Raw genomic sequence first — 115,343 nt, 5'->3', positions numbered from 1 at the left:
CAGGCAGCTTGTCGTAGAAATTGTCTTTGTTCACCTCCATTTGGCTGGAGTCCTCTGGGCAGAGCAGCACCTTCATATCGGTTTGTTTCACCACCTCAATGATGGCCTGACGCAGCGGCCCGAGGTCGTGCTCCTTCATTTCGTCATTCCGCTTTTGTTTGACGGGATCAAACTTCACGCCGGGCTTCATCTTCCAATATGGCGTGAAGCGCAGACGGCCGATGCAGCAGAGGAATTTGCCTTCTTCCAAGCCATGCTCCTTGAGGAAAGCGGTGGCTTTTTCATCATCACGCAGATCGGTAGCAAAGGCCCCATCGGGACCGAATTCCATGATTGGGCAAGTGCAGCCGAGCTTCTTCACCAACTCCATGGAAACGCTGTCGCGGAAGAAGACGAACTTGGATCCATTGAGAACGTTGATCGTCTTGGCGATCGCGCTCTCCGAAGAAGGCTTGGTGGAGGTGGAGCCTTGCGCGGCGACGGTGATGCCATAGACGCCGTAGGGTTTGCCGGTGGCTTCGTGCCACTTCACCACATCATTCTGGGCGACCAGGGAAGGGCCGGAGCCATGGAGAAGGAAATCGCATTCTTCGAAGGCTTGTTTCAGCTCTTCTCGCTTCAGGATGATGAGTTTGGGGAAACGCTTCATCAGCATCTCATCCACGCCGTTGTCCACTTTGCTCGGCCAGAGGCGCACTTCCACGTGGGGAAGATGCTTTTCTAACAACGCCAGCACACCGGGGGTGTGGGCGATGTCACCGATGTTCACGGTCTGCCACGAGGAACGCAGAATGATGCGCGGTGCGCGACCCGTTTGTGCGGCGATGGGCGAAAGAGCAGCCGCAAGAGCGGTGGTGAGAAAATGACGGCGATTCATAGGCTGGGGCTCAAGTCTCCCGCAGGGTCGGGAGGGGGACAAGGAGTTTTAAAAGCCTGGGCAGGACATAAAGACGCGGCTAAGCCGAGCTTGTTGCAATCCAAAATGAGGTTAGCGTATCAGTTATGCAGGAGACTTATCAGACCACCGCTCAGGTCAGTCCAGGCGGTGTGGTAAAACTCGATCATGTGCCATTCCCCGAAGGATGGATGGTGAATGTGAGCATAGTGCCGACGGAGCCCAAGCCACTGCGTGCGGCTTTTCCGTTTGGCTTGCATGCAGGCATGATCACCATGTCGGATGACTTTAACGAGCCTCTGCCAGATTCATTTTGGCTTGGGGAGGAAAATGATGAACCTGCTGCTTGATACGCAAATTTTTATCTGGGCTGACCAGGATAAGGGAAAACTGAGTGCTGCGGTGCAGTCGGCTATGGAAGATCGTTCCAATCTTCTTTTTATAAGCACTGCCAGCATTTGTGAAATGCAGATCAAGGTTCAACTCGGGAAGCTTAGCATTCGAAAACCACTAGCTGATTTGATCGAAGAATATGTGAGTCGAGATGTGTTGCGGGTCGTTCCTGTTTATCCTGAGCACACTTACGCTCTTCAGCAGCTTCCTCCTCTGCATCGGGATCCCTTTGACAGGCTCATTGTAGCCACGGCGCTTGTCGAGCACTCCACAATTTTATCAGTGGATGAGTTCGTGAAACAATACGCGGTGCCTGTCATTGGGTAACTTGGCGCAAAAAACATTAAGCCATCCCGGGCACCTTCTTCCCCGCCTTTTTTGCCGTGGTGATGAAGGCTTCCTGGAGATACATGGGCTCCAGAGGCGCGGCGGCGAGGGTTTCTACCTCGGGCTCAGGTAGAGCGGTCACGATGCGGGCGAGTTGAGCAGCATCGGGTTCGCAAAGAGTGATGCCGGGGAGATTCAGCGGCACTTTGGCATCGAAGGAAAACCAAGGCACGTTGGGTTGAGCTTCGACTCTCGATTGCGCTGTGGCCGCATCGATGATCTCAATCGGGCCTAACCGATGTTGCTGAACGTGAGTGACGTAATACATGCCGCGTCGGGCATCGCCAAGGATGGGGTAATCACTGTCGGGAGCGGTGGTGAGGCTGGACCAACCTAGAACCGGCCAACCACGGGAAAGGGCCACGCCTTGGGCCGCCGCGATGGCAATGCGCACGCCGGTGTAGGAGCCGGGACCGGTGCCGACAGCAATGAGCGCGGGACCGTTACCGACCGCCTCCAGCGCCTGACCGAGTGGGGCAAAGACCTGGGCATTGTGCGAGCGTTCGGCGGTGAATTGGGCCTCATACAGCAGGGCGTCGCCACGGAGCACGGCGATGACTCCACGCGGGGTGGAGAGATCAATGGCGAGGACGGTGCGGTGGGCGCTGGCGGAGAGATCGGTCATGCAGAGGCGGCGGGCTTTTCCATCACATGCCTTTCACCCGTGGGCAAGGACTCGAAGTGAAACCAGCGAGTGTGCTCGGGCAGGAGATCGGGAAAAAGATCCGCCCACTCGACGATGACGACACCGGGTTCATCCAGGAAATCATCCCAGCCGACGCTGAGTACCTGCTCGGGGGTGTCCATGCGATAAAAGTCGAAGTGGAAGATGGGCACCCGGCCATCCAGATACTCATGAACCAGCGTGAAGGTGGGGCTTGTGACGGCGGCGTTGGAACCCAATCCGGCGACGATGCCCTTGGTCGCCTGGGTTTTACCTGCGCCGAGATGACCGCAGAGCGCGATGACGCAGCCGGACTCCAAGTGAGCCGCCAGGGCGCGGCCCCAGTCGAAGGTGGCTTCAGGCGTGGGGAGGGTGGTCATGCAGAACGAAAATGCTGCCAGCCGCCGCTAGGCACAAGAGGAGCCTGGTCTTTTTCCACCAGTTTGCCGATGCGGGTCAGTTTCAGCTTCGGGAAGGCTTGCGCCCAGGCGGTGAGTTGTTTGGCCGTGGTCTTGGGGGAGAGCGCGATGAGGAGCTCATAGTCCTCGCCATCGCCCCAGGCCTGTTCTGGAGTGCAGCCGGGCGTGCGTGGTAGATCGGCGAGGTCCACCTGGAAACCGAGCCCGCTGGCCGATGCCAGACGTGGCAGGTCTTGGGCCAGCCCGTCGCTGATGTCCATCATGGCGCGTATGGGCAGATGTTCGGCCAGCCAATGAGCCTCGGCCATGCGCGGATGAAAGCGCAGATGCTTGCTTCGGATGGAGCCGCCCAGCTTGCCCGTGACATAGAGGTGATCGCCTGCCCGGGCTTGGCTGCGAGCGATCCACTTCGGACCCGTGACATGGCCACTCAGGCCGATGGTGAGGATGAGTTGCTGGCCCTTGGAGGTCTCACCGCCGACGATGCTGACGCCAAATTCGGTGGCCAGAGCTTGCAGCCCGGTATAGACATCGAGCACGCGTTTGACCGCAGTCTGCGGTGGAGCAATGAGCGTGACCAGGGCATGACGAGGAGTGGCGGCCATGGCGGCAAAGTCGCTGATGACGCGGGCCATGGCTTTCCTGCCCACAAGACGTCCTGGTGTCTCTGTGGTGAAGTGCACTCCCTCCACGACGGTGTCGGTTTTCAGGACCTGCGGGGTGCGTGCGCTGTGAACCACGGCGCAGTCATCGCCAGGGCCCGCCAGCACGCTTTCACCCTGCGGCAGTTTGCGGACGATCCGGCGGATCAATTCATCTTCACCGATGTCAGCCAGCGTCTGCATGGGCCATGTCTGGGAAAAGGATCATCAGTAAGATGCTGCCACCATTGAAGAGGCCATGCATCACCATGGACACCGCAAGGCTGCCAGTGAATTCATACGCGGCACAGAAAACCAGCGCCAGCACGGTGAGCGGCACCAGGCTACCGACGTGGAGATGCACGACGGCAAAGAGCAAAGCCGAGCAAAGCGCGGCAAACCAACTGTCCGTGAAGCGTTTGATCACGCCATAAATGAAACCCCGGAACATGGTTTCTTCGACAATGGGTGCCACGATGACGGCTGCGATCACCAGCATGCCTTTGGCCAGCGGGTCTTTGGAGTTACGAAATGCTTCCACGGAATCCTGGGAGCCCATGTTGGGCCAGAAGCCCTCCATCCACTGAGTGATGCCAGCGGAGGTGAGCATCACCAGAAGAAAGGTGGGAATCATGAAGATACCTGCACTGCTCACGATGCGTCGCAGGTTCAGCCGGTTCAGGCCGAAGAGTTCCAGCGGATTGAGATTCCTGACCGCACGCAGATAAAACAGCAACACCGCACAGATGAAGAGTTGGAAGAGAATGCTCAGGAACATGTTGGAGGCACTCAACTCGGCGGGAGTCGCAGAAGCATCCGGTGAGACAGGGGTGGCTTGTTGCAGCCCTCCCAACAGAAGGACGGAGATAGCCGCGACCACGAGGCCGTCGGTGATGATGAAGGGGTAGGCATCAACCTGCCCGCCGCTGTTCCAGCCCGCAGAGGGCCTTGTTTGGCGGATCCATTTGTAAGCCGCCACGCCGATCAGCAAGGCCAGCCAAACCAGGAGGGTAACATCACGCAGGATGCCGACAGTGGGAGCGTCCATGAGAGGGGGGAGAAAAGAGAAGGGGAAGATCAGTGCAGGTAAGCTCCCGGCAGATAATACATGAGGCCGGGTTGCAGCTTCGGCAGGGCACCACCGGTGATGTCGAGCTCGACCTTGGTTGGCGTCTGAGCTTTGCTTTGAGCCAAGCCGAGAGCGCGGAAGAAGCTGGGGTTGGACTGGTATTTCACCACCATGGCATCGGGGCAGGAACCCAATTCCTTAGCGGCAGCATACGCGTCTTCCAGATAACCGATCTGGTCCACCAGCTTGGCCTCCAGGGCCTGGCGTCCGGTCACCACGCGGCCATCGGCCACGGTGTTTCTCAGCACGTCTTTTGGCACTTTGCGGGCTTCAGAGACGATGCCGAGAAAGCGATCATACATCGTGTTCACCAGATTTTGCACATACACCTTTTCATCGTCACGCATGGGTCGTGCTCCGCTGAGGGTGTCCTTAAAGGCACCGCTGGTGAAGGTCTGTGACCCGAGGCCCACTTTGCCAAACAGTTCATGGTAGCTCATGGACTCCATGATGACGCCGATGCTGGCGGTGAGGGTGGTTTCGCTGGCGATCACTTTATTCGCTCCACAGGCCACATAGTAGCCGCCACTGGCGGCCACGGAGTCCATGTAAACGACCACGGGTTTTACCTCGGCGGCTTTTTTGACCGCGGCATAGATGATGTCGGAGGCAGTGACTTCACCCCCTGGGGAATTGATACGCAGGACGATGGCCTTGACGTTTTCATCGGCCACGGCTTGCTCCAGGCTGCGTTTCATCACTTCCACGCTGGGCAGCGCATTCTCCAGGAAACCTCCGACGCTCATGGAGGAGATCACGCCGTCCAGATCCAGGTGCACGATCTTGTCCATGACATCGGACTTGCCCTCGACCTCGATTTTCTCTGTGAGCTTTTCTTTAGGCAGGGGCATCCCTGCGATGTTCTCGCCAAACAGAGCGGCAAACTGAACGAGGTTCAGCCCGAGACTCAGACACAGGAACACGACCAGCGCGGCGATGAGACAACCAAAGACTGTTTTATTCATGGATCGAACCTAGGCGGCAGCCTGATCCGCGCAAGGAGCCGCTGTTTTTGTTTCAAAGCGACCTCAGGTGTGATGGAATGAAGACTGTATCGTGGGAAGTTACCGTAATCACGACTGCCGCAAAATCTGAAGAAGGGAATTCAAAGTCTGAATGAAGTTCTTTGCATCCTTACGTTGAATAGCCTCACAACCATGAACCGCCGTCGCTTTCTCCAATCCCTGGCCGCGCTGCCCACGGCTTCTGCCTGGGCCGCTGCCACCTCTTCACCTTGGAAGCTGAATTACATGCTGGCCTCCGCCATGTATGGCAATCTCTCGCTGACGGAAATTCTGCCTGAAGTGAAAAAGGGTGGTGCGACAGCCATCGAGCTGTGGCCGAAAAAGCACGGCACGCAGCGTGAGGAACTGGATGCCATCGGGCATGACAAGTTCGCCGAGATGCTGAAGGAACACGGAGTCGGTTTCGGTGGCACCACGCGTTACGATCTCGGGCCTTTTGGTCTGACGGAGGAGATTGCGGTGGTCAATAAACTGGGCGGCACCTTCATTGTCACGGGCGGCAGTGGGGACTACAAAGTCAGCCCTGAGCAGCTCAAGCTGAACGTGAAGGGGTTCGTGGAAAAGATGAAACCCCATGCCGCAGCCGCTGCGGAAAAAGGCGTGGAGATCGGCATCGAGAACCACATCAACAACCTCATCGATACGCCAGACTCCCTCTATTGGCTGGCCGATGAAATCCGCAACCTTCCTGGTATCGGCATCGCATTGGCTCCTTATCACCTGCCGCAGGATACCAAGCTGCTCTCGGATCTGATCCGCCACATCGATAAGAAGATGACGCTTTTTTATGCCTGGGAGCATGGCATGGGCTGCATGAAACCGATGCCCAAGGATGAAGAACTCCAGCAGATGCCCGGTCGTGGTAAGCTGGACTGGAAGCCGCTACTACAGGCGCTGAAGGACGTGAACTTCACCGGCCCTACGGAGGTCTTCATGCACCCTACACCACGCGGCATCCCCATCATGCCCACCCTAGCGGAAAGCACCGCCGAGATTGTGCGTGCCAAAGAGCACCTCGATAGCCTTATCTAGTCTCATTGAGGCAGGATTAACAAGATTTGAATCCTGTATTCCTGTCCCCAAAGCCTCCCTGTAAATTCTGAAAATCCTGCAATCCTGTCTAAAAATCTCCCCTTACTCCATATGCCAGAAGCCAAAGTCCTCGTCATTGTCGGTGATGCCACCGAAACCGTTGATACCCTCTATCCTTTCTTTCGTTTGATCGAAGGTGGTTACAAACCCGTCGTCGCAGCCCCTGAGAAGCGCAAATACCAGATGGTGCTGCACGAAATCAAACCCGGCTGGACCATCACCAAGGAGTGGGAAGGCTACAGCATCGATGCCGATATCGCCTTCAAGGACATCAATCCTGAGGAATACGTGGGCATCTTCTTCAGCGGCGGCCGCGCTCCTGAATACATCCGTGAGGATGAAGACCTGATCCGTATCACCAAGTGGTTCTGGGAAAACAAAAAGCCCTGCGCCAGCGTGTGCCACGGCGTGGAGATCCCCGCACGTGCGGACATCGTCAAAGGCCTGCGCATGGCCACCGTGGCCAAGTGCAAATTTGACCTCGAAATCTGCGGTGGCATTTACGTCAATGAACCGTGCGTCATTGATCAGCACATGTATTCCGGCCGCACCTACCACGACAGCGGTCACTTCATCGGTCCATGGATCAAGGCGCTGGACGCTGAGCGCGCGAAGATGGGGCTTTGATTGAAAGACCGCCGAGAAACGCAAGAGACGCAAACACCACCCATGAACCGTCTTCAGAAATTGCTTACCGTTTTTGCGCCTTTTGCGTTTTCTTGCGGCGAGTTGTCTGCCCATCCGCTCCAGGCGGAACCGATCAATCACGCTTACGTCTTCGGTTTTGATCAATACAATCTTCCCGAAGATCCCGATGAACATGTGGTCGAGGGTGGATACTTGTTGTTAGGTGAGCTTAACTGCACAGCCTGCCACACGCCACCCAAGGCTTGGCAAGAAAGGCTGGCCGCTAAGCCGGGACCGAATCTCGCTGGAGTCGGCTCACGCTTGGATGCGGACAGTCTGTGGCTGCTCATTCGCAGTCCGCAGCATCGGAAGAAGGGCACACAGATGCCCGGTCTCTTTGCCAATGAAGAAGGCGATGCCGAGAAGGTGGAAGCCCTGACGGAATATCTGAGCTCCCTCAAGCAGGACGTGAAAGCCATGCCTGCGGGGGACATTGAACGCGGTAAGGAACTCTATCACAAGGTGGGCTGCGTGGCCTGTCATGAACCCGCTACGGATTACCGTCCTGCGAAAGCGGCTGCGGATGTGGAGGTCGAGAAGCCCGGTCTTGCGTCGGTGCCGATTGCCTTGGCCGATGCCTATGATGTGAACGCTTTGGCGGAGTTTCTTTTCAATCCGCTCACCCATCGGCCCTCTGGTCGCATGCCAAACATGCGCTTGAGTGAGCAGGAAGCGGCTGACATCGCAGCTTACCTGCACATTGGCCGCACGCCGGAGAAAGCGACCGAACGTGCCGCTTTGAAAATCGCTTCTCAAGGCGTGGCCAAGGGCAAGGAAGTCTTTGCTCAGATGCGCTGCACCGCTTGCCATACCACCGAGCCCAAATCCGAGCCGCTGGCTACAGCTCCGGTTCAAGCCTTGGCTGAGTTGAAGATGCTCGATCATGGCTGTCTGGCGGACAAGCAGCCCTCCGGCACTCCGCGCTATGATCTGAATGAACTTCAGAAACGCGCTCTGCGTCTCGCCATCACCGCGATTCAGCAACCGACTGTGCCAGCCCTGACGACTAACCAGAAGGTGGATTGGCAAATGACCCGCTTGAATTGCTACGCCTGTCATGATCGCGATGGCAAAGGTGGGCCGGAAGATCCTCGTGCTCAATACTTCGGCTCCAACGACGGTAGTGCCGAGTCGCTCGGTGAGCTGGCGCATCTGCCGCCGAATCTGGATAACGTCGGGCGTAAGCTGACGGCGGAGTGGTTGAAAAAAGTGCTCTGGGGAGAAGGCGGTAGCGTGCGACCTTACATGGACACGCGCATGCCGAACTTTGGCGAAGCACAGACCGAGATGTTCGTGGGACTCTTGCCTGAAGCCGATAAGCGTGAGCAGTCTGTGGAGATCGATGTGAGCGGTTTGGCAAAGCATCACCGCGCGGAGACAGGACGGCAATTGATGGGTGCCACCGGTTTGGCTTGTGTGGCTTGTCATGGCTTAAAAGAGCGGAAATCTCTCGGCCCACCGGTGATCCGTCTCACCCATACCGTGGAGCGTTTGCAGCCGGAGTATTTTAAGGAGTTGCTGCTTAACCCGCAAGCCACCCAACCTGGCACCATGATGCCGCCGATGTTTATGGGCCGGAAGAAGGCAGACCAAGAAATCGAATCCATTTGGATCTATCTCAAAGAGTTGGAAGGGCAGCCTTTGCCGGAAGGTCTTCTTTCCACCGAGGACTTCGAATTGAAGCCCGAGAAAGAGGGCAAACCCATCGTGTTCCGCAGCTTCATCGAGGGGGCAGGGACTCATGCCATTGCAGTCGGTTTCCCCCAGGGACTCCATGCTACCTTCGATCCCGTGCAGGGACGTTTTACCCAGATTTGGCGCGGACGTTTTCTCGATGCCATGAGCAACTGGCAGACCCGCGAGATGCTGCCGATCAAACCGCTTGGCACCGATGTAAAGGCCTTGCCTGAAGTCAGTGGTGTGCGGGTGTTTGGAGGTTACAAGCTCGATGCCCAAGGCGTGCCGACCTTTCTCTACACCGTGGATGGTGAGCCTGTGGAAGAGACGTTGCGTCCTGCTGCTGATGGCAAGAGCTTCGAGCATGTGACTCAGATCAAAGGTAAGATTCAGAAGGAGGTTCTGTCATGGTAATGAAGTTGGTTAGTCGGGCGGTTTTGTTTTTCACCGCAGTTTCGAGTCTTGTGGCGGAACAAGAGACAAATCCTTATTACCGCGTTGTCACTTACGAGGTGCCGAAAGGTCTCAACCTGGAGGCCAGTGGTCTCGCCGTGCTGCCGGATGGTAAGCTGGCGATGTCCATTCGTCGTGGTGAGGTCTGGATCATCCAGAATCCACAGGCGGAACCTGCCACGGTGGAGAATCTCGGTTACAAGCTCTTTGCCTCCGGCATGCATGAGATCCTGGGCATGGATTGGCATGAGGGGGCGCTGTATGTGACTCAACGCTCCGAGGTGACCCGTCTGCGTGATACGGATAACGATGGCACCGCTGATGAATACATCACCGTTGGCCAAGGCTGGGGTGTCTCGGGGGCTTATCACGAGTATGCCTATGGCCCGGTGTTTGATCGCGAGGGAAACATGCACAACACCCTGAATTGCTCCATGGGCAAGAAATGGCCTGGGGCAGGGGAGGAAGCGACACACCCCCTGTGGCGTGGATGGTCGGTGATCACGCCGAAAGGCAGCACGAAGGCCACGGGTTTTAGCGCGGGTTTCCGCAGCCCCTGTGGCATCGGTTTGAATGCCGAAGGAGATGTCTTTGCCACGGATCAACAGGGTAACTGGATGCCCACCAATCCGCTCATGCACATCCGCAAAGGTGCTTACTTCAGCCATGCGGATTCCTTGGTGGATATGAAGCGTCCGGATTCACCGATCCAGGCTCCTGAAGGCAAACAGCCCGATGGCATCACCGTGGCCGAGGCCATGAGAGAACTGCCGCACTACACCCCACCAGCGGTGTGGTTTCCGTATGTGAAGTTTGGTCAAAGCCCGACCGGCTTGCGTTGTGATCTCACGGGTGGAAAGTTTGGTCCTTTTGAGAAACAACTTTTTGTTGGGGAGTTCGTGCTATCGGGGGTGAACCGCGTCTATTTGGAGAAAGTGGGCGGCGAATATCAGGGCGCTTGTTTTCCTTTTATGAATGGCCTGCAAAGCGCTGTGCTGACGCTGAATTTCCTCACCGACGGTTCCCTCGTGGTGGGGCAGTCCAATCGCGGATGGAACAGCTATGGCAATCGTCCTTTCGGCGTCCAGCGCATCGTTCCTACGGGTAAAGTTCCGCTGGAAGTGCAGAAGCTCGAGGCTTTAAAGGACGGCTTCCGTTTCACTTTCACTCGGCCCATCAAGCCCGCCAACTGGACTCAAATGAAGGCGCAGAGTTACACCTACCTGTTCACAGCTAAATACGGCAGTCCAGAAGAAGATGTCGCCGATCTCAAACTCAGTGATTTCAAACTCTCTGACGACGCTCTCTCACTGACCGTGAAATGCGCCAATCTGCGTCCAGGTTACGTGCATGAGTTTGAACTGCCCGAAGTCAATGCTAAGGACGGTTCACCGCTCTGGCATCGTCTGTCGGCCTATACCTTGAACAAGGTGCCGGAGAAGTGAATGCGGGGTGAAGCTCTCTCGTCCATTGCGATTAAGAGTCTGGATGGAGGGAGGGGAGGCTACGGCTTCCTTTTCGCGCTTGTCTCACGCTATCTGCCCATCCTCAATCGATTGATTCGCCGCCCCATTACCTTTAGCTGAGCAGGGTGACTTGGAGAATGAACCGACCGCTTCCTTTCTGGTGTCTATGAGGTCACCCGCGCTCAGACCATACCTCCTTGGATATTTTCACGGAAGAGACCTAAATATCATTGCATTCGGATAGCCTCTCGTGGTTGCTGAGCGTGATGGCTCTCGCTAGCGTGGGGAGATGCGCATTCTCATTGCCAGTGACAAATACAAAGGCTCTCTGACCGCCACCCAAGTGGCCCAGACCATCTCTCAGGCTCTGCGGGAAACTCTTCCGGAAGTGGACTGTGATCTGTGCCCGATCGCCGATGGTGGCGAAGGGACAACGGAGGCGATGGTTACGGCTCTGGGCGGCGAGTGGCTGTCGGCCCCTGTGGAGGATGCTCAGGGACGTCCGCTGGAGGCGCGTTATGGCCTCTGCCGGCGCCAGGGCATTTTGGAAATGAGCGCGGCCAGCGGTTTGGCTTTAGTCACGGATCTCCCTCTGAAGCCTGAAACGGCCAGCACCTACGGCACGGGGCTGATGATGAAGCATGCGGCGGCCCACGGTGCTGAGCGTATCCTCATCGGCATCGGCGGCAGTGCCACGAATGATGGCGGGCTGGGCATGGCCGCCGCTTTGGGATGGCGTTTCCTGGACGAGTCGGGGCAGGAATTACCCGCGGTGATGGAGCAGATGCATCGCCTCCACCAGGTAGAGAAATTGGTGGACTTCGCGTGTCCGGTGCTGGTGGCTTGTGATGTGGAGAATCCTTTGTTAGGTGAAAGGGGGGCGACTCGGGTCTATGGTCGCCAGAAGGGTGTGCAGGATGCGGCTTGGTTTGAAGAGCGCTTAGACCGGATGGCAGAGGTGGTGGCCTCGGCCATCGGGAGTGATCCTCGAGATGTGCCAGGGGCCGGGGCGGCAGGCGGTCTGGGCTGGGGCTTGATGGCTTTCTGTGGAGCACGGCTGACCTCAGGTTTTGATGTCGTGGCGGAGCAGATCGGGCTGGAGAAGCGGGTGGCTGAGGCGGATCTGATCATCACCGGAGAAGGTCGGCTGGATGCGCAGACGCTGCATGGGAAGGGGCCTGTAGGCATTGCGCAGATGGCGCGTCGCCTGGGCAAACGCGTCATCGCTTTTGCAGGTAGCATCGAAGAAAACGCCGAGTTGCGGGCACGCTTTGACTTAGCGTACGCCATCAAACCCGCCGAGATGCCTCTGACTGAAGCGGTAGCCCGTGCTCAAGAGCTTTTGGATCAAACAGTTCGAGCAAGTGCCCCGGAGATTCGGGCTTTGGGGGTGGGATGATGCAGTTTTCGGTTTGCAGAGGCCGGTTTCCGGACACTGTCACGCTCCGTTTTTAATCAATCGCACCACTTCACATCACGATGCCAAAACAAGTCGTCCTTCTTTTCGCCGGTCAGGGAGCCCAAAAAGTGGGCATGGGTAAAGACCTTGCCGAAGCCTATCCTGCCGTGCGTGAGCTCCTGGATCAGGCGGATGCCGCCTTGGGTTACTCCTTGTCGCAAGTGATGTTCGAAGGGCCGATGGAAGAGCTGACCAAAACCAGCCGCTGCCAGCCTGCTTTGTATGCTCATGGCCTGGCTCTGCTGAAAGTGCTGAAGGATAAAGTGCCGGATCTGGAAGTCACCGCAGCCGCGGGTCTGTCCCTGGGGGAATTCACCGCGCATGCAGCCGCGGGCACCTTTGACTTCGCCACCGGTCTGAACCTTGTGTTCCAGCGCGGCAGCTTCATGGAAGAAGCCTGCGAAAACACCAAAGGGGCCATGCTGGCCATGATCGGCGGTGAAGAAAGCGCCATCCGTGAATTGGCGGCTGAGAGCGATGTGGATGTCGCCAACCTCAATGCCCCGGGCCAGATCGTGCTCAGCGGCAGCGTGGAGGGCATCGAAGCCGCAGCGGCCAAGTCCAAGGAAAAAGGCATCAAGCGCGCGATCCCGCTGCCGGTGGCTGGGGCCTACCACAGCCGTCTGATGAAGAGCGCTCAAGACAAGCTGGCTGTGGTGCTGGAGCAGGCGGCCATCGTCAGTCCCGCCGTGCCGGTGGTGTGCAACTTTGAGGCTCGCCCAGTCAACCGCCCTGAAGAGATCCGCGCGACCCTCACCGCCCAGGTCACCGGCAGCGTGCGTTGGGTGGAGTCCATGCAGCACCTGATTTCCCAGGGCCACACTCTCTTCATCGAGCTGGGACCTGATGCCACCCTAGCCGGTCTGATGGGGAAAATTGATAAGAGCGTGAGGGTGATCTCCATCAAGGATACCGCCACCCTGGATGCAGCAGTGGCGGAGTTGACGGCGTGATCTCAAGCGATCATGTTTGATACCGATGAACATGTCGGCCCAGCCTGATTCAGTCCTCCTGCCGACTGTCGGCATCGCTAAGATTATGGCGCTCGCAGTCGCTGGAGTAATTCCTTTAGCGATGTTTGGGGGCTGGGCTCCGATGGCCTTTCTGCTGACCAGTGTCTTGGCGGGACTGGTCACAGTAGGCCTGTATCTGTTGTTTTTCCAGACGCGGAACCGGCTGTGGCTGCATGTGTGCTTCTACTACATGGTGCTGCCGGTCGCGCAGCTAGGTCATTGGTTCGATCTCAACAGTCTCTTGTTTCATCTTCAAGGCGTTTGCATGGCTTTTTTGCCCAGCCTCCTGATGTTCACTCTCGGGCGAAGCTGGGTTGATCGACTTGGTCAGGACTCGGCTCCTAAGCTGGATTCAACTCCATCAAGCCCGGTTTAGCCAACCGGACCTCGATTTCCAAACGAATTAATTCGAACGACAAAACGCCGCTTTCGTCTATCGTTTCCCAACCCCATCCACGTTATGCTCGAAATTTTTCAAAGTCCTCTGAACACCTTTGGCATGGGCTTTGCCCTGGGTGCTGTCTTTCTGTTGATGGCCTATTACAGCCACTGGAAGACCAAGAGTGAGTTCAAACGCTACAAGTCCCACCTCAGCGACAAGCTGGAACTGGACGCCAAGCAGCTCCAGGACACGAACAAGGAGCGCGCTCGCTTAGCCCAGGAAAACGAGCACCTGCGCATTCAGGTGAACCGCCTGAATGAGAAGCCTGAGAACAAACTTCAGCGTGAGCTGGAAGTCCTGGCTCGGGCGGAGAAGCACATGCTGATCAATGCACCTGGCTTTGCCCCAGCGTGGGAAATGGCCAAGTCTCAGGCCCTGTCTCAGATCGAGACGGAAGAGAAAGGCATGTCCTTCCCCCAGAAGATTTTCCGCAAGTTGATCGGTCCAGGCAGTGGCAGCAACGGCTCAACCGCTCTGACGGAAAACGCCACTGTGAAGAGCGGTGAGACGGCGACCACGACAGCGTGAGGAGGCTTGTCCTACAGAAGCACGGCCGTAGGGCGGGTTTGTTCTGCTAGCGACTTGGTTCAAATCTCGGATCTGGTTGCAGAATAACCCGCCTTGCTGGGGGCACCGAAAGGCCTGCCACGGTCGTTCACCTCACCATGTCCCTTGAGAGGCGGGTAATCCGGCAATGGGACTCAAGAAGAAAGGTGGGGCCATAGTTGGACAAACCCGTCCTACTGGCGAGCTCTGGATCATGGAGATGAGCTTGGAGTGCATCAAACCAGCACCGTGGCTAGACTGAGAAAGACGCCCATGCTGACCACATCCGTGGCCGTCGTGAGGAAGATGCTGGAGGCGGTGGCTGGGTCGGCTCCCAGCTTTCTCAAAGCGAGCGGGATCAAGGCCCCACATAAGCCACTGACGATGCAACTGGCCACCATGGAAAGCCAAACGACGAGCCCCAGGAGCCAAGCTTGCGCATTCCCCTGCATGCGGGCGTAGATGAACATGCCCACGCCTGCACTCACGCCGACCAGGGCACCATTGAGTAGGCCAAGAGCGCCTTCCTTCATCACCAGTCGGCGTTCGTCGCCTTCTTTCAGATCGCCCAAGGTCATGCCTCGCAGGGCCACGGCCAGGGCCTGACATCCAGTGTTTCCAGACTGTCCGGCAAGAACGGGGAGAAAGGCCGCCAGGAGAACGAGCCGATCCAGCGTGTGCTCGAAGAAACCGACCACAGCGGCGGCCAGAAAGGCGGTCACCAGATTGATTTGCAGCCACGGATGCCGGAAGCGCAGGCTATGCAGCACGGGGGTGCTCAGACGTTCCTCATCATTCACACCCACCATCGTTCCGGCCTGAGCACTGATCTCGATGGCGCGAGCCTCAAATAAGTTTTGACCGCGCACCAGTCCGAGCAGTCTGCCTTCCTCATCACAGACGGGATAGACCGGAAGATGCCGGTTGACCGTCAGTTTCATGGCTTCCGTCAATTCCATGTCGGGCTTCAGGGCAAAGATCGCTTTATACATGACCTCCGAGAGCAAAGCTTCCGGTTTGCCAAGCATCAGATCTCTAAACACCAGAACTCCGAGGAGCCTATTCGCGTCATCGGTGACATAGCCGTAGGTGATGAAAGCCCGCTTCGTCAGCTTACGCAGGGCTTCAATGGTGTCCCGAATCGTCATGGAAGGACGAAAGACGGCAACTGGGGGCTCCATCAGCCAGCCGACCGAATCTTCAGGATACTCCTGGTTGCGCATCCACTGATGAGCTTTCTCGATGGGGGCTGCGGCGATGACGACGCAGCGATGCTCAGCCGTCATCTCATGGAGCACCTGCTGGGCAACCATGGGATTCAGGGCTTCCAAGACGCGGACCCCATCGGCTGCGGGCAGAGTCTCCAGTAGGTCCGCCGCCTCATAGGGCGCTCGTTCACGGACATCTTCAAGGAGATTGGCATCGTCTTCCCGACTCATAAGGTATCAATAAAACCCAGGAAGCTAGTGTGTCCATCACGGGCAGGTTCATCGCTCAAAATGCATTTCAAATATCGGGCGTGGCATTCCCCACGTTGCCGATTGACGCGGCCCTGAGATCAGACGCATATTCTCGTCATGAGAGCTTTTTCTTGGATGGTCGGGGCACTCGTTTTGAGCGCTAGTTTCTGCATGGCTGAAATTCCATTGGATGACGCGACCATCATCCTGGGAAAACGTGTCGGCCCGATTGAAAAGGGCATGACCTTGTTTGGTCTCAAAACCCTCTTTGGCGGAGGCAAGGTCAAGGCGGCTGACATTGAGATCGGGGAAGGCGAAACCATGGCAGGAGCCAAGCTCTTCGAGGGCACCGGTAAGGAACTCGAAATCATCTTCAATCCCGAAGGAGATGAAAAAGAAATCTGGGACATCAACATCATCGGTAAAGACTGGAAATTTGAAAATGGCCTGAAGCTGGGCATGCCGTTGACTGAGGTTGAAAAGATCAATGGTGGTCCCTTTGGGGTGCTTGGGTTTGGCTGGGACTACGGTGGCTTTGCCAATTTTGAAGGTGGTAAGCTGGAGGCCAAAGTGAGCATCCATTTCAAATCGGCTAAACCGGATGTCGATGACTCATTGATCGGCGACAAACTGATCCCGACCACCGACAAAAAACTGCGGGCTGCAGGCCTTACGATCGACGGAATCAGCGTCTTTTTTCGATAACCAATTTTACTCATGCGCATTTGGGATCTTCACTGTCACCTCAGCGGTATTGCGGGCCTGAACCCTGAGGATCGGTTGACGAACTTGCTGCGCTACGCGGACCGCGTCGGTATCGAGCGCCTCTGTGTTTACATGGGTCTTAAGTTCATTCAGGACCCGACTCCCGAGGAACTGACGCAGCAGAATGATGACGTTCTGAAAGCTCTCGCCAAGCACAGCGACCGTGCCTTTGGGTTTGTCTATCTCAGCGCGAAACATATCGACCACAGTTTGTCTGAACTGGAGCGCTGTGTGGCGAACGGTCCCATGGTCGGGGTGAAACTCTGGGTCGCAGGCCGATGCGACAATCCCGCGACCGATCCCATCATCCATCGTGCAGCCGAGCTGAAAGCGGTGATCTTTCAGCACACTTGGTTTAAGACCCAGGGGAATCCTAAGGGGGAGTCCACGCCGAATGACATGGTGGCCCTGGCCCGCCGGTTCCCCTCAGTGCCTATGATCTGTGGCCACACCGGCGGCACTTGGGAACTGGGGGTCCGCGCGATTCGAGACTGCCCCAATCTCTATGCCGATCTGGCGGGTAGCGATCCCACCGCAGGGATGACCGAGATGGCCGTGCGTGAACTCGGTCCCCATCGTGTCCTCTATGGTAGCGATGCCGGAGGTCGTAGTTTTGCCAGCCAGCTTGCCAAGGTGCATGGGGCACAGATCCGTGCTGCGGATAAGCAGCGCATCTTTTGTGACAACCTGCGTCAACTCATGTTGCCCATCCTCAAACAGAAAGGCATTTCCGCATGAAGCCAGGCGTTTCTCGTCGTCATTTTCTAAGCCGGAGTGCAGCTCTCGCCGCGTTACCGATGCTGACCTCGACAGCAACTCCGGTGCAGTCTCGCATCGTCGATTGCAATGCCCATCTGGGTGAGCATCCAAATCGCCGCTTGCTGCCTATCACGGAAGATTTTCTGCGGGATCGAAACATCCAGGAAGCTTGGGTAGCTCCCTTTGAAGCTCTACTCCAGCGTGATCTGACCGCTGTGAATGCACGCCATGTGGCGCGTTGTGCGGGGCGTCTGAAGCCTGTCGGTGTGGTGCATCCCGGTTTACCAGGTTGGCTGGATGATCTGCGCCGCTGTCGGGAGGAGCATGGGCTTCAAATGCTACGCCTTTATCCGGGTTATCATGGCTACACTTTGAGTGATGCATCCTTGGTTAGGTTGATGGAGGAAGCGACAGCGGCTGGGATGCGGGTGCAGATCGTGGCTCAGATGGAAGACATGCGCACCCAACACCCGCTGCTCCAAGTGAAGCCCGTGGATTTTAAACCGCTGGCTGCCTTATTGAAACAAGTCCCAGAGGCCCGGATCATGATCCTGAATGCCAATGCGGTCATGGCTCAAACCGTGTTACGCGGACTGCCAGACCTCTGGATTGACATGGCCATGATTGAGGGAGTGGGCGGTGTGGAAAATCTACTTCAGCACTGGCCGGCAGATCGCTTGGTCTTCGGCAGTCATGCCCCCTTTTTCTATGCCGAATCTGCGCTGTTGAAGCTGGAGGAGTCGGAACTGACGGAGGCTCAATTGACCGCCATCAAACAGGGCAACGCCCAGGCCTGGGGAAACTAGAGTCGTTTCATTTGATCGCTTCTGGGAAGCTCATGATGGGAGCTTGTGTTTTGTATCATCGAGATCCGAGCCTCGCTTCACAACCATTCCTCAATGGCTTCCCATCAGTGCCTGCGGATGTTCGCCAATGGGCCCGCTAACTTCCTTTCCTTTTGTGGGGATCAATGATGGCGAACAATGCGCTTTTCTCTTCGGCGGGAAGGGTGGCTTTCTGGATCCATGCCCGCATCTTGGTTTGGTAAGGGATGTTCTGAGGAGCAAACTGTGCGGCGGATGATCGGGCCTGGGAAGCTGCCTGCACGGGTAGAGAGAGGGTCCAGTCGAGGGCTTCTTCAAGCTGGTCCTGTTGAGCTAAGTTTCGAATGTATCGCTCCGCCAGAGTTTGGAGGCGTTCTTGGGAGACTGATGTGAGATCTTGCGCGCTCAGGGCCTGGGCAAAGGACTCGGATCGACTATCGTGAAGTTCGAGCCAACGAGCAATCTCTGTGACCGCCATTTCCTGCCAGTCGCCGACGGCATGATCCGCCATGAATCGAAAGGCGGCATCGGGCTGGCTAGGAAGTCGGTAACCCGCAGTCATCACGATCACTTTGTCATGGTCGGGATCTTCTCGAAATGGCTGTAGGAGGGGCTGAATGGAGACTTCGGATTGATTCCGGAGTGCAAAGGCCAAGCTACCAACCAAGGCATCCAGTCCTAGTCCCTGTTGCTGGACATAGGCCAGAGCTTCCTTGGGGTGTGAGCCGACCCAGATGGAGGCGACTTCTGCCGCGAGTTCTTGACGATCAGCACCCACAGGCAACCCCTCAATCCAAGTGGCGGCGGCTTCCGGTCTGGTCCTCGCCCAATGGCCGAGAATGGCTTTCGCCGCTGTGACTTGATCTTCGATGGCGTTGGATTGAGTGATCCGGCGCAGAGTTCTCTCAGGATCATCGGCTTCCTGAGCGCTATAAAAGGTCGCCAGATACACGTCTCGCGTGCTGGGCTCCGTTTCAGAGAGCCATTGTAAAACGGCGTCTTCAGTGAAGTTACCCGAGCGCACTCCTTCCGAAAAGAGTGCCTCTTGGTAGGCTCGATTGCTGCTGATCAACATGGGGTTGAGAACCGCCGTCGGATCGAGCTTGAGCCATTGCTTGTAGAGGGTGCGGGCGCATTCGATGGCCCAGTCCGCATAGGTTCGGTCGTATTTGGACGGGTCGGGGTCGGTGGATTTTAGCAGAAAAGCATGTGCGCCCTCGAATGAAGCGGTGGGATCCCCTGCTGTTGCACGCAGGAGATTGGCTACCTCTGCATCTTGAGTGAAGTGTTGATCCGCCAGCTCCAGAAGTTGCTCAGTCGTCAAGCGGGGGACCAGGGCCAAGATGTGGTGGCTCTTGAAAGCGGCGTCCGGACTGCCTAACAAGAGGGGCAGTGATCGGCTGGACGCCTCGTCTGTGATGATGGTCTTTAGATAACCACCGATCGTGGTGTCTTCAATACCCACCTCTTTGGCTTTGGCCCAGATGCTGCCGGGATGATCCCACTCCTCCAACCAGAGTTGAGCATGTGCGGGGATGCGCGGATCTGGACTGGTCTCCATGAAGGCGGCCCATGCGGCGACGTTCCGTCGTTGGCTCGGGGCGCTGATGGCAAGAACGGTATCTAGCTCGTTCAGATCCTTGCTGGTATAACCACTTGTGGCATAAGCCCAGGCCACGGCCTCGCGGGGATGGGCACGGATGAACTCTTTCCAAAGGCTTTTCAGCAGGTGGAAATTGGCCTGATACGATTGCGCAGGAGCGGAGGTACGAGTGGTGACGAGTTGATCGAACGCGGATCGCTGGATCTTGATGCCCATGTCTTGGAGGATGGGGAACTGTTTCTCGGGATCTGATTCGGTGAGAAATTGGCTCATCAACTGTTGGAGTCGCTGTTGGGGTATCCGAGGCGCTCCTGCCCAGATGTCACGTGCTTCAGCCAGCCACTTGGCTTTTTCATCGGCAGAGAGAGACAGCCTTGAGTTCTGTCCATGCTTCGAATTTACTCCAGCGGGGGGCTCAGAGTGGGAAGCTCCCGTCAACCAATACATCAAGGACGAGTCTGAAGAGGCGAGATCATAGCCTGCTAGGACGAGCAAAAGAGTGGTGGCTGCGCTGAGGGGCAACTTCATAGCTGTAGTCAACGCAAGGATTTGACCTGTAAATGTTGCCACAGAGGCCGACGCCCCAGCTTTGGCAGTTGCCATCATGGCAGAAACTAAAAGGGGCGTTGCGCTCAGGGCGACGCCTTTGGCTGCATGTGTGGAGAGTAGCGCGACGAGAGTGGCTCCACTGATCCCAACGCCGCGCTTAGCGAGGAAGCGTCGGAGAGATTCGATGGCACGGGCCAACTCGCGACTGACCACCGTTTCAGAGATACCCAGAGCCTGAGCGGCTGCCCGCTGAGGTTGGTTTTCAAAGTAACACTGGATGACGAGGTCACGCTGCCGCTGAGTCAGCTTAAGCATGGCTTCATCGAGATGTGCCTCCAGTTCACTCCATTGCTCTGAGGGAGCCTGGGGCAGGGTGGAGTCTGCGGCCTCGGGAGAGGATTCACGGACGCGGCGACGCCGAGCTTGCCGTTGAAGATTAAGTGCGGTGCGGCAGGCGGTCTGGTAGAGCCACCCAGGTAGGGAGGTCTGCGGCGGCAAATGGCGAGCTTTTTTTGTCAGGAGGAGGAAGGTCTCCTGCGCGGCATCTTCTGCTAGAGAGGAGTCCCTGAGAATGCGGCAGCAGGCGGCCATCACCAGCCCTCGATGCTGCTCGACTAGGCGGGTGCAGATCTCAGAGGTCATCCCATCCCGCAAGGCCGCGAGATCGACATTGGTGATGTTATGGAGAAGCGGTGTCATGGCTTTACCCCTAAAGTGTCCGCTTGGGTTTTGAACTTGCGGGAAAATTATGAGTCAGCTTGGGCCGAGTAAACACAAGTCTTCAAGCACCGAATGGTGACGTACTGCTCTTTGGTAGGCTGAAGACGGCTTACTTCGCCATCCACGGTCCATACTCCACGGGCACAGTCGCTTCGAACTTGAGCGGCTGGTCATGAATCGGATGGTGAAAGCTGAGCTTCCAGGCGTGGAGCATGAGGCGGGTGGTGGGCACTTTTTGGCGGCTGGGGTGGCCGTAGATGGGGTCGCCGAGGATGGGGAAGCCGAGGCTTTCCTTCATATGCACGCGGATCTGGTGGGTGCGGCCTGTGAGCAATTTGCAGCGGATGAGAGCGGCGTCTTTATAAACGGAGAGCTGTTCCCACTCGGTGACGGCTTCCTTCCCGGCTCCATCGTAAAGGATGGCCATGCGTTTGCGATCCACGGGGTGGCGGCCGATCATGTTCTGGATGCGGCCGCTTTTATCTTTGGGCACGCCGTTGATGGCCGCGAGGTAGATTTTGCTCAGACGACGTTCAGAAAAGGCTTCGGTGAGGCGGCGGTGGGCGATGTCGTTCTTGGCAACGACCATGCAGCCGCTGGTGTCCTTATCCAGACGGTGGACGATGCCGGGGCGCATTTCGCCACCGATCCCGCTGAGGTCATCGCAGTGATGGAGGAGCGCATTGACCAGCGTGCCGTCTGGGTTTCCGGCCGCAGGATGCACGACGAGACCCGGGGGTTTGTTCAGGACGAGGATGTCCTTGTCCTCGAAAAGAATCTCCAGTGGGATGTCCTGAGCAACGACTTCCACAGGGGTAGCCTCAGGAATGGTGATGGAGACGGCATCTCCAGCTTTCAAGGCAGTGCTGGCTTTGGTTGGGCGTCCGTTCAGAGTCACGTGTCCGTCGCGAACTAAATCTTGCAACCGTGACCGAGATAGGTCAGGAAGCTTGCCTGCCAGATGTTTATCCAGCCGTTGTCCGATGTCGCTCTGCTCTGTGATGGTCCAATCCACCTCACATAGTCATGATTCGAATAAATTAGGCAATCTGTAATTTCTGGCATTTCCCCTGCGATGGAAGTAAACAGCCTGTGAAAAGGCATAAACCCTCAGTGATTCCAGTTCCCGAACAGTCTTACCTCAGCACATGTCCCGTCTGTCAGAACCAGATTGATGTGACATCGCTAGAGCCGTTCACGAAGCTGAAGTGCCCTTTCTGCGGTCAGATGGTGCGTGTGCGCCGGAAGTTTGACCACTTCGTCATCGTGCGGCAGATCGGTGAGGGCGGGATGAGCCGGGTGTTCGAGGCGGAGGACGAGACTCTGGGTCGCCGGGTGGCGCTGAAGATTCTGAACCGCCAATACAGCCGTGATGCCAGCCGGGTGGAGCAGTTTCGTCAAGAGGCGCTGATCACCGCGAATGTGAATCACCCCAACGTGATCAAGCTCTACTCGGTGGGGTATGATCAGGGCTACTTCTACATTGCCATGGAACTGGTGAATGGGGGGAGTCTGGAGCAGCGCATTCGTAAAGAGGGCACCATCAAAGAAGAGGAAGCTCTGCGCATCGGGCGTGAGGTGGCGGAAGGCTTACGGGCAGCTCAGCAACTGGGGCTGATCCACCGGGATGTGAAGCCGGCGAACATTCTCTTCACGGAGACAGGCACGTCTAAGGTGGTGGACTTTGGTCTGGCCCTGTTTGTCGAACGTGGCCCCGACTCGTCCAGTGAAATTTGGGCGACGCCTTACTACGTGGCGCCTGAGAAGATCATTGATAACCGAGAAGACTACCGCAGTGACATCTTCAGCCTCGGAGCGACCCTTTTCCATGCTCTAACGGGCCGGCCACCGCATAAGGCGGAGTCGAACAACATTCAGGAACTGCGCATGATCAAATGTCGGCGTGTGGCCCTGGAAGACAGTGGCCTCCGCTTCGCCCCACGGACGATCCACGTGGTGAATCGGATGGTTGCATTTCGCCCACAGGAACGCTGTGCGAACTACGATGAGACGGTGGAAGAGCTGAAACTGGCCGAGGGGCTGGTGGGACAGACCTACGGGGGAAGATTCCGCAGCCGTAAAGCTCGATGGTTGATTGCCGCTGCGGCAGCCTTGGTCTTGGCCTTCGGGGTCGGCTGGTTAGTCCGCAGCACGGGAGATCGTGTGGCGGCCTCCATCACAGAAGTGGTGGAGACCACCGATACAGACCTGAGTGGGGATGGCGGCACCGCCCTCCAGGCAGGCCGCCGCACGGTGGCGGAGAGATTCCTGGATGCCCGGGAAATCATGCTCAATAAGAAGCGCTTTTCAGAAGCGCGGCATCAGTTTGAGAGGCTGGTGGAATCCGGCGATACCCGTCAGCCTACGCGCAACTGGGCGCGCTTCAATGCGGCTCTGTGCAGCATTGTGCTGAACCAGAAAGAGAACGCCGTCAATCATCTGAAGAAGATGGCCGAGGATACGGGGGAGGGGAACAGTCTCGTCACCGCTGAACTGGCCGGATTCTTTAAGAGTCTGGGCTCTCGGATGGGAAACAACTTGGGGTTAGGTGCGTCTTTGGATTCGCTTCAATACAGCACCACGCAGGAGTCCGTGCTGGGTTATCTCATGCAGGGCTTGGCCGAGTGGCACTTTGGCGATGCCATGCTGGGAAAAGCGGAGTTGGATTACTTTGCCGCCCATCTGGCGGATGTGCCGATCGGAGGCAGCGCCACCTCTCTGGAGTGGGTGCAGGGCTACCGCTCCATCTACAGCCTGTATGTGAAGGATCTCGCAGTCGCTAAAAGCGTTTTGGAGGTGGCAGAGCCGACCGATTTGGAGAGCTGTCGTGCCGCCCTAGCCACCGTGAAAAAAGCGCGGGAGAAGCTGAGCAATGGAGGCGCTCTTAAACAGGCCCTGGCCCGTCGGGAAGAAGACTTGAAGCGAGAGCTCAACCGTCTCCGGCTGGAGCAGCAGCGTGCTCAGATGGCGGCAGACCGGGTGTTGAGAGAGCGTGAATTGTCGCAGCTTGCGGAAATCACGTCGATCTTGCCTTCACTCGTCCAAGGGTATGACTACACGCGGGTGGTGGAACTCCTCAAGGATGTGCGTTTCCAATCGCCCGAGGTGCAGTCTGCCTTAGAAGGCCGGCGCTATCTTTATGAGCAAGGGCAGGCTTTTCTCGATCAACTCTTCCGAGACATTGCCGTCAATGGCTATCAAGGGAAACTTCAACGGGTGGCTGGTAGTACCTTGGAAGGCAAGATCACCAGTGCGGATTTGAACCAGGTGACCATTAGCCTGGATCGTGGCGTCTTGAATCTCCCGCTCAACACGCTCGCACCGGAAACACTGCTGGATGCAGCGCAATACTTTGCCGAGCAGACCACGGATAGCACCGACTACTATCAGCGGCAGGAGCGCATTGCGGTCTTTGCCCGGGTGACGGGATTGCACAATCTCTCGGCGACTGTGGCTGCTCAGTTGATGGAGGAAAATCGGGACTTCCGCACTCGGTGGATGAAGGTGGTGCAGTAGGCCGACCTCATTGCGTTGCGAATTCCTCGGGTTCAAAGGGCGCGCTTTAGAAAGCGGATCTCTTCTGGCAGTAAAAGAGGGCTGGGGATGGTCTCGGCGATCTGATAGGCGGCGCCTGTGTCTCCGCAGGCGGACAACAACCCCGCGCGAGCGGCTTTTTGCCCGGCAGGAAGGTCATCGGGATCTTTAATGGCCATCAAATGCTGACGGACTTCGTCCAGATTCCCCAGACGATAGGCCGCCAAGGCACGCAGGAGAGGGTAAGACCCTGGCGCAATCTCGTGATTCAAGCGCTGGCTGATCGTCTCGATTTCAAAACCCGCCACTAGGCCCAGATAAAGGGCGCGTTGGGTGTAAACTAGGTTTTCGGGATGCAATTCCGCCAGTTGACGTGCGGCTTTGATCGCCGCGCCAGTGTCACGCCCGCGCATGGCCATCTCATAGACTTTCTCCATGAGTGTCCCTTGGCTGATCGGCTGCTGTTGGGCGGTCTCCTGGTAGTATTGCGCTGCGAGATCCCACTGGCCCATCTGCTCGGCCACTTCCGCAGTGGCGCGTGCGGCTCCTTCGTTGGCTCCACGGCCGGTCTGGGCAAAGGCGGACTCCAGATGATGCCGAATGGAACCGATGCCGGACCCGAGTTTCTCGGCTGCGCGGGCGCGCCAGAGATGGATGAAGGTCGTCGCGACAGGCAGGGGCTTGGGGCTGCTGAGGAGGGTGTCGATGTCTTGCCAGCGATTCAACTCGCCCAATGCGAGTAGGTAAGGGTGGAGGAGCTGGGCCGATTTGAGATAGAGTTGGTCAGGCAGCAGGGCGATGACTTGCTCGGGTTGATGTTCCAGAAGCAGCCACTGGAGGGCTGGAGCTAGGTCTTCCACCCCTTGACCTTGAATACGCTCGATCTCGCGGTCGAGGAGGGCTGCTCGGTCTTGGGGGCGGGCTCGGAAACGGGCGGAGAGCGCGGAGTAGCGTAGCTGTGTCGAAGCCCCGCTGTGAGCCTCGATCAAACTCAACAGCTTCTCGGCTTCTTCGCCCGTGAGTTGAGGCTGGGCACTGAGAAACTCCAAGGCACGGAGCGCATTTTCATCCTGGCCCTGGGCGATTTCCCAGAGGACCTCGCGAGAGCGGGCCTGGATCTCAGGAAAGCTGTTTTGGTGGTCTAGGATGGCTAGACGTAAACGCGAGGAAGGGTCTTCGGGCGCCATGGCCAAGGCACGACGTAGCAATTTCTCAGATTCAGTGACATGGCCTTCAGCTCGGAGCAGGTCGGCTAAAAGCTCCAAGCCACCACGGGTCTCTCGCTGTGCCGTGGGCAGCTTGTTGTATTCTGCCCGGGCGGCATCGATGTGGCCGAGCGAGATGAAAATCTGACTGATGCGCAGGCGGTCTTCTGAGGTGGCTTTGTTTTGGGATTCCAGGACCCGCAGAACTTGCAGAAGGCTCACAGGGTCGCTGTTTGTCGCGATCAAAAGATCCGCATAGGCACGCAGAACGGCGGCGTCATTCACCAGCCAGCGCCGTGCATGGCCGATATTTTGACCGGCCGTCGCCCAGTCTTTCTTCTGAATGGAGGCCTGTGCCTGGGCCGCATAGTGACCTGCGATGAGGCTGCGCCCCCACTGGATCACACGCTCCCCTGCCCACCAGTAGAGGATGCCCAACCCAAACAGCGCTCCCATGATCCAGGTGAGCCATGGCTTGGGCCTGCGAACGCTGGCGACAGGGGGCTGCGGTGCATCGCTCATGGCGCGGGAAGCTCTAGAACCACACGGAATCCGGTGGCGTTGTTGCTGCTGTCATGAGGCGCGCGCTGGCGATGCCCTGTGTAGAGAGCCTCTTTCTCACGGCTGAGCCAGGAGCCCCCGCGGATGACACGTTCCTCGGGACTGCCCGGCCAGGGATCTTGGCACCACTCCGAGGCATTGCCACTGAGGCCGCGGATGCCCAGAGCATTGGCTTCTTCCGAGCTGACGGGGGCCGTGTAGGAATGATTGTCCTGGTAGCCTTCGATGCGTGTCGCATCCAGATTAGTGCTGGAGATCGGAGGCGGGAAGGTACCTTCTGCCGACCAGGGGAAGTGCGGCGTGGCATTTCGATCTCGCTCCGCTGGGTCGGCCCCGGTTTCCTCCTTCAAGCCAGCGGCAAGACTCCACTCCAGATCCGTGGGCAGACGGTAGCTCGCTGAGGCGGGGATGAGCTGCTTGGCTCGGTCTTGCTCCGTCAGCCATTGGCAAAAGGCCGTGGCGTCATCCCAACTCACTCCGACGGCGGGGTGACTTTCACTCAAGAGAAACGCGGGCTTATTCCAGGTGCGGCGGGCCGCTTTGAGCCATGTCTCAAAGTCCTGCAAACGCACCTCGGTATTCCCAAAGAGAAGCTGAGTATCTGGCAGCGGGACAAATTCCATGCCCAGGGCGTTGGTGAAGGTTTCAGCTGCTTGGGCAGGTTTGAGGGACGCGCTGTTGGTCTCCGTGGAGCCCGATGACGCCGCCAACTTCTCTCGCATGGCGGCGATGTCCGCCTTATTGACCTCTCCGCCGAGCATCTCCTCACGCCGTTGAGCTCGGATTTCAGCCTTCACCTTTTCAGCCGAGGCTAGCATCGCGGCCGTGCGTTGTTTATCCTCATAGACACAGCGGAAGCCGACGGTCGGCATGCGCATGTCCGTCGGCACGACATAGAGGTAGCTGGAGCGCAGACACTCAGGCCGAAAATAAGCCCAGGAACCGCCTCGAAGCACACCCGTCTGCTCGGCCCGGACCTCCGGGTCCCAGCACCACTCCCACACATTTCCAGAGAGATCATAGAGGCCTTCTTCCGTGGCTTTGAATTGTCCCACAGGCGCAGTGAAAGGATAGCCGTCTGAATACCCGGGGATCTCTCCCTCCGCCAAGTTGGCGCTCCCCGCCGGTGGTGGCCAGTCCATGCCCCACGGAAAGGTTCTTTCATCCGCCACTTTTTGTTCCACGGTGAGATCGAGCTTACGCATTCTCAGAAGGCCGATCGCCGCATCCCAATCGCTCTTGGTGGGCAGACGGTAGCCTTGCGAGCTGTTCAACTTGCCCTCTTGACGCTCCTTTTCGGTCAGCCAATTGCAAAAGGCCTGAGCATCTTCCAGCGAAATGCCGACCACGGGGTGGTTGGCCCCCTGCTCGAAGTGAGGTTTATAAGACCACTGGTAGCCGCTGGCCGCCAAAAAAGCCTGCCAGTCGGAGACTCGTGTCTCATAGGTGGCCATCAGGGCAGGGGTGCCGGGCAGCGAAACAAAGCGGAGGCCCAACGAACTGCTGTGCTCCAGATGTTCGTTGGGCATCTGAGCCTGGGCCGTGATAAAACTGAGCCAGCCTAGACCAAAGAGGGCAAACTGGCGAATCGGTTGGGGGCACACAATCACCATTCATTGATAGAGCACCCACCCGCACGATTCATTCAAAAAGATTGGCAGAAACCGGGAAACGTCTGTCTCAGGAATGTGAAAACGATCATCTGACTCTTCGATGTCGAGTTTGTGCTTTGCGCTGAGAGTGAGAATGGTAGAGTCGATTTCCCTCATCATTCCCGAGGTCAAACCCCCTTCCAACCCGTCCTCAGGTGCTTCTTCGGTAGCGACCAAGGGCGGCAGCTTGCATTTAATTCTGTGAGTGGTGCAATGAAAGGAATTCTAATGGCTGGCGGAGCCGGCTCAAGGCTCTATCCCTTGACGCAAGTGGTGAGTAAACAGCTCCAGCCTGTTTATGATAAACCGATGATTTATTACCCACTCACCGTGCTGATGGCGGGGGGGATTCGTGAAATCTGCCTGATCGCTACGCCAGAAGATCTGCCCAGATTTCGGCAGCTTCTCGGCGACGGTCACCAATGGGGAATCCAAATTGTCTATCGTGTGCAATCACAACCGGAGGGGATTGCCCAAGCGTTCTTGATCGCAGCCGATTTCATTGGTGAGGGACCTGTAACCCTGATTTTGGGGGATAATCTCTTTTTTGGTGGAGACGCTTTGCCGCGTGCTTTTGCCAGCTTCTCAGGCGGTGCCTCGATCTTTGCCTACCACGTCACCAACCCGGAATGCTACGGGGTCGTCGAATTTGATTCCGAGGGCAGGGCCTGTTCGCTTGAAGAAAAGCCCGCGCAACCACGCAGTCATTTTGCGGTTCCCGGGGTCTATCTTTACGATCACCAAGTCGTCTCGATCGCACGCGATCTGACTCCTTCCCCGCGCGGTGAATTGGAGATCACAGATGTGAATCGTGAATACCTCCGGCGAGGGCAACTTCACGTCACACGGTTGAGCCGGGGGTTCGCCTGGCTGGATGCTGGCACGAGCACGAGTTTGTATGATGCCGCTGCCTATGTGCAGACGATTGAAAAACGTCAGGGGATCAAGCTGGGCTGTCCTGAAGAAGCTGCGCTACGGCGGGGTTTTGTCTCAGTGGAGTTGTTGGATCAATGGTTAGCCTCCATGCCTATCTGCGAATACCGAGACTATCTGCAAGGCATCAGCCATGAGTATCGGCGTTGAATTTCATTGGTTTGTTAAGCCGCAGGACTTCTCGATGCATTCATGAACATTCTCGTTACAGGCGGAGCGGGATTCATCGGGTCCCATCTGATTCGACGAATCGTGGATGAGCCAGAAGTTGACTGCGTGGTCAATCTGGATGCCTTGACCTATGCTGGGAACTTGCAGAATCTGGAGGGTATTCATGATCGGCATCCCCGGTATGCCTTTGAACACGCGGATTTAAGAGATGCCGAACGGGTTCATCAAATTGTGGCTGCTCATGACATCACTCATGTGCTTCATCTGGCAGCGGAGTCTCATGTGGATCGCTCGATTCAAAGTTCAGCCATCTTTATGCAGACCAATGTATTGGGAACCTTGCATTTGCTGGACGCTTGTCGCGCTTATTGGAGGCTCGGAGGTGACAACCGGTTTATCCAGGTTTCCACCGATGAAGTGTATGGCAGCCTGAACCCTGATGATCCGCCGTTTACGGAAGAAACTCCTCTTTTGCCCAACTCCCCTTATTCAGCCAGCAAAGCGGCGGCGGATTGCTTGGTGCGCAGTTACGTCAAGACCTATGATTTTCCGGCCATCATCGCCCGCTGCTGCAATAACTTCGGCCCCGGCCAGCATGCTGAAAAGTTGATCCCCACCGTCCTACGCTGTCTGAAGACCAGACAGCCGATTCCAGTTTATGGAGATGGAAGGCAAATCCGTGAATGGATCCATGTCTCGGATCATGTGGACATGCTCTGGCGTGCTTTGCTCGGGGGAAAGCTGGGAGAGGTTTACAACCTGGGAAGTGGTGTCGAGTTGAGCAATCTTCAACTCATCGAGCACCTGTGTGATCTTTGGGACCAGCAGACGGGGCTGGAGGTGAGATCTTCACGTCAATTGGTGACTCATGTACAGGACCGGCCTGGGCATGATAGACGTTATTCCATTGATGCCTCAAAGTTTGAACAGGCAATGGGTTCTCCCCAAGGCTCGTGTGACCCAGATGATGGGCTTGCTGCCCTGGTCGCGTCTTTTCTTCGTTAGACGTGTTATGAAGTGGCAAGTCTGTGTATTCTTGTTCATGGCTCATCTCTTGAGCCCCTGCTCAGCATGGGCAGACATGCAAGTCCTCAGGCTTGAGTCGTTTGAAGGCATCAAAACGTTGAGCGCGGATAGCCCTGGTCAATTAGGAGCTTTCAATCGAGGTGCTTGGCACTGCCGTCCTATTGGCCCACGGCTTGCTGCAGGTTCTGAAGTGGGATGGTCTGCGGACTCGCAAGGGGACATGACCCACTCCTTTTGGGATTTAACTCAGGCTCCATGGAGTGACGCCAGGCAAAAAGGGATGATGGGTTGCTGGGTGCGCTTCGAAGACTTGGTTGGTGCTGGATACTACAATTCCGCCGTTCAGGCTAACCCAGCGGTCGTTCTTCAGCTTACCTGCGGGGATGATAACGCTCCTTTTCAGACCATCGGGGTGACCTACGATGGGCGGTTTTTGAGCCGCATCGACGGGAGTCAGTGGGTTGCTGGGGAAACTGTCAAAAAAAGCCAGTGGTATTGGATTCAAATCGAGTGGGTGGCGACTCCCACCTCGTTTTCTGCCAAAGCCTACATTCAAAGGATGGGCGGCGAGCTTAGACTCTTAAGCGTTAACAATCTACAACACGCAAACTATCAAGCCACGCGTGCGAATGTGATGAATGCCCCCGTTTCGATCCAGCCCGGGCAAGCTTACATGTGGCGTGGGCGTCTAGGCGGAGCGACTTTGGCCCGCATTTCCGGTTTTGGAGATGGAGCGCCACCGCCTAGCTTACTATCCCCCGAAGAGCGGCAGCAGCAGTGGTTCGTTAATCCTGCCCATGGGAATGATGCCAGTGATGGACTTACCCCCCAGACTGCTTGGAAAAGCGTCGCCAAGATCAATGTGGAAAGTGCGCATGCCGGTCTCCTCTCCCCTCCCGAAGGGGGATATGAGAAGGGGCACAGTCTAGTCATTGATACTTCAAGCAAGCCTCTGGACTTGGGATCACTTCAATTGGAAATCAGGACAACTTGTTTGACGATCAGTCCTCCGCCGGGTCAAACCACCGTCAGGATACAAGCGCATAAAGACATCTCATCCGGCTCTGCCACATGGCAGCCCGTTCCGTCACCTCATCATTCACATGTCTGGATGACTACCGATGGCGATAGCTCAGATCTCAAAGACATTGTGGTCTGGGAAAATGATCGTTGGCTCCACCATCCCACGGGTCGGTCTGCCGAGGAAGTCATGGCTGAGCTTGAAGCCAATCCGGGCAGCTTTTTTAGCGATGGAGACACGATTTTTATACACCCTTTCGAAAGCACGAATCCCAATGCTGACGGCAAAATTTACACCCGGAGTCGGTTCAGAACGGAAGGCGGGTCGGCGATCAAGCTGCTAGCTCCTGATCTGCGCGTGGTGGGGCTGAGCATCCGTAAAACCGCTCTAGCCAGAGCCAGCGACAATGATCCCTACACCTCGTATGGAATTCAGGGAGAGCAGAATTTTGGAGGCGTTTCTTTATTAAAAAATTGTTATGTCGATTACGCAGGTAAGCACTGCATTGGTTTTACAGACTCCAACTCTCATCGAGATGTCACGGTTGATTCCTGCCAAGTTGAACAAGGCACTCCTTATTCTAACCAAACTCCTTGGGTTGATTACAATGGACTTCCAGAAGCCTCGGGTAACTGCACGACCTACCGCAATTGTTTGAACTATCGGACCACCGGTGTGATCGGCTCCACAAAAGGGACTTCGAACTTCGGCACTTCTTATTATGCGCACAACAATGGGATAGGCACCCAGTTCGAACATATTCGTTTTATTGGAGGGGTGTTTTCCGGGCAGGTCGGTGCCGCCGCAGGCATCCACGAATTCACCTTTGACGGAGGGACGTTTGGCGGGGGAAATGTGACGGCTGAAAAAGTGACTGTCACACGTTGTTCGCTCACTCAACTTCCCATAGGGAATGCCGCTCCAGGAGGAAGATTGATTGCTCGAAACAATCTCTGCGTTTTCACCGAGGGAGTGTTAAATGGGGCCAACAATGCGGTGATCATCGGGGAGGTTATCTGGGAAGGAAACACCTTTGATCTCAGGCCGTTTAGAATCAGTGATAACCCGTACTTCTCACTTTTTCGGCGGATCGGAGACCTCAACTTTACCTTTAGGAACAATATTTTCATTTCTCCGACAGATCGGTTTTTCAATGTGATGAGCGATACGTCATTTGCTGACGCCCTGCTGTTCTCAGATAACCTATATCAGACTTCATCGGAGCGGATCATCGTGCATCGTTTTGACGATGGGAATTCGAGGAGGCAGCGGAGTCTGTCAGAGTGGCAGGCGTTTGGCTATGATCAAAGAAGCCGTTGGGTCTCAGATCTTGATATGACAAGCACGTATGTTCCCTCTCCAGATGGCCCAGCTGCTCACGGCGGAATTGATTTGGGAGCGGGCACTGATTTCACTGGACGGGTATTTGAGTCGAGGTCCAGCATTGGAGCTTATGAGCCTGCAGAACTTTATGCAGCGTGGCGAGCTAGACACTTTTTAGAGGAAGAGAATTCTGAGTCTAATGAGGATATAAATGCAGACGTCGATCTCGACGGCATTCCCAATATACTTGAATTTGCATCTGGGACGGATCCTCAGATGGCTGACGGGTATCCCATTTTTAGGGGCTTGAATGGGACGTCCTCTGAGGGGGTAAACAAATTCACAGTGCAGCTTAGGCGATCTCTATTGGCAAGTGGTCTGGAGTGGAAATTGGAGATTTCACATGACTTCAAAGAATGGCATCCAGAATCCATTCAACCTTCTTCTATCGTGAATACTGCGTCGAGAGCTGGGTGGGAAATCGTTGAATATGACTTATCCAATTACCTGCACTCTGGACAGGATCGAGTCTTTGCGCGGTTTGTGCCTGTGATAGTGGAATAGCTGTATTCTATGCTGAACAAGTGAGCCGGATTAAAAAGGCATTCAAAGCGACAGCGGTTGGCCAAGTCTTTGCCATGCTGGCTATGCTTTTGTCGTTGGTGGCAGTTCCTCTCTATCTTCAGTGGCTAGGCCAAGAGCGATATGGGCTGTTACTCACAGGAATGGCTTTTGGCAGTTACCTCATGTTTGCAGATGGCGGTTTGACTTGGGCTTCGATGTTGCTGATTGCGGAAGCCAGTGGTCGAGAAGACCGGGTTGAAATTGCTTCGATCGTAAAATGCAGTTTATCGCTTGCTGGTTGTTCAACTTTGCTGGTGGCCGTCATCGTGACTGGGTTGGTGATGAGTCTGAAACTGATGAGTCCAGTCGCTTGGCTGCCTTCGCATCCAGAGTTTTCCGGTCTGCTTATTGTGTTAGGTCTCTCAACCGGTCTAAATCTGCTTTTTTCTCCATTTTATAATCTGCTATTCGGCCTTCAAGATGCCCACCTAGCTACAGCTTATCAGGGAGTTGGGAGACTGGTTGGAACGGTGTTGATGCTTGTTATCGCTCGACAAGGATGCTCCTTGGCATGGATCTTTGCAGGGAATGTGTTCGGCGGCCTATTGGTTTCACTTGCCGTTGCTTGGCATTGCCGCCGCCGTCACTCCTGGGCATTCTCTCATGGCAGCTTCTGGAATGGGGCTCAGATTCGGAGACAATTGCGGATGAGCGTGAAGAGTTTCATCATGCAAATAGGCTCTATTTTGTGGGGCACTGCGCCCGTACTGGCCATCAGTGGAGCGGCGGGCCCTCAGGCTGTTCCTGCTTATACAGTGCCGGTGGCTTTGCTTAACGCCCCCTTTGGTTTGTTGACGTCCTTTTGCGCCAACCTCCAGGCTGGCTATGGGGAGGCGATGGGACGAGGGGATAGGGAGTGGATCACTAAAACGATTGCTGCCTTACTCCGTAAAGCGGCTCTTCTGATAGGTCTCCTGGGCACGGGTTATATGCTTTTGGCAGAAGCTTTTATTGGTCTTTGGACTCACGGTCATCTCCAGTCAGATCCGCTGATGCTTCTGAGTGCACTAGTCATCGTATCAATGGGGACCGTATTGTCATTTTTTCGCTATGCACTAACAGGGATCAACCGGCACCGAAATGCGGCTTTGGCTGATTTGATCTGCGGGCTCTTGTGCTTTGTTTTCGTCTTTTTATCGGTGCGCTTTTATGGGCCTGGTTGGGTTGGAGCGGGTGTGGCCGTCGCCGTTATCTTGAGTAGCGGTTGGATGTTACCAGTCGAATTGTCACGTGCTCTTCAGAGGAGGCGGATTTGGCCAGCTTGGTCCTTCTGGGCACGCTTAGTTGTTGTGATGCTGATGTCTGGGATAGCGGGATGGCTTTCGATGAAATCAATGGTTGGAGATGGTATCCTCGCCTGGGGGCGAATCCTCGTTTCGGGGTCGGTCTGTTTTGGAGTTTATTCGAGCCTTAGTTTTTGGCTTTTTTCTGAGGATGTGATGCCGATCAAAACGGCTCTCGCTTCCTACAGGAAGGGGCTTCAGGTGAAGTAAAGGGACGAGGTCAATGGAACGCTTTTTGAAAAAAGAATGGACATAATTCAATGCTAAAATCGTGGCTCAACAGTCCCTCAGGTCTTTGGTTGCACCCCAGAACGTGGTGGTTTGGATTATTGCGGTGGAGATGCCAGGGGGCCGTGCAGAGCGGACCATTCTCTGGGATGAAATATCCTGGAGTTTCGATCGGTAGCAATTCACCCCCCAAGCTTCTTGGAACTTATGAGTTGGAACTTCACGATTGCATCAAATCTTTGATCCGGGAGAAGTGGAGCAAGGCTATTGTTGTGGGAGCAGCGGAAGGGTATTATGCAGTCGGCGTGGCTGCGCATGTGGGCTGCCCTGTGGTTGCATTCGAACAGGAGGAATCTGGTCACAAATGGCTCAGGAAAATGGCTGAGCATAATGGCATGGGGGCTCTGGTCGAGATTCGCGGGCGCTGTGAATCTACGGACCTTCAGGAGGCTATCAGCAAGGAAGGGGCGAACTTAATCATCATGGACGTTGAGGGGTATGAAACGGTGCTGTTGGGTAGTCTCCCGACAACCGCAGTGCGTGAATCAACTTTGCTCATTGAAATTCATGAAGGAGTTGATCGTCAGGTGACGGCCATGATCCATTCCAAATTCTCGTCTACCCACGACATAACTGAATATATGACCAGGGAACGTAAGGTGGAAGATTTTACAGGGCCTCGGTGGCTTTCTAAGATAGCCATTCAGAAGGCTTGGGTCACATCTGCCATGGATGAAAGCCGGGGTGGTCCCATGACCTGGATCTTGCTTCAGCCTAAAAGCAATGAGATTCCATATCGAGGTTAGCCTATGAAGCTGTTTAAAAATTTATTGAAGCACATTTGGCAATCTTATTTGAAGCTCTGCCGCTCTCTGCCATGGATGGCTGTGCCACTGCCAAATGGCCTAGCTCAGGCAGGCCGCGTCTGGTGTCATCCAGAATTTTTCAGGCATCGGTGGTCGAGTGATGAAGACAAGGTCTTTGCGACACTCGTCGCATTGATCAAACCCGGGGATGTTTTTTTTGATGTCGGGGCCAACATAGGGCAAACTGCGATTGTTGGTGCCCGATGTGTAGGTGCCGATGGCTGTGTGGTCGCGTTCGAGCCTTCAAAGCTAAACGTGGAAAAGATGGAATACCACCTTCGGTGGAACGGAGTCCGTCAGGTGAAGGTAGAAACTGTGTGCGTCGGTAAGCGAGTTGGCATTGTTGATTTTTTCCTTCAAGGAGACGGACTTCATAGCAGTAATTCGTTAACATTTTCCGATTCCAAAAATCTAGCGACGCTTGCGGCAAAGCCTCTCGTGGTCAAAGTCCCAATAACCACGATCGATGCCTACTGCGCAGCGACAGGATTGAGGCCCGATGTGATTAAAATCGACGTCGAAGGCGCGGAGCTCGATGTCCTGCAGGGGGCTCTAGAAGTCTTGAAATTGCATCGCCCAAGGATACTGCTAGGAATTCATCCCTTTTGGTGGCCTGAAGGCCAATCCGGTCATGATATCGGTGAGTTTCTCGATAATCTCGGCTACAAGGTTTTAAATCCCGGAACTAGACAGGAAGTACGACCACAGGACTTTGCAGATTATCTTTGCCTCCCAAAAGAAAGCTTAGCTTGAGGGTTCTACATCTACCAGTTGCTTATTTGCCTTGGACCGTTGGAGGGCGGGAGGTCTATTGTCACACCTTGTGTCACGATCTTGAAGATCATGGTGTGGAATCCATCGTCGCAATCCACCAAGATCCGGGTCGAAAAGAAGCGGTAGGTGTTCATCAACATGAAGGAATCTCTGTTCATGTTCTGCCAGCGCTCAAAGATTTTTCTGAGCGCGTGACTGCCTACAGTAAAGTCTATGCGTCACTTCCTGGTTTTTCAGACTTGTTAGATCAGATGAAGCCAGATCTGGTTCACTTTCATGATCAGAATGGTGGAGCAAGCCTAAGCCACATGAGGGAAGTCAAGCAACGGGGCATTCCCACCGTGTTGACCTATCACACCCCAGGACAATCCTGCGTCCAAAGAGCCTTGTTATATGAAGGTAAGCATCCTTGCGATGGTAAGGTGATTCTCCAACGCTGCACAGCCTGCAGATTGGTGGATAGCGGGTTACCAAGACCCTTTGCAAGGCTAGCATCCATGACGGAGTGGCCCGGCGTGTCTCCCTCATCATCGTCACGGTGGCAGCGGGTCCTCTCGGCACGGCTCATGACACGCATTTTCAAGCAGTCTCTCGAGGAGTTTTTTGACTTGGCCGATGGCGTCGTTGTTGGCGCTGAATGGTGCCGTGCGGTCCTATTATCGAATGGTCTGGCGGAGCATAAACTCCACCTGATACGCACTGCTGGACGCGAGCCATCCAATGATGTTGTTGGCCTTAAGTATCCTGCGAGACAGCCTTTGCGTTTAGCCTGCATGGGACGCTGTTCGCCGGTGAAGGGATTCCACGTTCTGATCGATGCGGTCAAAATGCTTCCTGAAGATGTCCCCCTACAAATCCACTTTTTAGGTCCCTACTGGGATGATTCCTATGGCCAAGAACTTCTCAAGAGAATAGGAGGAGACAAACGATTCATTTCGCCACGATTGGTAGCCAATACCGATCTCATGACGACTCTCGCAGAAATGGATGCTGTGGTCGTGCCTTCAATCTGGCTGGAAACGGGACCGCTGACTGTGTTTGACGCTTTTGCCGCGGGTTTACCTGTGATCGGGAGCAGGCTGGGGGGGATTTCTGAAGTCGTTCGAGAGGGACTCAATGGCTGGTTGTTTGAAGCAGGGAGCGGCCATGACCTTTCTCGCAAAATTCAAGGCTTGCTGGCAGGAGAGTTACAGATCCCGGCTCCTGTAAATATTCGGAACAGCTTTCCAAGAACAATGAAGACGGTGGCCGGTCACTATGCCAAAATTTATTCTGACTACGTAGGATGAGAATCTTGGTCATTACAGATCCGGTCATCCCTGTTCCTCCTATTGATTATGGAGGAGTCGAACGAATAGCGGCATCTCTGTGTCAGTGCCTGAGGGACATGGGCCATGTAGTCGATTTGATCGCTGGCCCCGGATCTCAATCTTTTGGAGGTCGACTGTTTATTCACCACCGGCCATCGACTAAGCGACTCTCTAGGGCAGCTCGTAAAGCCTGGTTTCAAGGTATTTCGGCCGCTGCTGTATTAAAGGCTGATTGCGTGATCAATTTTGGAAGACTCGACTACTTGCATCTGATTCTAAAGTTAGCCAAGCCGCTGATTTGTTGTTTCCAAAACCCGATCCTCGCTAGCGAAGTTGAATGGTTGGTGGCGAGGCGATCACGCAATCTGGCTCTGGTTGGCATCAGTCGCGCTCAAGTCGAAGACGTAAGACACCTCGCTGAATTTTCCGTCATTTACAATTCAACCAACACAGATCTGTTTGAAGCTCGATCAGGTATCCCGGAAGAGGGTTATTTCGTCTTCCTGGGAAGATTGACCGCCAATAAAGGAGTCGATACGGCGATAAGGGTCGCCAAAAAGTGTGGAGTGAGATTAAAGATAGCTGGCAATCGACCTCAAGAGGAAGATGGACTGAGGTATTTCAACGAAGAGATCAAACCTCATCTAGGAGACGTGATTGAATACGTTGGAGAAATCAATGATGAGCAAAAGAAGAGTTTGTTAGGAAACGCGCGGGCGCTTCTATTTCCGATTCGTTGGCCTGAGCCTTTTGGAATTGTAATGGTGGAGTCGCTAGCCTGCGGAACACCGGTTATTGCCACACGGTGTGCTTCCACTCCAGAAGTCATCGATCATGGTAAAACTGGATTTTTAGCGGAGTCCGAAGACGAAATGGTGGAGGCTGTGCAGAAGATTGACTCTGTGGACAGGCTAGAGTGCAGACGGCAAGCTGAGCAACGTTTTTCAAGTAAGGTCATGACTGAAAAGTATCTTGACGTCATTCAGAAATTAGTCGCATCGCATTCAGCCTAACGATCCAAATGAGAGAACCTGGGAATGCGGTGATTAGCAAAGGGTTGCTTGTGCACATCCTTGTCTCCGCAGCGTCAGGAGGCTGTGAGAGGGCGTGTGATCATCTGTGCTCGTATGGCAGTGAAGTCGATCATCACATTGTAGTTCTCGGAGATGAAGGGGTGATGTCTCAAGTTTGGGCGAATTCGGGTGCTACTGTTGAACATTTACACATGTTAGGCAGGTCTCGGTTCGCACTGGCGAAAGCTCTTCGTGGAAGACTTAGCATGCTAAATCCTGATGCGGTGATCGCTTGGCATGGTATGGCAGAGTTGCCTGTGATTCTTCATTCGATTCCGAGAGGGTGTCGTCACGTCGGGGTCCATGGTGGAAACCCTGCATCAAACTTGAGTAGTTTGACAGATCTTAGATATTTGTTCACGGAAGGGTTGGTTTTCCCACGGCGCTGCAATCCTGTATATTTGTGCTGTTCTCAGTACGTTGCTGATACTTTTAAGCGCAGCTATTATCTGAATCGCTTTCAAACAAAGGTGGTGGCAAATGGAGTTTATGATGTTCCTGATAGCCTGAAACATATCCCACGAATTATTCCGACGAATGGCAGCAAGGTGGTGATCGGGATGTTAGCTCGTCTAGATTTGATCAAAGATCATGCGACAGTGATCCGAGCCTTCGCTGAGATCAAGAGGGAGTTTCCCTGCGCGGTTCTAGAGTTGGCGGGAGATGGAGATCAAGCGCAGAATTTACGCGCTCTGACGGAGGCGTTAGGGCTGGTCGACAGTGTGCATTTCCTCGGCACCGTTCGGCAGGTAACGGAGGTCATCCGAAAATGGGATGTGTGTGTGTATGCCACCACCCACAATGAAGGTTTTGGCATCGCACTTGCCGAAGGATTGATGGCGGGACTCCCTACCGTGGTGACAGATGTGGGGCCAATCAGAGAAGTGTGTGGCAATGTCGAGGGTGCTACGGTGATCTACGTGAAACCAGGGAGTTCGAAGCAATTAGCCGAAGCTGTTACGAGGTTGATCCCCGACTTGAAATCAAGGCAAGCGTTGAGTCTCATGGCACGACAGCATGCGATGCGACACCTCTCCGGCCGCACATTTGCCAAGCGATACATTCAGCTACTGTTTCCGGCGATCATATTCGCTGATGCCTAACCATCGATGAAAATAGCCGTTGTACAGTTAGGGGCCCGAATGCACTACGCCGTGCCTCGAATTTTTTCTGAGGCCGGAATTCTCAGCACTCTCTACACTGATATCTGCGGGACATCAGGTCTTGGCCGATTGATGTCGCACCTTCCTCATAAGCTGATGCCCGGTGGGGTTAGACGTTTAGTCGCTCGACAGGTATCTGGGGTGCCCGCAGATCAAGTGGTAACTTTCGATCGGCTCGGCATGGCATATTGGTGGAGCTTACGCTGCGCCCGCACGCCGCGAGAGATCGCTCAGGCACATCTCCAGGCGGGTCAGGAATTGCAAGAAGCTGTCATCCGTCATGGCATAGATGGCACGGATGCGGTCTACTCCTTCAATTCAGCAGGGCTCGAAGTGATGAAGTTTGCCCGTGCTCACCATATGCGCACGTTCCATGAACAGACGATCGCACCCGTTGTCGTGCAGACTTCGCTATTGAAGGCGGAATATGCACGTTGGCGAGGCTGGGAGATTGAACCTCCATATGAGGAGTTTTACCGACCCTTCGAAGAGAACGAAAAGGCTGAGTGGGAACTCGCGGATACCATCCTATGTGGATCCGAATTCGTTCGTGAGGGAATCGCTCAAGCGGGTGGCCCTGTGGAACGTGCTGTCGTTGTACCTTACGGAGTGAATATGACGGTTGATCCGGCGATTTTGGATCAACGATCTCTGCGAGAACCGGGACCGCTTCGGGTGCTGACAGTCGGCACCGTAGGTTTACGCAAAGGCTCACCCTATGTTATGGAAGTGGCCAGAAAGCTCCAAGGACGTGCCGACTTTCGAATGGCGGGTCCGATCGACCTCACTCCGGATGGGGCGAGTAAGCTGGCCGAGTATGTAACGCTCTTGGGTATCGTTCCCCGTAGCGAAATGGCTGCGCAGTTTTCTTGGGCGGATGTCTTTTTGCTGCCCAGCATTTGTGAAGGTTCTGCAACGGCAACTTATGAAGCGCTGGCGTGGGGATTGCCCGTGGTCACGACTCCGAATACTGGCAGCCCTGTTGTTCATGATCAAAATGGATATGTGGTGCCAATTCGGGACGTCGAGCGTTTGGTTGACGCCTTGGAACGTCTTCGGGACCAAGACCTGCGACGTAAAATGGGTACTTTAGCTATTTCAGATTCCAAGAAGTTGAATGTGTCTGCTTATGGGCACCGTCTTGTCGAAGCCATAAAGTCATGAACCGCTCGATTGCTGCAGTTGGGGATGTCACATCCCAATCCACATGGAGCGGTATTCCATGGTTTTTTTGGCAAGCCTGTCTGCAAGCAGGCTTTGCTACGGTGCCTTGGAGACCAGATTTACAGGCGGCTAAAAAGCCTCGACTCTTCTGGAATCTCAAACGCTTATTGGTCGGGAAAAAGAGCGGAGGGTTTCAATACTCGACAGCATTTTTAGACCTGCTCGAACAGCAAGTGCCTCGCGAACTCAAGCAATCCGAGGTGATCACATTTCACCAACACTTTCCGCGGGCGAGAACGATTCAAAGCGCTGGTGGAGTGATTAGTCACTACGTAGATGCGCCTTTTGCAGCTCTCGTGACGGGGCGTGGGTTGGATTTAAAAATACCTCAGGACATTGTGCGTCACGGGCTGGAAGCGGAAAAAGAAAACTATGCCTTGAGCCAGCGTGTGATCACGATGGGAAGATGGGCAGCGGATGTCATGCGGGAGGAGTGTGGTGTCGATGCTGCAAAACTTCACACGATTTTGCCAGGAGCGAACATGGCGTTGCCAACGGATTGGACATTCCCGAATTTCAGGGAAGGCGCTGGTCGCACGCGAGATTTCGTCCTGGGATTCGTCGGTAAGGAGTGGGAGAGAAAAGGTCTGCCAAGATTGTTAGACCTGCGTGATGAATTGGCGAGACGTGGGTGGCGCGTGGCTGTGCACGCGGCTGGCCTAACGATACATATGTTCGAGGGCCGGACTGGTCTTCGAAATGTGGGGTTCATTCACAAGTTAAAGGACCCGGCGAGATTCCTGGCGTTTCTGGTCGGTTGTGATTTAGGGTGCCTATTCTCGCAACGGGAGGCGCTGGGTATATCGACCTTGGAGTTCCTACGTGCGGGGGTTCCCGTTGCAGGTTTCGCCCACGAAGGAATTGCGGACACGTTACCTCCTGATGCAGGGTTTAGGTTTGATCTCTCTCAGTCCATCAGTGAAAAAGCTGACATCTTGGACGATTACCTCAAAGACGAAGCTAAACAATATGCCTTCTATCAAGGGGCTCGGTGTTGGTCACCGTTGCTTTCATGGGACAGATGCGTTCAAGAATTTCAAGAGTTGTGGGAGACTTCTACGATCTGTAATCCTGTGCGTCCTTGGCTGGGACTCGCCTCTCAACCCAATGCTAGATCTTAACGACTTGCTCTTTTCATGCGTTCTGCTTTGACATGGCTGCTTCAGCACCCCGTTTTTCGTCAGCGGCCATTGCGGACTTTCTGCCGCTGGGTGTTTTGGCAGGTCCGCCAACGACTGACTGATAAACCGCTACGCTTAGGTTTTGTAAATGGAAGTTCGCTGATGATCCACCCTCGTGAAGGATTGACTGGCTATTGGTATGTGATTCTTCCAGATTATGATGATCATGTCTTCCTCCTGCGGTTTCTGAGGAAAGAAGATCGTTTTTTTGATATTGGGGCCAATGCCGGAGCTTATTCGGTCTTGGCAGCTTCTGTTGGTAGTGAGGTGCTTTCTCTGGAACCGGTGCCTGAAACTTTTGAGCGGTTGGTTGTCAATTCGAGGCTGAATGTGGCCAGCCGCATCAAGCCTTTGCAATTGGCGGTGGGAGACAGTCCTGGAAGAGTCAGGATCACCACCGATCTTGGACCAGGCAATCATTTGACGATGAATGTCAGTGAAGAGTCTCCAAGTATCGAAGTGGACTTGGTTACCATGAAGTGCTTGAGCGAGAAGGAGGGGGGCCCAACCTTTGTTAAAATTGATGTCGAGGGGTATGAACTGGAAGTGCTTCAGGGCGCGGGTGATCTTTTAAGCAGCCGCGAGCTGATTGGATTTCTGATCGAGACCTTTCGGCCTAACAATTGGCATTTGCCCAAATTCCAAGAGTTGGAATGCCTTTTGGCAAAGTATGGCTTTCTTCCTTATGCGTATGATGCAGCTGCTAACCGATTGTATAAACTGGAAAAACCCTCCGACGGATTTAACAATACGCTCTATTTGCGAGATATAAACGTGGTCAAACAGCGACTGGCAGAGACCCATCAATGGCCTGTCCTGTAATGCTCAGCCAGTGATCAAAATTCTTCATATTTTAGCGACTCCGCGCGGCGAAGGGACGCCCAATCTGGTGTTGGATTGGCTCAATACGGGACTTCATCATCAGGAAGTTTTTGCGTTGGATCACTATCCACCCGACTTAACTCCACAGTTGAGCTCGGCAGCCCAGTGGTATGGCGCTTCAGATCAGGGGCTGCTCAAAGGCTGGAAAAGTTTTCTTCGTCTGATGAGAGCGGTAACGGCTGTTTGTTCTGAGCGCCAACCTGATGTCGTGATCTGTTGGGTGCATGGATTGTCACCCTGGATATGCCTGGGGGCATGGCGCTCAGGTGTTCGTCGTATCCTCGTTCACGCGGGAAATCCTCCCACCAGGAGCTTCAGACATGATTGGCTGACACGGTATGCCAATTGGCCTTTGTGGCTGCTCAAGGCTAAAGTGGTCTGCTGCTCGCGTTACGTTTGTCAAACACTCCAGAAGGTGCCGTTTGTGCCTGAGAAGTTGTTCCATGTGGTTTACAATTGCTCTCGAGCTGAAAAGGTCCAACAAAGGGCGATGGTCGCCCGAGCAGGCCGCGTGTCGTCGGACGACCGCGTGGCCATAATGGTGGCCACTCTGGAAAGGCATAAGGACCACGCCACCTTGTTGCATGCTGTGCCCGAAATCGTCCGACGGGTGCCCTCATTTAAGCTGCTGCTGGCTGGTGACGGGAGCCTTCGGCAGCCGTTGGAACTGATGGCTCGTGAAATGGGTAAGGATGCGGTCTGTTTCCTTGGAAGCCGTCAAGATGTGCCTGAACTGTTGGGAAGCTCGGATCTTTTTGTCTTCTCAACCACGGATCAAGAAGGGCTCGGCAGTGTCTTACTTGAAGCGATGGCCGCCGGGCTGCCTATCGTGGCCAGTGATGTCCCGGCTTGTCGTGAAGTATTAAAAAATGGCCTGTTAGGTGAACTGGTGCCGCCGTCAGACCCTCAAGCGATGGCCGACAAGATTGTCGAGATGCTCAATGATAAAGGTCGAACAGAAAGTCTGATGTCGTTGTATGACATTGAATTGGCAGGCTATGCTCCCCCAAAAATGATCAAAGAATATCTGGCTTTGGTCGCGCTTGAATCCACCAGCCACGGTTAGATACTCCATCCCATTTCATGTCGATTATATTAACCTTAGGCTTTTCTTTGTTGTTGCTGATAGGGCTGGTCGTGGAAGCAGTTCGCTGCTGGAACGACTCTTGGGCAAAGCCTGCTCTTGCCGTTTATGGCACGGCAGGTGTCTGGTATCCAGCCAACTTGCTCTATTCCGGGATCGATCACTTTCGTGACCTGTTTCCGGATTCGATCATCAATGCAGCCCTCTTTCAGTTCTGTGGCTTTTTAATCTTGCTGCGCCTTTTTATTCCTCTGGCCTGCCGGTGGTTAGTGACAAAAAAAGTGACTTGGCACTCGGGCGTTCAAATTCTTCCCTTTGAGAAGCAAATTGTGCCTTTGTTTTTGGCAGTCGTGTTTCTTTGGCTCGTTCTGTTTATAGCTGGGGCTGTGCGGTTGGAGGGTAACATTCTGCCCGTCATCTGGCCTCCGTCCGCCAGAGAAAAAGTGGCGTTATTTGTTCATTCTGGGATCGGGGGACGCACCGGGTTTATCACGGCTGCGGCACAATATTCGTATCAGCTTACCTGTGCCTTTTTCGGGATCTCATTCATTCTAGGTCGAGGGTGGGTCAGGATAATGGCTTTTCTTTTGATTTGCTTCACGTGGCCCTACTTCATGTTTGACCGCACTCGAAACGTGCAACTGGCGATTTTGATGCCGACGATGATCTCCTATCTGCTGCTGGGTAGGTCTCATCCGGTCGTTAAAGCTGTGATGACGGCAATGGGTCTGATAGCGATTTATGTCTGGTTTTTGTTGGTCGGGATTTACCGCTCGGATTATGATATGAGTCGCTTCTTATCCGTGCCGCGACAGTCCACAAAAGTCTTGCTGGAAAGTCGTCACTTCGGTCTGGATATGCTTGAGGAGCTTTGTTTTATTAACACATTCATCGAAAAAGGGACCTACAAGGTCAACTATGGAGAGCGTTATCTCGGCGAATTTTTGAACTTTGTGCCGAGAGCGATCTGGAAAAACAAGCCCCTTCTGGGGTTTGACTACGCGATCGCACGTGGGTTCGTCGCTTCCAATGCGAGTTATCGTGAAACGGCGATTAACACGACAATCGCCACAGGGATGATCGGACAGGGGGTGACAAATTTTGGACGGGTGTTTGGGCTTGTTTCTGCCGCTGCGTTAATGGCTCTTTGGGTAGGTTGTCTGGCACGTCATTGGGAAGGCCGATGGAGGATTGGGAACGCCTTCCTGTTCCTTCTCGGAATGGGGCTCACGTTTAACCTCGGGCGTGATATCACGCTGCTTGTGTTATGGCCCTTTGTATTTGCCTCCATCGGGGTTTGGATCCTGGACAAAATTACTTATAAACCAGTTCTTCAGCATGCGCCGCGGATGCCTGCTCGTAGACGCTGAAGGTGTCTCGTACCTATGAAGTTGCGAGTGTTGCTTGGCTTTGTCAGCTATGGGCCGTATCACTTGGCTCGGCTAAAAGCATGCCAAGAGACGTGTTCTGATTGGGATGTCTTCGGATGGGAACTCTCTGCCACACAGTCTGAATATGGATGGGAGCGGTCCGAAGAGGATCATATCTTTAGTGTGACTGAAGAGTGCTTGGAATCTGTGAAGTCATTTCGCTGGTTGGGCCTCGTCTGGAGCCACCTTCAGGCCCTGAACCCAGACGTTTGTTTTTTAGCTGGCTACTCACACCCAGGGATGTTGGCTGCACTTTTGTGGTGCTGTGTGCATCGCCGAAAAGCGATCATCATGTCTGACAGTAAGGCCGACGATGCCCCCCGTAAACCATGGCTGGAGTGGTTTAAAGGTAGGCTTCTGGCTCTCTACGATGCTGCCTTGGTCGCAGGAGCCCCACATCGAAGGTATTTTACGCAGTTGGGCATGCCGTCTTCTTTGATCCATGAAGGCTATGACGTTGTTGACAATGCTGCCTATGCAAAACCTCAACCACGTCCTCCTCTTCAACGGCCTTATTTCTTATCAATCAGTCGATTTATCCCCAAAAAGAATCTGACGACTTTGCTGAGTGCCTACTCTGACTATGCCCATGCACTGGGTTATGATCAGGCTTGGTCTTTGGTGATCTGTGGCGAAGGAGCATTGCGAAGACAACTTGAACAGCAAATAGCAGAGGCTCAGTTGGGAGAGCTAGTGAGTTTGCTCGGATTCCTCCAGATGAAGGAATTGATGCCCTATTTGGCTCATGCGAAAGCACTCGTTCACGCGAGTTCCCAGGAGCAGTGGGGGTTGGTGGTCAATGAAGCTCAAGCGACAGGCATTCCTGTCATTGTTTCCCGCAACTGTGGGTGTTTTGAAGATCTGGTCGAGGAGGATGTGAACGGCTTCGGTTTCTCGGCCGGGGACCGGGCCCAGTTGACCCACCTTTTAATACAAATGCACGCGCTTCCCGAAACGAAACGCCAAGCGATGGGAGAAGCTGGAAAACAGAAGATCAATCTAACACATTCTTTGGAGCGTTTTGCGGCAAGCGTCAGGAGTTGTGTGCAGTCGGCTTTGACGGCATTTCCTTCCCAGGCCTGCTGAGGACTATGAAAATTGCGCTTATGATGGGTAGCCTTTCCCGGTTGGCGGGGGGGCTGCTCGAAGCCAACCGGCGTCTGACTCAAGGCTGGGATCAAAATGGTGATGATGTCCAGATTTTTGGAGTAAAAGATCGCTTCACCGATGCGGATGCAAAGCTGTGGGCACCGCTCAAACCTATTACATATCCATATCTCGGACCTGCTCGTTTTGGCTATGCACCGCAGCTAGATGCCCGACTTTCTTCTTTTGCGCCCGATGTTCTTCACTCACAAGGCTTATGGACCTACACATCGTTAGCCGCTTCGCGATGGAAGCGGCGAGTTGGCGGGCTGGAAGTGATTCATCCTCACGGGATGATGGACCCATGGGCTTTGAGAAATTCGGCTTGGAAAAAGCGTGTTATGGCGGCGTTGTTCGAGCGACGACATCTATTGACGGCGAGTTGTCTTCGAGCTTTATGCCAGTCAGAACTTGAATCTATCCGCCAATACGGATTTCGAGGACCGGTGTGTGTGGTGCCCAACGGCATGGATGTGCCCGAAATCTCTACCCAGGGTGCCAGGCATCCGAACCTACCCAAAGGAAAGAAGGTGTTGCTTTACTTGGGGCGTTTGCATCCCAAAAAAGGCTTGGCCAACTTGATCCGAGCCTGGGCCACTTTACCCAATCGCCATAGCTGGATTCTCGTCATTGCAGGCTGGGACGACGGCGGACACAGCGATGATTTGAAGAAGCTGGTAGCAGAAGTTTCGGTCGAGGATGACGTGACTTTTCTGGGACCTCAGTTCGGCTCAGACAAGGAGATGCTTTATCGTGGATGTGAGGCGTTTGTCCTGCCTTCATTTAGCGAAGGGTTGCCGATGGTTGTATTGGAGGCTTGGGCCTTTGCGAAACCCGTTTTAATGACGCCGATGTGTAATTTGCCAGAAGGATTCAATGGAGGCGCTGCTCTGTCAGCACTTCCAGAAGTGGATTCTCTCGTCGCGGGGCTGACACAAATGTTTGCGTTTTCGGCTGAAGAGCGTGAACGAATGGGGCAAGCAGGTCGTCGATTGGTTCAGGAACAGTTTTCTTGGCGCCGTGTTGTCGAGGATCTGTCAGAAGTCAATCGCTGGCTGGTTCATGGAGGATCTCTGCCTGAGTGTGTCGCACGGCTCTAGTCAGACGCCTGGAGGGTAGTCACTTCTTTCCATCTTCAATCAGCAGTCCTCTCATCTCATGGAAAACGCAGTCCAGACCAATCGCGCAGAGGCGAAATACTCTAGGCGTGAGCAAGCTTTAAGAGTGTTATGGGGTATCGGGCATCTTTTGTTTCGAATGAGTCCGAGGCCATGCTTCGGTTTCCGCCGCTGGATGTTGAGACTGTTTGGCGCTAGGGTTGGGAAAGGCGTCAACGTGTATCCGTCTGCTCATATTTACTTTCCGTGGAATTTGGAAATTGGGGATTGGTCGTGCATCGGTGAATGGGCATTGGTTTACAATCTGGGTGCCGTAAAAATTGGCGACCGTTCGACCATTTCCCAACGGGTGCATTTGTGTGCGGGGACACACGATTACCGAGATGCCTCAATGCCTTTGCTGAAGCTGCCCATCGACATCGGTGCTTCGGTTTGGGTATGTGCCGATGCCTTTGTGGGACCTGGAGTGAAGGTCGGAACAGGAGCCGTGATCGGTGCCCGTGCCGTAGCTGTTAAAGATGTGGCTCCATGGACCGTTGTTGCTGGTAATCCTGCACGAATCGTTAAACCTCGTCCTCAATTCGAAAGTCATCCAGAGGCTGGCGCTGACTCATGACTGCTCCTATTTCAGTTTCCATCTGTATTCCGGTCAAAAATGAGGCCGTGAATTTGCCGGCCTGTTTATCAGCACTGAAGGATTTCGATGATATTGTCGTTGTGGATTCTGGCAGCACTGATGAGACGGCCAAGATTGCGGAACGAGCTGGGGCGACAGTCTTGCAGTTTCGATGGAACGGGCAGTTTCCCAAGAAGCGAAATTGGGCGCTCAATCATCATTCATTCAAATATCCTTGGATTCTGTTCCTGGATGCAGATGAGCGAATGAATCCTACATTCGTGGAGGAATTAAGGCGCGTTTTACCGACGACATCCCATGTCGGTTTTTGGATCTCGTTCACGAATTGGTTTATGGGGGCGCCACTTCACCATGGGGATGTCTTTCGCAAGTTGGCTTTGTTTCGCAGAGAGGCTGGCGCATACGAGCGATTTCCAGAAGACTACTGGAGTCACTTGGACATGGAGGTTCATGAGCATCCCCTATTGCATGGTTCCGTAGGTGAGTTAAAAAGCCGCCTGGATCATCAGGATTATCGTGGGCTTAAAAACTACCTGGCACGACACAATGAATACTCCTCCTGGGAGGCCAATCGTTACTTGTGGTTAGATCAAGCGGATGTTTCTGCCTGGGCTGAGTTGAATCCGAGGCAGAAATTCAAATATCGCAATCTCCATCGGTGGTGGCTGGCGTGGCTTTATTGGTTTGTCGCGGTCATTGTTAAAAAGGGATTTCTGGACGGACCTCCGGGTATCGCTCTAGGCCGCTTCAAGCGTCATTATTTTCAAGAGATCCGTTTGAAAATTCAGGAAGCGCGGAGGACTGGAAAAGCGGCATGAGTCAAGTTCACCTCGTGGTTCCCTGTTATCGGGAAAGTGCTCGGATTGGGACTTTCCTGCCGGATTTATGCGCTTTGATGGACTCTTTGGGCGGAATCACCGTGCAGGTGGTCGAGGATGGCTCCGGCCCTGAGGAGCAGGCGAAGATGAGGGCTCTGATCACGAGGTGGCGTGGCGAATACGCGTGCCTGCAGGAAACACTGCTTCTCCCCGAGAATCTGGGTAAAGGCGGGGCCATTTATGCCAGTTGGTCGCAGGCAGCTGAGAGCGTAGAGTGGCTTGGATTTGTGGATGCGGATGGTGCCTGCCCGGCCTCTGAGGTGAAGCGCTTGATCCAGATGACGCGTTCAGGTGAGCATGGCAGCCAAGCATTGTTCGCCTCTCGTGTTAAAATGTTAGGGCGAGATGTGCGACGGCTTTTAAAGCGTCATTTATTAGGCCGTGTTTACGCCACCCTCGTCTCTGAGCTTCTCAACATTCCGATTTACGATTCACAGTGTGGTTTGAAGGTGGTGTCCAAAAAGGCTTATGTTGGGATCGCGGATTGTCTAACGATTCAGGGTTTTGCCTTCGATGTGGAGCTACTCGTGAAATTGCTGGACAGCCATTGCAGGGTGATTGAGGTGCCGATTGATTGGCAGGAGATTCCTGGAGGCAAGGTGAGGCTGGTTCACGATGCCATCGCAATGGCCAAGGACGTGTGGAGTATTCGTCAACACCGACGTCAAGAAAGCTGAGAATTTCATGCGTATTCTGTTACTCAATCAGTGTTTCTATCCCGATCATGTGGCCACTGCGCAGCATCTGACGGACCTAGCTTTGGGTCTGAAAGCGGAGGGCCATGAGGTGACTGTCGTGGCCTCTTCACGCGGTTATGACAATCCGCAAAACCATTACTCTGCTTATGAAGTTTGGCAGGGTATCGAGATTCATCGCATCTGGACGCCAGGCTTGGGAAAAAAAGCCAAGTGGCGGCGCTTGGTGGACTTTGCCTGCTTTTGGCTGAGCGCCACGTTCATCTTGCTTCGATTGCCGCGCTTCGATGTCACCGTGTGTCTGACTTCCCCTCCTTTAATTTCGACATTGGGCACGGCGGTAGCGGCCTTGAAGGGGGGCGGTGTGGTGCCCTGGGTTATGGACTTGAATCCTGATGAAGCTGTGGCTGCCGGCTGGCTACGTGCGGGAGGGGCGGTGGAACGCACCCTGAGTTTCCTCCAGGGATGGAGTTTCCGTCGGGCGGCACGGATCGTTGCTCTAGATCGTTTTATGGCTGCGCGTTTGATGGCGAAGGGCGTGCCTTCGGCTGTGATTCACACGGATCCTCCTTGGTCTCACGATGATGCGGTGAGATTTGACCCTGAAGGACGCCGGACCTTTCGTGAGGAGCATGGACTGCAGGACAAGTTCGTGATCATGTATTCCGGCAATCATAGCCCCTGTCATCCGCTGGACACGCTTTTAGAAGCGGCTTTAAAGATGCGGACGCAGCGGCCCCTGCATTTCTTGTTTGTGGGAGGAGGGAGTGAGTTTGAGAAAGTGAAAGCTTTCCGCCAGGAACATGATCTGGATAGTATCACGACCTTACCCTACCAACCGATGTCTCGTTTGGCGGCTTCCTTGTCTTCCGCAGATCTGCATGTTGTGGTTCTCGGGGAGCCATTTGTGGGAATTGTGCATCCATGTAAGATCTACAATATCCTGGCACTAGGAACGCCATTTTTAACCATTGGTCCGGAAGAGAGTCATCTGACGGATTTGGTGAAACAGTTGCCAACGAACGAGACGGCCTTTTCGGCACCGAACGGCAGTGTGGACAAAGTGATGAGTGTTCTTAGCGAGGCTGTCTCACGTGGATTCAAAGGACCTTCTGTGGAGTCTCAAAAACTGGCTCGTGAGTTTGCGATGGAAAAACTTCGCTCAAAATTGATTCGAGTCATCGAAGAAGTTGCTGCAACCAAGTGATGGGTATGATGTCTCTGAGCATGATCGAGGAGTCTGAGTTTGTGGGACCTATTCTTTACCCTCTCTTTGGGTGGAGCGAGGTTTTGATCTTTTTCTTGGGGGCCGTCCTCATCAGCAGCGCGGGTAATCTAATGATCATCCGGCGGTTCAATACGATTGGTATTGATCAACCCGATGGGAGGAGAAAACTCCACGACCGCGCGGTGTCTCGTCTTGGTGGAGTTCCTATTTACGCATCCGTCGTGTTAGGTGTACTGGCTGCGGCTTTGTTTACGGGAGTGACCTTCAGTGGTTGGCTACCCGTATTGCTCTGCAATTCGCTGATGTTCACGGTGGGGCTTGCCGATGATTTGAAGCCCTTGGGAGCGCGTGTGAAACTCGTCGGGCAGCTGGGAGCCGCTTTGATTCTTTATTCCTTCGGTTTATCCATTGATGTTCTGAGTAATCCATTTGGTCCCGGTGGATTGGAACTCGGTTGGTGGAGCCTGCCGCTGACCCTTTTTTGGTTGGTCGCGATTCCGAATGTGATCAATTTGATCGATGGTATGGATGGCTTGGCGGGTGGGTTTGGCCTGTTTCTATCGCTGACTTTAGCCATTGTCGGTTACGTCTCTGGCATGCCGGACATCATGATTGTCTCAATTGTGATGGCAGGTGCGTTGTCTGGTTTCTTGTTTTTCAATTTTCCACCGGCACGTATCTTCCTTGGCGATGGTGGTGCTTATCTGATCGGCTTTTTTGTGGCTTCCGTTTCTCTGAAAAGTTCGAACAAAGGGTCGATCATTGCCGCTTTGCTAGTGATTGTCATTGCACTTGGTGTGCCCATCTTAGATACAGGCTTTGCCATCTTACGAAGGGCCATTCGCGGAGTGCCCATCTTTAGAGCAGACGCAGAGCACATCCATCACAGGCTGATCTTGCTAGGGTATAGTAAAGGGCGCGCTTTGGTGGCTATGTATTCGGTCTGCGTGGTCTTGAGTCTTGTGGGGATCAGTATTCTGCTGACGAAGGGGATCGCTCTACCTGTGGCTGGTGCGATATTGTTCCTGCTCGCTATCGGGGCCGCTCGCTATTTGGGCTACGTGCGCAGTTGGTCAAATCTCAGGCAGCAGATCAATCTCGCCATGCAACGTCGTCACCGCCTGGAGCATGCTCGGGCTCACGCGCGAGTTTTGGATTTTGATATCGAGGTTTGTGAATCGGTCGAAGAATTTGCCGACACCTTTTTTGATAGGGTGAACTGGATCGGCTTTCGATCGGAGGCTGCTGAGAACACGGCGGCTGTGCGGCTTTATTTAGCCGATGGACGTTACTGCGTCTTATATCGTCCTCAAAATCAGTTTGAAGACGGAGAGTGGCAGCGCCGGGGAGATGAGCTCGTGACGGTATTGGACCGCTGTTTAGAGCGCTGGGGGAAGCTGCCTGCCAGGCTCGAGCGTATTTGACCCATAACCCTATTGCGATTTGACTTCTGATCCGATGTCCTCTGAGCCTTCTGTGACTGACTTTAACTCTGCGGAGCCCGCCCTTGAATCTGCATCGAGCAGGGACCTCCGGAGTCCAGATAAGGCGAATTTACCGCACGTTCCTCCCTCTTGGCAGACCTGCATGTTTGCACTGGTGACTGTGCTGGCTTTTATGCTGGGTTCAGGGCGGGAAACTTGGTCTTTCGGAGTCATTTGTTGTTTGCTCGGCGGCACGGTGCTTTGCTGTCCGCCGCTGTTTCGTTTGCCGCGAGGACCGGCCATAGCCCTTTTATTGTTGGCGGTTTTGCCTAGCTGTGCCTTTTTACCCTTGAACTGGCTTGGAGCATCTCCTCACTGGCGGCAGATGTTGTGGGAGGCATGGGGGATTGAATTGCCGTCATCATTGACTCCCGTGCCCAAGGCGACTCTGGAAGCTTGGTTAGGCTTATTGGTCGGGCTTGTCTGGTTTTGGGCGTGTTTAGCGCATGGGGCTGCAGATGCCGGGCGCAGAGTTGCCATCTACACACTCGCTGTCGGTGGAGCGGTGGTCGTTGCTGCGTCTTGGGTGGATGCCTATCTCCAGCCCATACTTTGGTGGCCACGCTACGACGTTTACACGTGGGATGTATTCGGTCCCTTTGCGAATCGAAATCATACCGCCAGTCTCAATGCGATCACGAGCATTTTGTGTGCGGCCTCCGCTTATGATGCCTACCGTAGAAAGTCCCGCTTAGTGTGGTTTTTCGGAGTGATATTTTGGATGCCTTTCACGGCGATTTTAATGAATACTTCGCGTGGTGGCTTGCTGATCCTCTTTCTCGGATTGATTGCTTGGGTGACTACGTCGGCGATGAAGCGAGGAACGTTGCGCAAATTGGCGGTGGGTGGTGCGCTATTGATCGTCATCATCTCGGTAGCTTCGGTTTCTGGCGGAAAGTTAGGAAGTCGCATCCGTGGTTTGCTTCAGGAGGATAATAGTTCTGTTGTCGAGTCGTCCATGCGTGTGGATTTAGCACGGCAAGTCGTCAGGCAGTTCACTGAGAATCCTTGGGTTGGCAAAGGCCTGGGCACCTTTAGCTCTGTGTTTCCTCAGGTTTCCACAATGAACAATCCGATGTTCAAGTTCTGGCATCCGGAGAGTGATGTGCTGCTTCTCCTCTTTGAAGGAGGCCTTCTACTGGTGCTGCCCTCTAGTCTGCTACTGGTGTGGATCGCTCGGTCCTCGGGTCCGTGGGCTACCTCTCGGAGTGATAAGTCACGAGATCGCTCGGGCCGGAGATTGAGACAGGCTGCCGCTATTGGGGCGGGGATGGCATTGATACATTCTGTTTTCGACATGCCCAATCATATCTTGGCCTATGGCATGCAGACGATGTTGCTGTTGGGCTTGGCGATTCGGCCGCAGGTGCTGACGGTAAGATCAGGGTGGGTGAGCCAAAGTATGGCTAGAATGCTTGGTTTGGCCGTTTTTTGTTTGGGTGTTTTATGGCTGGGTATCGGCCTTCGTCAATGGGCTCCAGACTTGAAGTCTGCAGCGTTTTTTTTGCGTGGAGAGGCTATCGAGGAAAACAAAGATGGGCGCTATCGGGAAGCCTTGGCTTTAGTGGACCGGTGCATTTGGCTTTCGCCGATGGATTGCCGGTTGTATTATTTCCGTGGGCAGTTGCTCCTGAAGCTGAGACAAAGACCGGAAAGAGCGTTGGTGGAGTTTGGTCGTTCGCGGGCCTTGGAGCCTGACTATGCGGCTCTCTGTTATGAGGAAGGTATCTACTGGCTGAAGTTTGCTCCTGAATATGCCATGATCCCATGGCGGGAGTGTTTGCAGCGAGAAGCGCGAGGAGGCAGCACCTCGACTTTGAACTATCAACGAATGGTCAGTGCGTCCGTTCCATACGCTGAGTTGCTTGCACCTCTGTGGAATCTCGCTGAAAATACCAATAAGCAGATGGTGTTTATGGAGCACATTCATCCACAGTATTGGAATGAATATCTGCCGAAGTTTATCGAGAAGCATCCTAAGTTAGACCAATTGGAGCACCAGCATCTAAGATTGCTTATGAAGCTTTGGCATGAGCGAGGCAATCGTGAGGAACTGATTCAGATGCTGGAATCCAATGCTGATCTCCAACCGTTTGGCTGGCGCACGCTCGCTATCGAGATGGCACGCCAAGGCCGGTATGAAGAAGCTTTGATCATGGCCAAAAAATTCCTCAAACGGCCAGGTAAGCCTCCAATCATTGCGGGCGCGAATGTGCCTCGGCTTGAGCGAGCGTTCCTCTTTAATCCGACGGATGTGAGGCCTGGTATCGAGCTCTACTTCGCTCAGCGGGCTGCGCATGATCTCAAGGGAGCCCGTGCAACAGCCGAGCGAGTGACTTTGCTTCCTGATGCTCCGGCTTATATGAAAGTCGAGTTAGCGCTGCTGGATGCAGAATTGGGGGATCAACGGCGAGCTTGGGAGATGATGGAGCAGGCCATGGAGCTCATTCCTGATTCTTGATGCCCGCCGTTCAAACGATCTTCCAGACACGTTTGGCGGTGCAAGCCCAGGTGGCCAGCACGGTCGAGGAAGGCTGAAATCTTCCCCCCGCTGCCCAAGGGGAGAAGGCTGGTAAAATCCAATGCTCTCGATGCTGACTGCACTGCTGCTGGATCAAAGCCGGGAGTTTAAGCCGTAGTCCTGCTCCATCGGTCAGAGAAATCGCAGGATGCTCGTGCCCTGTGATGGCGATAAGACTGGAGGGAGAAAATCTTGGCTCGATGTCCATGGATGGTGGAGCTATGCCTTCATGCCCATGGGTAAAAAAGAAGCCTTCTTCGCAATGGCTGCGAATCAGGGACCAGCCACGCCGCAGGGCGGGGCGGTCATGATTACCCTCCACCAAGATGAGTTCAGGCACCCGCTCGCGGAGTTGATCGAGAAACAGTCCCGTCTCAGCGGCAGAGAAGCTGCCGTCCATGATGTCTCCGACTAAGATGAGCCTTTGCGGCTGATAATCGTCAATCAGGGAGAAAAGAGTCTCCCCGCATTGCTGCATGCCCCACTTCGGCAGTAGTGCTCCCTGCCGACTACGGTGCACTTCATAGCCGTAGTGAACATCAGCCAAAGCCATCCAGCGCTTTCGAACGTGGATCAAGGCACGGCGTGAATCCAGAATGACGCCAGGGGCGACTTCTGCATGGATGGTGGAAGCGACGGATGTCACGGTCACACCTCACAGTGACGCTGACACAGGCCCGCTCAAGCAGACTTTGAGGCGGAAAATAATCTCCGCAGTGAGGCATCGCTTGCGTCAGATGTTAGGGACGGCATGATCCGTGCTCGACAAAACGCGCGATGTTGTTTTCACTGATCTGATGATTCCGCCCATGGTTATGGCTCTTACTTCTGAAATTCAGGTTTTGGGAGCCTCTGTGCTCACCGCTGCCTTGGGGTATGGTTTAGCGTGGTGGCTTCAGCAGAAGAAGATCGGGGCTTTGGTCTTCAAGCACGAGCTGGAGCGGGGCGAGTTTCAGTCGGTGCTTGAGGCTCAGAAGGCTGAGCTGAGCCAGCAGGAAATAGCGGCAAGGAAGGCATTGGAGGCTGCTGGTGCTGAGAAAGCGGTGGTTGAGGAGAGGTTCGCACTTTTCCGGGATGCGGCGCAGAGACGTGAAGCGGATGCTTACAGGCGCATCAGCGACTTGGAGGCTGATCTGACTTCCGTGCGCGAGGTCGCGGCTCAGTTAGCTCCTACTCAGGCTCGCATTGGCGATCTGGAAGTGGCGCTGACTGCTGAGCGAGGCCGGTTGAGCGCGGTGGAGCAAACGCTGACGGTGACGCAGAACCGAGCCCAGGACCTGGAACAGCAGCTTCACAAGACCCAACAAGCCCTAGCGACCCATCAAGAAAAGGCAAGCGCACGCGAGGCAGATCTGGTGAGTCAATTGGCCGAGCGAGAGCAATCTCTGGCGGCCGATCAAGCTCGACTGGGGACCGTGGATGAGGAGATCGCCCAGCTCAAAGAGAAGCATACCTCTTACCAGACGACGGCGGAGTCACGAATCGCCGGATTGCAACGCCAGCTCGCTGCTGCGGAGGCAAAGGCGGCGATGGTTCAGAAAGAGTTCATGAGCGCGGTGGGGGTATTGCCTGAGCCTTCGGAATCGAACGCTGCCGCATCCACAGACAAACGGATTCTTGAACTGGAAGCGAAGATTAACCACATCGAAGCCGAAGCCCGCAAGAAGGCCCGCGAGGATGGTTATAAGATTGCGGAGCTGGAGTATCGCTTAAGTGAGGCCCAAGAGGCGGCGACATCGGCCCAAGGCACGGGAAACCAAGCTGCGGAAGTGGAAACGCTTTTGACGGAGGTGAAGTCCTTATTGGCCGAGAAAGAGTCGCTGATGAATGACCTGGAGACGCTCAAGACCCTCAAGGCCAAAGCGGTGGAACCGGTGCCGGAAGTCTTGGAGCAGGGCTTGCTACAGATCGGCGATGCTCCGAAAGAGGAGTGAGATGTGAGAAGCCCTCGGTTGTGCCGTCATCATCCACGGCCCTCAGTTTTACAGGATGCACCGAACCACGAGGGCTACGAACAGAGTTTCAATGAAGTCACTTCCCGAGAGAAAGCGGATTTTTCCAGACCACCCAGCACTCAGGAGGACTCGCTGAACGGTTCACCGGGCGTAGATGCTGAACTTCCCACGCCCGCGGCGGCAGCGCCGATGCCCAAGCGGTGATGGCGGCTTGCTCCTGTGCTCCCCCTTCATGGCCTGGATAGACGGCGAGGGTGAGCAGCCCGCCGGGTTTGAGTAAGGTCAGCGCTGCTTGGATCGCTGCTAGCGTGGTCTCCGTGCGGGTAATGACGGTTTTGTCCGAGCCGGGCAGGTAGCCCAGGTTAAACATGATGCCTGCGACCTTACCCTGATGTTCCGGCTTGACGTGGTCGAGCATCGTCTCATGGCCTGCATGAATCAGGGTGAATTGTTCGCTCGTTAGGCCCGCTTCGGTCAGACGGCGTTGGGTTTCAGCAATCGCGGCGGCTTGAAGATCCAGGCCGTAAACATGCCCGGTGGGACCGATGCACAAGCTGAGAAAAAGCGTGTCATGGCCATTCCCCGTGGTGGCATCCAGAGCGATGTCTCCCGGCTGGAGCCGGTCGGCCAGGAGGAGTTGAGCCCATTTCACGGCGGAGGGGAGACCGCCCGTTTGGCTGGCGAGACGGGGAGAAGGGGCTTGGTTTTGCATCCTGCATTTTTCAAAGCTTGGAGATTCTGGCAAGGCCGCTCACGTCATTTTGAGCGATGAGCCAGAATTGACAGAAGAAATTCAAATGCCTAATTTCTGCTTGTTGTCTCCGTTTTGGAGCAACTGGGAGTTCGATCCTGACGCCATGAGTCGAGCTCCTGTGTATTCTTCCCCAATTGGCGGCTTCCTGATTCCGACATCCTTCAATGAACTTATACGTCAGTAATCTTGCTTACAGCGTGACTGATGATGAACTCCGCAGTGAATTCTCTGCTTATGGCACGGTGGGTAGCTGCCGGGTCGTGATGGATCGAGAAACAGGTCGCTCACGTGGGTTCGGCTTTGTCGATATGCCGAACGATGCCGAAGCTCAAGCCGCCATGAGTGCTCTTGAGGGCACCAACTTGGCTGGGCGTGCGGTGAAAATTGTGGAGGCGCGTCCGAAAGAAGAGCGCCCTCGTCCTACTTCAGGGGCTGGAGGCGGCGGTTATGCCGGAGGCGGCAATAAAAAGCCTGACCGAGGTGGCAACGGTGGTGGACATCGCCCACAAACGCAGCCGTCCTACAATGACTGGGACGACCGTGATCGTGGGGGTAAAAAGTCGAAGCCACGGGATCGGGGTCGTCGCAATCAGGACTTCGATGGCGGCTGGGACTGACAGCCCTCGGACCGCCTGAAAGGCGACTCTAGATTAAAAAGGACTAATCTCCTACTTCGGGAGCTATAGGCTGATTTGCTTTGGTTTTCTAAAATTTAAGCCATTGCAAAGCAGTGTCGGTCTGTTTAAATTTCTGTAATAGACATACTTGCTACGTCATTGCCGACGATGGCCAGATGCCCCGCGTGGACCTGCACCCGGAACTTTCATGAGTCGCGAGCGGTGGCAGCGCAAGTTGCTCGACCGAGGGCGGCAGCTTCTTCAAATGCGGGTCCTGCATTCACTTGCTTGCGATTTCGTCAAAAAGGCTCACCTTGCGCGCCCTTTTTGCCAACCTGTTCGAGTCCTGTGAGCCTATCCCACCCAACCGATGACCTCCGCGTGGCGGAGATCTTGCCCCTCATTCAGCCAGCGTTGCTGATGCATGACATCCCGCTTGGAGAAGAGGAGGCCGCCTTTGTGGAGCAGGCTCGCCGACGCTCTGAGGCGATTTTGAAGCAGAAGGATGACCGCTTGCTGGTCGTCGTCGGGCCTTGTTCGATCCATGATCGCAAGTCCGCCCTGGAGTATGGGCATCTCATCGTGAAGGCGCGTGAAAAATACGCTGCGGATCTGGAGATCCTCATGCGCGTCTATTTTGAAAAGCCGCGCACCACGGTGGGCTGGAAAGGCTTTATCAATGACCCGCATCTGAATGAAAGCTATGACATCAATACAGGTCTGCGGGGAGCCCGTAGCTTATTGATCGATCTGGCTAAAATGCAGGTGCCGGCAGCGACGGAGTTTCTGGACGTCATCACGCCGCAATACATTGCGGATGCTGTCGCCTGGGGGGCCATTGGGGCCCGCACCACCGAGAGTCAGGTGCACCGCCAGTTGGCCTCGGGGCTTTCCATGCCGGTGGGTTTCAAAAACGGGACCGATGGCAGCATCCAGACTGCTTTGGATGCCATCCAAGCCGCCGCAGGCCAGCACTGCTTCCTTTCGGTAACGAAGGATGGCGTGGCAGCGATCGTGAAGACACGAGGGAATGATGCCTGCCATGTGATCCTGCGCGGTGGAAAAGCGGGCACGAATTTCGATGCGCAGTCCATCGAGACGGTTGTCAATCAACTCACGGCTCGCGGTTTACCAGGAAGCGTGATGGTGGATTGCAGCCATGGCAACAGCCTCAAGGACTATCGCAAGCAGCCCGGTGTCGCCCAGTCTCTGGCGGATCAAATGACGGCAGGCAGTAAAGCGATCACGGGAGTGATGATCGAAAGTCATCTCGTGGAGGGCCGCCAAGATGCCAAACCTGGCTGTGAACTGACCTACGGCCAGAGCATCACCGACGCCTGTGTGAACTGGGCGGCGACTGAAACGATGCTGGATACCCTGGCTGCCGCAGTGCGTGCCCGGCGCGCTTAACTTTTTCTTTGCTCCCATGCTGACCCTCGACTCTGCCCGTGATGCCATTCAGCGCATGGCGGGCTGCCGCATTCTCGTCATTGGCGATGTGATGCTGGATCACTTTATCTGGGGGGCTGTCCGGCGGATTTCGCCCGAGGCTCCGGTGCCAATTGTCGAGGTCACCAAAGAGACCACCTTTCCCGGTGGAGCGGCGAACGTGGCGCGCAATCTCTCGGCCTTCACCCCGCATTCGTTTCTGATGGGGCGTGTCGGGAAAGACAGCGCTGCCAATGAACTGAAAAGCCTGCTGAATGGAGAAGGGGTCAATACCGATCCCATGCTCGAAAGCAGCATCCTGCCGACGATTGCTAAAACCCGGATCATTGCACGCCAGCAGCATGTGGTGCGTGTGGATCGGGAGACGATTGAAAAGCTCTCCGCCGATGAGCTCAAGGAGGTGTGCCAGAAGGTGGAGGCCATGCTGCCTGAGCTGGATGGCATCATCGTGGAAGATTACGGCAAAGGCTTTGTGACTCAGGCTCTGGCAGACCAGGTGCTGGGCATGGCCAAGGCGGCGGGTAAACTCGTGACCGTCGATCCCTCCCCCCGCAACCCCCTGAGTTGGCGAGGGGCCACTTTGGTGAAGCCCAATCGATTGGAAGCCTTTGCCGCCGCGGGCATTCAGGATCACCGCACTCCGGGGCCGCCTCTGGAAGATCGCCGCCTCCTGGAAGTGGGCGAGCAACTCCTGGATCAATGGAGCGTCGGTCAGGTGCTGGTGACTCTGGGTGAATTAGGAATGATCCTCTTCCAGCGAGATCGTGCCCCGCATCACATCCCCACACGGGCTCGTGAAGTCTATGACGTTTCCGGGGCAGGGGATACGGCCATTGCCTTCCTCACGCTGGCTTTGGCTGCGGGTTTGAGTTCTGAAGACGCAGCTAACGTGGCCAATCGTGCCAGCGGCATCGTCGTCGGTAAGCTAGGCACTGCCCGCTTGACGATGGAGGAACTCCTGCAAGCCTTCGAAGACTGATTTTATCCCCATGTCTGATTTCGCCTCCATGTTTCAGGGCCACCTCGATGGTCATCTTGCAGCCCTTAAACGCCTGGACGAATGTCAGGCCATCCTGTCAGCCATTGCCCAGGCCTGGGTGGACGCCCTGAAGGCCGGTAAAAAGGTGCTGTTTTTCGGCAATGGCGGCAGCGCGGCGGATGCTCAGCATCTGGCCGCTGAACTGTGTGTGCGCTACCGCATCAATCGTCGGGCTCTCGCGGGCCTTGCTTTGACGACGGATACCTCCGTGCTCACGGCGCATAGCAATGACTATGGTTTTGAGACTGTTTTCGCCCGCCAAGTGGAAGCGCTTGCGCAGCCCGGGGACGTCGTGGTGGGCATCTCCACGTCCGGCACCAGCAAGAATGTGGTGGCAGGGCTGCAAGCGGCCAAAGAGATCGGCTGTGTGGTCGTGTCCTTTACCGCTGAAAAAGGAGCGGATTGTGCAGCCGTGGCTGACTATGCCTATTGTGTTCCGACGTCGGTCACGGCCTATGCCCAGGAGTGTCATTTGTTAGCCGGGCATGTGCTTTGCGAATACGTCGAAGCCGCTTTCAAGGAGTGACGACTGAAAGGCTTTGTCTGCGACCAGTGATTGAGAGCGGAGGGGTTGGTTGATTCCCGGCGGCGACGCTCCATTCCCAGGATGAAAAAGATACTCGGTCAATTGCGTCGTTGGCGCTTTGCGTGGCTCATGGGCGCAGGCTTGGAGGATCGTCTACGGCTGATGTGGTTGTCCTTTCAGCATGTGTTGGTGAATCGCGGTTTGGCTCGATATTCGCCTCAAGTTCATGCCATCACCTTTCGGTATGCCGGACGGGAAGTGCCGGTGAAGCTGCGTGAAAACGGCACAGACATCATCATCTTCGAAGATGTCTTTCACACAGGTTGTTATGCCATCCATTCTGAAGAGGCTCCTCGGTGTCTGGTGGATGCAGGCGGGAATATTGGCTTGGCCTCGCTGTATTTTTCTCTGCGGTATCCCGGGGTGAAACTCGCGACCTTTGAACCTGTCGAGCATGAACTTTGCCGCCAGAACATTGGCCAAGTGATGCCGATGGCCTTGGGAAAAGAAACCGGTGAACTGAATATCCTGGTGGATCCCGAGAATAGTGGGGGACATCGTCTTGAACTCTATGACTCCGATCCCTCACTGAAGCGCATTCGAGTAAAGATCGAACGTCTGGATGCTTTGATCGATGCCGGTGACATCATGGCGCCGGATTGGCTGAAGGTGGATGCTGAAGGCGCTGAATGCGACATCGTCGAAGGTCTCGGTCGCTATTTGAATGGCTTGCAGGTCTTGATTGCGGAGATTCAATCGAAAACGAATCATGCCTGGATGATGGAACGACTCCGACAGTCTGGTTTCAAGGAGATCGAAGAGCGCATCCTTCATCCCGAGGCCGAGAAGCCTCACGAATCCTATTCCATCATCGTTGCGCGTAGGTGACCGTGAACGGCATGTCCTCGGACCTACCACGCAGTGCCCGCTGGATGATCGGCAACCACGCCTTGCGGTTGCTCATCGGATTCTTTTTGGGCTCGTGGGTGGCGCGCGTTTTAGGCCCCTCCCAGTTTGGAGTCTTGGCCACGGCCACAGCGGTCGGATCGATTGCTTACAGTCTGGTGGAACTCGGCGTGAGACAGCTTTTGCTGAAAGAGTTGGGACGGCGGCGATTGTTAGGGCCGGTCATCGCTGGGACTGTTTTTAAATTTTGGTTAGTCTCAGGAGTATTTGCCACCGGCATCTTGTGTTTATGGAATGCAGGCACACACACACTACCCTGGAGCGTTTTGGCCGCTACGGCCATGCCTCTGCTGCTCATGGGAGTGAGCGTGCACAACAATTGGGAGGAAAGCTGTGGCCGCGCCTTCGTTTCTGCTCGCAATGCCATGGCTGGTTATCTCTCGGCGGCAGGGGCTCGCTTGATCGCGGTGGTTCTGTTGCCCACCTTGCCAGTGATCGCATGGACCATCGCCATGGAGAGTGTGGTGGTCAGTCTCCTTGGGTTGTGGACGGGGAAGAAGCGTGGACGAGGCTTTTGGCTGGCCGGATGGAATCGGCGCGTTGCGAGTTCCATTCTCTCGCGAGGCGGTGTGCTTTTCATCAGTCAAGCGGGCAGCTTGCTACTGCTGCGTGTGGATACCATGATGATCGAGCATATCTCTGGGGCCACCGAAACGGGAATCTATGGGGCGGCTGTGCGATTGAGCGAGCTCGCCTATGCCTTGTCTCCGATCTTGGTCACGCTGCTCCTACCTCGTCTAGCCAAGCTGAAAACCGTGGATCGACAAGCGGCTTTTCATGACGCCACCGGGCTGGGTTTTTCTATCGCCGCCTTGCTGGGGTATGCTTCTGCTGTCGGGTTGTGGCTGGTGGGAGGGCTTATCATTCAAGGGCTCTTTGGCACTGTTTATCAGCCTTCCATTCCGGTGCTCATGATTCATTGTTTGGCCGCCGTGCCATTTTTCTTGGGTGAGTGGAGGCATGCGGTTTTGGTGGCTTTGGATCGGCCCCGCTTGACAGCCTTCTTCTCCTGGCTGGCTTTGGCGTTGAATGTGAGTTTGAATCTCCTGTGGATTCCGAGCTATGGAGCCCAAGGCGCTGCCTGGGCCACGCTGGTGAGCTACAGTTTAGGCGCTCTGGTCGCCACTTGGTTCGTCGCTGACCTCCGCTGGATCGCTCGGCTGCAAGGAGCTGCGCTACTGGAGCCCTTACGTTGGTGTTGGCAGCCAAAGCGTCGCTGGCTGCATCTCAAATCCGTCTTGGCCGTGCTTTCATGAGGATGGTATGATGTTGTTTCCTCTCCAGGTCGGCCGCATTCAGCGCATCGCCATTGTGCGTTGCTGTGGACTCGGAGACGTCGCGCAGATGACGCCGCTGCTGCGTCAGATCCGCCATGATGCACCGCACGCGAGAATCGAGGTCTTTTTGAATGCCAACGCCGCCATCCTGCTGGAGGGCTCACCTTGGGTGGATACAGTGCATGCGTTACCCGTCAGCGCCTTTGCCAACCGTTCTTCCAATCGGCTGTTCTGGCGATTGTGGGGACACGTGCGGCGGGCGGGTAAGTTTGATCTTTTGTTATGCCTGGACTTGGCTTGGTCGCGGACGGTTTTGGCTTTGACGGCTCGGGCAAGACGACGTGTTGGTCTCAGGACGGAGGCTTGGAAGCCTTTCATGGGGTTGGATCTCGCCATTCCGGTGCCGTTGGATTATCCGCGCAATGATGATCACACTTCCCTTTGGTTTTTGCGCACCTGGCTGGCGGCGACGGGATTGCCTGATCAAGGGTTTTCGGCGGACTTGTCGCATCTGGAGACGGAGGATGCGCCTTTGCCCAAGCACATCGCGCTGGTGCCTCGGGCAGGCAATGAACTCGTGTCTGGAGATCTCAAACAATGGCCGCTGTCTTACTGGCCACGGTTAGCTCGACGGCTTCTGGAGCAAGGCTGGACGCCGGTGGTGCTGGGGCGAGACGGAGATTTTGACATGCAGGCTATGCCCGAAGGCACGCTGGATATGCAGGGCAAGCTCAGCATCAAAGAGGTTGCCGCTTACCTCTACCGTTGCGCAGGGCTTATTGGTAACGATTCGGGACTCTTCCATATCGCGCTGGCCATGGGCACCCCGGCGGTGGGGCTTTTTGGGCCGACGGCGGCTCTTCGCACAGGCCCGTTTCGCGTCTCTCACGGGCATGTGATAACGGTGCCGCTGCAGTGTGTGCCCTGCTGCTCGAACACGTGTGCGGTGGCTGCCGCAGGGAGGCCTGAAAGCGAGCGCCCGTTTTGCCTCACCGCATTGCAACCTGACCTTGTGGCGGAGGAAGCTCTGACGCACTTTGCTAGTTTTCACCGATGAATGAGAATCGCGCAGGAGTCTTGTTCCCCGCCATTGTGCTTGGCGGGGTGGGGCTGTTTGCGCTGGCCTCCATTCTGCTCACGGAGGGAAACACCATTGGTGAGTTTTGTCGATATCTTCTGGTGGCGGGCTTTTTGCTCAGCGTTGTTTCCCCGCGAGTCGGCTTTTATGTGTGGCTGACGTTGTGTGGCTACAATGACCTTCTCAAGCGTCTGATGATCATGGGAGGACGGGTCACCCATGGGGATCTGCCCTTCGTATTGGGGATCACTCCAGCCATGTTTGGTGGTATCGTTGTTGCGATGGCGGTAGGTGGTTTGATGGGAACTCGCAGGCTGGTGTTTCGCGACATGGTGGCGATTGTGGCCGGGTCCATTCTCATGGTCGGCACTGGTGCCCTGGCCTACATGAAGGAAGGCACGGGTCTGAATGGGGTGATGCAGGCGATGGCGAACAACGGCCTGTATGCCCTACTGCTCTTTGTTTTACCCTTGATGTTCCAGTCCGTGCAGGAGCTTCAAAAGCTCTGGAGGTTGATCGTTTTCATCTTCCTCCCCGTGGCGATTTATGGAGTGGTGCAACAGGTACAGGGCTTTGCGGAGTTTGAAATCGACTACCTCAAAACCGGTCTCAGCATCGAGATCAAGCAACTCGTGGCAGGGGAGGTGAGGGCCTTTTCCACGCTGAATTCGCCGAGTGCCTTATCCGTGGTGTGCGCCTGTCTCGCGGTCGTGAGCTTGTTCCTCGGTTTTCCCATGCGGGAGAAAGGTGAGCGCCCGGTGTTGCATCCCGTCCTGGCTTTGATCTGCTTCGTCATTCATTTCGCGGGGTTGATCGCTTCGACCAGTCGCACGCCGATTTTGATCGTGCCGATCGCTCTGTTTGGCGGGTGGTGCTTTTTTTCGAGAGCTCGCACGCGGGCGTTCTATGTGATGACGGTGGGGAGCTTTTTGGCGATGGTGGTGGCGTCTCCTTGGCTGGTGCAGCGTATCGAGACGGTGAACACCTTCATTGGGAGTCTGGCCTCCCCCGGTAGCTTCATGGCTCGAATGATCACGGTGGGCACTTATTGGGATCGCCTCGAAGGCTTTGCGACGGTGCTGATGAATCCGGACGCCTACACCCTGCTCGGCTGGGGGATCGATGAAACAGGGCAGGGACGATATCACTATCATGATCCCTTGAGTGAGGTGCTGGTTCGATTCGGTGCGATTGCTCTTTTCACTCTGATTTTGATTGGCATTTGGCTGCTGCAGATGAGCCATCGTCAGGCCTGGAATCTGAGAGGTCTTAAGGACCGGCAGTTTGCCGCACGCATGATTGCCCTGGCCTTTGCCATCCTGGGGATCTCCGTGATCAGCGGCAGTATCTTGACCACATTCCCTAACAACGTGGTGTTTTGGATGAGCTTGGCCGCAGTGGCGTCTCTGGCGAGGAAACAAGCCTTAGCTCCACGGCCCAGGCCGTCGGAGATGGCAATCACGCCCCCTGTAGAAGGGTCGCGAAAGATTGTGCCGATGCGTCCACGCTCACGTCGAGGAGGTATTGGAGTATGACTGGGATGATCCATTTGATTCACGCCGTCGCCCGTGTATGGCCGCTGATTCGGGGGCGCGATTTTATGCTGCGCAATGTCCTGCGGCGTCCTGTGTGGAGAGATGCCTTGGCCAAGTCTCCCTCGGTGATTCGGACTCGTGCGGGCTTTCCCATGCATGTCAATCCGGGCAACGATTTCATCTCCATGGCATTGCGGTTGTTCGGTAATATCGAGCCGGTCACGGAAGCTTTTGTTCTCGATCATGTGCCGCCTGATGGAGGCTTTGCGGATATCGGGGCCAATGTGGGTTACTTTTCACTGCTGGTGGCGGCTCTACGCCCCGGGGCTCACGTGCAATCCTTCGAGCCCAATCCGCCCATCGCTAGTCTCCTGCAGCAGAGCGTGGCTCTGAATGGGTTGGCATCTCGGGTGAAGGTGAATCGCTTGGCCGTCGGAGACCGCGAAGGCGAGTTGCCCTTCTGCCTGCATGACACGAATACGGGCCACTCACGCCTCGCCGCCGAGGGCACGAGCGGAGATATCCAGGTGCCCGTGGTGGTCTGGGATGAATGGTGGGCCTCTCAGCACCCGGAACCGATCATTCACTGCGTGAAGATGGATATCGAAGGCGCGGAATTGCTGGCGCTGCGTGGCATGCGAGGATTTCTGCAACGACAAAAGCCAGCTCTCATTGTGGAAGCTTATGATCATCAGCTACGCGAGTTTGGCTGCACAGCAGAGGAACTGAAGCAGTTCATTTTGGAACTGGGCTACCGTGAGGCACGGCCTTCAGACGGTAATTTCTATTTCATTCATTCTCAGGCCTAACATCATGTCTGTCTTGCGTTCTCTGGCCCGTCGCTGGTTGTTCACCTTCAATACCATTCGATATCGGGTGGAATGGCCGCGCATCGCCCTGGCGATGAAACAAACACCCTGCCGAGGCGTGATCTTTGATGGAGGTGCGGGTTCCGGAGAATTCATCCGCCGGTGTTTGGGATTGGGATTTTCAGAGGCGATCGCTCTGGAATACGATGAGCAAAATTATGCGCTGCTGCAAAAGAATGCAGGCCGTTTAGCCCAGGTGAGAACGATGCGTGAGTCTCTGCTGCAGATTCCCTTGGAAGACAGCTCGGTCGACGTAGTGCTCTCCACTCAGGTGCTCGAGCACATCGAAGATCACCAGAAAGCCGCCTGTGAGCTCTGCCGAATCCTCAAACCTGGAGGGCATGCCGTAATCACGGTGCCGCGTCCCCCCGAACCTTTTCCTAACCCGGAGCACATGCGCGAAGGCTACACGGAAGAAGAGTTGAGCGCCTTGTTTGCTCCCTATGGCATGAAGACCTTGGGTTATGATTGGTTTCTCACCCAAGGAACCGTGGATCGCATGTTGGCCTGCTCGAAGTTACCTTTGCGTGGTCGATTTATGCCCGTGGCTCTGGTGGATGCGGAGACCTCGCTGACTCCCGCAGAACGCCGCGCTCAGAGGCCTTATGGATTGCTGGCGATTTTTCGGAAAGAGGCTTGATGCTCCCTCCCTCACAGACATCGGAGAAACGGGTCTTATGGATGGACCCGAGATTCCAGGCGCGGCGCCCGACGACACAGAGCCTCTATCAATCTTTGCCTGATCTCCTGGAGAAAGGTTGGCAGGTGGAGTTGTGGTGCCTGGAACACGACACCGTCGATGAACGCGTGAAAGTAGTAACCTTACCTCAGGCCAGATGGCTGCGTTTGCTGGAGCCGCTGTGGTTTTGGGCTCTGGCCTGGGCAAAGCTGACCTGGAAGCGGGCTTGCGGGGAAAGCTGGGACATCGTTCACACCAGCGGACCTGATATTCCCGGGGCAGATGTGATGTCGCTGCACTTTCACAATCGCACTTGGATTCGCCTACAGTGGCAAGAGAACGCGCGCACCTGGAAGGAACGCCTCAAAGTCTTCCACACGCTCATCGGAGTGACTCAGGAAAGTTTGGCCTTGGGGTCGCGAAGATGGCGAGTGATTCTGCCTGTTTCTGAGGGATTGGCGAACCGCATTCGCTCCTCCTTACCAGCAAACAAGATCGTTCGTGTCCTGCCGAATCTGCTCGATGGCCAGCGCTTCTCGCCAGCCGTGCGGGAACGATGGCGTGAGGCAGGTCGCGCCACCATGCAGGTGAGCGAGACGGACTATGTGTTGAGCTTTGTTAGCACCGGCCACTATCAGCGAAAGGGTTTGTGGGCGGCCGTGGAAGCTCTCCATGCGATCCGCAGTCAAGTCCACGCTGACTGTGGTTTGAACCTCCAGTTTTGGGTCATCGGGGTGAGTGAGCACACGGTGCCTTCGTTGAGACGACGGTTGGATGAAATCGCTCCGACCTGGGCTGAATGGGTGCGTCTGCTGCCTCCTACAGATGAGGTGGAGCGATGGTATGCGGCCGCGGATGCGTTTTTATTTCCATCGCGTTACGAGACATTTTCTTTGGTCGCTTTGGAAGCTTCCGCATGTGGCTTGCCGATTCTCGTGACGCCTTACGATGGCCATGAAATGTATCTTCAGGATGGGGTGAATGGGTGCCTTTTGCCATGGGAAATCAAAGCCATGTCAGAGCGTCTTTTACAGTTCTTCATCCACGAACGTTTTCAGATGAAGCCCGGGCCTACGGCGAGTCTCTCCCCTGCGGATTATGCGGCGGTCTTGGATGACAGTTATCGGGATCTATTGGAGTCAAAAAAGCCATGAGGATGGAACCCAGGATTCATCTCGCACCCGCTCATCCCTGCATGGGGTGGGTGAGTATGAATCGCTATTGGCAGGCCCTTTGGCAAGAGTCCGCCGGAGACCCGGAGGTGGTTTCTTTAGCTGAACCTGTGCCGGTGGAAACTCCGCCAAGCCCCAGATGGCAACGCCAATGGATGAAACAGGTCTGGTATCCGTGGGTGGTCAAACGTGATGTGAGGCAGGGCGTGTTACATGTGCTGGACCACAGCTTTGCTCATCTCTTGAAACAAGCCCGGAAGCGGGTGCGCACGGTCGTGACCGTGCATGATCTGATTCCTCTAACTGATCCTGCGGACCTGACACCCGCGCAGAGAACTCGCTTTGCCAACACGGTGGCCAGCGTGGCTCTGGCGGATCGTGTGGTCTGCGTCTCGGCTCACACCCGCTCCGAAGTGCAGCGCCTGCTCCAGGTGCCAGAAGCGAAGCTGCGTGTCATTCCAAACGGAACGTCTCAGTTACCCGCTGCGGATGAGGTGATGCGCCAACGTCTGAAAAGCCTCCCGGCTTACCTTTTCAGTGTCGGGGGCACAAGACCGAGGAAGAATCTGAGTCTGTTGCCTGATCTCGCACGTCATTTGAAAGAGCGTGGTCTTCCGGGGGTGATCGTGCGGGCGGGAGCTCCGCTTGATTCAGCTCTGGCGGAACGTATTCGTGATCACGCCGACTTACATGAGCTCGGGCCGCTGAACGATGCGGCATTAGCCGCCTGTTATGCGCAGGCGGCTCTGACTCTCGTCCCTTCTAAACAAGAGGGCTTCGGTTTGCCAGTGCTGGAGGCCATGCAGGCGGGTTGCCCGGTCGTTTACAGTCGGGCGACGAGTCTGCCTGAGGTCGCCGGAGAGGCGGGTTTGAGTTTTGAACTGGAGGATGCCGAGCAGGCGGCCGATCAATGCCGACGCATTTTAGTGGATGCGGGCTTGCGTGAGCAGTTGGTGGCGTCGGGGCGACAGCGGGCGGCGTTATTCACTTGGAAAGCGCATTGGCAAGGCTTGCGTGAGATCTATGCGGAGTTGCTGAATTCATGACGACGGTTTTGAAAAGTTCCCGCTCAGCCATGATCGTTCTGGCCTTCGTGATGGTGCTGCTCATGGCCTGGCAGCCCTATGCGGCAGGCTATGGCAGCTTCCGCTTTACTCTGTGGGAGGAGTTGGTCATTCGCTGGAAGACAGCGACATGGCAGCATGGTTTTATCGCCCCTTTCATTGCGGGTTGGTTGGTCTGGCGGCAGCGTGTTCAATTGGCGGCCTTACCTCGACAAAGCAGTTTTTGGGGGTTGATCATCATTGTTCTCTCGCTGCTGTTCTACTATGCTGGTTTCAAGGCGAACAATTATTACTTCGGGGCTTTTGGCCTCCAATGGTTGTTAGCGGGTGTGGTGCTTTGGTTCTGGGGATATGCCCACGCCAAACGTCTTTTCTTCGCGTGGCTGATGTTGGGTTTCATGTGGCCGTTGGTCTTTTTGGAGGAGAGTGTTTCCTTCAGATTGCGGGTGCTGATGGTGGAGTCCGTATCGACTGTGTTAAACGTGCTACACATCGGCACCATCCGTGATGGGACGGCATTGCTTTCCGCACCGGATCTGAACTCAGGCCGGACCATGGGGGAGTTGTTCAGCCTGAAGGTGGATGGCCCTTGCAGCGGCATGCGATCACTCTTCGCGTTGTTGATGGTATCGGCTTTGTTCGGATACTTCAGCCAGAAGGCTTGGTGGCGCCGACTCTTTATTTTCGGCTGTAGCATTCCACTCGCCATTGTGGCGAATATGGTGCGCATTTTCATCCTGCTCGGGGCATCCGTTTTATTCGGTCAAGACTTTGCGGTGGGGAATGAGGAGCAGGAGGTCTCTACCTTTCATTTCCTCTCGGGCATTGCGGTTTATCTGGTGGCTCTAGCGGGATTGCAAGGCATCGCCTGGGCGATGAATCGGGTGGCCGGTGTGGAGAAAAAAGAACCGATTTCGTTATCGAAGGAGCAAACCCTGCCACAAAGCTCGCGTGTTTGGGGGGCTGGATGGCGGCCCTTGGGACTGGCCGTTTTAGTCATCGCGACCTTGGCGGCTTGTCGGCTGGCTCCTGAAGTAAGCGCGGTCAGTGAGGCTGGAGTGACAATGACCCTGCCGGAACTCACGGGGATGTATGTCGGTGAACCGATTCCACCCGACCGGGTTGAGAAGGAATTGCTGCCTGCTGACACGGAAATCGTGAAGATGCGCTATCACACCTCGCAACCTCCCGAAAAGCGAGACATCGCCCAGGTGACGCTGGTTTTATCGGGGGCGGAGCGTCGCAGCATCCACCGGCCAGAAGTGTGTCTGGATGGACAGGGCTGGACGTTGTTGGAGTCGCACATCCTGCCCGTCGAGATTTCACCTGGGCGAGTGCTGGAGGTCAAAGATCTCCTGATTGAGCGTGTCTGGGTCAGCAAGGATGGCTCACGCAAACCGGTGCGTGCTCACTATGTGTATTGGTTCGTGGGATCGGATGTCACCACCCCCAGCAACGAAACCCGCGTGTGGCTGAGCAGTTGGGATAACATCGTGCGGAATGTCAATCATCGCTGGGCTTACCCGAGCGTCAGTGCCTGGGTGACGGAAGGACTGGATCCCGATGAAACGGCGCAGAGGCAGCGGAGCTCCGAGGAAACCCTGGCCATGATCACCGCTCTAATCCGAGATCTGGTGCCGCGTTTTCAAAAGGCTTACATGCCCGGAGCCTCCGAGAAGCCTTGAGAGGCGGAGCCATTTTGGAGCAGCGATTTGACCGCGTGACAAGGTTTAGCAAGGGCGCCCAGTGCCCGCCGATGGTCTAGAATTGACAGTCAAAGGGCCTGAATTGCGCCTTTTTTAAAAAAATCAACTTAAGCTAGATTTATTCTGGAAATTATAATACTGTAACCGCGATGAAGTTCGCCCTCCTGCTTCTAACCCTCTTTTTCGCCCTCGCTTGGTCAGCTTCCGCCCAGTCGCTGCCGGTGAATGGTGTCGATCACGATGGTTACATCGGTGTCTATGAGATCAATGATCAGAAATACTGGTGGTTATGCGTCGAACCTGGCGGCACACCGGCGGCCAATTCAGGCGATAGCTTCCTCGCGGATGCGGTCGGTTTTGCCGATGGTTGGGATCAGCAGAATACCGAGCGTCAGAATGATTACATCGCCAATTCGGCGGCTCAAATTGCGCTGCAAAAACAGATCGTGGTGATGCAATACGTGCTGGATACCTACATGCCGTGGTCGTCCTTTACCACGCCGGGAGAGATTCAGGATCACACGACAGTCGCTGCGAATTACGGAGGCTACAGCAATTTCTACAACTCGCTGTATGCTGTGCAGCAGTTCCTGACAGAAACCTACGGTAAAACCACCAAGGTGGACTTCACCGACATGAGTGGTTATGTTGACCGCTGGGCCTCCCTCCCCACGCCCACGGCGGCGGAGCAAGCTCGCTCCGATCTCTATCAGATGATCCTCGCCGACATAGCCGCCAAGGACGGGGCTGATTTCTTCGGCACTTATGATCTGGGTGATCCCAGCATCTTCAATTCCGCTTACACGGCAGTTTTCGATGACTATTACATCGCCAACACGCTGTATCCGCTTCTGGACAGCAACAATTACCAGGATGCCCTGATCATTGCGATTCCGGTGCCTGAGCCGAGTGGTGCCTTGCTGATTGGTTGCTTCGGTCTGTCGGTCCTCTGGCGCCGCTGGAGAAAGCTGGCTTGAGGCTAGCCATCCGCAGGGGAGGCCCTTGCTTGTCATCATGAACCCAGACTGCACATCACGCTGGCTGCGTGCAGAGTTGCACTGTCATACCACCGCCTCCAGCGATGGCATGATCACTCCTGATGGGTTGTTAAAAGCGGCTGCGCTTCAGAAGCTGGATGCGATTGCCATCACCGATCACGATACCACGGAGGGGGCTTTTGAGTTTCAGCGTTGGTTCCGGCGGAAAGGCAGTGACACCCACATCTTGATCGGTGAGGAGCGGACGCTCTCGAACAAATGCCACCTCATCGGCTTGTTTCTTCAAAAGCCTCTCGTTTCAGCCGACTATCAGGCGGTCGTGGGTGAGATTCATGAGCAGGGGGGCTTGGTTTTGGTGCCGCACCCTCTGCGGGCTAAAGACGGTTTGTTAGGCCCTCGCGGGCTGAACCTGAGCGAGCTGGCTCAAGCGGATGCGTTTGAACTTCATAATGCCAAAGGCAGCGGCGAGGATAATCAGCGCACGGCTCCGGTGCTATCCGCGAGCGGCTGTGCCGTCTTTGGCGGCAGTGATGCGCATTACGAGGCGGATGTGGGGCAGTGTGTGAATGAGATCGCACCGTGCGGAGGTGATCTGCATGCCACCGTGCGGGCAATGTTTAGCCGGACCACCGCCTTTCGCATCTTGGCCCGAGCCCAGAGCTCGAACTCCGGCGAGCGCAAATATGCCCCGGCTTATTACGCGGTGAAAAAATACCTCGCGGTGCCGAAGCCCTTGTTACCTTGGGCTAAGCAAGCCTACCGACTCTATTGGAATGCCCGCCGAGGTGGGCAGGCTCACGCGCTCCAAGAAATCTTTTCTTACCCAGCTTCCGTCCATGCATAAGAAGTCCATTCGCAAGCTGGCGCAGCTCCACGGTTGGTGGACGTATCAGTCGTTTTTAAAACGCACGGATTCCTGGTCGGAGGAAAAGCGACAGGCTTGGATTCATCATCAGCTCCAACAGACTCTGGTGGGGGCGTATGAAGGCACGCGTTATTATGCCGAGACCTTCAAAGCCTGCGGGTTCGATCCTCGCACCGATTTCCAAGGGCCGCAGACCCTGGCGCAACTGCCGGTGTTGACGAAGGAGATCGTGCGGGAGCGCTTCGAGGATCTTGTGGATGCTCGCTATCGCAGGCTGAGCGCTTATGCCGAGACCAGCGGCACGACGGGGAATCCCATGCGGATGTTGCTGAATGAAGGCTACATCGCACTGGATTATGCCTGCATGTATCAGATGTGGGCTCAGGCAGGATATCGGTTTCGGGATCCCTTTTTGGCCTTGCGCAGTTATGTGCCTTCGAAAGCCGGAGATCCTTTGTGGATTCATGATAAAGCGCAGAACACACTGTTCATGTCGGCGTATCATTTTTCACCTCGGAACGCCGCCGAATACATGGAGGCCATCGAAGCCTTCCAGCCCAAGTTCATTCGCAGTTACCCTTCCTCGTTGATGGTGCTGGCGGAGTATCTGGAACGCACCGGCAGGAGTCTGCCTTGGGTGAAAGGGCTCTTCACAGCTTCAGAGACCCTGGCACCGAGAGAGCGGGAGATCATCGAGCGTGTCTTTGGCCAGATCCTGTTCGATTGGTATGGCATGACGGAGCCAACCTTGGTGGCCTATGAAGGCACGGATCACGACGGACTGAACATCGTTTGGCAATATGGGCATGCGGAGTTCAGGCCGGACGACACCTTGGCTCCTGGGGATTGCCGTTTGATTTCGACGAGCCTGCAAAATCCGGTGATGCCCTTCATTCGCTATGATACGGGGGATATCGTGACGCGGCATGCCTCGGAGAATGAGGACACGCTTTATCCACGCAAGCTTGCCCGCGTGCAGGGGCGGAAAGACGACGTGATTCTGACTCCCGATGGGCGGCGTTTGCCTTCGGTTAACTTTTACTCCGTCTTCCGCTCAGCGCCTGGCGTGGTGCGTTTCCAGATCGTCCAATTTGGGGCGTCAGACATCGTGGTGAATATCGAAACGACGGACCCGGCTTTTGATCGGCATCCTGGGTTCCTCACGGTGAAGGAGGAGATGCGCTCACGATTCGGTGACTCCATGCATGTGGAGTATCGGATCAATCAACGTTTTGAGACTAACCGTGATGGCAAGACCCCGGTGGTGCTTCGTCGGCGGGCCAATAAGGCCGTGGAGGAACGGAAGGAATACGCCATTTCCTCGCAGGCGGCCTGGGCACGCGCGCGGGCTGGAGAACCGGTCTTGAAGCTGGATTGGAATGAATCGGATGCTCTGACGTCGGAGCTCGTTCGCGAGCGGTTGTCAGCCCTGGTGCAGGACCCTCACTCCATCATTTGGTATCCTGAGGCCTATCCAGAATCCTTGCATCAAGCGCTGGCCCAGCATCACCGGGTCGAGGCGGCTCAATTGCTGGCCACGCACGGCTCCGATATGGCGCTGGCTTACCTCACTCAATGTTATGTCACGGTGGGGGATAAGGTGATGATCGTGGCGCCTGGCTATGATAACTTTCGAGCGGTGGCTGAGCAGCGGGGAGCGATCACCACGCACTTCATGCACGAAGGGGAAGGGGACTTTCCGCTGAATAAGTTCCTGACCTCCATTCGGGAGGAGACTCCGCGTCTGATCTACCTGACCAACCCGAATAACCCGATTGGTTATTGCCTGAGTCCAGAGAACATCACCAAGATCTGTGCTGCGGCTGCGGAGGTTTCGGCCTTGGTCATTGTGGATGAAGCCTACGCGGAGTTTGCTGAGCATGATGCAGTGCCTCTGATCGGACAGCTTTCAAACCTCATCCTTGTGCGCACCTTTTCGAAAGCCTTCGGTCTGGCAGGACTGCGCGTGGGCTACCTGCTGGCAGATGCCTCCGTGATCGACACGATCAAACGAGTCGCCAATCCCAAGCACCTTACCACCTTTGCTCAAGTGGCAGCGGAGACCGCGCTGGAAGACTGGCCCCGCATTCGTGCCCATGTGGATGCGGTGAAGGTTGAGCGACGTCGCTTCATCGAGTTCTTACGGGCACATAGCGTGAAGTGCTTTGATTCGTATGGCAACTTCGTCCTGCTTCAAACACCCGATGCTGTGGAACTCGCGCGCTGGCTGGAGACGCAGGGCATCCTGGTTCGAGATCGTTCCGGGCATCTCTCCCAGAGTGTGCGTGTGACGATCGGAGGCCGAGAGAGCACGGATCGACTCATCGCCATGTTTGAACGATACTGGCAGGAGAAAGCGTGTTCCCCTGCTGTTGAGGAGGCTTGATTCTTACTTCCCTGAAGAGCAGCCTCGTTTCTTCGATCTCTTTTTCCCCATGCTTCAGCTTGCTCAATATCAAGACGGTCGTCTGGAACTCCAAGACGTGCCAGCACCGGTGCCACCTCCTGGGGGCATCCTGGTGCGCACGACCTGCTCGGTGATCTCTCCCGGCACTGAGAAGATGAAGGTCGAGCAGGCGCGCATGTCTCTACTGCAAAAGGCCAAGGCACGCCCCGATCAGGTGAAAAAGGTGCTAGATACCGCCCGCACTCTGGGCTGGCAGGCGGCGATGGAGAAGGTGCGCAATCGCCTGGAATCTCCGACCCCGCTAGGATACTCGGCTGCCGGCGTGGTGGTGGCGGTGGATGAAGGGAATAGCCGCTTCCGCGTGGGGGACCGTGTGGCCTGTGGGGGGGCTGAGTGCGCCTTTCATTCGGAGATGATCGCGGTGCCTGACCTGCTGGCGGCGCGGATTCCTGAGGGCGTGGAGGACTGGCAAGCGGCCTACACCACGCTCGCGGCCATTTCCATGCAGGCAGTTAGGCAAGCTGGGTGTCAATTGGGGGAGCGGGTGCTTGTCGTTGGACAGGGGCTGGTAGGCCTGTTAGCCACCCGTTTACTGCAAGCCTCAGGCGTGCGCGTGATGGCGGTGGACTATGTGCCCGACCGACTCAGTATTGCTTCTCAAATGGGAGCTGAATGCACCATCAATCCCGGGCAGACGAAGGCGGCGGATGCTGTGCGGGAGTGGACCGATGGGCAGGGTGTGGATACCGTGCTGCTGTGCGTAGGTGGGCAAGGCCGTGAGGCGGCGGACATGGCCATCGAATGCCTGCGCGAGCGCGGGGTCATGGTCATCGTCGGGATCTACGATGCCGAGCTCTCCTGGAAGACTGCTTACATGAAGGACATCCAGGTGCGTTATTCCCGCAGCTACGGTCCTGGTCGTTACGATCCTGAGTATGAATGGGCGGGTCGAGATTATCCTTTTGGTTATGTGCGCTGGACGGAGAATCGCAATTTCGAGGCCTGCCTCCAGTTGATGCAGTCAGGTCGTTTGGACCTCACCCCCGTGACGACACGGCGGGCTGCCTTCGCGGGGGCTGTGGCGGTGTATGATGCGCTGATGAAACCGGGCAATACGGATATCGGCGTGGTGCTGGAGTATGAAAAAGCCGCTGATGTTCCGCTGGTGTCGCCCCAGGGCGTTGCCTCGGAGATTCCCGTGATAGGCCCGACGCGTCTAACCTCTGGGCACGCCCCTTTACTGGATGTGATCGGAGCTGGGAACTTCGTGCGCACGATGTTGCTGCCTCATCTGAAGGAGCAGGTGAAGTTGGGCGCGATTGTCAATGGCACCGGCTTGAGCGCCCGACATGTGAAAGAGAAGTTTGGTTTCGCCCAAGCCGAGACCGATGCTGCGGTGGCCTTATTGGGTCGTGGAAATGCGGTGCTGATCGGCACCCGACATCATCTGCATGCGCCTTTGGTGATTGAATCGCTGAAAGCGGGACGGCATGTGTTTGTCGAAAAACCGCTCTGCCTGACCCGAGATGAATTGGCGCAGATTGATGCCTCGATGGTCGTTGGAACTGGTTCTGTGATGGTGGGGTTCAACCGTCGGTTTGCACCTGCCACCGTGGAGATGAAGGCCGTGCTGAAAGCGATCCCGGGTCCCAAGACGCTGGCTTATCATGTCTTCGCAGGCGCGCTGGCACCGGACCATTGGTATGCCAATGTGGAGCAGAGCGGTGGGCGTGTGCTCGGTGAAGCCTGTCATTTCTTTGATTATGCCTGCCACCTGCTGGGCAGACCGGTCAGAGTGATCGCGCAAACATTGGGACGCCCCGACTTCCCGGACAGTGTGACAGCTCAGATCGAGTTTGAAGAGGGCTCGTCCGCCCAGATCATCTATTCGGCGGAAGGGGACTACGCTTTTCCCAAGGAGACCTTCCGAGTCTTTGCCACCGGCCTGGTCGTGGAATGTGAAAACTTCCAGAAGCTGACGTGGTATCGGAATCGCAAAAAGACCGTGAACACTTATCGCAGCAAAGGCCACGCGGAGGAGATGCGGGCCTGGTCGGCTTTTCTCAATTCAGAGAAAGATCACCCGCTTCTTTACCCCGAAGCCCGGCAAAGCATGCTCTTGACGTTTGCAGCGCTGGACAGCTTGCGCCAGGGGTGTGCCATTGCTGTCTGAGCGGATGAAGTCTCTCACGTCTATCTCCTGGTATGTCTCTCGACTGCGGGCCATGACGCCTGTGGAGATGGCCCACCGGGTGGTGGAAAAATGGCAGCGAGCTACAGAGGCGAGCTTCTTCAGCAGCCTCGAGGGGGCCGATCCTGGACCTGCCGACGCACGGGTGCCGCGGCTGCCTGATCGAGGTTCAGCGACGGCAGAGCTGCGCCAGCAATTGGCTGTGGATGCCGTCACGCTCCAGCAAGGGCAATGGCAGCTTTTCGGTTGGCGCGAGGTCGCCGTGGGCTCACCGCCCTGTTGGCATCGCGATCCGGTGTGTGGGGTGGTGATTGATCCCGAGCAACCGGCGTACCGTCTGAACCATAGGCACTTGCCTGACGGGGCGGATGTGCGCAGCATCTGGGAGATCAACCGCTGGACGGAAATGACACGGCTGGTCATGCATGGCTGGCTGAATGACGATCTCGATGCCATCCGCACCGCTCAGCTCTGGCTGGAGGATTGGTGTGAGCGCAATGCTCCCGGCATGGGGGTCAATTGGACGAGCCCGCTGGAGGCAGCGCTGCGCTTGATCAATTTCACTTGGCTAGACGCTCTGATTCAAGACACGCCCTTGCCAGAGGAAGGCGTGGGGCCGATCATCCGCGAAACTCAAGAGCGACTGGCGCAGCGGATCGTCCCAGCGCATGCAGCCTGGGTCTGGCGCTGTCGCTCGGTGGGATCTTCCGCCAATAATCATTTGTTAGGTGAGCTGGCGGCGCTCGTATTGACCGCAGCGCGCTGGCCGCAGGTGGCTGCCGTGGCCTGTTCCACAGAGGCGGCTTGGGCTTTGCTGGAGGCGGAGATCTTGCATCAGTTCGCGCCGGATGGAGGCTCTCGGGAGCAGGCTCTGCATTATCATTTGTTTGCTTTCGAGTTGGCCCTTCAGGCTGCTCGAACCGTCGGTTGCAAGGCAGGGCCTGTTTATGAGCGGCTTTTGCATGCGATGGATTTCTTCCACTCGGCGGCTCATGGCAAGGAGGCCTGGGACTTCGGTGACAACGACGATGCTCAGGTGCTGCCGTCGACTTTAAAGCGGGAGTCTGCCGGGGCGGAATGGCGTGAGTGGATGGAAGGGAAATCGGGGGCTTTGCAATTCTGGTTAGGCCTGCCCCCGGCGCTCGTCGAAGAAGAACAAGGCTGGCGCGTGCATCCAGACAGCGGACTGGTGGTTTTTCGCAAGGGCTGGATGGCGCGGTTGGATGCATCCGCACTCGGTTTTGGAAATCTGGCCGCTCATGGGCACTGCGATGCACTCCACCTTTCCCTCTGGGATGGCGATCATGCCTTATTGATCGATCCTGGCACGGGGGGGTATTACGGTTATCCCGAGCTGCGGCGGGAACTGGCCGCTTGGACTGCGCACAATGGTCCCCGGCCTCCGAGTGGCTATCGCACACCCGTTCGTCTGGGGCCGTTTCTCCAGCGGCGTCCCCATGAAGTGCCCCGCTTGGAATTGCTGGCCAGTGGTGCTTTGGCCAAGCTCACGCATGAGGGGTTGTCGTTTCAGCGGCACGTCGCGGTGGATGACTCCGGCATCACGGTGACGGACCTCGAACTGCACGGCAAGCCCCTAACCGTCTCGTGGATCTGGGCTCCCGAATGCAAGGTGGTGAAGGAGGAGGCCCGGACGCTGAGGATTACACGAGGTGCCTCCACGTGGCTGTTCACGGTGGAGGGGGCAGGTGGGGAATTGCGGAGCCAATCGGCGCGTGTTTCAAGGGCTTACTCGAAGCAGGAAACCGCAGAGGTCTGGGAGATCACGGTGGCCGCAGGCAGGCTCACTTGGCGGGTGACCAGGAGTTAGGCCGACTGAGGCATCCTGCATGGGGGATAACTTATCGATGCGCTTCCGCCCAAGCCAATGATGAAAGGAGGGCTCGATGACCCAAGACCGCTTCGGACTTGAAACTCAGCCGCATTCGTCTGCGACTGGGTGGGATCATCATTTTTTCGGAGGAATCGTGATAGTGGCATCTTTCATCGCAATCAGGTGATCCCGAGCAAGCAGCCACTTCTCCAAAAAAAGTCGTTCACGCGTCATTACGTCTTTATGAAAGAAGGCATGCTCGCCATCTTTACCAATGATGAGAACCTGCGGCACTCCGGCTTTTTTCAACGCCTGATTGAACTCGGTGGCCTGCTCAAACGGAACGATGGTATCACGAGTGCCATGTGCGGAAAGAAAGGGCGGATCATCCGTCGTGATATAGGTAATCGGCGAAGCTTGGCGTGCTACTTCCTGCAAGGCTGGAATGGCCCCTCCAAGCAGCTTACCGCCAATGGATTTGGCTTCGTTCCATGAGATATCACTCGGGTATTGGCCGATGGTTAGAAAATTGATGGGACCGCAGATGTTGACCACACACTGCACCCTGCTACTCGTGGTTAGATCAGCCCCGAGATTTCCTTCCAATTCAGCTACATCTCCACTGGTGCCGAGCAAACAGGCTAGATGGCTACCAGCAGAGCCGCCGATGACACCGAATTTTTGAGGATCGATGTTTAGTTCTTTTGCATGGGCACGCAGCCAGCGGATCGCTGCCTTGCAGTCATAGATTTGTTCCGGCCATCGAGTTTCATTCGTGAGGCGATAGTTGATTGATGCTCCTGCAAATTTTCCTTCCTGTAGGAGCAGATGTAGGATACCGACAAACGCATCGGTCTTATCTCCGCTGCTCCAGCCGCCTCCGTGGATGGAAATAATGAGCGGTAGAGGTTGCTCACTTTTTGTTTTAGGCAGAAAAAGATCCAGAGTTTGCCGCGAATTTTTTGTATCCGCATACGGCACGTCATGTCGAACCTCGATATTGGCAGGCACGGACACCTGAGCTTTTCCGCAGGAAATGAGACCGAAAAGCACAACTGTAAGAGTATTGCACCAACAAGTCATAGAAGCCATATTAACCTTTTAACTAAAGGTGCAATCTTGAATTCGGGCTGAATTCGTCTTGGGTAGAACACCAATACAATGAGGGCCGAGCTTGGCTCTGGAGGCCCAGCTTAACCTGCCCAAGGGTGACGACTGGAGATCTGGGCAAAGGCCTTTGAAAGCGCCTTGTTCAGTTCCTCTAGGGTTGCTTGTTCCAGGTTCGGATCCACGCTGACCGGCCCTTTGGCTTCGAGGATGACGCTCTTGGTGGGCAGGAGGGATTCGGTCGCCGAGACTGCCTTTGTTGTCGGGGCAGGGGATGCCGATGGCGTATCCACCGGAGGCACGGGCTCGCTCTCAAAGAGGCTCGGAGGCGTCGGGGAGGTCTCTTCCAAGGAGACGGCCGTTGTGACGTTCTCCAGGGCCTGGATTTGGGTGTCCAGCTCTTGGCAGGCCTTGACGAGGGACGCTTTCACTGCCAGCAGCCGTTGACGAACGGCGGCAAGTTCATCCAGAGGAGAACTCAGATTTGAGAGTGAAGGGAGCTGCATGACGAACTTTTTGAAATTTAAAACGCGGTTTATAAATTTCAAAATTTTTATATCCTAATCGTGCATTTATTGGGTCCTGTGTGCGGCGAGCGAAGGATCGTGGTGAGTGGGATTGGTAAAAATTGCTCCGTGTTCCGTGCCTTTTGACTTCGTGTTGTCATGTGGACTGCTCAAGCAAGACAATAGCCTGGACCATGACTGCCTTTTCCTACCCCACTTATCGGAACCTGCCCCCTTTGGCAGGACTGGGTTCCTTTGAGGAAGCTGCCAAGCCCGGACTGGGGGTGGAGGAAAGTGTGGATCGTATCAAGCGCTACCACTTTGCCTTCAAACGGCTGATGCAGATCCTCGAAGCGAGGCTGACGGCGGAGCCGGTGTATGAGTTGAAGATGGCCTTCAGTCTGCACGCGCACTACTGTGCGGAGCATTGCACGAGTATGCGGGAGCGGGTGGCAGAAATGCGCACCCCACCTCTGGGGCTGGAGAAAATCCCGCATCAGCACCTAGCCACCTTTTTTCAGGAGATCCAAAACGCCCCCACGACAGAGGAGTTGGTGATGGGAGTGTATGAGTTTGCTTTTCCTGCTCTCCTGAAAGGCCTACAGCGGCATATGGTGGAAACCAATGTGCTGAGTGATCATCCCAGCGTGAGGATCTGCCGCTTTGCTGCTTTGGAGTTGGACGAGGTCGTGACCTATGGTCGGCAGGCTGTGGCGGCCCTAGTTTCGGAGGAGCGACTGTCGGCGATGAAGCCCTGGCGTGACTGGTTGCGGTCGCTTTTGGACGCGGCGGGCGACCTCGATGGTTCTCAGCCTCAGGCTGACTTGAGCCACCCTGAAGGCGCACCTTGCTACAGCCAGCAGCCCTTGCCCTATGACAAGCTGCCGCGGCGTGATGACCGCTTTCCCGATCCCTACAACATGGGAGTCCACGCGGAGGAGTTCCTGTATGACCCGCGTTTCCAGAGTCGGGACAAGACCTTGATGATGTATTACAAGCGGCTGCGGGAGATCGATGTGCCGGAGATGATGGCCACGATTCTGACCGAGACGCAGGACAAGCCCTGGGCCTACTATCGTGACATGACACGCCAGCTCTGGGATGAGGCCCGGCATGCCATGATGGGGGAAGTGGGCTTTGTGAAGCTGGGTATCGATTGGCCCAAGCAGGTGATGGTGAACTTCACTTGGTCTCTGGGCCTGAACACCCAACTCAAGCCCTGGGAGCGCCATGCTGTGCTCTACTTCATTGAGCAAGGGTTGATGACGAAGACGGGCAAGCGGTTCGAATGGGAAGTCGGGGCAGATAGTGGGGATGAACTCAGCAAAGTGTTCCAGGACTATGACTGGGCGGATGAGGTCCTGCATGCACGCATCGGTCGTGACTGGTATGTCAGCGCGTTTGGCGATCAAAAGGAGGCGATCGATTTCGGCAGTCAGTGCTGGAGCAAGGTGCTCAGCAACTGGAATGCCTGGAAGGAGGAAGGGAAGACCGATCACCGCAACTGGTGGCCGGGTCTCTACGCCAGCTTCTGCGAGCGCCAGGGTATCCAGCCAGACCCCGAGGCCTTAAAGTTTGCCACGACGTATGAAGCAACTCGGGCCGATCTTGAGAAACTCGCAGCGAGCGCGTGAGCGATCAAAAGAGTCCCGAAGATTGAATGACGGACATTCAGGGTTGACTCGGGGGGGCGGCTTCTCGTTGAGTGCAGGTTCCCAACCCTTTTCATGATTTCTCTCAGTCTTGTTGCCCTCGGCCTTATTATTGTTGTGCTCGCCTTGCTGGGGCTGCGTCTCCACGCATTCCTTGCCATGATGCTGGCCGCATTTGTCGTGGCGGTGGTTACCCCTCAGGATGCGCTGGTGTCCTACGCTAGCCAGCAGCAGGTTCTCGGCAAGATGACCGCAGTGGAGGCGACCAAGTTCGCCGCGACTACTCCACCGGAGCGTGTGATGAAGGCTTTTGGCGAAACCTGTGCCAGCATGGGGCTACTGATTTGTATGGCTTCCATCATGGGAAAGAGCCTTTTGGATTCTGGGGCGGCCATGCGGATTGTGCAGAGTTTGCTGGGGCTTTTCGGACGTGCACGGGCGCACATTGCTTTCGTGTTGACCGGATTCAGCCTGGCAATACCGGTTTACTTCGACGCGGTGTTTTACCTGCTCATGCCCATTGGTAAGGCCATGACCAAGGCCACGGGGGGGAACTACCTGCTTTACATCTTAACCATCATTGCCGGTGCCACCATGGCCCATTCCTTGGTGCCTCCCACTCCGGGGCCGCTGTTCGCCGCAAAGGAGTTGGGGGTGGATGTAGGAACGATGATGGTGGGCGGGCTGATCGTGGGACTGTTTACAGCGTCTTTTGGTCTCGCTTATGCGGTGTGGGCGAACCGGCGTTGGAAGATTGAGTTGCCCGTGGAGGACGCTCAGGCTGTGGATGCCGCCGCCAGTGGTCCGTTGCCTTCCTTGGCCTTATCGATTCTGCCGATCGTGGTGCCCATCGTGCTTATTACTTGGGGCTCCCTGCAGGCGAAGACACCTTGGTATGCGGATAGCAATCTAGCCCTCTCGGCAGGTGCGATCATCAGTTTGTGTCTGTTAGCCTGGCAGAAGAGGCATGGCGATGTCGCGACTCAAGGCGGACTCCAGGAAGTGGTGCAAGGGGCTATCATGTCTGGAGCCACCGTGCTTTTGATTACAGCGGCGGGTGGAGCGTTTGGCAGCACGCTGCGTCAGACCGGGGTGGCGGAAGTTATTCAGAATCTAGGCGCTGGTGCCTCGAAGTTTTGGGCGCTGCCCATCTGCTTTCTCATCACCACTCTGGTGCGCACGGCCCAGGGGTCTGCGACGGTGGCCATGATCACGGCAGCCCCGTTAGCCCGTGCCTTCATGGAGTCTGGAGGTCTGCCTTTTCACCCGGTGTATTTAGCTCTTGCTGTCGGTTGTGGTTCGAAACCGGTCCCGTGGCTCAATGACAGTGGCTTTTGGATTATCACTCGGATGAGTGGAATGACGGAGACCCAGACCCTTAAGATTGTCACCCCCATGATGTCGCTCATGGGGGTTGTCGGGCTACCCGTCGTCATGATCGGCGCTTGGCTGCTGCCCATGCGCTAACTAAGAATGAAGTCCGGATTGTTAACCATGAGTAACGAGGCAGGGCCGTCCATCCTCGGTTGGATCAAGACCAGCACAGGCTCCTACTCCTTCGGCTTCTTCTTCCTTGGCAGTTCCATGCTCTGAGCCTCGCTCATCATCTTCTTCCTCGGGTCGGGGGTGCGGAAGGGGAAAGCCGAGGAGGGATAAAGCTCTTTGGCCCTAAGTTGGGCCCAGGGGTGCCTACTTCGCTTCGGGTATCTCAGCACAGTGGGAGACATAGCCTTCTGAGCCACGTGTTGAAATCACCGTGGCAGGATTGCCGCTCACCACCTCACTGGCCCCGACATCCCGAATGACCACAGCATTGGGGGCCACCGCACTGTCATTGCCGAGATGGATGCCACCCACGACCACGGCACCGCACCCGATGTAAACACGATCTCCCAGACTGGGGCAGCCGGGGCGCTTACTGCGGGCGTTGGTTTGGCCCAAGGTGATGCCCTGACTGATGGAGCAATTGGCGCCAATGACCGTCCGGCGATTCACCACGATGCTGACCAGATGCCCGAGATAGAGGCCGGGACCGATCTCGGTCATGAAATCAATGTAAGCACCATAGCGGACCTGCTGGCGGCGGTGCCATAGCAAACACAGATGGTAGAGGCCATAGCGGCTCCAGGGCTGGGAGCGTAGATAGCGGCATAAGCGCATGACCAGGGTGAATCTGAAGCCCGATTCAGAGAACCACGTGCGGATGAATGGACCTCGTCCCTGGCTGCCAGCGTATCGAAACTGGTCTGCTTTCACGTGCTGCTTCCATTCGGTGAAGGTCATGAGGCTGGATATAAATCATGGAGGTGCGATGACAAGGGGTTAAGTCTTTTCACTCCGGCGGGCGGTTGCAATCCCCTCAGAACTGGCTATCTCCACGGCTCTTATGAGCGAATTCAAACTTCTAGTGACCGGCAGCAAGGGCCGGATGGGGCAGGCCGTGATCAGTGCGGCCCAGGCCCAGGGTGTGGCTGTCGGAGCGACGATTGATCTGGGGGACGCTTTGGCTCCTGCCCTGGAGAAGTGCGATTGCGTCATTGATTTCAGCTCTCACCATTTCACCGATGAGTTGCTGACCGAAGCGGTGAAGCTGAAGAAGAGCCTAGTCATCGGCACCACAGGTCATACTGATGAGGAACTAGCACACATCCGCGAGGCCTCGAAGGTGATCCCAGTCGTGTTCGCTTCCAACTTCAGCGTCGGCGTGAATACCCTGTTTTGGCTGACCCGCAAGGCCACGGAACTGCTCGGGCCTGACTTTGACCTCGAAGTGATCGAGATGCATCACCGCATGAAGAAGGATGCCCCGAGCGGCACCGCCCGCACGCTGGTGGAGATCCTCGCCGACGTGCGTGGCCTGTCCTATGACTCCGACTGCCGCCATGGTCGTTTCGGTGATGTCGGTGCCCGCACGCCGAAGGAGATCGGTGTTCACGCTCTGCGGGGTGGGGATGTGGTGGGAGATCACACCGTAGTCTTTGCCAATGTGGGCGAGCGTGTGGAACTGACTCACAAGGCCAGCAGCCGCGATACCTTTGCCGGTGGGGCGGTGCGCGCCGCGCGCTGGCTGGCCGATAAGCCTGCAGGTCTCTATGACATGCAGGATGTGCTGGGCCTGAAGTAACCTCTTTGAATCCATGCCTCTAACTGCTTTCGGGATCGCTCTGGGCTCCAATCAAGGAGACAGCCAGCGCCACCTGGAGGCAGGTGTGGATCATCTGCTGGCACGGATTCCGCAGGCCCGGCTGACCGCTGCTGCGTCGCTGTATGAGACGGAGCCGGTGGACTGTGCACCGGGCACGCAGGCTTTTTTAAACACGGTCATCGAGGTCGAGGCGGACCTGACACCTCAGCAAATGCATGCGCATCTGGTGGCGGTGGAGGCTCTCATGGGACGGCCGCTCCAGCGGGAAAAAAATGCCCCGCGTTGCCTTGATCTCGATCTCCTCTATGCAGGCGATTACCACAGCGATGATCCCGTGCTGACCGTGCCGCATCCGCGCCTGCATCTGCGACGCTTTGTTTTGCAACCCCTCGCCGAGATCCGACCGCATCTGCATCTCCCGGGGGTATCCCTTACCCCTGCGGAAGCCCTGGCTGCTTTGCCCTGTCCGCCGGAGAGCGTGCGTTATGGGGGCGACTGGAAGCATCGATTGAGCTGATGGACTCAAAGGCGGCGACGCCCCTGTGTGTCATTTTTCTCACATGCGAGACTTCATGCGGGTCTAAAAATCGACCTCGGGGATGACAGCGAGGATTGATGTCGTATTTTGCCTCAGCCCCCCAATGCCTGATAAGTCTCCTCTGCCCATTCCCACTCCCATTGTCTATCGCCCGAATGTGGGTGTGATCCTCATGAATGACCGTGATGAAATCTTTGTCGCGGAGCGCATCAATATCCCCGGAGCATGGCAGTTCCCTCAGGGCGGCATTGATGATGGGGAGGATGCAGAAACGGCGATGTTCCGTGAGATGGCGGAAGAGATCGGGGTCACCCGGGATAAGGTGGAACTGCTGGAGCAGCGAGGGGGGTACCGTTACGCCTTTGCCAAGGGACGGCTGAAATACGGCATCTATGGCGGCCAGGAGCAGACCTATTTCCGCTGCCGCTTTTTGGGGCAGGACAGTGATGTCAATCTGGCGGCGACGCATCAGGAGTTCAGCCGCTGGTGCTGGATCAAGCCGGAAGCGTTCAAGATGGAGTGGGTGCCCAAGTTTAAACGTGCGGTTTATCATCAGGTGTTTTTAGACTTCTTTGGAGTGGACTTAAGCGCTAAGGTCTCATGACCCGGGTATGACAGAGAATGCACATCGCCACAGCTTCAGGGGCAGAGCGACCCTGGGGGCGATGTCGTGGAATCTGCCCAATGACGGCTGGAGTTCTCCGTGGGGATGTGAAGATGAATGGATCCCGCCGGATGATGAATGGCGGAAGCGGATCGGTCTGGCTGAGGATGCAGAAGCTCCAGAGGACATTCACGCGAAGCCTGATCTGGCCGAAGCACGAGGCAGCAGTCCTGCAAGGGCCGAAGAGCCTTTGGGGCTAGGGCAGATGATCCTGCGCTTCGAGAAAGAGGAGCCGGAGGAAGATCCCCCTCCGCCACCGGTGAAAGCCCCGGTCATGTTACCTCCCCGGCGGACCCCTCTGGAAGCCGTCAAGGCTCCGGCACCCGCGAGTCCTCCCCCCACGGTGGCGAAGCCACCTCCGGCCATGAAGACGGGGAGTGCACCTGCCGAGATCCGCGTGGTGCCGCGTTCCGTAGGCGTGCCGAAGCAAGCCGCCCGCTCGGCTCCGCCAGTGCCGGAGAAGCCCCAGCCTCCGAGTGAAGATGTGGAGAGTGTGAGCCCTCCTGTGCGCAAGCGCATCCCGCGTCGCTCCAACAACTATGCCTGGGGCAGTCTCATTTCCCTGAGCTTAGGCACCCTGGGCTTTACCCTGCTGGCATGGATTTATCTGCACGATACGCCGCGTGAATCGGATGAGGATTTACGGCCGGTCATGGCCTTCGATCAATCCCCCACCACCCAAGCGGTGAAAAAGCTGCGCGCTTTTTTAGACTCCATCCAGCCCCCGGAAAATACGGCCTTGCAGGATCAGTCTGCCTGGACCTGGGATACGCCTTCTTTAGCACTCTTGGTTAGGTCAAATGGTACTGCTTTCGATAATCTGCGGGACCTCTTGGAGGACTATGACTGGCATCCGCATCATGCCGAGTGGCATCGGGAGGATCTCAGTCAACACCGCTCCTGGTCTTACGTGGGGCTCCTCTTGCAGGCGCAGTCCGCTTACCTGGAGCGGCGTGGCGATGAGGAGCCCGCTCTCGTGTCAGCCATTGATCTGGCGGAGTTGAGCCGACGTCTTCAGGAGGTTTGGGCCTGGCCCGGCTACATGCATCGGGCGATGGAGTTGCATGGAGATGCGGTGCAGTTGCTGGCGGAGTTGCTTAAAACCACGCATTTGGATGGTGCCACCCTGGAACGGTTTCAGACCGAGTTCACCCAATGTCAGCCACGGGATGAGGTGATGAAGCAGGCCAGCGCCGCTTACTACGTGCATGAGAAGAAGTTGCTGCTAGGCCCAGCCAGCGGGGAACTCCTAGACACCATGCCCGGCGGTCAGCTCCACCAGCGTCCGGGGAGGCTGTTCTTTAAAATGAATGAGACGCTCAGTCTCTTTGCCGATGCCTTCCGCCAGCTTCGAGATGAGGTGACACGGCCTCCTTACACCCGCCTCTCCGTCAGTGTGGAGCCGGTGATCCGGCTGACGACCCCGCGCTTTTATCACCCCAATTCCAGCGGTGAGACTTACTTCAGTGATCACATCGAGGGCTACCTCGCCTTGCCTCAGGAGCATAGCCTGAGCAAGGCACGGCATGGGCTGGTGAGCTGCCTCTTCGCGCTGCGGCGTTATCTAGCGGAGAAGCGCTCGCTGCCGAAGGAACTGCGCGAGCTGGTGCCGCAGTATCTCTCGGCGGTGCCTCTCGATCCCTTTTCGGGGGAGGCACTGCTGTATGATCGGGATCGCGGTCTGGTTTATTCTGTGGGGGTGAACCTGATCGAGGAAGGCGGGAGGCCCACCAACCCACCGCTGAATGATGATCGTGAGCCTACCGTCAGCCTGGGGGTTGCCGTAGCAGCTCCGGTGAAGAAGTGAAGGCGGGATCAGACAAGGCGACTGCGGTTTTCGCCTGAAAGCCGCCCGGCGGAAGGTGGCGTTATAGGGGTATGATGAAGCCTGACTTCCTCCATGTGTCACGCAGGCACTTTTTCACCCAGAGCGGTCTGACTCTGGGCTCCGCCGCACTGGGCTCGCTGCTGGCCCGTGATCTGCCCGCGCAGTCTCCCATGGAGAAGCTGGCGGCTGCGGCCCCCCACTTTGCCCCGAAGGCCAAGCAGGTGATCTACCTGCACATGATCGGGGCACCTTCACAGCTGGACTTGTTCGACTACAAGCCGGTGCTGCAGAAGCATGACGGGCAAAAGTGCCCAGAGGAACTGCTGAAGGGAAAGCGCTTTGCCTTCATCGGCGGAGAGATGACGCTCGCGGGCTCCACCTATCAGTTTAAAAAGCATGGTCAGAGCGGGCAGGAGATGTCTGAGCTACTGCCTCATCTGGCCACCGTAGCTGATGAGATTTGTGTGCTGAAGGGCATGCATACGAATGAGATCAACCATGCTCCTGCACAGATGTTTCTGCATACTGGCTTCGGCCAGGGTGGACGCCCCAGCTTAGGCTCCTGGGTGACGTATGGTCTGGGCAGTGGGAATCGCGATATGCCCGCCTATGTGGTCTTGCTCTCGGGGCCGCCCGGAGGTGCTGGCACAGCGCTGTGGAGCACCGGCTTCCTGCCCAGCGTGTATCAGGGTGTGCAGTTCCGCAGCAGTGGCGAGCCAGTGTTGTTTTTAAACAATCCCAAGGGACACTCGGCACAGGATCGCCGGCAGGTGCTGGATGCGGTGCGGGCGCTGAATGAGCGCCAGCTCGGTCTGGTGGGTGATCCCGAGATCGCCACCCGCATCAGTCAGTATGAGATGGCGTATCGCATGCAGGCCAGCGTGCCTGAACTGATGGACATCTCTCAGGAAAACGCTGCCACGCTGGACATGTATGGCGCGAAGCCCGGGCAACAATCCTTTGCCAACAATTGTTTGTTAGCCCGCAGACTGGTGGAGCGCGGTGTGCGCATGGTCCAGCTCTATGATTCTGACTGGGATCATCATGGCGGGCTGGATAAACGCTTGCCTGCTAAGGCCAAGGATGTGGATCAGGCCATGGCCGCGCTGGTGCGTGATCTCAAGCAGCGTGGCCTGCTGGATGAAACCTTGGTGGTCTGGGGCAGTGAATTTGGCCGCACGCCACTCCGTCAGGGCGCGGATGGGGAGGGGAAACAAACCGCCGCAGGACGAGACCACCACAAAGACGCCTACACCATGTGGCTCGCCGGAGGAGGCGTGAAGGCAGGCGTCACTTACGGCCGCACCGATGAGATGGGCTTCAATGTGGTGGAGAATGGCGTGCATGTGCATGATCTCAATGCCACGCTGCTGCATCTGATGGGGCTGGATCATGAGCGACTTACCTTCCGCTATCAGGGGCGGGATTTTCGGCTCACCGATGTGCATGGAGAGGTCGTGCGACCCATCCTCGCCTGAGGCTCCAATGTAAGATTTTTGTTTGTTGTTGGATTTTCATGTCTTCGGCTTTATCGGGGAGGCTAAGTTCACCTTGATGAGCGCTTGCCCTGAGATCATTCCTTACCAAGACGGCGTCGTTGCGCGTGAAGCCTTGGCGGAATTTCTGCATCAAGGCTGGCCTGATGTGCCAGTGAAACTCTGGCGGCAGCGCTTCACCCACTGGTGGGATGAGAATCCTGTCCGCAGCCCCCAGTCTCACCTGGGTTACGTGGCGCTGAAGGAGGGGGAAGTCATCGGCTTTGCAGGGGGCATCCCGGCCCTCTTTGCGTGGCAGGGGCAGCCTGTGCAGGGCGGCTATGCCACCAGCTTCCGGGTGCATGAGGATTACCCCCGGATCGCCGCAGAGATGTTTCTCGCTCAGCGGGAACTGATGAAAGAATACCTCATCGTTCACTCCACTCCGCTGCCCCGTATCCGTGAGGCATTGCTCAAACTGGGTGCCCGTGCGGAAACTCAGATCACCTGCCATTATCTCGCCCTGGGAAAACTGGCCTGCTTCAATGGCTTGCAGAGCTGGCCCTCACTGGACCCCAGCCTCCGTGTCATCAAGGACTTGACCGAGGTGCATCAACTCGCTCGGCCTTATCGCGATGCGGAACGACTGGAGAAGTGGGTCTCCTTGGACTCTTTAAAGTGGTATCAAGCCTCTCCCGTGAGAAAGCACCACTTCGTTGGGGTGGTGGATGCTCAAGGCACCCTGAGTTCCTTTGTATTCATCACCCCACGTCGTCGCAAAGGGCTGCCTGCCTGGGACGTGGTGGAGACCTTCACCACGCGTGAGGAGAGCCATGAGCTGCTGGCCCTGATCGGGGCGGTCACCCAAGATCCGGGCTTACTCCCCTACGACCATGGGCGTTTGCTCACCATTGCAGACTTCGAGCAAGAGCCTGCGTTCTTTGGCATGCCCGCCCTGCTCCGCAGGCAGGAAGAGGTCTGCCACTATTTCCTGCTGCCACCCGCTTTCCAGCACGTGCGTAAGCACACCGTGCTCGCTGAGGGCGACATCGGCATGTGATTCCATGGGCATCTGATCCGTCAAGGACGGGCATTAACTTGATGCCCAGATGAAATCTTCCCTTGCATGAGGCCGATCCTTCTCGAAATATCCAGGACTCCAGATGCATGGATAGCTCAGTGGTAGAGCGGCTCGTTTACACCGAGTTGGTCGGGGGTTCGAATCCCTCTCCGTGCACCATTTTTAGGCGCTCTGGCTTATAAAGCCCCACGCGAGCGCAGATCAGCCTTGTTCTACAAAAGCGGGGTTCCGTGGTGAGCTCGCCCGATCCTATGAGATGGGTTTAACGCGAGAAGGCACGAAATCCCGGCGAGACACCTGAAATCAAAACAAGCCCGTGGGTGCTGATCGAGACCCGATTTGTGTGAAGCTGTCGATGCCTTGTTTCAGTTTGCCTAACCGGATGTGTTTCGATGGAGATGGGCTCGATCTGAAAAGTTGCAAAGTTGCCCAGCTATACACGGCAACTTTGCAACTTTGTCAGGAGATGCCTCAAGCTTGTCTGAAAGCCAGCTCGGGATTTCGGCATGTCAATGTTTCCAAGTTTCCATGTCTAGGGATGGAAACATTTCTTCACGGTCATGGAGGACCTGATTGACCTTCGTGGAGTGGATAACCCACCGTCTCAACGCCCCTCGATAGACGTGTGAAAAAGTTGCCAAGTTGCCGTAGCTAAGCACGGCAACTTGGCAACTTTTCGATCTCCCTTCAGCGGTCGTCGATCAGAAGGATTGAATGAGGTTGTCTGGCTCTCCAAGTGCCAGCACCTTACATTCAATGATAGCTAACAAATGATGTGATTGTGGGTATCTCTTCATATCATTCATACCCTCTTTAGCGTTTAATAGTGACATAATGACACATATATTCGCTAAGGCCTACGCAGGGTTGTTCGAATACGTCCACGAGCTCTCACCAGACAGTGATGAGGACTCAAAGTTGCCGAGTTGCCGTGCTTAGCTATGGCAACTCGGCAACTTTGCGATGGGGTGTTAACGGAGCGTAAAAATTCGATCAGAAGCCAGCCCTGAAATGTTTCCAAGTTTCCATGTCTAGGGGTGGAAACATGGAAACATTTTCCCTGGTATGCGTCATTTTGCCTAACAGGTTGTATTTCAACGGTGAACGGTAAAAGCCCGAAAAGTTGCCGTGTATAGGGTGGCAACTTTGCAACTTTTTGAAACCTCCCTTATCCTCGCCAAGCAAACGCCCAAGCCTCACGAGTGGAAGCTTGGGCGATTAAAGGAGCCTCGAATAGTGAGGCGGACGATGTTACGCGGCTGCAGGCAGGGCCTCAATCTCATCCATGGCGCTTTCAAAGACGGAGAGGATGTCTCGGCTCGGCGTGGTCTGATGGGAGAGGATGCTGCGCACTTTATCGTGAGAGAGGAGCACACCGCGCTGATGGCCTTCGTTGGCTCGGTCAGAAAACACCAGGAAGGCAGGATCTTCAGACTTACCTGGGAAACGCATGCCCCAGGCAGGACGAGTTTCCATCACTTCACTGAAGTCAGCCTCATCCCAGTTACCGCCGTTGAGGCCTTCGCCCAGCCAGACGGTGAGGATGTTGTCCGCCACAGCTTTGAGATGGCGGCTTGTGCGCTCGAGGAAAATGCACACCGGCTCAGCTTCTTCCAGGATCTCTTGGAAAGCGGGCTGACGAATCTGCGGGGAGATTACGGAGATCACAGCGCCAATGTGAGCCACAGCGAGGGTGATCAATTGCAAATCCGGGCTGTGACGCAGAACGGTGACGACTTTGTCGCCACGATTTACACCGTTCTGCTGAAGCCAAGTCGCGATGCGCAGGACGTTCATCCAGGCTTGCTCGTAGGTGAGTTCCATGCCGTCCACCGTGAGGGTGGTTTCCGGCGTGCGCTCGGCGGCATCCGCCAGGAAAGCGCTAAGGTGGAAGGGGCCTTTGGGCCGTGCATCCATCCAGGGGGAGACACTAAGACCGGTCTGAGGTTCTGGAAGATTTAGCATCATATGGATTTTATAATGAATGTGAATCTTAGCAACAGGAATTCCCGCATTTGGGGGTGTTTACAGAGGCGCTACTCTGTTTTTAGAAAGCAGTTACCAAGTTTATAATTTTTTTGAACTGAGCTTCATCATCGGATGCAGCTTAGTCCGGGCCAATGTGACTGGCGGATTCAACGATATTTTAAGATCGCCGTCAAATAGTCCTTCGCGAAAGATGACAATGGATCAGTAAAAAACTTAATTGCTGGTCGAGATTCGAGGATTTTTCCTTCTGCGAGGAAGACCACCCAGTCAGCCACCTGTTTGGCAAAGCTGACTTCGTGCGTGGCCAGAACGATCTGTTGGCCATCCTGGGCCAGTTCGCGGATGACATCCAGCACCTCCCCTGTCATCACCGGGTCCAGAGCGGAGGTGGGCTCATCCAGCAGGAGGAGGCGAGGTCGGGAAGCCAGCGCGCGCGCGATTGCGGCCCGCTGCTGCTGCCCGCCGGAGAGTTCGGCTGGGCGCTTGTGCGCATGGTCGGCGAGGCCCAGACGCGTCAGCAACTCGTGGGCGCGGTCTTGGGCGGCAGCCGTTGTGAATCCGTGCACGACGGTGAGCGGTAGGGCCACATTTTGCTGTGCGGTCAGATGTGGAAAGAGATTGTAGCCCTGGAAGACGAAGCCGTTTTGCCGTAGGGTGCCGAGAGCGCCAGCCGGGTCGTGAGGTAAGGCTTGGTCATTGACCCGCACGTCCCCGGAGTCAGGGATGAGCAGGCCGCCGAGCACACGCAGGAGGGTGGATTTTCCCCCGCCGCTGGGACCGAGCAACACCACGACACGGGCATCATCACCGGTCTTGAAACTAGCGCCATCCAGCGCGGCGAAGCTGCCATAGCGTTTCACCACGTTCAGAGTTTCAAGTTTCATAGGCGAACCTCCTTTCCAAGCGCCCGGCATACCAGGAAAGGGGCAGTGTAACGATGAGATAGGCGGCAGCCAAGGGCAGGTAACCTTCGAGCGCGGTGTAGCTGCTGCTGTTCAAAATGCGGACCTTTTGCACCAGTTCCTCAATGGCGATGACGGAGAGCAGCGAAGAGTCCTTGATGAGGGAGACGAGCTGCCCTGTGGTCCCCGGTAGAGCGCGCCGCACGGCCTGGGGGATGATAACATAGCGGTAGGTCTGCACCGTGTTGAAACCCACGGCCCGGGCCGCCTCACGCTGGGTAGCGCCGATGCTCTCTACGGCTCCGCGAAAGATCTCGGAAAGATAAGCCCCTTCAAACAGCCCCAGCAGCAGGGTGCCCACCAGCAGCTTGTCATTCACCTGGAGCGCCGTGGCGATGATGTAGTAGCCGATGAGGAGTTGCACCAGGAGGGGAGAGCCTCTGAGTAACTCGACCACGCCAGTGGCGAAGAGGCGAAGTGGCAAAATAGGACTGCGCCGACTCAACATCAGGGCGAATCCTACGAGCACGCTTAAAACCATGGCTACCACTGAAATAGCCATAGTGGTCAGCCAGCCCCATGCGAATTGATAGCGATAGGTCCAGACACTTTCCCAATTCCACCGGTAATGCACCGTGCTGAAGGTGAAATATAAAGCTAGCGCAGCCGCCGTTAGCAGGACCAAGGTCCAAAATAGGCTACGGGCAGTGAGGGAAAGCATGGGAATCAAAAGAAAGCCGGAGGTTTATAGCATGAAGCATTAAGACTGCCAGCCTCGGTGTCGGCTTGGTGCTAAGGAGCAGTGGTTTCTGCGCCCGCTTCCTCTTGAGTGGCGGCCAAAGCCGGATCACTCAGGGCCTCGATCCCCTTGCCAGGCTGGTTTTGACGCGCCTGGAGGAAGTGCCTCAAGCCTGTGCTGATGCCCTGGATGAGCTGCTTCTGATAGTCCGCTTGCTTCAGTTTCGCCGCTTCATCGGGATGGGTAAGGAAGCCGCACTCCACCAGCACGGCTGGCACCTGGGTGCGGGTGACCACCGCATAGTTCCGCTCCTTGATGCCCCGGTCCACCGCCTGGGTGAGCGTGCAGAGCTGCTGCTGGATGGAGGCCGCCAACCAGCGTCCGCGCAGATCCTTCACCGCGCTGGAGGTCAGCTTCCACCGGGCTTGGAGGGCGCGCTGAGCCGCCAGTGTCTTATGCTCCGTGAAATAGGTCTCGATGCCGCTGACGTCGGGATTGGCACTGGTATTGAGGTGAAGGCTGATGAAGGCGTCGGCTTGGAGATCGTTGGCGATGGCGGCCCGCCCCTCCAGGGGGAGAAAGACATCACTCTCACGGGTCATTTTCACACGCATCCCATGGGCGAGCAGTTGGCCGCGTAGGTCCAGGGCCAGCTTCAGGGCCAGTTCCTTCTCCAGCGCCCCTCCGGCAACAGCACCGCCATCATGCCCCCCATGCCCCGCATCCACCACGATGAGCGGAGCGTCCATCTGCCAGGGGTTGAGTTGAATCCCTGGGACGGCCTCCAGGCGATCGGAAAGCCAGCCCAATGTCAGAAAAACCGCCCCGAGGGCCAGGTAAGACAGCGTCCCGCGCAGATATTCCCCGAAGAGGGTATCCTTTACTGTGGCAGGGCTGGACCGACGTTTTTTCAAAAAATTGTTCGTTATTTTAAAATATCTCTTGGCCTTAACTATTATAATCACTAAAATGCGCGCATGAAAGCGCTGCCTGCTGTTTTTTTCCCGAAGCACCCGCGTTGGCTCTTAGCGGCTCTTGCCATCTGGACCGCTCCGCAGGTGCAGGCGCAGAATTACCCTCCAGCAGGTGCTGGCGTGGGTGCCCCTGGGGCCGTCCAGCAGCCTTACTATCGCCAGGCTGGCTCCGCCTATGTTCCCCCGGGAACGACACGGCAGGCCACCCTGAACTCGACACCTCAATACCAGCCCGGGTTTGGCACGCCGCCGAACTACAAGCCGCCGACGGTGAAACCCACCTCGACCCCGAGCAAGCCGAAGTCCCCCACCAGCAACACCTCTTCCACGACCAGCACGCGTTCAAAACCCGTGAGCCTGGAGACGAAGGTGGCGCGTCTGGAGAAAAATGACGCCCGCCAGGATCAGCGGCTAAACCATCTGGAATTTGGCAAAGGCGGCCAAGGCCAGGGCAGCAGTCACGCCGACGGCGGTGTTTACACCGTGCGCCCGGGGGATACGCTGTGGCGCATCGCCGAGCGGCACAATACCAGCATCAATGAGCTGAAGGCGGCCAATCGTATCTCGGGAGAAACCATCACAGTGGGGCAGTCCCTGATCATCCCTGGCTACAGTGGCATCTCGCTGCTGCAGGAGTCGCCCTCCGGCGGAGCCCACATCGTGCGTCCAGGAGATACCTTTTCCCAGATCGCTCAGACCCATGGGCTGACCATGGACACGCTGGCTCGGGCTAATCCCTCCGTTTATCCCGACCGCCTGCTGGTGGGAGAGCGTATCGTCATCCCCGGTCAAAAGGTGGGCACCACCCCCGCCGTGCTGCCCAATGAGCGCCAGAGCATGAGCGCACGCCTGCACATTGTGAAACCTGGGGAAAGCCTGGGGGCCATCGCCAAAGGCTACGGTGTCTCCACCGCCAGCATGGCCGCCGCCAATAAGCTGAAAGACGCCAATCTGATCGCTCCAGGTCAGAAGCTCCTCGTGCCGGGAGGCTCTGCGTCTCCCGCCCCACGCAGTCCTGCTCCAGTGTATCCACCAGCGGATTCAGATACGGTGCCTCTGCCTGGAGCGGGGCTCTATGCCACCTCTCCAGCCCCCGCTCCCACCCCGGCGCCCCAGCTTGCCACGGTGGCTCCGGCACCGGAATCTGCGCCAGCGCCGAAGCCAGTCTCCGCTCCCGTCAGCAGCAATCGCCGCGGCATCGTGGCCTACCGCCTGGAGCGTGGGGATGACATCCATACCGTCTCCAACCTCTTTAACACCACCCCAGAGAGAATCCGTGAGCTGAACAAAATGGCTCCAGATGCCAAACTGAAGGAGGGGGATGAAGTCGTGGTTCCCTCCCTCGGAGCTGTGTCGCTGAATTGACGGGAGGCTCTCTTCGGTCAAGGGTGGCGCATGTCCCTCATCGGCACCCCACTTTCTTCCACTGCAACTAAAGTTATGCTCCTCGGCTCAGGTGAACTGGGCAAGGAGGTCGTCATCGAACTCCAGCGCCTCGGCTGTGAGGTGATCGCTGTGGATCGTTATGCCAATGCGCCTGCCATGCAGGTGGCGCACCGCAGCCACGTGATCTCCATGCTGGATGGTGAGGCCCTACGACGTCTCGTGGAGGTGGAAAAACCGAACTTCATCGTGCCGGAGATCGAGGCCATTGCCACGGATACGCTGGTGGAGCTGGAGGAGGAAGGCTTCACCGTGGTGCCCACGGCCCGGGCTGCCAAGCTGACTATGAACCGCGAAGGCATCCGCCGTCTCGCGGCTGAAGAACTGGGGCTGAAAACCTCCCCGTATGTGTTTGCCCAAACCGAAGAGGAATTCCGCGCTGCCATCGCCCAAATCGGCATGCCCTGTGTGGTGAAGCCCATCATGTCCTCTTCCGGCAAAGGCCAGAGCGTGGTGAAAACCGAGGCGGACATTGCCCACTCCTGGCAGTATGCGCAGGAAGGCGGGCGCGCCGGGAAAGGCAAGGTGATCGTGGAAGGCTTTGTCGAGTTCGATTACGAGATCACCATGCTGACCGTGCGCCACGCCAGTGGCACGTCTTTCTGCGCCCCGGTGGGACATACTCAAATCAAAGGCGACTATCGCGAGTCCTGGCAGCCACATCCGATGAGCGACAAAGCCCTGGCCGCCGCCGAGCACATGGCCGGTGCCATCACGGAGGCGCTGGGAGGCCGGGGGCTCTTCGGCGTGGAGCTTTTCATCAAGGGCGATGATGTGATCTTTAGTGAAGTGTCTCCGCGCCCGCATGATACCGGTCTCGTGACCCTGATTTCTCAAGATCTGTCCGAGTTTGCCCTGCACGTGCGGGCCATCCTGGGCTTGCCGATTCCGAACATTCGCCAGCATGGGCCGAGTGCCTCCTGCGCCGTCCTCGTGGAAGGAGACTCTTCCCAGGTGCAGTTTGGCCAGCTTGATCAAGTGCTCGCCGAGCCCGATACGCAGCTCCGTCTGTTCGGGAAACCCACCGTCAGCGGTCAGCGCCGCATGGCCGTGACGCTGGCCCGGGCAGACAGTGTGGAAGCTGCCCGTGGCAAGGCCCATCGCGCGGCTCAAGCGATGGAGATCAAGCTGTAAGCCGGGAGAACTTCCTTCCGGGTAAACGAAAAAGCCTCCGAGATCCTGGATCTTGGAGGCTTTTTAGTTGGAATGGTTTTTGTTAGGCGGTCACCACCTTGCTGTCGGCGATGTCATCGTGCAGGGTGTTATGACCACTGCGGAAGATGCACAGGGCATCGACGATGACGGCGATGCCGCCGATGATGGGGATAACGGATGCCACCCACACAGGCAAAAGCCGATGCGTGAGGATACGGGTGCGGTCGATAGGCGCGCCACTTTTACGGACAATGCGGATCTTCATCACCTTTTTGCCAATGGTCTGGCCTTGGAGCAGGAAGTTCCAATTGATGCCGAGGATGATGGCCATGGTGAGCAGGCTCCACAGAAAGGGCTCCAGCATACTGACGGTGCCCGCAGAGACGCGGGTATAGTAGCCGGCGATGAGCTGACAGACCGCCGTGATGCCGCCTGCAATCAGGCCATCGACGATTTGAGCGACCAGGCGGATCCACGGCGATGCCAGCGGCTGCGTGGTGGGATCTGAAGGTGGAATGATATCGGCCTGAGGGGGCAGGTAGGGATTAACTTCGCTCATAGGAATCAGTGGTATTGATGTTATGGATTGACGCGACGGACCCGATGGGGTGCTGGATAAGGCAGCAGCCATCCGGCCAAGGCTAAGAAAACCGGACCGCTTTGACAAGCCAAGAGATGATAAGCTCTTTAAGTTCCAAGGTTGCTGTGAAGCGAGGTCATGCGTAACCTAAGCAGGAATGATTCATCCTTTTGGTTACCGATTTTGCCTGTTTGTCACCGCTCTATGGGCCATTGCCTCAGTGGGCAGGGCAGAGTCTGTGACCGGCTTGCTGCTGCCTCTCCAAGAAGTGAAGGTGGGCACGCCGGTGGAAGGCCTCGTCAAAGAAGTCATGGTGGATGAAGGGGATACTGTGACGGTGGGACAACCTCTGGTGCGGCTGGTGGATGATCTCGAAAAGATGGATGTGGAGCGTGCGGAAAAGATCTTGGAGAAGGCCAAATTTGACCACGAAGCCGCGCAGAAGCTGCTGAAGCAGGACATTGGCACGAAGGAAGAGGCCCTGCGCAAAAGTATCGAATACGACTTGGCCAAGATTCAGCGGGATGCCTCTGTGGTAAGGCTCCAGCAAAAGACCCTGCAATCCCCAATCCAAGGTGTCGTGGTGCATCGGGGTAAGGAGCCCGGGGAGTCGGTACAATTGCACGAAGTGCTGCTCCAGATCGTGCATATTCAGAAGGTGGAGGCTCAGTTTTATCTGGAGCCTGAGCAGATCGGCAGCTTGAAAACTGGGGTGCAACAGAAGCTGCATGTGCCTTCCATCACGGGCTCTCCCGAGGTGATCGGTCGAATCGTTTTTCTCGATCCTCGGCTGGATGCGGAGAGCGGCTTGTATCGGGTCAAGTTAGAACTGGATAATCCGGACCTGAAGTTAAAACCCGGCATGCGTGTTGAGGCGGACTTCGCCAAGCCCTAGCTGCTCACATGATGGAGATCCTGGATACCCCGGTGAAGGCTGAGCAAGAGCAGACGCGTCTGCTTGAAGCGCAGGTGCCCTCGGCCTTCCGGAGTGACCTCCAGATCAGCCATCAGGTCTTCGAGGGGCGCGCCTTTGTGATCATTAAGGACCCGCTTTCCTTGAAATACTTTCGGTTACCGGTAGAGGACTACAGCCTTGCCGCACTGTTTGATGGAAGGCGCTCGGTGGTGGAGATCAGGTGTGCTTTTTTAGAGGCTTATCCGCATGTGGCTTTGGCGCAGAGTGATCAGTCGCTCAATGAGCGGATCATCCAGTTTGCTCATGAGTTGCTCGTGGCCGGGTTTCTGGAGGCCACTGCGGTCGGTGCCCACAAGCAACTGCAACTGGAACGTTCCCGCCAGAGGCCCCAAACCCCGTGGGGGATGTTCATGAGTGCGCTGTTTCTCAAGATTCCGCTCTGGGATCCTGATCGGTTGCTGACGCGTCTGGAGAGGCCGCTGCGGGCGATTTGGACTTGGCGCGGGTTCGTCATCAGCCTAGTCATTTTCGTCGCTGGGCTTTCGGTTTTCGTGCTCAATTTCCCGCGCATTGCCCCCTCGCTGAATGATTTCCTGACCCTGCCCAATCTCGCGCTGGTGTGGGTGCTCACCATTGTGGTGAAGGTCATTCATGAATTCGGTCATGGACTGACGTGCAAGCATTACGGGGGGGAGGTGCATGAGATGGGGGCGATGGTCATTGTGTTCAGCCCGTTTCTGTATGCGGATGTCACGGACAGTTATCTTTTTCCACGTCGTCGGCATCGTGTCTTGGTGGCAGCCGCCGGGATCTACGTCGAGTTGGTGATCGCTGCCATCGCCACGCTTTTGTGGGCGGTCTCTCAGCTCGGGCCCGGGCAGCAGTTGCTGTTCAATCTGATGCTGATCACCAGTGTCTGGACGGTGCTCTTCAATGCCAATCCGCTGATGAAGTTCGACGGTTACTACATGCTGACGGACATTCTGGGCGTGCCCAATCTGCGCTCGAAGGCCCAACTCTGCGTGAGTGATCTGTGTCGCCGTTGGATCTTCGGTGGCGAAGCTAAGCCACAGGTCGAGCGGCTGTTGCCGCGGCAAAATCGCGGCTGGTTTGTCTTGTATAGTTTCGCCGCCCAGCTCTATCTGCTGCAGATCACGCTAGGGATTGCGATGATCTTCCACCATCTGTTGAAGCCCTATGGCCTGAGCTGGTTGGGAGATGCCATTGGGATCGGCGCATTGATCTCCATGTTGATCGTCCCTGTGGTTTCCTTTTTCAAACAGCAGCTCGCACAGCAGCGCCATCAGCCTTCACGTTGGCGGCGGCCTCTGACAGTGCTTGCGGGGGGCGTTGTTGTGCTGACCGTGATCTTATTCAGCCCCTGGCAGATCAAGGTGGAGCGCCCGGCCGTCATGCAGTCGGTGGAGCAGGATTGGGTGCGTGCAGAGGTGCCTGGGAAGATCGAAGAGATTCGTGTGCGGACGGGGCAAACGGTGCAGGCGGGTGAAACTCTTGCCGTGCTATCCAGCCCCCGTCTCAGCAGCGCGGTAACTGTGGGCAAGCTGGAAGTGGAGCGGCGCCGGAAGTATTTGGATCTCACCTTAGGGGCGAATGCTCCGGCCTATTATCAGCAAGCCAAGACCTCCCTGGCTGAGGCAGAGATTGCGCTGGTAGAAGCTCAGCGTCAGGATGAAAAACGCATCCTGAAGGCACCCCGTGCCGGAGTGGTGTTAACACCGGATCTTGATCGCTTGAGTTCGGCGGCCATGCGCCCTGGAGATGCCCTGTGTGAGATTGCGGACCTGACTCAACTACGCGTGTTCATCCCGCTCAATGAACGTCAGGCGCGTGACATCCATGCTGGCCAAAAGGTGGAACTACGGATGCGTGCCCGGCCTCAGGAGACCTACCTTGGCGAGGTGGTGGCAGACCTGAAAACCCCACCCACCACTGAGCTGCCGCCGAACCTCGTCGCCACGCTCGGAGGGGACATCGCGGCGCAGCCCGATGCTCAGGGGCACCTGAAACCGCTGGAGGTGATTTACGGGGTGACCGTGCTTCTCCACAATCCGGATGGGCACCTCCGACCGGGAATGACGGGGAGTGCCCGTGTGTATGGTGATGAACTGCCCGTCTGGCAGGTGCTCTGGCAGAGGATCTTGGACTTTGTGAGCCTGGATTACCGGCTTTAACCGCTCTCTCAGAGCTGCTGAAGGATCGTCATCTGATGTCGATCATCTTCGGTTAAAGATTGGTTAGGCAACTCCGCGTAGGCGCGCAAGGCCATGGCCGGCTGATGATCCTGGAGATGGGCTTGAATCAAGCGACGGCGGGCCGATACATCATCTGGGAATCGCCGGAGAAACTCCTGCCAAAGCACCGATGCGGAGCCCTGAGACTGAGCGGCTGCTGCTGCCAGAGTGGCGGCATAGTGAAGTTGGCGGTGATAAGGAGCCTGCCGCAGACGCAGAGCCAGCATGCGTTTGGCCACAGGGTGCGTTTGCGCGAGTTGAAGCACCGTGCTCTGAGTCTCCGCGCAGTCCAGGGCTGCGTTCAGTGCTTCGTCGAGTTGCTCGATCTGAGCTGGAGTTTTAGCCAGGGCGCAGAGCCTGGGCAAAGCACGTGGATCACGGGCTGCCACCAGCCGGAGAAAGGCCGCGAAGCTCACGGCATTGGGCTGCTCATCGTCACAGATGGAGGCGTAGCAGGAAAGCCAACGCAGGTAATTCGGCGAGATGTCAGACTGCTGCTGAAGCGCCTGAATGGAGAGCGAGTGCTCGGAAAAAGATTGCAGATGACGCTCCAGGTAGGGCAGAAAGCGCGAGCCCTGACGGGCTTGCTGAGCCGCCAACCAAGCGCGATCCAGAGCGTGTTCGGAGTAGGGCGCAGTACCAGCGAATTCCGCCAATTGCTGTGAGAGTGCTTCTTCAACATCTCCTGCCTCCATCATGAGCGAAAACGCTTGGTCCTTGGCTTCTTCGATCAGACTATCCTGCTCAGTGTCCGCATGGCGTTGAATCCAGAGACGCAGAGCTTTTTGAGCCGGACCGGTATGACGAGCTGTGCGTGCCGCCATGGTCAACTGGCGAAGGGTTTCCCAAGTGGCCCCTGGCAGTTCACAGGCACGCCCTAGAATGGTCACGGCATCGACGAGATCGCCTTGCCGCTGGGCGCGGCGTGCGAGGTCCTCCAGGATTGCCTGCCTCTGGTTGTCCGCCACCCGATCCCCGGCGGCGGCGATCATCAGATGCACCTCGATGAGGTCGATCTGGGGTGTTTGGGCTAACCAGGTGTGCAGAAGCGCGGCATTCCATTCGGGACCGAGGTCGGCAATCGGAGCTTTCTGAACGGTCAATTGACGGATTTGACGGTCAGGGGAAAAACTCAGCCAGGCAGCCAAGATTTGCACCTGTTCCTCAGGCATGCGCGCTAAGGCCAGGAGCGCCGGTAAGGCGGTGTCTTGAGGCGCAGCAGCCAGCCAACCGGCGATGCCTTCTTGCGCTGTAGGCTGTGAATCCCCTATCTCCGCTGCATGGGCGGATTTAGGCATGAAGCGCCACGTCCAGATACCGATCAAGACGGCATAAAGAACGAGGAGGAGAAAGGCACGGCTTCGGGTCAGTTTCATCGCATCGCCGCTTGTGGGGAGTTGAGCACCTGCACACGCACGGCGCTTTGCGCTGGGACCGTGACTTCGATCTGCCCCCGCGAATCTGCGGTGAGGAATTGCGGGTGATCGGTGGTGAAGACTTGGCAGACCGACCCGGGGGCAATCCCTGCAAAACTGAGCTCGACCGGACGCAGGTCCGCCACCTGAATCAGGGCGCGCTGCTGGCCCGCTTCATCATACCGGAGCTTGCCACTGGCGGACGTGAGTCGGAGATGAGTGGGCGTGCCCTGCGGGGTTAGCACCAACTCGGTGCGGCGACGGCCTAACGTATGAATGTAAAGATCCGGGCCACGCACGCTGTAACCGGCCAGACCGACGCTGCGGTCCAGATCTGGAATGCCGGCACTCACAGGTAGGCGAAGGGTGCGTGCCTGCCCGGCATTGACCAGAATCCAGTGCCCAGGGCCTTGCTCAAACAGGCGTGTGCGGGCGGCATCGCGAACGATCTTGGCGTGCTCGGCCAGTGTGATGGCATGCAGAGGCTGGGAGGCACACCAGTCGAGAATGTTTTCAGCTTCCCACAGCCTTTCCTCTGTTGCTGCATCACGAAAGCTGAAGATGGCATTCACCGGTTGCATCCAGCGGCTGGCGTTTTGTGCCTCTTCGTGGGCGATAAATTCGGCTGCCCTCAGGGCGCCTTGATGAGGTAAAGGTGTGAGCGTGAGGAGACTCTGATGCTGACCCCAGGTTTGCGCCATCTTAGCTGGCGATGTGCCAGGCAGGGTAGTGGTGGCGGTGATCCATGCATTTTCCACCCCCATGCGATGGCTAAACGCCACGGCTTCATCCGTAGGCCGCGCTCCTTGAGGCCACAGCATCAGGTCCACATGGCGTCCTGCAGGCAGCAGGCGGCGATGAACGTAGGCCATGGTGCCTGCGACCTCGCGCTCCATCTCCGGGCAGGTTTCCCAGCTCGAGGGGCGGCTCAGGCTGCCGGCTGCGGCATGCACCTGAGGCAGTGAGAAGATCGCCCGTGCGGCAGCTTCATAGCGCAGCGTATCCCGTGGGTCCAGACCTGGATTGGTGCCTCGCAGATCTCCTTCACACACGGCCACGGTGAACGGAAGCGAGTAGCGTGAGAGCAGTCGCTCGGTCAATGCCTCTGCAGCAAGCGGCAGTCCTTGAAGCGTTGTGGATTGGGTAAAGCCCTCACTATCCACGACCGGAATGAGCAAACGGCGACCATTTTGGCTGGCTACATCCATGACGGGAACGCGGGAATAGCGGCCTAACCAATGTTCGAGAAATGGCAGCGGGGCGATTTGTGGCCCGGCTTCTTTCGCCATGGCATCCAGCCACACTCCACCCCATGACGTGATAAAAACTTGATCGAAAAGAATGCCATCGGCTTCGATGGCGCTGAGGACCGAGGCTCCCGCTGGGGCACGCAGATCACGAAAACCGAGGGTCCGTGCGCGCATACTGCCCGCCTGATGCAACCAGGGGGAGGCGATGGGCTTGATGCTGGCCTTGCCTGTGACTGGGAGGGCTCTCCCGTTGCCACGTAGGCCTAGGGTCTGAGACCATTGGGAAAAGTCGGCGTCATTGCCCCAAGGGGCACCGGTCAGCAGCAGCGGGGCTCGGCGTTCCTTGAGGGCACGCACAGCATCGAGCAAGAAACCCTGCTGCTGGGGCTGAGCCTGGAGGTTGGCGTCCAGAATAAGCGCATCGGCTTGCTGCCATTCCTGCACTTGCTCCGGCTGCTGCATTTTCCCTGCATCCACATAGCTCACCTGCCAGCCTAACCACTCTAGCGATCCCTGCAGAACATGAGCGGTGAAGGTCTCCGATGCGGCTCCCGAGTGGATCACGACCACATGACGCGTGACCTCCACCAGTGGCCCCAGATGGGTGCCCTGGAGATCAGGAGTGGTAAAAAAGGGAACCGCACCCATGGCGCGAAAATGCTCGGTGTGCCGGGCGATCTCCTCATCCGTGACTGTCTCGGGTAAGGACTCCACCACCAGAGGTTGGAGGCCATGACGCTTCACCTCCCGGATGCGCTGATCTCTCACCGCTGGATTTTCAGCCCGCCCGATGAACAGCACGCCATCCAGAAAACGACGGCCTTCGGCCACGAGATCCAAACCGTTTTCGAGGATCAGTTGTTTGTCAGGATAGATGCGATCCAGTTCTTGAATGGCTTTCAAACAGGCCGCGCGCTCGGCATCCTGGCTGATGGTTTCCAGGCCGGTCAGGACGAATCCATCGAAACCCTGCTCCGCGGCATGTTGCACCATCTCACGCACCACCAGAGGCACCCAGTTAGGGTGCGTGGCGTCTAGCCGTGTCCAGCCTGCTTGGGTCGCCTCCAGAGTAGGCACGCCGATCTTTTTAGCGATGTCGATAGCTCGCGATCTTGGCGGAAGCTCAAAAACGTTCACTCGTGCCAGCACCTTGTTGCCCAAGGTCTGCTGCGCTTCCAGGTCCACCTTCGCATCGGCCTCCACGATGCTGAGATCAAAGGCACTCAGCATGACCGTGTCTGGCGTGGGTGACAGGTCCACCATGAGCCGAGTGGGATTCACTCCGGCCCACAGACTGAGGTGAAGCGCCAGAAAGCTGGCGACCATTTTGAGCAATCTGCGGGGGAGGCAACGCATCGTAGGCACAGGAATGGTTTCAAAATTGAGAACGACCGCATTTTAGATTCTCAAATTATAGAATCAATGATTTCAGATGCTGCTTACAAACTCCTTACCTTCCTGGCGCAGATGCCCCGGCGGCAGGCTCGACAGTTCACAAGTTTGTGACATCTTGGCGCTAGGTTTTCCCTCCCATGACCGCTTCCATTGTTTCTCCTGTGCTGTTGGGTATCGAAGGCGGCGGCACCCGCACCAGCGTGCGGTTGGTGGATGGCGCAGGGACGACACTGATGAATTTCCAAACCGGACCCGCGGTGCTCTCGCTGATGACGGACCGCGAATTACGCTGGCATCTCCGAGCGATAGCGGAGCGACTGCTTTATGTCCCGCAAGCCATCGGTGTCGGGCTGGCCGGGGCACGCACCCATGTGGATCAAGAGCGACTGGCCAAGGCGATTTCACGCATCTGGCCCAACATCCCCTGTGTCGCGACGAATGACCTGGAAACAGCCCTCGCTGCGGCACCGGAGTCGGTCAAGGAACTGCCGCGGGTGCTCGTCTTGAGTGGCACAGGTTCGTGCTGCTTTGGCCGCACGCCCGACGGACGAACGGCCAAGGTTGGGGGGCGAGGGCACATCATTGGCGACCGCGGCAGTGCCTGTGATATCGGCCTGCGTGCTTTACGTGCGGTGATGGCGGATCTGGATCACCGAGGCCGTATGGGGAAGCTGGGTGTGGCGATTCTGAATGCTCTCATGTTCAATGAACCGGATCAGCTCATCCCGTGGTCCGTGCATGCGACGAAAACCGAGATCGCGAATCTCACGGTGACCGTCTTTGCCGTCGCTCAGACAGGGGATCGATTGACCAAAAAAATCTTGGCGGATGCCGCAGCGATGCTGGCCGAAGACGCATGCGCATGTGCCAGTCAGATTGCCCCGGCGGGTAGTCCGGTGGAGTTCGTTCTGAATGGCGGTGTCATGCTGCGCAATCCCAGTTTCATGCGAGACGTGAGCCGCCGTATCAGGACGTGCTGGAGCAGACGTGCACGCGTCATACCACTCGCACGGCCCTCGGTGTGGGGTGCCGTGAAGCTGGCTGAAGGTGTGGTTAGGCCAGAGATCGGCAAAGCCTGTTCCGCGTCTCAACCTGTGGCACCCCTGACCCTACCTGCTCCAATCGCGGACCTGCAAGTTCTCTCAGACTCTCCCACCGAGCTGCGTAATCCTCGTTCGATCAAGCTGGATCGGTTGCCCTTGCCCCAAGGGATCGAACTCATGTTGAGCGAAGATGCCCTGATCCCTGCGGCAGTCTTGAAGGAGAAGCGGGCCCTGACTCAGGTGGTCGAGAAAGTCGTGGCCGCGTTTCAAACCAACGGGCGCCTCTTTTATGCCGGAGCAGGCACCAGCGGGCGTCTCGGGGTGCTGGATGCCAGTGAGATACCTCCGACGTTCCGTGCTCCGCGTGAACAGGTGCAGGGTATCATTGCCGGGGGGCGGCAGGCCCTATGGAGCGCTGTCGAAGGAGCTGAGGATGATGTGCAGGCCGGAAGTGAAGCGATCTCTTTCCGACAGCTTGACGCCCAGGATGTCTTCATCGGCATCGCCGCCAGTGGTCGCACGCCGTTTGTGTGGGGAGCCTTGCATGAGGCCAATCGCCGGGGTGCATTCACGGTGCTGCTGTGCTTCAATCCGGCAATGAGAGAGGCCGTGCGCAAGTTGCGCGAACCGGCCTGGAAACCGAAGGTTCTGCTCACGCCCAATGTGGGACCCGAGGTGCTGACGGGTTCGACTCGTTTGAAATCCGGCACGGCCACCAAGCTGGTGCTCAACATCATCACTACGCTGGCCATGACCAAGGTCGGCAAGGTGATCAGCAATCTCATGGTGGATTTGAATCCCTCCAACGTGAAGTTGCGAGATCGAGCGATCCGGATCCTCGTTCAACTCACGGCCTCCACGCCTGATCAAGCCCGCGCTGCCTTGGAAGCCACGGGATGGGTGGTGAAGTCAGCGTATGAGCGATTGAAGAAAGGGTGATCCGCTAAGCTATGGTGTCGCGGCTGGAGCCGAGGAGGGAGGTGTTGTCGTCGTGGCCCTTTTGTTACCGCTGGTGATCTCGGTGAAACGCTTTTCGTATTCGGCGTGATTCGTGCCCATGAGGCGATCCCAGAGATTGAAATAGAGCCCGTAGTTTCCCCGCAGTTTCTCATGGTGCATGACGTGGTTGGTTGGGGTATTGAGGATCCAACCCAGGGGCGTTCGTAGAGACCAACGCGGGTAAAATTCATAGCCTGCATGGCCCGCCACGTTGAAAACAATCTGCCAGACCATGAACAGACTGAAGGCATGGAGGTGCAGCGGGAGGGTCAAGGCAGCGAGGGGAAAGATCATCGCGTTCACCAAGGCTTCGAGCGGGTCCATGGCATAAGCTGTCCATGGGGTCGGATTGTGCGAAAGGTGATGGGCCTTGTGAAACCACTTGAATAGCTTCTTGTGGTGCATGAGTCGATGCGTCCAGTAAAACCAAGCGTCATGCAGGAAGATCGTGCAGACGATGCTGGTCCAAAACCAAACTTGGCTATGCTCCGCCCGTTTCCAATAGATCTGGGTCCAACCTTTTTTGGCCGCTAAATAAGTGAGGCCTGCCACCAGGCTGAAGATGAGGATGGAGGAGACGGATAACCCAATGTCTCGCCAGATGTCTCGGCTACGGGGAAAACGGGAGATGATTTCACGGTGAAACCACGCCCGTTTGAAAAGCCAATAGCCCAACACCCAGGCAATGCCGCAGTAGATCAGATATTGGGTGGTCAGACCCAGCACATTCCCAGAAGTGACTTCCCAGAAGTTGAAGGATTTGAGTCTCATGGCGTTTTCTGGGAAGAAAGGAATGAGCTGAGTTTGCCTTACTGCACGGCCACATCGGCACCGCTGGAGGTGTAATACTCGAAGTAGCCTATCATCATTTCATCCTGGGTCTGGGGACCCCAACGCACGTTCTTTGTGGGGTCTGGATTGGCGGGATTGCTCTCGCTGTTATCGAAGACGGCGGTGATCTTGACCTTGCTGCCGCGAGCTAGAAAGCGGGGTTGCGCATAGTCATAACGAAGCTGCCAGTTGAAGTCGTAGCGGGGGATATCCAGCAGCACTTCGGGTGTGCCTCCACCGGGAGGTGTTACTTCAAATTTGAAGGCTTTGCCTCGCACATGCATGTGAGCCATGTAGGCCATGACGTTCATGTCGCGGGGCACCGTTTGTTCCTTCACTTCGATGTGATGTCCCTCACCGGCAGGGATGTTCAGGCGGGTATGCGCGACGGCGGCGGTGTGGACCAGGTAACGGGGTGGCTCTTTCGCAAAGACGAGTCCCATGCGCAGTTGGTCCTCAGTCTTGCGGCCATTCGGGGTGTAATGAATCTGAAAGCTGACGATGGAACCTGCGGGGAGTTTTTTGGCAAAACCTTCTGGCCAGATGTGCGCGGAGTTACCGGGGACATAGGCTGCCCAATAACCCTCGGTTCCCTCACCACGGTCCTTCACATCACTGCCTTTGGGATGGACTTGCACGATGACATGATGGACCACGGCTCGGTCGGTGGGCATGATTTCGTAACCTTGAACCCACTGATCTTTGTCAAAGGAGGTGGTGGCGGTGACGAACTGGTAAGGCATGGTGCCTTCGGCTTTGATGGAGATCGGCTTGGGAAGCTGCACGATGGCATCCGGGGTGCCGATGGCCCATTCTTCAGGAAAGTGCAGTGGCTTGGGCGCATCGGAGGGATTGCCAAGTGGACGGCCGCCGGCTAGCCAGGTCAGGAGGTCTTGCTTATCCTGAGCAGAGAGAGAGGTGTCGTTGATCCAGAGGCTGTGCTGGCCGGTAGGCGGCTCGGCGGCAAACCACGGAGGCATGGCACCTCGCTCCACCTGCTTGCGAATCATACCGGCGTTTTCGATAACGTCGTCATAGGTTTCCAGGCTGAAGGGGCCGATGGCATCTTTGCGGTGACAGGTCACACAATTGGCCTGCATGATGCGAGCGATCTGGTTGTGATAAGTCACGTTTTTTTGAACGACCTGAGTTTTTTCCTGGTGATCCAGGGCACAACCTGGGGCTGTGGTCGCGGTGATCTCAGGACTTTCGTGACGCAGCATCGCGGCCAGTGCGTCGCGAAGATAGGTCTTGTTAGGTTTGTCCTTGGCGTAACCGAGGCCGTATTGGTCATTGATGGCCCCGCGATAAATCAGTGTGCGTGCGGCATCCAGAAGAAAGACTTCCGTGGTGGTGGTGGCCTGCAGAGCCTGTGCGAGCTGGCCATCGGTGTCGTGAATGACGGGTGAGGTGAGGCCGTGCTTGGTGATGAAGGCTTGGATATCCTCCGCCGTTTCTACCGCGACTGGACAGACCAATAGCATCTGAACCTGCTGCTCGGCGGCGTCTTTTTCTAAGCGAGCGAGTTCCGCTCCTAGCTTACCGCTGATGGGGCAGGTGGCTCCGAAGAAGGCGAGGATTATGCCCTGGCTTTGCTCCAAGCGTTGACTCAGAGGCTGCTCTTGGCCGTGGTTATCTTTCAGGACAAGATCGGCCACCAGATGACCGACGCCATGCTCACTGCCTTTCAGGATTTCAGGGGCTTCCTTCAGGCTGGGGTCTTCAGAGGCTGGCGTGACCGGGGCGGTGCTTTCTTCAGGCAGGCCCTTCTTGCGCAGTCGGCTCATGGCTTCGGTGGCTTCGGCTAGAGTGACTTGGCCGTCCGCATTGCCATCGAGGAAACGCATCCATCGCTTTTGCAGTAATTCGTCGCGAGTGAGGAGGCCATCGCCGTTTTTGTCCAGTTTATCGAATTCCGCGATGCCTGTTTTTCCGGGTGTCGCGGCGGTCTTGGCTTTCTCGGTTCGGGCAATGGCTGTTTTCGCTTCCGCCAGCGTGAGTGAGCCATTGCCATCCAGGTCCAGCTTGGACAGATAATCCGCGGCTTGCATCTCTTCACCTGCGATTAAGCCATCGCCATTCTTGTCCAGTTCCTTGAAGCGCTGCTCCACGATAGCGAGCTGCGCGGTGGCGGAACCGGTGAGCAAAAGAGTGAGGAAAAAGGCTGAGCGTTTCATGTCGTGCCAGTCTGTGACTTCAGCAGGGAGGTTGTATGACAGTACGAACTCTTTTTCCCAATGATTAGTCTTTGCGCAGCGTGCCATCGCTAAGGACACGCGCGCGCAGGCCGCCATTGCCCTTCATGGCTTCTTCGGCCCCAGGCGCTAAAGCCTGATCCATCCAGTAGCAAGGTCGGCATTCCTCCGTGCCGATGAAGCGCACGCCTTGGACTTCGAACTCCTGACCGATCAGCGTATTGAGATCGACTCCTTTCGTGATCACATTGCGACGAAAGATGGCAGGTGAGATGCCCATGGCCTGGAACTGCTCGCAGAGTCGCTCATACACTTCATGGGCAAAGAAGGTCACTTGGCCTTTGTAATTCTCTTTGTGGCCGAAGAAGCGATCTCCGACCAAGCCCTGACCCGCCACACATTCCACTGATTCCACTTCCTCAATCGCCGCTTGGCCTGGCGGCTTGCCATGATGCCCAAAGTAGTTGTGCTCTGGGGAAATGTAGAGGTGGAGAATCCGCATGGAGGCATTGTCATCCACAGCCCACGGCGCTGCAATTCAGGAATCATCTGGCAGCATTCCTTTGCACCCGGCCAGAGGCTGGCTTCACTGGGAGGAATGAGCGAAGAAAAGATCATCCGCATTGGCATTGTCGGGGCAGGGGGAATCGTGAAACAGCGTCACCTGCCAGGGTTGCGTGCGCTGCCCAACGTCCAAATCACCGCCGTGGCCAATTCCAGCTTGGCCAGTGCCGAGGCGTTTTGTCGGGAATTCGCTCCCGAGGCCAAGCCCTTCGCCCGCTGGGAGGATGTGGTGGACAATGAGGACGTGGATGTGGTGTGGGTCGGAGCCCCTCCGTGCATGCATCATGATGCGACGGACTTTGCTCTCCAGTGTGGTAAGCATGTGTTCACTCAGGCACGCATGGCGGCGACCTTGCCAGAATCCGAGCGCATGTGGGAGCGTGCCCAGAGTCATCCCGAACTGGTGACGGCGATCTGTCCGGCACCTCATGGGATGAAGGGCGGGGAGATGGTAAAAAAGCTACTGGCTGAGGGAGCCATCGGCGCGCCGTTTCATGCACTCCTGCACAGCTTCAATGCGGCCTGGCTGGATGCTTCTCAGCCTGCTCACTGGCGGCAGAGGGAGGAGATCAGTGGCATTCAGATTTTGACGTTGGGGATCTACACAGAAGTGCTGCAAAAATGGTTAGGTCACATCGTCGAGGTGGAAGCCCGAGGGCAGGTGGTGATCCCGGAACGGGAAGGCTATAGCGTGGAGATTCCCGACTTTGTGAATGTGCTCGCACGTTTTCGGAGTGGTTTGGAAGCGACGATGCTTTTCAGCGGTGTGGCGGCGCATGCTCCGACGGACAAGCTCTGGCTGTTCGGCAGCGAGGGAACACTGAGTTACGACTTCACGACGGACGAACTCTTCCTGGGTAAAGCAGGAGGGCCCTTGGAAGTGGTGCCTGTGCCAACGGAGATGCAGCGAGAGTGGACCGTGGAACGCGACTTTATCCAGGCGGTTCGTGACCCCAGTGCACCTCGGCCAACGCCCGATTTCACCGAAGGCGTCTGCTACATGCGCGTCGTGGAAGCCGTGTGGCAGGCGATGGAAAACCGTGCCGCGGTGAAGTGTGTGTGATGATTGAGATCACCGTTGCCCGACCGTCCATTCGACAGCGCGGACAATGAACGACTCCATCCCCGGCTGTTGCTCAGGGTGCGGGCTGCTGCAGAGCACGCGGCCTTGGCCATAGTGGCCGATGATCATGGCGGGGGAGTTGATTTGGGCTCCTTTAGGCGAACCATTTTCCGCCAACTCGGTGCGGAAATAGGCGAGCGGTTCAAAGTCTGGAATGACGTCGTTTTCAGCGGTGGTGAACACGGGGCCATTGGCATACCGAACATCCATGAGTCCTTCCGGCATGCCTAGAATCTCGCGTCCTTGGGGAGTGAACTCGATCTTCACATCACCCACGCCCCGTGCCCACTTGGAGGACTTGGTTTTAGCATCGAGGATTTTGACGCCCCAGGAAAAGCCGTCGCAGGCCAGGTAGTTACCTGCACAGATGCCGATGTAACCGCCGCCTGACTCGACAAATCGGCGGACTTGCTCACGACCCACAAGGCCGAGTGTGCCTGCCTGCTTACCGCCACTGCCACCGGTGAAGATGACCACGTCGTAGTCCTTGAGTCCGCCCTGACGGATGAGGGCCGGTTTCACCAGAGTCACCTCCATGTGGGTCTGGGCTTTCAGCAGTTCGCTACAGCGCGGGACGCCTTTGCCAAAGCTGCCGTAATCATCGAAGAGGGCCACGCGGATGTGGTCTTTCACCGGCGGACGCGGGGGAATGGTGGTCAGCTCATTCCAAGACAGCCGAAGTTTTAAAGTTGGGCCGTCCGTTTCCTTGCGTCCGATCAGATACCATTGGGAGTTTTCCTGGACCCAGCGTGCCTCTTGGATGGGAAACTCAGCTACCAGATTCAGGGCCGCCGTATTGATCTTGGGGTTGGTTAGGTTGAGGCTGGTGGAACTCGTGGAGTGGTAGATGCCGGTACTCTTTTTGCCCGGGATCGGATGAACCTGATAGAAATGCCCCGGCGTGAGCTCGATCGTGTGGCTCAGCCCTTCATTTTTCAGTCCCTCTGCCTTGAGCCACGTGCCCTCTGCCTGGGGATAACGCACGCCATCCGCGAGTCCCTCTGAGGCGATGAGTGGTAAACTAGAGCGTGTTATGAACTTTGAAAAGGGGCTGTACAATGGGTGAAAGAGTAGGCATAAGCTTGGGATGGCATCCAAAACAGTGAAACCCAAGCCTCCGTATCCCACCGATGTCAGCGATGAAGAGTGGCAGTTTTGCCGCCCTTACCTTGAACTCATGACGGAAGAGGCTCCGCAACGGGAGCACTCCTTGCGCGATGTGTTCAATGCCGTTCGTTATGTCGTCCGGGCTGGTTGCCCTTGGAGAATGCTGCCCCATGA

At 56.3% G+C, this 115,343-nt stretch carries 97 protein-coding genes and 1 tRNA gene (1 of these 98 running past the window's edge); 71 read left to right on the top strand and 27 right to left on the bottom strand.

Annotated elements, in window-relative coordinates; genetic code table 11:
- On the bottom strand, positions 1-877 hold the 5' portion of the coding sequence (locus B5D61_RS21690; RefSeq protein WP_078815540.1) for a polysaccharide pyruvyl transferase family protein. Its footprint begins 389 nt before the window's first position; only the first 877 of its 1,266 coding nucleotides appear in the window; its start codon is at positions 875-877; its stop codon lies beyond the left edge, outside the window.
- A gap of 125 nt (positions 878-1,002) precedes the next feature.
- Between B5D61_RS21690 and B5D61_RS21685 the strand changes: the two genes are divergently transcribed.
- Positions 1,003-1,245, top strand: coding sequence for a hypothetical protein (locus tag B5D61_RS21685; RefSeq protein WP_078815539.1), 243 nt, complete (start codon positions 1,003-1,005; stop codon positions 1,243-1,245).
- Entirely contained in the window at positions 1,226-1,615 is a 390-nt protein-coding gene (locus B5D61_RS21680; protein ID WP_217699045.1) for a type II toxin-antitoxin system VapC family toxin, read from the top strand. The genes B5D61_RS21685 and B5D61_RS21680 overlap by 20 nt, the downstream gene beginning before the upstream one ends.
- A 16-nt stretch (positions 1,616-1,631) precedes the next feature.
- Here B5D61_RS21680 and tsaB read toward each other — a convergent pair whose 3' ends face one another.
- The 5 genes from tsaB to sppA are packed head-to-tail and all read right to left on the bottom strand — an operon-like array spanning position 1,632 to position 5,493.
- A complete protein-coding gene (gene tsaB, locus B5D61_RS21675) occupies positions 1,632-2,300 on the bottom strand; it encodes a tRNA (adenosine(37)-N6)-threonylcarbamoyltransferase complex dimerization subunit type 1 TsaB (RefSeq protein ID WP_078815537.1) in 669 nt (222 codons plus the stop codon).
- Complete coding sequence (gene tsaE / locus B5D61_RS21670; RefSeq protein ID WP_078815536.1) at positions 2,297-2,719, bottom strand: tRNA (adenosine(37)-N6)-threonylcarbamoyltransferase complex ATPase subunit type 1 TsaE; 423 nt, start codon at positions 2,717-2,719, stop codon at positions 2,297-2,299. Before tsaE ends, tsaB begins: the two co-directional genes overlap by 4 nt.
- Entirely contained in the window at positions 2,716-3,603 is an 888-nt protein-coding gene (thiL, locus tag B5D61_RS21665) for a thiamine-phosphate kinase (RefSeq protein ID WP_078815535.1), read from the bottom strand. Before thiL ends, tsaE begins: the two co-directional genes overlap by 4 nt.
- On the bottom strand, positions 3,587-4,447 hold the full coding sequence (locus B5D61_RS21660) for a CPBP family intramembrane glutamic endopeptidase (protein WP_078815534.1): 861 nt from the start codon (positions 4,445-4,447) through the stop codon (positions 3,587-3,589). The genes thiL and B5D61_RS21660 overlap by 17 nt, the downstream gene beginning before the upstream one ends.
- A gap of 29 nt (positions 4,448-4,476) precedes the next feature.
- Positions 4,477-5,493 carry a signal peptide peptidase SppA gene (gene sppA / locus B5D61_RS21655; protein WP_078815533.1) on the bottom strand — a complete coding sequence of 339 codons (1,017 nt, stop codon included), beginning with the start codon at positions 5,491-5,493 and terminating at the stop codon, positions 4,477-4,479.
- 192 nt (positions 5,494-5,685) lie between these two features.
- Here sppA and B5D61_RS21650 point away from each other — a divergent pair, with 192 nt between their 5' ends.
- The 8 genes from B5D61_RS21650 to B5D61_RS21615 all read left to right on the top strand — a co-directional run bounded on the left by B5D61_RS21650 (position 5,686) and on the right by B5D61_RS21615 (position 14,370).
- Positions 5,686-6,585 carry a sugar phosphate isomerase/epimerase family protein gene (locus tag B5D61_RS21650; protein ID WP_078815532.1) on the top strand — a complete coding sequence of 300 codons (900 nt, stop codon included), beginning with the start codon at positions 5,686-5,688 and terminating at the stop codon, positions 6,583-6,585.
- Positions 6,586-6,696: 111 nt separating this feature from the next.
- Positions 6,697-7,272, top strand: a complete 576-nt coding sequence (locus B5D61_RS21645; RefSeq protein WP_078815531.1) for a DJ-1/PfpI family protein — start codon at positions 6,697-6,699, stop codon at positions 7,270-7,272.
- A 42-nt stretch (positions 7,273-7,314) separates the two neighbouring features.
- Positions 7,315-9,423 carry a c-type cytochrome gene (locus tag B5D61_RS21640; RefSeq protein ID WP_078815530.1) on the top strand — a complete coding sequence of 703 codons (2,109 nt, stop codon included), beginning with the start codon at positions 7,315-7,317 and terminating at the stop codon, positions 9,421-9,423.
- Positions 9,417-10,907 carry a hypothetical protein gene (locus B5D61_RS21635; RefSeq protein WP_176159607.1) on the top strand — a complete coding sequence of 497 codons (1,491 nt, stop codon included), beginning with the start codon at positions 9,417-9,419 and terminating at the stop codon, positions 10,905-10,907. Before B5D61_RS21640 ends, B5D61_RS21635 begins: the two co-directional genes overlap by 7 nt.
- A 310-nt stretch (positions 10,908-11,217) precedes the next feature.
- A complete protein-coding gene (locus tag B5D61_RS21630; RefSeq protein WP_078815528.1) occupies positions 11,218-12,327 on the top strand; it encodes a glycerate kinase in 1,110 nt (369 codons plus the stop codon).
- Between the two features lie 80 nt (positions 12,328-12,407).
- Positions 12,408-13,340, top strand: a complete 933-nt coding sequence (fabD, locus tag B5D61_RS21625; protein ID WP_078815527.1) for an ACP S-malonyltransferase — start codon at positions 12,408-12,410, stop codon at positions 13,338-13,340.
- 25 nt (positions 13,341-13,365) lie between these two features.
- A complete protein-coding gene (locus B5D61_RS21620; protein WP_078815526.1) occupies positions 13,366-13,776 on the top strand; it encodes a hypothetical protein in 411 nt (136 codons plus the stop codon).
- Positions 13,777-13,860: 84 nt separating this feature from the next.
- Positions 13,861-14,370: a hypothetical protein gene (locus tag B5D61_RS21615; RefSeq protein ID WP_078815525.1), complete on the top strand. Its 510-nt coding sequence runs from the start codon at positions 13,861-13,863 to the stop codon at positions 14,368-14,370.
- A 254-nt stretch (positions 14,371-14,624) separates the two neighbouring features.
- On the opposite strand, the gene B5D61_RS21610 is transcribed toward B5D61_RS21615, so the two are convergent.
- Positions 14,625-15,827 carry a magnesium transporter gene (locus B5D61_RS21610; protein WP_078815524.1) on the bottom strand — a complete coding sequence of 401 codons (1,203 nt, stop codon included), beginning with the start codon at positions 15,825-15,827 and terminating at the stop codon, positions 14,625-14,627.
- Between the two features lie 192 nt (positions 15,828-16,019).
- Here B5D61_RS21610 and B5D61_RS21605 point away from each other — a divergent pair, with 192 nt between their 5' ends.
- From B5D61_RS21605 to B5D61_RS21595, 3 genes are read left to right on the top strand one after another with little or no spacing between them, the layout of a single operon-like run.
- A complete protein-coding gene (locus tag B5D61_RS21605) occupies positions 16,020-16,553 on the top strand; it encodes a hypothetical protein (protein ID WP_139373420.1) in 534 nt (177 codons plus the stop codon).
- Positions 16,554-16,565: 12 nt separating this feature from the next.
- Complete coding sequence (locus B5D61_RS21600) at positions 16,566-17,351, top strand: amidohydrolase family protein (RefSeq protein WP_078815522.1); 786 nt, start codon at positions 16,566-16,568, stop codon at positions 17,349-17,351.
- Positions 17,348-18,178 (top strand): amidohydrolase family protein, encoded by an 831-nt coding sequence (locus B5D61_RS21595; protein WP_078815521.1) that lies wholly within the window; start codon positions 17,348-17,350, stop codon positions 18,176-18,178. Before B5D61_RS21600 ends, B5D61_RS21595 begins: the two co-directional genes overlap by 4 nt.
- Positions 18,179-18,314: 136 nt before the next feature.
- Here B5D61_RS21595 and B5D61_RS21590 read toward each other — a convergent pair whose 3' ends face one another.
- On the bottom strand, positions 18,315-21,047 hold the full coding sequence (locus B5D61_RS21590) for an RNA polymerase sigma factor (RefSeq protein ID WP_078815520.1): 2,733 nt from the start codon (positions 21,045-21,047) through the stop codon (positions 18,315-18,317).
- A gap of 130 nt (positions 21,048-21,177) precedes the next feature.
- Positions 21,178-22,083: an RluA family pseudouridine synthase gene (locus B5D61_RS21585; protein ID WP_078815519.1), complete on the bottom strand. Its 906-nt coding sequence runs from the start codon at positions 22,081-22,083 to the stop codon at positions 21,178-21,180.
- A gap of 98 nt (positions 22,084-22,181) precedes the next feature.
- On the opposite strand from B5D61_RS21585, the gene B5D61_RS21580 reads away from it, so the two are divergent.
- Positions 22,182-24,584, top strand: a complete 2,403-nt coding sequence (locus B5D61_RS21580; RefSeq protein WP_139373419.1) for a serine/threonine-protein kinase — start codon at positions 22,182-22,184, stop codon at positions 24,582-24,584.
- Positions 24,585-24,616: 32 nt separating this feature from the next.
- On the opposite strand, the gene B5D61_RS21575 is transcribed toward B5D61_RS21580, so the two are convergent.
- Complete coding sequence (locus B5D61_RS21575) at positions 24,617-26,329, bottom strand: tetratricopeptide repeat protein (RefSeq protein ID WP_078815517.1); 1,713 nt, start codon at positions 26,327-26,329, stop codon at positions 24,617-24,619.
- On the bottom strand, positions 26,326-27,981 hold the full coding sequence (locus B5D61_RS21570; RefSeq protein WP_078815516.1) for a formylglycine-generating enzyme family protein: 1,656 nt from the start codon (positions 27,979-27,981) through the stop codon (positions 26,326-26,328). Before B5D61_RS21570 ends, B5D61_RS21575 begins: the two co-directional genes overlap by 4 nt.
- 252 nt (positions 27,982-28,233) lie before the next feature.
- Here B5D61_RS21570 and rfbA point away from each other — a divergent pair, with 252 nt between their 5' ends.
- The 22 genes from rfbA to B5D61_RS21460 all read left to right on the top strand — a co-directional run bounded on the left by rfbA (position 28,234) and on the right by B5D61_RS21460 (position 55,263).
- Positions 28,234-29,103 carry a glucose-1-phosphate thymidylyltransferase RfbA gene (gene rfbA / locus B5D61_RS21565; RefSeq protein ID WP_078815515.1) on the top strand — a complete coding sequence of 290 codons (870 nt, stop codon included), beginning with the start codon at positions 28,234-28,236 and terminating at the stop codon, positions 29,101-29,103.
- Between the two features lie 42 nt (positions 29,104-29,145).
- On the top strand, positions 29,146-30,129 hold the full coding sequence (gene rfbB, locus B5D61_RS21560) for a dTDP-glucose 4,6-dehydratase (RefSeq protein WP_078815514.1): 984 nt from the start codon (positions 29,146-29,148) through the stop codon (positions 30,127-30,129).
- Positions 30,130-30,166: 37 nt separating this feature from the next.
- Positions 30,167-33,058: a hypothetical protein gene (locus B5D61_RS21555; protein ID WP_176159605.1), complete on the top strand. Its 2,892-nt coding sequence runs from the start codon at positions 30,167-30,169 to the stop codon at positions 33,056-33,058.
- A gap of 20 nt (positions 33,059-33,078) precedes the next feature.
- Positions 33,079-34,611, top strand: a complete 1,533-nt coding sequence (locus B5D61_RS21550) for a lipopolysaccharide biosynthesis protein (RefSeq protein ID WP_078815512.1) — start codon at positions 33,079-33,081, stop codon at positions 34,609-34,611.
- 167 nt (positions 34,612-34,778) lie between these two features.
- Positions 34,779-35,435, top strand: coding sequence for a hypothetical protein (locus B5D61_RS21545; protein ID WP_139373418.1), 657 nt, complete (start codon positions 34,779-34,781; stop codon positions 35,433-35,435).
- A 3-nt stretch (positions 35,436-35,438) separates the two neighbouring features.
- Positions 35,439-36,248 (top strand): FkbM family methyltransferase, encoded by an 810-nt coding sequence (locus tag B5D61_RS21540; RefSeq protein ID WP_078815510.1) that lies wholly within the window; start codon positions 35,439-35,441, stop codon positions 36,246-36,248.
- Positions 36,221-37,558: a glycosyltransferase gene (locus tag B5D61_RS21535; protein WP_078815509.1), complete on the top strand. Its 1,338-nt coding sequence runs from the start codon at positions 36,221-36,223 to the stop codon at positions 37,556-37,558. The genes B5D61_RS21540 and B5D61_RS21535 overlap by 28 nt, the downstream gene beginning before the upstream one ends.
- Before the next feature lie 5 nt (positions 37,559-37,563).
- Positions 37,564-38,592 (top strand): glycosyltransferase family 4 protein, encoded by a 1,029-nt coding sequence (locus B5D61_RS21530; RefSeq protein ID WP_176159602.1) that lies wholly within the window; start codon positions 37,564-37,566, stop codon positions 38,590-38,592.
- 266 nt (positions 38,593-38,858) lie between these two features.
- Entirely contained in the window at positions 38,859-39,755 is an 897-nt protein-coding gene (locus B5D61_RS21525; protein WP_176159601.1) for a glycosyltransferase family 4 protein, read from the top strand.
- A 39-nt stretch (positions 39,756-39,794) separates the two neighbouring features.
- Complete coding sequence (locus tag B5D61_RS21520; protein ID WP_217699044.1) at positions 39,795-40,979, top strand: glycosyltransferase family 4 protein; 1,185 nt, start codon at positions 39,795-39,797, stop codon at positions 40,977-40,979.
- Positions 40,976-42,160 carry a glycosyltransferase family 4 protein gene (locus tag B5D61_RS21515; RefSeq protein ID WP_078815505.1) on the top strand — a complete coding sequence of 395 codons (1,185 nt, stop codon included), beginning with the start codon at positions 40,976-40,978 and terminating at the stop codon, positions 42,158-42,160. Before B5D61_RS21520 ends, B5D61_RS21515 begins: the two co-directional genes overlap by 4 nt.
- Before the next feature lie 15 nt (positions 42,161-42,175).
- Positions 42,176-43,042: an FkbM family methyltransferase gene (locus B5D61_RS21510; RefSeq protein WP_078815504.1), complete on the top strand. Its 867-nt coding sequence runs from the start codon at positions 42,176-42,178 to the stop codon at positions 43,040-43,042.
- 10 nt (positions 43,043-43,052) lie between these two features.
- Entirely contained in the window at positions 43,053-44,168 is a 1,116-nt protein-coding gene (locus tag B5D61_RS26700; protein WP_078815503.1) for a glycosyltransferase, read from the top strand.
- A gap of 17 nt (positions 44,169-44,185) precedes the next feature.
- A complete protein-coding gene (locus B5D61_RS21500) occupies positions 44,186-45,556 on the top strand; it encodes a hypothetical protein (RefSeq protein ID WP_078815502.1) in 1,371 nt (456 codons plus the stop codon).
- Between the two features lie 483 nt (positions 45,557-46,039).
- Positions 46,040-46,702 (top strand): glycosyltransferase, encoded by a 663-nt coding sequence (locus B5D61_RS26465; RefSeq protein ID WP_176159598.1) that lies wholly within the window; start codon positions 46,040-46,042, stop codon positions 46,700-46,702.
- Between the two features lie 5 nt (positions 46,703-46,707).
- A complete protein-coding gene (locus tag B5D61_RS21490; RefSeq protein ID WP_078815500.1) occupies positions 46,708-47,862 on the top strand; it encodes a glycosyltransferase in 1,155 nt (384 codons plus the stop codon).
- Between the two features lie 58 nt (positions 47,863-47,920).
- Positions 47,921-48,496: an LbetaH domain-containing protein gene (locus B5D61_RS21485; protein ID WP_078815499.1), complete on the top strand. Its 576-nt coding sequence runs from the start codon at positions 47,921-47,923 to the stop codon at positions 48,494-48,496.
- Positions 48,493-49,335: a glycosyltransferase family 2 protein gene (locus B5D61_RS21480; protein ID WP_078815498.1), complete on the top strand. Its 843-nt coding sequence runs from the start codon at positions 48,493-48,495 to the stop codon at positions 49,333-49,335. Before B5D61_RS21485 ends, B5D61_RS21480 begins: the two co-directional genes overlap by 4 nt.
- A complete protein-coding gene (locus tag B5D61_RS21475) occupies positions 49,332-50,072 on the top strand; it encodes a glycosyltransferase (RefSeq protein WP_078815497.1) in 741 nt (246 codons plus the stop codon). The genes B5D61_RS21480 and B5D61_RS21475 overlap by 4 nt, the downstream gene beginning before the upstream one ends.
- Before the next feature lie 7 nt (positions 50,073-50,079).
- A complete protein-coding gene (locus B5D61_RS21470; RefSeq protein ID WP_176159597.1) occupies positions 50,080-51,297 on the top strand; it encodes a glycosyltransferase family 4 protein in 1,218 nt (405 codons plus the stop codon).
- 131 nt (positions 51,298-51,428) lie between these two features.
- Complete coding sequence (locus B5D61_RS21465) at positions 51,429-52,742, top strand: MraY family glycosyltransferase (protein WP_217699042.1); 1,314 nt, start codon at positions 51,429-51,431, stop codon at positions 52,740-52,742.
- A 433-nt stretch (positions 52,743-53,175) separates the two neighbouring features.
- The gene (locus B5D61_RS21460; RefSeq protein WP_176159595.1) at positions 53,176-55,263 is read left to right on the top strand and encodes an O-antigen ligase family protein; all 2,088 of its coding nucleotides are present in this window, start codon (positions 53,176-53,178) and stop codon (positions 55,261-55,263) included.
- A gap of 10 nt (positions 55,264-55,273) precedes the next feature.
- Here B5D61_RS21460 and B5D61_RS21455 read toward each other — a convergent pair whose 3' ends face one another.
- Entirely contained in the window at positions 55,274-55,969 is a 696-nt protein-coding gene (locus B5D61_RS21455; protein WP_139373416.1) for a metallophosphoesterase, read from the bottom strand.
- Positions 55,970-56,138: 169 nt separating this feature from the next.
- Between B5D61_RS21455 and B5D61_RS21450 the strand changes: the two genes are divergently transcribed.
- Positions 56,139-57,257, top strand: a complete 1,119-nt coding sequence (locus B5D61_RS21450; RefSeq protein WP_139373415.1) for a coiled-coil domain-containing protein — start codon at positions 56,139-56,141, stop codon at positions 57,255-57,257.
- Between the two features lie 97 nt (positions 57,258-57,354).
- On the opposite strand, the gene mnmM is transcribed toward B5D61_RS21450, so the two are convergent.
- On the bottom strand, positions 57,355-57,990 hold the full coding sequence (gene mnmM, locus B5D61_RS21445) for a tRNA 5-(aminomethyl)-2-thiouridylate-methyltransferase MnmM (protein ID WP_078815491.1): 636 nt from the start codon (positions 57,988-57,990) through the stop codon (positions 57,355-57,357).
- Positions 57,991-58,196: 206 nt separating this feature from the next.
- On the opposite strand from mnmM, the gene B5D61_RS21440 reads away from it, so the two are divergent.
- From B5D61_RS21440 to B5D61_RS21355, 18 genes are all read left to right on the top strand, one after another.
- The gene (locus B5D61_RS21440) at positions 58,197-58,649 is read left to right on the top strand and encodes an RNA recognition motif domain-containing protein (protein ID WP_078815490.1); all 453 of its coding nucleotides are present in this window, start codon (positions 58,197-58,199) and stop codon (positions 58,647-58,649) included.
- Between the two features lie 348 nt (positions 58,650-58,997).
- On the top strand, positions 58,998-60,059 hold the full coding sequence (locus tag B5D61_RS21435) for a 3-deoxy-7-phosphoheptulonate synthase (protein WP_245846584.1): 1,062 nt from the start codon (positions 58,998-59,000) through the stop codon (positions 60,057-60,059).
- Positions 60,060-60,075: 16 nt separating this feature from the next.
- Positions 60,076-61,077, top strand: a complete 1,002-nt coding sequence (gene rfaE1 / locus B5D61_RS21430; protein ID WP_078815552.1) for a D-glycero-beta-D-manno-heptose-7-phosphate kinase — start codon at positions 60,076-60,078, stop codon at positions 61,075-61,077.
- 10 nt (positions 61,078-61,087) lie between these two features.
- Positions 61,088-61,663: a D-sedoheptulose 7-phosphate isomerase gene (locus tag B5D61_RS21425; protein WP_217699041.1), complete on the top strand. Its 576-nt coding sequence runs from the start codon at positions 61,088-61,090 to the stop codon at positions 61,661-61,663.
- A gap of 81 nt (positions 61,664-61,744) precedes the next feature.
- Positions 61,745-62,551: an FkbM family methyltransferase gene (locus B5D61_RS21420; RefSeq protein ID WP_078815488.1), complete on the top strand. Its 807-nt coding sequence runs from the start codon at positions 61,745-61,747 to the stop codon at positions 62,549-62,551.
- Between the two features lie 11 nt (positions 62,552-62,562).
- Complete coding sequence (locus B5D61_RS21415; RefSeq protein ID WP_078815487.1) at positions 62,563-63,885, top strand: flippase; 1,323 nt, start codon at positions 62,563-62,565, stop codon at positions 63,883-63,885.
- Positions 63,886-63,892: 7 nt separating this feature from the next.
- Positions 63,893-64,963, top strand: a complete 1,071-nt coding sequence (locus B5D61_RS21410; RefSeq protein ID WP_078815486.1) for a glycosyltransferase family 9 protein — start codon at positions 63,893-63,895, stop codon at positions 64,961-64,963.
- A complete protein-coding gene (locus tag B5D61_RS21405) occupies positions 64,960-66,519 on the top strand; it encodes a hypothetical protein (RefSeq protein ID WP_078815485.1) in 1,560 nt (519 codons plus the stop codon). Before B5D61_RS21410 ends, B5D61_RS21405 begins: the two co-directional genes overlap by 4 nt.
- Before the next feature lie 5 nt (positions 66,520-66,524).
- Entirely contained in the window at positions 66,525-67,328 is an 804-nt protein-coding gene (locus B5D61_RS21400; RefSeq protein ID WP_176159593.1) for an FkbM family methyltransferase, read from the top strand.
- A gap of 4 nt (positions 67,329-67,332) precedes the next feature.
- Positions 67,333-68,028, top strand: a complete 696-nt coding sequence (locus B5D61_RS21395; protein ID WP_078815483.1) for a class I SAM-dependent methyltransferase — start codon at positions 67,333-67,335, stop codon at positions 68,026-68,028.
- A gap of 95 nt (positions 68,029-68,123) precedes the next feature.
- Positions 68,124-69,221: a glycosyltransferase family 4 protein gene (locus tag B5D61_RS21390; RefSeq protein ID WP_176159592.1), complete on the top strand. Its 1,098-nt coding sequence runs from the start codon at positions 68,124-68,126 to the stop codon at positions 69,219-69,221.
- Between the two features lie 2 nt (positions 69,222-69,223).
- Complete coding sequence (locus B5D61_RS21385; protein ID WP_217699040.1) at positions 69,224-70,285, top strand: glycosyltransferase family 4 protein; 1,062 nt, start codon at positions 69,224-69,226, stop codon at positions 70,283-70,285.
- Positions 70,286-70,314: 29 nt separating this feature from the next.
- Positions 70,315-71,988 carry an exosortase/archaeosortase family protein gene (locus tag B5D61_RS21380; protein ID WP_176159591.1) on the top strand — a complete coding sequence of 558 codons (1,674 nt, stop codon included), beginning with the start codon at positions 70,315-70,317 and terminating at the stop codon, positions 71,986-71,988.
- A gap of 170 nt (positions 71,989-72,158) precedes the next feature.
- Positions 72,159-72,986, top strand: coding sequence for a hypothetical protein (locus B5D61_RS21375; RefSeq protein ID WP_078815479.1), 828 nt, complete (start codon positions 72,159-72,161; stop codon positions 72,984-72,986).
- Between the two features lie 37 nt (positions 72,987-73,023).
- The gene (locus B5D61_RS21370) at positions 73,024-73,851 is read left to right on the top strand and encodes a PHP domain-containing protein (protein ID WP_078815478.1); all 828 of its coding nucleotides are present in this window, start codon (positions 73,024-73,026) and stop codon (positions 73,849-73,851) included.
- A complete protein-coding gene (locus B5D61_RS21365; RefSeq protein ID WP_176159590.1) occupies positions 73,844-76,258 on the top strand; it encodes an aminotransferase class I/II-fold pyridoxal phosphate-dependent enzyme in 2,415 nt (804 codons plus the stop codon). The genes B5D61_RS21370 and B5D61_RS21365 overlap by 8 nt, the downstream gene beginning before the upstream one ends.
- Positions 76,259-76,307: 49 nt before the next feature.
- Positions 76,308-78,452 (top strand): bi-domain-containing oxidoreductase, encoded by a 2,145-nt coding sequence (locus B5D61_RS21360; protein ID WP_078815476.1) that lies wholly within the window; start codon positions 76,308-76,310, stop codon positions 78,450-78,452.
- Positions 78,453-78,456: 4 nt separating this feature from the next.
- Positions 78,457-80,298, top strand: a complete 1,842-nt coding sequence (locus tag B5D61_RS21355; protein ID WP_078815475.1) for a heparinase II/III domain-containing protein — start codon at positions 78,457-78,459, stop codon at positions 80,296-80,298.
- Between the two features lie 138 nt (positions 80,299-80,436).
- Here the strand turns inward: B5D61_RS21355 and B5D61_RS21350 are convergent, their stop codons facing one another.
- Both B5D61_RS21350 and B5D61_RS21345 read right to left on the bottom strand, forming a co-directional pair.
- Positions 80,437-81,354, bottom strand: a complete 918-nt coding sequence (locus B5D61_RS21350; protein WP_176159589.1) for an alpha/beta hydrolase — start codon at positions 81,352-81,354, stop codon at positions 80,437-80,439.
- Positions 81,355-81,494: 140 nt separating this feature from the next.
- Entirely contained in the window at positions 81,495-81,914 is a 420-nt protein-coding gene (locus B5D61_RS21345; RefSeq protein ID WP_078815473.1) for a hypothetical protein, read from the bottom strand.
- 194 nt (positions 81,915-82,108) lie between these two features.
- Between B5D61_RS21345 and B5D61_RS21340 the strand changes: the two genes are divergently transcribed.
- Together B5D61_RS21340 and B5D61_RS21335 are read left to right on the top strand one after the other, a co-directional pair.
- Positions 82,109-83,548, top strand: a complete 1,440-nt coding sequence (locus B5D61_RS21340) for a hypothetical protein (RefSeq protein ID WP_078815472.1) — start codon at positions 82,109-82,111, stop codon at positions 83,546-83,548.
- Positions 83,549-83,641: 93 nt separating this feature from the next.
- On the top strand, positions 83,642-85,033 hold the full coding sequence (locus B5D61_RS21335) for a GntP family permease (protein ID WP_078815471.1): 1,392 nt from the start codon (positions 83,642-83,644) through the stop codon (positions 85,031-85,033).
- A 222-nt stretch (positions 85,034-85,255) separates the two neighbouring features.
- Here B5D61_RS21335 and B5D61_RS21330 read toward each other — a convergent pair whose 3' ends face one another.
- Complete coding sequence (locus B5D61_RS21330) at positions 85,256-85,849, bottom strand: serine O-acetyltransferase (RefSeq protein ID WP_078815470.1); 594 nt, start codon at positions 85,847-85,849, stop codon at positions 85,256-85,258.
- A gap of 103 nt (positions 85,850-85,952) precedes the next feature.
- On the opposite strand from B5D61_RS21330, the gene dapB reads away from it, so the two are divergent.
- The 7 genes from dapB to B5D61_RS21295 all read left to right on the top strand — a co-directional run bounded on the left by dapB (position 85,953) and on the right by B5D61_RS21295 (position 92,456).
- Positions 85,953-86,690, top strand: coding sequence for a 4-hydroxy-tetrahydrodipicolinate reductase (gene dapB / locus B5D61_RS21325; RefSeq protein ID WP_078815469.1), 738 nt, complete (start codon positions 85,953-85,955; stop codon positions 86,688-86,690).
- 13 nt (positions 86,691-86,703) lie between these two features.
- Entirely contained in the window at positions 86,704-87,228 is a 525-nt protein-coding gene (folK, locus tag B5D61_RS21320; RefSeq protein ID WP_078815468.1) for a 2-amino-4-hydroxy-6-hydroxymethyldihydropteridine diphosphokinase, read from the top strand.
- 124 nt (positions 87,229-87,352) lie between these two features.
- Positions 87,353-87,853, top strand: coding sequence for an RNA pyrophosphohydrolase (locus tag B5D61_RS21315; RefSeq protein ID WP_078815467.1), 501 nt, complete (start codon positions 87,353-87,355; stop codon positions 87,851-87,853).
- A 7-nt stretch (positions 87,854-87,860) separates the two neighbouring features.
- Entirely contained in the window at positions 87,861-89,720 is a 1,860-nt protein-coding gene (locus tag B5D61_RS21310) for a hypothetical protein (RefSeq protein WP_139373414.1), read from the top strand.
- A 74-nt stretch (positions 89,721-89,794) separates the two neighbouring features.
- Positions 89,795-91,219, top strand: coding sequence for a DUF1501 domain-containing protein (locus tag B5D61_RS21305; protein WP_425440078.1), 1,425 nt, complete (start codon positions 89,795-89,797; stop codon positions 91,217-91,219).
- A 76-nt stretch (positions 91,220-91,295) separates the two neighbouring features.
- The gene (locus B5D61_RS21300) at positions 91,296-92,276 is read left to right on the top strand and encodes a hypothetical protein (protein WP_139373413.1); all 981 of its coding nucleotides are present in this window, start codon (positions 91,296-91,298) and stop codon (positions 92,274-92,276) included.
- Positions 92,277-92,381: 105 nt separating this feature from the next.
- A tRNA-Val gene (locus tag B5D61_RS21295) sits at positions 92,382-92,456 on the top strand.
- A 1,092-nt stretch (positions 92,457-93,548) separates the two neighbouring features.
- Here B5D61_RS21295 and B5D61_RS21290 read toward each other — a convergent pair.
- The 4 genes from B5D61_RS21290 to B5D61_RS21275 form a co-directional block, all read right to left on the bottom strand.
- A complete protein-coding gene (locus tag B5D61_RS21290; protein ID WP_078815463.1) occupies positions 93,549-94,265 on the bottom strand; it encodes a class I adenylate-forming enzyme family protein in 717 nt (238 codons plus the stop codon).
- Between the two features lie 167 nt (positions 94,266-94,432).
- Entirely contained in the window at positions 94,433-95,170 is a 738-nt protein-coding gene (locus B5D61_RS21285; protein ID WP_078815462.1) for an amino acid ABC transporter ATP-binding protein, read from the bottom strand.
- The gene (locus B5D61_RS21280) at positions 95,160-95,909 is read right to left on the bottom strand and encodes an amino acid ABC transporter permease (RefSeq protein WP_078815461.1); all 750 of its coding nucleotides are present in this window, start codon (positions 95,907-95,909) and stop codon (positions 95,160-95,162) included. The genes B5D61_RS21285 and B5D61_RS21280 overlap by 11 nt, the downstream gene beginning before the upstream one ends.
- Positions 95,910-95,980: 71 nt before the next feature.
- Positions 95,981-96,841 carry an N-acetylmuramoyl-L-alanine amidase family protein gene (locus tag B5D61_RS21275; RefSeq protein ID WP_078815460.1) on the bottom strand — a complete coding sequence of 287 codons (861 nt, stop codon included), beginning with the start codon at positions 96,839-96,841 and terminating at the stop codon, positions 95,981-95,983.
- Positions 96,842-96,904: 63 nt separating this feature from the next.
- Between B5D61_RS21275 and B5D61_RS21270 the strand changes: the two genes are divergently transcribed.
- Both B5D61_RS21270 and purT read left to right on the top strand, forming a co-directional pair.
- Positions 96,905-98,266 (top strand): muramidase family protein, encoded by a 1,362-nt coding sequence (locus B5D61_RS21270; protein WP_078815459.1) that lies wholly within the window; start codon positions 96,905-96,907, stop codon positions 98,264-98,266.
- Between the two features lie 30 nt (positions 98,267-98,296).
- The gene (gene purT, locus B5D61_RS21265; RefSeq protein ID WP_078815458.1) at positions 98,297-99,478 is read left to right on the top strand and encodes a formate-dependent phosphoribosylglycinamide formyltransferase; all 1,182 of its coding nucleotides are present in this window, start codon (positions 98,297-98,299) and stop codon (positions 99,476-99,478) included.
- Between the two features lie 82 nt (positions 99,479-99,560).
- Here the strand turns inward: purT and B5D61_RS21260 are convergent, their stop codons facing one another.
- Positions 99,561-100,058, bottom strand: coding sequence for an RDD family protein (locus B5D61_RS21260; protein WP_176159588.1), 498 nt, complete (start codon positions 100,056-100,058; stop codon positions 99,561-99,563).
- Positions 100,059-100,236: 178 nt separating this feature from the next.
- On the opposite strand from B5D61_RS21260, the gene B5D61_RS21255 reads away from it, so the two are divergent.
- The gene (locus B5D61_RS21255; protein WP_078815456.1) at positions 100,237-100,974 is read left to right on the top strand and encodes an efflux RND transporter periplasmic adaptor subunit; all 738 of its coding nucleotides are present in this window, start codon (positions 100,237-100,239) and stop codon (positions 100,972-100,974) included.
- Positions 100,975-100,982: 8 nt separating this feature from the next.
- Entirely contained in the window at positions 100,983-103,187 is a 2,205-nt protein-coding gene (locus B5D61_RS21250; RefSeq protein WP_078815455.1) for an efflux RND transporter periplasmic adaptor subunit, read from the top strand.
- An 8-nt stretch (positions 103,188-103,195) separates the two neighbouring features.
- Here the strand turns inward: B5D61_RS21250 and B5D61_RS21245 are convergent, their stop codons facing one another.
- Together B5D61_RS21245 and B5D61_RS21240 are read right to left on the bottom strand one after the other, a co-directional pair.
- Entirely contained in the window at positions 103,196-104,623 is a 1,428-nt protein-coding gene (locus B5D61_RS21245; RefSeq protein ID WP_078815454.1) for a hypothetical protein, read from the bottom strand.
- A complete protein-coding gene (locus tag B5D61_RS21240) occupies positions 104,620-107,268 on the bottom strand; it encodes a polysaccharide deacetylase family protein (RefSeq protein WP_078815453.1) in 2,649 nt (882 codons plus the stop codon). Before B5D61_RS21240 ends, B5D61_RS21245 begins: the two co-directional genes overlap by 4 nt.
- Before the next feature lie 176 nt (positions 107,269-107,444).
- Here B5D61_RS21240 and B5D61_RS21235 point away from each other — a divergent pair, with 176 nt between their 5' ends.
- Positions 107,445-109,289, top strand: a complete 1,845-nt coding sequence (locus B5D61_RS21235) for an N-acetylmuramic acid 6-phosphate etherase (RefSeq protein ID WP_078815452.1) — start codon at positions 107,445-107,447, stop codon at positions 109,287-109,289.
- Positions 109,290-109,298: 9 nt separating this feature from the next.
- Here the strand turns inward: B5D61_RS21235 and B5D61_RS21230 are convergent, their stop codons facing one another.
- The 3 genes from B5D61_RS21230 to B5D61_RS21220 all read right to left on the bottom strand — a co-directional run bounded on the left by B5D61_RS21230 (position 109,299) and on the right by B5D61_RS21220 (position 112,877).
- Positions 109,299-110,120 (bottom strand): sterol desaturase family protein, encoded by an 822-nt coding sequence (locus tag B5D61_RS21230; RefSeq protein ID WP_078815451.1) that lies wholly within the window; start codon positions 110,118-110,120, stop codon positions 109,299-109,301.
- A 38-nt stretch (positions 110,121-110,158) separates the two neighbouring features.
- Complete coding sequence (locus B5D61_RS21225; RefSeq protein WP_078815450.1) at positions 110,159-112,357, bottom strand: redoxin domain-containing protein; 2,199 nt, start codon at positions 112,355-112,357, stop codon at positions 110,159-110,161.
- Positions 112,358-112,421: 64 nt separating this feature from the next.
- The gene (locus tag B5D61_RS21220) at positions 112,422-112,877 is read right to left on the bottom strand and encodes an MOSC domain-containing protein (protein WP_139373411.1); all 456 of its coding nucleotides are present in this window, start codon (positions 112,875-112,877) and stop codon (positions 112,422-112,424) included.
- A gap of 96 nt (positions 112,878-112,973) precedes the next feature.
- Between B5D61_RS21220 and B5D61_RS21215 the strand changes: the two genes are divergently transcribed.
- Complete coding sequence (locus B5D61_RS21215) at positions 112,974-114,002, top strand: Gfo/Idh/MocA family protein (RefSeq protein WP_176159587.1); 1,029 nt, start codon at positions 112,974-112,976, stop codon at positions 114,000-114,002.
- 9 nt (positions 114,003-114,011) lie between these two features.
- On the opposite strand, the gene B5D61_RS21210 is transcribed toward B5D61_RS21215, so the two are convergent.
- The gene (locus B5D61_RS21210) at positions 114,012-115,046 is read right to left on the bottom strand and encodes a BPL-N domain-containing protein (RefSeq protein WP_078815448.1); all 1,035 of its coding nucleotides are present in this window, start codon (positions 115,044-115,046) and stop codon (positions 114,012-114,014) included.
- 103 nt (positions 115,047-115,149) lie between these two features.
- On the opposite strand from B5D61_RS21210, the gene B5D61_RS26865 reads away from it, so the two are divergent.
- Positions 115,150-115,343, top strand: a 194-nt coding sequence (locus tag B5D61_RS26865) for a transposase (protein ID WP_139373410.1), incomplete at its 3' end; no start/stop codon positions are given.

The sequence above is a fragment of the Prosthecobacter debontii genome (assembly GCF_900167535.1).
GTDB lineage: Bacteria > Verrucomicrobiota > Verrucomicrobiia > Verrucomicrobiales > Verrucomicrobiaceae > Prosthecobacter > Prosthecobacter debontii.
Note: the sequence above shows the minus strand (reverse complement) of the source record. Positions and strands in the feature narration are given on the sequence as shown.

Bases quoted from the DNA above. Each gene is read 5' to 3' on its own strand.
- B5D61_RS21685 (WP_078815539.1), top strand. From the start codon at position 1,003: ATGCAGGAGACTTATCAGACCACCGCTCAGGTCAGTCCAGGCGGTGTG.
- B5D61_RS21680 (WP_217699045.1), top strand. From the start codon at position 1,226: ATGATGAACCTGCTGCTTGATACGCAAATTTTTATCTGGGCTGACCAG.
- tsaB (WP_078815537.1), bottom strand. From the start codon at position 2,300: ATGACCGATCTCTCCGCCAGCGCCCACCGCACCGTCCTCGCCATTGAT.
- tsaE (WP_078815536.1), bottom strand. From the start codon at position 2,719: ATGACCACCCTCCCCACGCCTGAAGCCACCTTCGACTGGGGCCGCGCC.
- thiL (WP_078815535.1), bottom strand. From the start codon at position 3,603: ATGCAGACGCTGGCTGACATCGGTGAAGATGAATTGATCCGCCGGATC.
- B5D61_RS21660 (WP_078815534.1), bottom strand. From the start codon at position 4,447: ATGGACGCTCCCACTGTCGGCATCCTGCGTGATGTTACCCTCCTGGTT.
- sppA (WP_078815533.1), bottom strand. From the start codon at position 5,493: ATGAATAAAACAGTCTTTGGTTGTCTCATCGCCGCGCTGGTCGTGTTC.
- B5D61_RS21650 (WP_078815532.1), top strand. From the start codon at position 5,686: ATGAACCGCCGTCGCTTTCTCCAATCCCTGGCCGCGCTGCCCACGGCT.
- B5D61_RS21645 (WP_078815531.1), top strand. From the start codon at position 6,697: ATGCCAGAAGCCAAAGTCCTCGTCATTGTCGGTGATGCCACCGAAACC.
- B5D61_RS21640 (WP_078815530.1), top strand. From the start codon at position 7,315: ATGAACCGTCTTCAGAAATTGCTTACCGTTTTTGCGCCTTTTGCGTTT.
- B5D61_RS21635 (WP_176159607.1), top strand. From the start codon at position 9,417: ATGGTAATGAAGTTGGTTAGTCGGGCGGTTTTGTTTTTCACCGCAGTT.
- B5D61_RS21630 (WP_078815528.1), top strand. From the start codon at position 11,218: ATGCGCATTCTCATTGCCAGTGACAAATACAAAGGCTCTCTGACCGCC.
- fabD (WP_078815527.1), top strand. From the start codon at position 12,408: ATGCCAAAACAAGTCGTCCTTCTTTTCGCCGGTCAGGGAGCCCAAAAA.
- B5D61_RS21620 (WP_078815526.1), top strand. From the start codon at position 13,366: ATGAACATGTCGGCCCAGCCTGATTCAGTCCTCCTGCCGACTGTCGGC.
- B5D61_RS21615 (WP_078815525.1), top strand. From the start codon at position 13,861: ATGCTCGAAATTTTTCAAAGTCCTCTGAACACCTTTGGCATGGGCTTT.
- B5D61_RS21610 (WP_078815524.1), bottom strand. From the start codon at position 15,827: ATGAGTCGGGAAGACGATGCCAATCTCCTTGAAGATGTCCGTGAACGA.
- B5D61_RS21605 (WP_139373420.1), top strand. From the start codon at position 16,020: ATGGCTGAAATTCCATTGGATGACGCGACCATCATCCTGGGAAAACGT.
- B5D61_RS21600 (WP_078815522.1), top strand. From the start codon at position 16,566: ATGCGCATTTGGGATCTTCACTGTCACCTCAGCGGTATTGCGGGCCTG.
- B5D61_RS21595 (WP_078815521.1), top strand. From the start codon at position 17,348: ATGAAGCCAGGCGTTTCTCGTCGTCATTTTCTAAGCCGGAGTGCAGCT.
- B5D61_RS21590 (WP_078815520.1), bottom strand. From the start codon at position 21,047: ATGACACCGCTTCTCCATAACATCACCAATGTCGATCTCGCGGCCTTG.
- B5D61_RS21575 (WP_078815517.1), bottom strand. From the start codon at position 26,329: ATGAGCGATGCACCGCAGCCCCCTGTCGCCAGCGTTCGCAGGCCCAAG.
- B5D61_RS21570 (WP_078815516.1), bottom strand. From the start codon at position 27,981: ATGGTGATTGTGTGCCCCCAACCGATTCGCCAGTTTGCCCTCTTTGGT.
- rfbA (WP_078815515.1), top strand. From the start codon at position 28,234: ATGAAAGGAATTCTAATGGCTGGCGGAGCCGGCTCAAGGCTCTATCCC.
- rfbB (WP_078815514.1), top strand. From the start codon at position 29,146: ATGAACATTCTCGTTACAGGCGGAGCGGGATTCATCGGGTCCCATCTG.
- B5D61_RS21555 (WP_176159605.1), top strand. From the start codon at position 30,167: ATGGCTCATCTCTTGAGCCCCTGCTCAGCATGGGCAGACATGCAAGTC.
- B5D61_RS21545 (WP_139373418.1), top strand. From the start codon at position 34,779: ATGAAATATCCTGGAGTTTCGATCGGTAGCAATTCACCCCCCAAGCTT.
- B5D61_RS21540 (WP_078815510.1), top strand. From the start codon at position 35,439: ATGAAGCTGTTTAAAAATTTATTGAAGCACATTTGGCAATCTTATTTG.
- B5D61_RS21525 (WP_176159601.1), top strand. From the start codon at position 38,859: ATGCTAAATCCTGATGCGGTGATCGCTTGGCATGGTATGGCAGAGTTG.
- B5D61_RS21520 (WP_217699044.1), top strand. From the start codon at position 39,795: ATGCACTACGCCGTGCCTCGAATTTTTTCTGAGGCCGGAATTCTCAGC.
- B5D61_RS21515 (WP_078815505.1), top strand. From the start codon at position 40,976: ATGAACCGCTCGATTGCTGCAGTTGGGGATGTCACATCCCAATCCACA.
- B5D61_RS21510 (WP_078815504.1), top strand. From the start codon at position 42,176: ATGCGTTCTGCTTTGACATGGCTGCTTCAGCACCCCGTTTTTCGTCAG.
- B5D61_RS21500 (WP_078815502.1), top strand. From the start codon at position 44,186: ATGTCGATTATATTAACCTTAGGCTTTTCTTTGTTGTTGCTGATAGGG.
- B5D61_RS26465 (WP_176159598.1), top strand. From the start codon at position 46,040: ATGCCGTCTTCTTTGATCCATGAAGGCTATGACGTTGTTGACAATGCT.
- B5D61_RS21490 (WP_078815500.1), top strand. From the start codon at position 46,708: ATGAAAATTGCGCTTATGATGGGTAGCCTTTCCCGGTTGGCGGGGGGG.
- B5D61_RS21485 (WP_078815499.1), top strand. From the start codon at position 47,921: ATGGAAAACGCAGTCCAGACCAATCGCGCAGAGGCGAAATACTCTAGG.
- B5D61_RS21480 (WP_078815498.1), top strand. From the start codon at position 48,493: ATGACTGCTCCTATTTCAGTTTCCATCTGTATTCCGGTCAAAAATGAG.
- B5D61_RS21475 (WP_078815497.1), top strand. From the start codon at position 49,332: ATGAGTCAAGTTCACCTCGTGGTTCCCTGTTATCGGGAAAGTGCTCGG.
- B5D61_RS21470 (WP_176159597.1), top strand. From the start codon at position 50,080: ATGCGTATTCTGTTACTCAATCAGTGTTTCTATCCCGATCATGTGGCC.
- B5D61_RS21465 (WP_217699042.1), top strand. From the start codon at position 51,429: ATGATCATCCGGCGGTTCAATACGATTGGTATTGATCAACCCGATGGG.
- B5D61_RS21450 (WP_139373415.1), top strand. From the start codon at position 56,139: ATGGCTCTTACTTCTGAAATTCAGGTTTTGGGAGCCTCTGTGCTCACC.
- mnmM (WP_078815491.1), bottom strand. From the start codon at position 57,990: ATGCAAAACCAAGCCCCTTCTCCCCGTCTCGCCAGCCAAACGGGCGGT.
- B5D61_RS21440 (WP_078815490.1), top strand. From the start codon at position 58,197: ATGAACTTATACGTCAGTAATCTTGCTTACAGCGTGACTGATGATGAA.
- rfaE1 (WP_078815552.1), top strand. From the start codon at position 60,076: ATGCTGACCCTCGACTCTGCCCGTGATGCCATTCAGCGCATGGCGGGC.
- B5D61_RS21425 (WP_217699041.1), top strand. From the start codon at position 61,088: ATGTCTGATTTCGCCTCCATGTTTCAGGGCCACCTCGATGGTCATCTT.
- B5D61_RS21420 (WP_078815488.1), top strand. From the start codon at position 61,745: ATGAAAAAGATACTCGGTCAATTGCGTCGTTGGCGCTTTGCGTGGCTC.
- B5D61_RS21415 (WP_078815487.1), top strand. From the start codon at position 62,563: ATGTCCTCGGACCTACCACGCAGTGCCCGCTGGATGATCGGCAACCAC.
- B5D61_RS21410 (WP_078815486.1), top strand. From the start codon at position 63,893: ATGATGTTGTTTCCTCTCCAGGTCGGCCGCATTCAGCGCATCGCCATT.
- B5D61_RS21405 (WP_078815485.1), top strand. From the start codon at position 64,960: ATGAATGAGAATCGCGCAGGAGTCTTGTTCCCCGCCATTGTGCTTGGC.
- B5D61_RS21400 (WP_176159593.1), top strand. From the start codon at position 66,525: ATGATCCATTTGATTCACGCCGTCGCCCGTGTATGGCCGCTGATTCGG.
- B5D61_RS21395 (WP_078815483.1), top strand. From the start codon at position 67,333: ATGTCTGTCTTGCGTTCTCTGGCCCGTCGCTGGTTGTTCACCTTCAAT.
- B5D61_RS21385 (WP_217699040.1), top strand. From the start codon at position 69,224: ATGGAACCCAGGATTCATCTCGCACCCGCTCATCCCTGCATGGGGTGG.
- B5D61_RS21380 (WP_176159591.1), top strand. From the start codon at position 70,315: ATGATCGTTCTGGCCTTCGTGATGGTGCTGCTCATGGCCTGGCAGCCC.
- B5D61_RS21375 (WP_078815479.1), top strand. From the start codon at position 72,159: ATGAAGTTCGCCCTCCTGCTTCTAACCCTCTTTTTCGCCCTCGCTTGG.
- B5D61_RS21370 (WP_078815478.1), top strand. From the start codon at position 73,024: ATGAACCCAGACTGCACATCACGCTGGCTGCGTGCAGAGTTGCACTGT.
- B5D61_RS21365 (WP_176159590.1), top strand. From the start codon at position 73,844: ATGCATAAGAAGTCCATTCGCAAGCTGGCGCAGCTCCACGGTTGGTGG.
- B5D61_RS21360 (WP_078815476.1), top strand. From the start codon at position 76,308: ATGCTTCAGCTTGCTCAATATCAAGACGGTCGTCTGGAACTCCAAGAC.
- B5D61_RS21355 (WP_078815475.1), top strand. From the start codon at position 78,457: ATGAAGTCTCTCACGTCTATCTCCTGGTATGTCTCTCGACTGCGGGCC.
- B5D61_RS21345 (WP_078815473.1), bottom strand. From the start codon at position 81,914: ATGCAGCTCCCTTCACTCTCAAATCTGAGTTCTCCTCTGGATGAACTT.
- B5D61_RS21340 (WP_078815472.1), top strand. From the start codon at position 82,109: ATGACTGCCTTTTCCTACCCCACTTATCGGAACCTGCCCCCTTTGGCA.
- B5D61_RS21335 (WP_078815471.1), top strand. From the start codon at position 83,642: ATGATTTCTCTCAGTCTTGTTGCCCTCGGCCTTATTATTGTTGTGCTC.
- B5D61_RS21330 (WP_078815470.1), bottom strand. From the start codon at position 85,849: ATGACCTTCACCGAATGGAAGCAGCACGTGAAAGCAGACCAGTTTCGA.
- dapB (WP_078815469.1), top strand. From the start codon at position 85,953: ATGAGCGAATTCAAACTTCTAGTGACCGGCAGCAAGGGCCGGATGGGG.
- folK (WP_078815468.1), top strand. From the start codon at position 86,704: ATGCCTCTAACTGCTTTCGGGATCGCTCTGGGCTCCAATCAAGGAGAC.
- B5D61_RS21315 (WP_078815467.1), top strand. From the start codon at position 87,353: ATGCCTGATAAGTCTCCTCTGCCCATTCCCACTCCCATTGTCTATCGC.
- B5D61_RS21310 (WP_139373414.1), top strand. From the start codon at position 87,861: ATGACAGAGAATGCACATCGCCACAGCTTCAGGGGCAGAGCGACCCTG.
- B5D61_RS21305 (WP_425440078.1), top strand. From the start codon at position 89,795: ATGAAGCCTGACTTCCTCCATGTGTCACGCAGGCACTTTTTCACCCAG.
- B5D61_RS21300 (WP_139373413.1), top strand. From the start codon at position 91,296: ATGAGCGCTTGCCCTGAGATCATTCCTTACCAAGACGGCGTCGTTGCG.
- B5D61_RS21290 (WP_078815463.1), bottom strand. From the start codon at position 94,265: ATGATGCTAAATCTTCCAGAACCTCAGACCGGTCTTAGTGTCTCCCCC.
- B5D61_RS21285 (WP_078815462.1), bottom strand. From the start codon at position 95,170: ATGAAACTTGAAACTCTGAACGTGGTGAAACGCTATGGCAGCTTCGCC.
- B5D61_RS21280 (WP_078815461.1), bottom strand. From the start codon at position 95,909: ATGCTTTCCCTCACTGCCCGTAGCCTATTTTGGACCTTGGTCCTGCTA.
- B5D61_RS21270 (WP_078815459.1), top strand. From the start codon at position 96,905: ATGAAAGCGCTGCCTGCTGTTTTTTTCCCGAAGCACCCGCGTTGGCTC.
- purT (WP_078815458.1), top strand. From the start codon at position 98,297: ATGTCCCTCATCGGCACCCCACTTTCTTCCACTGCAACTAAAGTTATG.
- B5D61_RS21260 (WP_176159588.1), bottom strand. From the start codon at position 100,058: ATGAGCGAAGTTAATCCCTACCTGCCCCCTCAGGCCGATATCATTCCA.
- B5D61_RS21255 (WP_078815456.1), top strand. From the start codon at position 100,237: ATGATTCATCCTTTTGGTTACCGATTTTGCCTGTTTGTCACCGCTCTA.
- B5D61_RS21250 (WP_078815455.1), top strand. From the start codon at position 100,983: ATGATGGAGATCCTGGATACCCCGGTGAAGGCTGAGCAAGAGCAGACG.
- B5D61_RS21245 (WP_078815454.1), bottom strand. From the start codon at position 104,623: ATGAAACTGACCCGAAGCCGTGCCTTTCTCCTCCTCGTTCTTTATGCC.
- B5D61_RS21240 (WP_078815453.1), bottom strand. From the start codon at position 107,268: ATGCGTTGCCTCCCCCGCAGATTGCTCAAAATGGTCGCCAGCTTTCTG.
- B5D61_RS21235 (WP_078815452.1), top strand. From the start codon at position 107,445: ATGACCGCTTCCATTGTTTCTCCTGTGCTGTTGGGTATCGAAGGCGGC.
- B5D61_RS21230 (WP_078815451.1), bottom strand. From the start codon at position 110,120: ATGAGACTCAAATCCTTCAACTTCTGGGAAGTCACTTCTGGGAATGTG.
- B5D61_RS21225 (WP_078815450.1), bottom strand. From the start codon at position 112,357: ATGAAACGCTCAGCCTTTTTCCTCACTCTTTTGCTCACCGGTTCCGCC.
- B5D61_RS21220 (WP_139373411.1), bottom strand. From the start codon at position 112,877: ATGCGGATTCTCCACCTCTACATTTCCCCAGAGCACAACTACTTTGGG.
- B5D61_RS21215 (WP_176159587.1), top strand. From the start codon at position 112,974: ATGAGCGAAGAAAAGATCATCCGCATTGGCATTGTCGGGGCAGGGGGA.